Consider the following 115,343-nt stretch of genomic DNA (forward strand, 5'->3'; position numbering starts at 1 on the left):
ATGCGTTGTTCCAGTTCTTGCAGCTAGAAAGCCATGACCTAATCAGTAGAGTCAGCCAATTGCTTAGCAAGCAGAGTGAAGATTTGTTAGCTCATATGGCTGCGTTTTGCTCTGCACAACGCAACGCGCAATGGATGATTGAACTTGATAATGTGACTCGCGCCCATGAGCAGTTCTTGTACTTGCAAGCCATGACTGCAGCAGAATCAGGTGTGACTCCACTATACAATTAAGCATCTCGGCATAGGAACCTGCCGCGACAAAATTCGACAGCAATAAAAGTAATTACAACTCGGTACACAAGGAAACGTGATGTCCACACAAACCATTCTTTCGGTGAACAACCTGTCTGTCAGCTTTACGACAAACGATGGTATCGTCGATGCAGTAAAGAATGTTAGCTTTGATCTACAAGCTGGTGAAACACTGTCTATCGTAGGCGAGTCTGGTTCAGGCAAGTCAGTTTCAACCAATGCGTTGATGAGACTGCTACCAGATAACGCTATTTTGCACTCCAACTCCTCTATCACTTTTGAAGGTGAATCGATTCTGGATAAATCTGAGCGCCAGATGCAAAGCATTCGTGGCGATCGCATTGGCATGATTTTCCAAGAGCCAATGACGTCTCTTAATCCATACATGCGCGTTGGAATTCAGGTAGCGGAGGCGATCATATGCCATCGCTCAGTGACTAAAAAACAAGCTAAAGCTAGAGTGCTCGAACTGTTTGATTTAGTACATCTACCAAATCCCCAACAAGCGTACGATAAGTATCCACACGAGTTCTCTGGCGGTCAGCTGCAACGCATCATGATTGCGATGGCATTGATTAACGAGCCAGATATTCTTATAGCCGATGAACCAACTACGGCGCTCGACGTGACCGTTCAAGCTGAAGTGCTTTACCTGATCAAAGAGATCCAAGCCAAAATGGGAATGGCAATTCTCTTCATAACTCATGATTTAGGTGTCGTGAAGCACTTTGCTGACCGAGTATTAGTGATGTGTAAAGGTGAAGTGGTCGAAGAAGGCATCACAGAAACGCTCTTCTCTGACCCTCAGCATGATTACACCAAGATGCTGATTAACTCGATTCCGAAAGGCAATAAAGATCCTATCGAAGAAGGTGCAACTGAGCTACTCAGAGCAGACGACATTCGTGTTAAGTTTCTTGTAAAACCTCACTTTATTGCGAGCAAAAATGAATACTTTGAAGCAGTGAAAGGGATCTCCTTAGAGTTAAAACAAGGTGAAACGCTTGGTATCGTTGGCGAGTCTGGTTCAGGCAAATCAACGCTTGGTCGTGCATTGATCGGATTATTGCCATCAGCTGGTAAAATCCAGTTCAAAGGGCAAGACCTAGCGCTTCTGACTGATAAAGAACGCTTTGCACTGAAAAAAGATGTACAAATGGTCTTCCAAGACCCATATGGTTCACTTTCTCCACGTATGACAGTTGGTGAGATCATCACAGAGGGACTCACTGTACATCAACCTCAAATGAGCAAAGCGGAACGAATGCAAAAAGCTCGAGATGTGCTTCGTGAAGTGCGTCTCGACCCTGCATCCATTAATCGCTACCCGCATGAGTTTTCTGGTGGTCAGCGTCAGCGTATCGCCATAGCGCGCGCGTTGATCCTAGAGCCTTCTTTCATTCTGCTTGATGAACCAACATCGGCACTGGACCGCTCTGTTCAGTTAACGGTGATTGATTTGCTAAAAGATCTACAGAAGAAGCACAACATCGGCTACCTGTTTATCAGTCATGATCTTTCTGTAGTAAAAGCGCTCTCTGACCGTGTACTCGTGATGCAAAAAGGAGAAGTGATGGAGCAAGGCACTGCAGAAGAAATCTTCCATAATCCGAAGAGTGATTACACAAGAAAGCTGATTGATGCCTCATTTGATCTTGAAAACAATGAAAATCAACATGATGCTGCTTAAATTCATCACTGTTTCATATACATAAACTAGAGTTATATTGTGACGACAAGTCGTCACAGTCCCGAAAATGGTATAGCTGCCATTCGGTTTGGCCGCCGAGACTGGTTGGTTCAAAGTTAGGCTTAGTCACCCTAACAATCAAATTGAGTTCCCCCAACCATGAAAAATGCCGCGATAGAAGTCGCGGCATTTTTTATTGTCAGTCTGGTGCATTAAATTTGATGGTTTGCACCAGTAAACGTCCATTAAATATCGAGCTTTTCAATTCCCATATTGAGCAATGCAAACGCGTAAACATCGGTAGTAAGGTCGATTTGTTTGCTCAATGGCATACCCGCACCATGACCTGCGTTCACATCAATACGAATCAGCACAGGATTGTCTCCCTGATGCTTGTCTTGCAGCTCTGCGATAAACTTGTATGAGTGAGCAGGGACAACACGGTCATCGTGGTCTGCGGTCGTTACAAGCGTTGCTGGGTATGAAACGCCCTCTTTCACGTTGTGCACTGGTGAATAGCCTAGGATGTATTTAAACATCGCCTCACTTTGCTCAGAGGTACCAAAATCGTACTTCCACCCCTCACCAGAAGTAAAAGTATGGTAGCGAAGCATATCCAATACACCAACCGCAGGAATCGCCACTTTAAACAGCTCTGGTCGTTGAGTCATACATGCACCGACCAACAAACCGCCATTTGAGCCGCCACGAATCGCAAGACGCTCTGAGCTAGTGTAGTCGTGCTCAATCAAGTATTCCGCCGCGGCAATAAAGTCATCAAATACGTTTTGCTTTTGTTGTTGAGTACCCGCATTGTGCCAAGCTTTACCATACTCACCACCGCCACGCATATTAGCGACTGCGTAGATGCCTCCAAGTTCTAACCAGTTTGCGACATTTCCTGAGAACATAGGAGTCAAACTAATATTAAAGCCACCATAGCCATAAAGCATGGTTGGCGCGCTGCCATCAAGTTTGGTGCCTTTTTTATATGAGATGATCATCGGCACCTTTGTTCCGTCTTTCGAGGTGTAGAACACTTGTTGAGATTCGTATTCTTTACGGTCGAACGGTGCTTTCGATTCTTTATAAAGTACTGACTCACCGCTTTCTACATCAAAAGAAAAGATGGTTGGTGGTGTCACGTAGTTAGTAAAGGTGTAATAAAGCGTCTTATCTTCTGCTTTGCCCTGCAAGCCATATACGGTGCCTTGGTCAGGTAGAGTAACTTCACGTACTAACTCACCTTGATAAGTAAACTGCTGAACTTTAGACAAAACGTCGACCATGTAAGTCGCAAACAAGTAACCACCACCTTTGCTAATATCCAGTGGCTGTTCCTGCTCGGCAATGATCTCTTCCCATTGTTGAGTTTGGGTGTGGTAACCAACCACCTTACCGTTAGGCGCATCTAAGTTGGTGTAGAAAATCAGGGTATCATCTTGGTTATCAATCAAATACGTATCACCATCGGTTGTATCTCGAAGCGTGATAACTGCCTGTTCTTCCGAAGTGAGATCCACATAAAACAGTCGGTTTCCTGATGTAGATTCCGCACCTGTGATAATCAAGAAACGATCGTCTTTGGTGGTCACTCCCCCTACATAACGATGCTTTTGTGACTCCAACGCGCCAAAGACCACTTTGTCTTGAGATTGTGGTGTACCTAACTCATGGTAGTAAAGCTTGTGCTGCTCAGTACGAGCCGAAAGCTCGCTGCCCTTTGGTTTGTCATAGCTAGCGTAGTAAAAGCCTTTGTTACCAAGCCAAGAAATAGTGGTGAACTTAGCATCGACAATTTCAGGTTCAAGCTGCTCTTTAGTTTCTACATCAATGACGAAGATCTTACGCCAATCGCTGCCACCTTCAGAAATGGAATACGCCACAAGTGTGTCGTCTTTAGAGAACTTCACTTCTCCAAGCGATGTCGTTCCTTCTTCTGAAAAGGTATTTGGATCTAGGAAGATCTCCGCCTCTTCATCCCCTTTGCGACGGTATAAAACGCTCTGGTTCTGTAAACCATCATTTTTATAGACGTAAGTGTATTCACCATGAACAAAAGGTTGAGAGTACTTTTCGTAGTTCTGACTGTTCGCTACTAAATCGCGAATTTGTTGGCGGAAAGGGATCTGACCTAAGTAATCGAAGGTCACTGAGTTTTGCCCTGAAACCCACTCTGCGGTTTCTTGGCTGAGATCGTCTTCTAGCCAGCGATATGGGTCTGCAATGTCGTGACCAAAATAAGTGTCGACGACTGAATCTTTACGAGTTTTTGGGTAATGCATAACGTCCGTGTTACTCCGTTTGAAGTTAAGTGTTTTGTTTTATTATTTTGTTGAGACTTATTCTCAATACCTACCTTAGGGTTCAAACACCGAATTTCAACCAATAGATTGAAACATTTCTTATATTTATGAACCAACTAAAAGTAATGCGAGATAGTGAGGTATCGCTCTCGAATGTGTTCTATCAAAAGCTTCACTTTGTTCGGCGGTTGACGAGTAAAAGGATAAACCGCGTAGATGCCGAGCTTTTTGCCGACCAACTCAGGGAAAATGTCCACCAGCTCACCACTGCGAATATCGTGGTAAACCAAACAACGCGGTACGTAAGCGATACCATGCCCACCCAAGGCAGCTTTTCGCAGTGCCGTTGCGTTATCTGTAGAGAAGCAACCGGAGACTTTTACAATATAGTCGCCATCTTTACCTTTGAACTGCCAGTCGGTTGCCCCTGTGGTTTGGTAGGCGTATTGCAAGCAGTTGTGCGTCGTCAGGTCGATCGGTTCAATGGGCTTGCCATGTTTAGCAATATAGGAAGGAGAAGCACACACCACCCACTGAGAGTCCAGAATATGCCTCGCTATCAGGCTCGAATCTTCTAGATAGCCGGTACGAATCACCAAGTCAAATCCACCAGCGACCAAGTCAACAAAGCGGTTATCAAGCGACATATCTACTGTTAAACCAGGATGCATATTACAAAACTCTGCAACCGCGTCCGCCAAGATCAAATCACCTGAGATAGTCGGCACCGACATTTTGATATGTCCACTGACATTCTCACCAAAGCCTGAAACTGCATCCATAGCCTCCTGAGTGGCTTGCTTCACATTTTTAGCACTGTGTAACAAAACCTTTCCCGCTTCGGTCAGGGTCAATTTACGCGTAGTTCTATATAATAGCTGAGCGCCAATTTCTTCTTCCAGTCGAGCAATCCTCTTGCTAACTACCGAATTTGTAAGGTTATTTTCTTCAGCCACCTTACTAAAACTGCCCATTTCAACTACCTGAGAGAACAGGATTAGGTCATCTGCACGCATCGATTATGTCACTTTTGGAATAAATTAATTTCATTATTTCCCTATATCTATAAAAAATAAAGGGGTAAATTCACGCCAAATTAACAAAACCATTACAACAAAAATCATCTCTACAGCATAAAGCCGTTCGAGAAGTCAGCGTACGAGGATGTACCAATGAGTGAAACCCTACTTGCCCTTGTGGCGTTTTCGCCAATTGTTGTCGCCGCCATTTTATTGGTTGGTCTCAACTGGCCTGCTAAAAAAGCCATGCCTGTTGCGTTCGGTTTAACCGTCGCTATCGCCCTAATGTTTTGGGATATGTCAGCTACTCGCGTACTGGCATCTGTCTTCCAAGGATTAGGTATTACTGTCTCAGTTCTTTGGATCGTGTTTGGTGCCATCTTCTTGCTCAACACTTTAAAACACACTGGCGCGATCACCACTATCCGCAATGGATTTACTGATATTTCAGCCGACCGTCGCGTGCAAGCCATCATCATCGCTTGGTGTTTTGGTTCATTCATTGAAGGTGCGTCTGGTTTCGGTACGCCTGCGGCCATCGCAGCCCCACTATTGGTCGCGATTGGCTTCCCTGCTCTTGCCGCGGTACTGATGGGCATGATGATCCAATCTACGCCAGTATCATTTGGTGCGGTTGGTACGCCAATCATCGTCGGTGTGAATAAAGGCCTAGATACACACAACATCGGTGAAGCGCTGGTTGCTCATGGCTCAACATGGGATGCCTACCTGCAACAAATCACCTCAAGCGTTGCAATGATTCACGCAACGGTTGGTACTCTAATTCCTGTACTTATGGCAATGATGCTGACTCGCTTCTTCGGTAAAAATAAAAGCTGGAGCGAAGGTCTAGATATTCTGCCATTCGCACTATTCGCAGGCATTGCCTTCACCGTTCCTTACGCACTCACTGGCGTGTTCCTAGGAGCTGAGTTCCCATCATTAATCGGTGGTCTAGTTGGTCTGGCAATTGTAGTCACTGCGGCGAAAAAAGGCTTCCTAGTACCAAAAACTAAATGGGACTTCGAGAGCGAAGATAAATGGCCAGCAGAATGGTTGGGCTCCCTCAAGATCAATCTTGATGACAACCCAGGCAAACCAATGAGCTTAACTAAAGCTTGGGCACCATACGTGATGCTAGCAGTTATCCTAGTGGCAAGCCGCGTAAGCCCTGAGTTCAAAGGTCTGCTTAAGAGTGTAAGCCTATCGTTTAGCAACATTCTTGGCGAGACTGGTATCAGCACGGCAATTCAACCTCTATACCTTCCGGGTGGCATCCTAGTCTTCGTTGCACTGCTTGCCGTTCTTCTGCAAGGTGGTGGTGCGAAATCACTAGGGAAAGCGTTTGGCGAGTCGAGCAAGACGTTAATCGGCGCAGGTTTCGTACTCGTGTTCACCATCCCTATGGTTCGTATCTTTATTAACTCAGGTGTCAACGGTGCAGAGCTAGCAAGTATGCCTGTAACGACGGCTAACTTCGCGGCAGAACTCGTTGGCTCAGCATTCCCGGCGTTGAGTGCGACTGTTGGTGCCCTTGGTGCATTCATCGCTGGCTCTAATACTGTGTCAAACATGATGTTCAGCCAATTCCAGTTCGAAGTGGCACAGACACTCACCATCTCAAGTGCTGTTGTTGTTGCATTGCAAGCGGTGGGTGCTGCTGCGGGCAATATGATTGCTATCCACAACGTGGTGGCTGCATCCGCAACGGTTGGCCTATTAGGACGCGAAGGTGCAACGCTGCGTAAGACGGTTATCCCAACGTTCTACTACCTAGTAGTAACAGGCATCATCGGTCTCATTCTGATTTACGGATTCCAAATCACCGACGCTTTAATGAAGTAAGACTAAATGCAGGGTTTCCCCGCCCTGCTCTTTCTCTGGCACAGCGGTCAGCACTACTACCCCGACTTTTGGTGTGGCTTGCTGCATCAATCCCCCCGACCGGTGTGCCAGCCTTTTTCAGTGCAGATAATTGATTGTTCTGTGTATGGAACCGCCCCAGCTCAATCACTTATCTATACTCTAATTCTGACGTCGACTGCCGAAAGGATGGCAGTCAGTGAAACGCTGACAGAGCATGTGCTCATTGACTCAGGACGCAATCTTAGAATAACAGCCAGGACACACTATTATGATTATCTCTGCTTCTACAGATTATCGCGCTGCTGCGAAAGCCAAATTGCCTCCATTCCTTTTCCATTACATTGATGGCGGCTCATACGATGAGCGCACACTAAAACGCAACACCGATGACTTAGGTGATGTTGCGCTGCGCCAACGTGTTCTGCGTGATATGAGCGACTTAAGCCTAGAAACAGAAATCTTCGGTGAGAAGTTGGCGATGCCAATCGCTCTAGCACCTGTTGGCTTAACAGGTATGTATGCACGCCGTGGCGAAGTACAAGCTGCGAAAGCTGCGGAAAAGAAAGGCATTCCTTTCACCATGTCGACCGTGTCTGTATGTCCAATTGAAGAAGTGGCACCTGCGATCGAACGCCCGATGTGGTTCCAGCTGTATGTTCTGAAAGACCGCGGCTTTATGAAGAACGTTCTTGAGCGCGCGAAAGCCGCTGGCGTAACAACGTTGGTCTTCACCGTTGATATGCCAGTCCCTGGCGCACGTTACCGTGACATGCACTCTGGTATGAGTGGTCCAAATGCGGCGATGCGCCGTGTATTCCAAGCCATGCGTCACCCAAGCTGGGCACTGGATGTAGGCGTGCTGGGTAAACCTCACGACTTAGGTAATATCTCAACTTACCGCGGCGAACCAACGAAACTGGAAGATTACATTGGCTGGCTCGGTGACAACTTTGATCCTTCAATCTCTTGGAAAGATCTAGAGTGGATTCGTGACTTTTGGGATGGGCCGATGGTCATCAAAGGTATTCTAGATGAAGAAGACGCAAAAGATGCGGTTCGCTTCGGCGCTGATGGTATTGTTGTATCGAACCACGGTGGTCGCCAGCTTGATGGTGTTCTATCGACGGCGAAGGCATTGCCTAGCATCGCCGATGCAGTAAAAGGTGATCTGAAGATTTTCGTCGACTCGGGTATCCGTACAGGTCTGGATGTGGTCCGTATGCTAGCGCTTGGTGCTGACTGCACGTTGCTTGGTCGCTCTTTTGTTTACGCTCTAGCAGCTCAAGGTGGTGCTGGCGTGGAAAACTTGCTCGACCTATATGACAAAGAGATGCGTGTAGCGATGACGCTCACCGGAGCGAAAACCATTTCAGACTTATCACGCGACTCCTTGGTGAAGATGCCATAAACTGACCTCTCACATCCAGAGTAACACCTCTTGTTACTCTGGATATTCCTATTGATTGCATTTAAGCCATTCTCGCTACTGGTTCAAATTGCACCTTACTCGGCTCAACGTGCAATTTAATCGGATAGCAATCACGTCCCATCAACCCAAATCGTTGTGGACATGTCTCGGTGTAAAAGCCGTAACAAGTCGCGCCTGCCGCATCAGCGAGATGAAGTGGGCCAGTATCGCAGCATAGAAATCCATCAAGATACCGCAGCGTTGCACCCAATACTCTTAAGCTCTTGCAATCAAGAATGTCAGTATCAGGAAACAACGGAGCCCTAACATCCGGACTCAACACCTCAACCCAATGAATGTCTTGATCATGTTGACGTTCAAACTCTCTCAATATGGCTTTCCATTCTTCATCAGTAAGCTGCTTCTTACCTCTTGCTCCCCGGAAAAACGCAAAACTGAGCTTGTTATCTTGTGATAGTCGATGAGCCTGTTTAATACCATCAACAAGCTCTTCGGTCGTAAACAGAATCTCGTGATCGAGTTGCTTCGGAAGCTCGTGTCCCAATCCTTGCAAAATGGACAATGGTTTATAAGCTCCATGATAAAAGTCAGACTGTGTAACGCATGAGTGCTCAAATACCGTTTCTGTTTTCTTGTTCTTAAATGACACCTTATTTTGAGACGGAATTAACGCAGAGACAAAAATATCACAAGCACCCGGCGAGGGAGCTAGCAATAAATCGTAGCTATTTTTCGTCAGTTCTTTAATCGATGCGGACGATTGACCGATCGTTTTAAGAGACAGGTGAGAGTAATAAATATGATTGATATTCAGGTTCTGAAAGACTTCACCTTGCCAGGGGAAAGAGAGGACAAGATCAACACGAGCCTTAGGGTAGAGACGAAGAACCTGATGGACGAACGGCAGTAAAAAATACATATTACCAATACGCCCATTATTGCGCACAATTACAATACGCTTCACCTTCTCATTGGGAAGAAGGTGCTCTACAAATTTAGAACGATTATTCAATCGCCGCGCAATTGCAGGCTCTAGTCGGTGAGTTAATCGTCTACGCTTTTTATCTAAGTTTCGGAAAAAAGTTTTCACAGCCATCAATCATTCAAATAAGAAATATGGCTGATAGGTATATCAACACCTCCGTGAATATTTTGTCTTTGACAAAATTTACACAGGTGCCTCTTTGATTAATTCAATCGATGTTCGTACTCGATCACTACCTGATTCCCTTCAATAAAGACATTTTTAATATCTCCATCTACAGAAATACGGTTTTGTAAGTAAACCGAACAAGAAGATGACACATCGCGATCGGTAAGAGATGGTATAACTTGAGCTGGACGCACATGAAGCTGTTCACATAGCTTATTCACAAACCCTAGCGTCAATGGAGCATTGCCTCGCAACAACGCAGAAAACTCATGTAAGTTTAAGCCAAGGCGCTTTGCCATCTCCATCTGAGTAAGGTGCATTTTTGCCTTTTGTGACATCCAAATGTCGTAGAGCGCATTTCTGTCTAGCTCCGTAAATTCCATGGTTTATCTCCGCATTTCAAAGTAACGGTAAAGTCTCATATTTAGCTGTGATAAATGTTAGCGATGAGTCAAAGAACCTACAATTGATGGTTCGAATGATAGCGCTTATCTTTCAATCTACGAGTTTAATCACACCCCGCAGCACCTAATACACATAAATTACATTTCACCATACGTTTCATTGTCTTGTATTTACATTTTAATCACTAACGTCCAAGTAAACATTATCTCAGTATTTGTGTGAATAGAGAGCTCGAATACGCAGCGTGCTAGCAACATCATTTCTCTAGGGCGAATTGATAATTTCTGCTACCTTTCCCCCATTGTTCTATAAAAAGAAACTTTACTCATGCCACAGTGGTTTACAGAACTTCAAACTTACGTCATGGCTAACCATCAAGACTGGAGTAGCAGCGTTTTATTTATCACCATTGCCAGCTTCTTTGCATGGATTGCTTGGCGCGTATTGCACTCGCGCCTCGCGATACTGGTCGAGAAAACCCCATTCCATTGGGACGATCTCTTATTAGAAGCCTTAAAAACGCCCGTCAGTACGCTAATTTGGTGCTGGCCAGCAACCGTATCAATAGGCATCGTTCTACAAAGTGAGCTAGGAAACGAGTTCAACTGGCTGAGCACGCTCAAACTCATCTTAGTGATCAGCATTCTAGTTTGGATCGTAATGCGTCTTATCACTAACGTGGAAGACTATGTGCTTGAGCAGAAAACTCGCGATGAAACTACAGTGCAAGCGATCGCTAAAGTCGCACGCCTATTTTTCATTGTGATTGGTGTCCTCACCGTCATGCAAGCGTTTGGATTAAGTCTTTCTGGCTTACTGACGTTTGGTGGTGTAGGTGGCTTGATAGTCGGTTTAGCAGCCAAGGATCTTCTATCAAACTTCTTTGGTGGCTTGATGATTTACTTCGATCGCCCATTTAAAGTAGGCGACTGGATCCGTTCTCCTGACCGCCAAATTGAAGGTACTGTTGAGCGTATTGGTTGGCGTATGACCAGCATTCGTACCTTTGATAAACGTCCTTTGTACGTACCTAATTCTGTATTTAGTAACATCGTAGTAGAAAACCCATCACGCATGCTTAATCGACGTATCTTTGAAACGATTGGCCTACGTTACGACGATGCAGACAAAGTTCCTGCGATCATTAATGACGTGCGTGAAATGCTGAAAAATCACAAAGATATCGACACACGCCAGACGTTGATCGTCAACTTTGACGCGTTTGGTGCGTCGTCACTGAACTTCTTTATCTATACCTTCACAAAAACGGTCAATTGGGTGCGCTATCACGAGGTGAAGCAAGACGTCCTTTTACAGGTAATGGCTATCATTAAGCAGCACGAAGCTGATATTGCTTTCCCTACGCAAACACTCAAGCTTGACCCAGTTCAAATGGCGAAAACCCAAGCGCAAGACGATTGTGGTTTCTAAGTTCAACATACCAAGCACAAAGCCCGCTTAATCGGCGGGCTTTTTGGGCGGGTCACTTCTACCATTATTGTTGCGCTAGGATCATTCGAGCGTTAAGCGGTTGGATTGGACGGTTGTTTTGCCCCATTGCTTTCGCAAACTCTTTCACCTGTTCTGGGGAGAGGGTTTGTGTTTCTTTAATCACCAACCAACGCACACCTTCAGAACACGGCGGTGTGGTTAGAGAGCCATTAAAGCGGTAGTAGTCTTTATCACTTGGGATAAGCGCGTCAGCATCCAATGGGACTTTGATGGCTACGTCTTGATCTTTAGTTGGAATATTAGCGAGTAGCTTAGCTAGATCTGGGTTCGCGTCACCCAACTTGAAGAACACCGCGACAACGGCCAGATGACCAACTTTATCAACATGCACAAAATGTGCTTCTAGTGGGTATTCTTTACCATCTACATGGTTTTCAGATGGTGTATGGAAGTGGAACTGTTTTAACGTAAACTCTTTGCCACTAATGGTGAGTGTATTTTTGCCCTCTAGACTGGTCTGTAAAGTGTGACCGTTATTCAGCAGTGAAATCGCCTTACCTTCGTAATCGAAATCCAGTTTCTCTAGCTTGGCTTCAGTCGCTGATTCAATATTGATTGGACTTTGGTTTTGGCCTTTTGCACATTCAGAAGCGAACTCACCCCAATTTTCCGGGCCGTGCTCACCCTCATAGCCCCAGTTTGCTGCATTTGCAGTACTCGCCATAACCAAAGCTAAACCTAACGTTGTTAGTGTTGTTTTCATCGTATTTCCTTATTTTTCGACGCTGCTCTTTTGTACAGCTGAATGCATACTAATCTCTACTCAGATTAGGAAAACAGATGAAAACTATGATTGCGAGCTAAGTTTGGAACCCGTCGCTCTAGTCGCGAAATTGAGATGATAGTCAACATTGAATTGTGTCCACCAATAGTGCATAAAAAAGCCGAGCTATTATACTCGGCTCTATCGAACTAGATAACTAGTTAGGCTTCAGCTTCAACTTCTTTCTGAGCGTTGTTCGCTTTGATGACTTTAACCAACCAAAGCAACATCAGCACAGAAGCAGCACCACCAATAACCAACGAACCAGTGGTCCCCAAAGTTTCAGCTATTTTGTAGACAAGTGTCCAGAAACCCGCTCGACGACCTTCAAATTCAGTATGTATTCCTTGCGCAGCTTCAGCAGCAGCGTTGTACATGATGAAAGTTAAAACAGGCATTACTACAGTGCCCACTAGTGGGTATTTAATATTCACGATTATTTTTCCCTAAAATTACATAAAATCTTTATAAACAAGATAAGTACTCACAAAGAGGCTTACGAAAGAACAAACGAACCAATTCACTCAGCTCATGACCTCTAAGTTACGATCTATAAGTCCAAAAACAGCTCTACGCTTCGATAGGTTTACGCCAATCATCAGAGCCCGATGTTCCTGCGTTTACGTGATCCCATGTAATCTTGCGGTAAGATAAAGAAACCGTTACGTTTTGAGTGAAGTCTGCTTTTGCAGGATCTTGACAGTGTGGCATCTCACAATGGATGTCCACGATAGAGGCATTTTCAAGTTTCGTCGTAAAGAAGTTCTCTTGCTTACCTTCAATAGAGGTACGGTACCACTTAAGCTCCACAGTGGTCATTTTTTCACCTGAAGCTAATGCGTTGTACAGCAGTGGAACCGCTTTGTTTAGAGCTACTGTAAATTTGAATGGTTTGTGGACGCGCTGACCTGAAGGTTGACCTGACTGAGGGTCTGTCGGAACCGTCACATTATGATCAAACTGCTGGACTAGCATCTCATCCTCATGACCTTCCACAAATGAATCACCGATAGAATCCGCAGTACAAGCACCTGCAGTGATAAGTCCCTGAGTTTGACCTTCAATAGAGATATAACATGGAGTTGGCATCGCTTAATCCTTATAAAATAAAAATAATCACGTTTGGTGATGACTCCTACCTTATAGACAAGGTTTGCACCAACTTCTAAAACCCGAAATATCAGAAGCTTATAGTGACAATAATAATACCTTGTGCATAATTTTGTTTTTCATAAGCAATTTATTGCTCGACTAGGCAAATTCCTGCAAACCCCGCCGATAAATTTTCTTCAGTGAGAAAGGGGGTCTCTCTTGAATAAATCTCTTCGTGAGTTTTCTAGTACTTAAATAAACAAAAACGCCTCAAGGATCACTTGAAGCGTTTTTATTAATTCGAATTTGAAAGCGTTTCACATTGCTTTATCGCGACCTTACTCCCAATCAAGAATAACCTTACCTGACATACCGCTGCGCATTACGTCGAAGCCTTCTTGGAAGTCATCAATCTTGTAGTGGTGCGTGATGATTGGCGATAGGTCCAGACCAGATTGGATCAATGAAGCCATCTTGTACCAAGTTTCGAACATTTCGCGACCGTAGATACCTTTGATCACCAAGCCTTTGAAGATAACTTGGTTCCAGTCGATACCCATGTCTGATGGTGGAATACCTAGTAGTGCAATACGACCACCGTGGTTCATTGTGGTTAGCATTGAGTTGAATGCCGCTGGGTTACCAGACATTTCTAGACCAACGTCAAAGCCTTCTGTCATACCTAGCTCAGCCATTACGTCTTCTAGCTTCTCTTCAGCAACGTTTACTGCGCGTGTTACACCCATCTTACGAGCAAGTTCTAGACGGTATTCGTTCACGTCTGTGATCACTACGTGACGAGCACCAACGTGTTTCGCTACTGCAGCAGCCATGATACCGATTGGGCCTGCACCTGTGATAAGCACATCTTCGCCTACTAGGTCGAAAGAAAGCGCGGTGTGTACTGCGTTACCAAACGGGTCAAAGATAGACGCTAGATCGTCAGAGATACCTTCAGGGATCTTGAACGCGTTGAACGCTGGGATCACTAGGTATTCAGCGAATGCACCTTCGCGGTTAACGCCCACACCAATCGTGTTACGACATAGGTGAGTACGGCCGCCACGACAGTTACGACAGTGACCACAAGTGATGTGACCTTCGCCAGATACGCGGTCACCGATTTCAAAGCCACGAACTTCCTGACCAATCGCAACCACTTCACCCACGTATTCGTGACCGACAACCATAGGTACTGGAATTGTCTTTTGTGACCATTCATCCCAGTTGTAGATGTGTACGTCTGTACCACAGATAGCGGTTTTCTTAATTTTGATCAGAATGTCGTTATGACCCACTTCTGGTTTCTCAACCTGAGTCATCCAGATGCCTTGTTCAGGCTTTAGCTTTGATAATGCTTTAATTTTCATAGTATTCACCAAATATTGCCCCGCTCTATGCGTGACAAAAAATTCTTTCATCTACTCTGTTTAAAGAAGAAATAAAGGCTTTACCCATGAGCCGACTCAGAAGAGTTGGGAAAGCCTTTGTTATCTTTTAGTCTCTTAACTTAGATGATGCCCATGTCTTTACCAACTTGGATAAACGCGTCGATTGCGCGGTCTAGTTGCTCACGAGAGTGCGCCGCAGACATTTGAGTACGGATACGCGCTTGGCCTTTTGGTACAACAGGGAATGAGAAGCCAATTACGTAGATGCCTTTCTCTAGAGCGCGCTCTGCGAATTCTGCTGCTACTTTTGCGTCACCAAGCATGATTGGAATGATTGCGTGGTCAGCACCACCCATTGTGAAACCAGCGTCTTCCATACGAGTACGGAAGTGTGCTGCGTTTTCCCATAAACGGTCACGTAGGTCACCGCTCTCTTCTAGTAGGTCTAGAACGCGGATAGAAGCGCTTACGATTGCTGGTGCAACAGAGTTAGAGAATAGGTATGGACGAGAACGCTGACGTAGCCAGTCAATCACTTCCGCTTTACCAGACGTGTAACCGCCTGAAGCGCCGCCCATTGCTTTACCTAGCGTACCAGTGATGATGTCGATACGGTCAACCACGTTGTGGTGCTCGTGCGTACCTGCACCTGTTTTACCCATGAAGCCAACAGCATGAGAGTCATCAACCATAGTCAGTGCGCCGTACTTCTCTGCTAGGTCACAGATAGCCGGTAGGTTTGCTACAACACCGTCCATTGAGAACACGCCGTCCGTTACGATAAGAATGTGGCGAGCACCTGCTTCTTTCGCAGCGATCAGTTGTTGCTCTAGCTCTTCCATGTTGTTGTTTGAGTAACGGAAACGCATCGCTTTACATAGACGAACACCATCGATGATCGACGCGTGGTTTAGTGCGTCAGAGATGATTGCGTCTTCTTTGCCTAGAATCGTTTCAAATAGGCCCGCGTTTGCATCGAAACATGATGTGTAAAGAATCGTGTCTTCTTTGCCTAGGAACTTAGAAAGCTTCTGCTCAAGCTCTTTATGGATGTCTTGAGTACCACAGATGAAACGTACTGAAGCCATACCAAAACCGTGCTCATCCATGCCTGCTTTACCCGCTTCAATAAGCGCAGGGTGGTTAGCAAGACCAAGATAGTTGTTCGCACAGAAGTTTAGTACTTCTTCACCAGTAGAGATTTTAACAGCCGCTTGCTGTTGAGACGTAATGATACGCTCTGCTTTGTAAAGACCTTCCGCCTTCACTTCTTCAATTTGCTGTTCAATCTGTTGGTAAAATGCAGAAGACATGCGCAATTCCTTCCTATTTATTTTTGTCGAGTTTTTACTCGATCAGAATTAGGTTGAGCCTTTATGTGACGCGGGTCACAGGCGATTACTTCTCAATTAAGTGTAGTGTAATTCAAGGAAGGAAAAACGATTATCCCTCAAGGTGGAAAAGCATTAATGAATCTCAGGCATGAATCTTTCGTGAACTTAGTTACCTAATGTAATCATGATGTTAGATACAATACTCTCCTTGTCATATGAGAAAAGCTCTGTTGAACTCAAAAATATAGAGCTAAAAGCTTGAGCCTTCTCACATCAATTGGATATTGCTCGAAGGGCGAATTTTTGTTGGTACTGAGATGGTGTGCTGCTGGTCTCTAGATAACTGTGATGCAGCATGAGTATCGACTGTACAATCTTCGTCCCTATCCCCAAAGAACCGCCCTGCGCTTCTTTCTCGATATGATTGACGAAGGTGAAGTGGATACGCGATTTATCCTCACTCAGATGCGCTTGGCAATAGACTTCATAACCTATTGGACTGTGACGCAGCGCATTTTCAAGCAAGTTAAACACCAACCGCTCTAAAAGACCTTTATCACCCACGGTTTGAATGTCGCTATCGACGTTTATTTTCAGCAGCACTTCTTTGCGAGCAAACTGGCTTTGCATCGTCTCGGCGCACTCTGCCATCAAGGCTCCAAGATCCACTGGTCGATATTCGTAATTCGGTATGGGCGCTTCTTTTCGAGCGACGTCCAACAAAGAGTGCAATTGTGTAGACAGCTTCTCACAATTTCGGAAAGCGACGTCAATCAAAGGATCAGAATCGGGGTGCTGCAGACGCCACGTTTCCAAATAACCAAGTACGCTCGATAATGGCGTTTTTAAATCATGACTAAGCTGCAATAAGCTTTGACGACGATGAGAAGATTGATACTCCAACTGCAAAAACTGTTGCTGGATATGCTTCGCCATCATCTGATAGGAATTGGCTATCGGTACTAATTCTGGAACTTGGCGGGTAAAATCGGGTTGCAGACGAAAATCATGTTCTGCTTGCTGTTGAAGCTGATTAGTCACACGCTCAATCGGGTTCAATAAACTGCGTTTCACCAGCACATAGGCCCCTAATGCAAAGCCTAAAATAGACACTAAAACTAACCCAGCGAGCGCAATATAAGGTGTGTCTACTTGGGCGTTGGCAATCGCATCATGTCTGGTACTGCCAATCACTACATAGAGATAACCCACGGTTGAGCCGAGTTCCTCAATCGCTGCTACGGAAAACACTTTGTGCTCGCCACGATTACGAGGATCTTCGCCTAAGATTGGGAATGGCTCGTCATTCAAGAATCGTTTAATTGGGTCAAGCTCCACCTTACCCATGATCTCTGCACCTTCTGGTGCTGCATGGGTAGTGATGTTGCCTTGGCTATCAAGAAAGTAGATTTCAAAATCCGGACCAATCAACATAAGGGTATGAAAGATCGACTTAAGCGCTTTCGGGTTGTAATCCGTCCCTATCATTAACGGATTGTCATCACGCATGTGGCTTGCCAGCTCTTTGTGCAGACTCTGCTTAGTACGTAACTCGATATTTTCTTTCTGCCAGTTGTACGTCAGCGCAATTACGATCGCAGCTAAGCAAAACCATAGACTTGTGAACACCACTAAGCGAGATTTGAAGCTCATCCTATCGCCTCCTTAAACAGTCATTACTTGGGTAATAAAACTACTGTCGTGGTTGAAACTTGTACCCAACGCCCCATACCGTCTGGATAAAATGATGATCAGTCTCAGGTAAAGACAACTTACTGCGTAAACGATTGATGGTGCTGCACACCGTATGGTGATAACCAGAATGACTGGTATTCCACACATGGTCGAGCAATTCATCTTTACTGTAGACTCTACCCGGGCGCGTCGCGAGAAACTGCAGTAGGGTAAACTCTGTCGCGGTAAGAGTGACGTCCTTGTCATTTAGGGATACCTGATGCAATTTTGGAATAATTCTTAACGGACCAAAATCCATGCTGTCTTCAAGTTCGCTTCTTTCAACTTGTACTTCAACGGTTTGACTTACCCGTCGCAATACATTGCGTACTCGAGCTTGAAATTCCAATACGCTAAACGGCTTGGTAATGTAGTCATCCACACCCGCCTCCAAGCCATCCACTTTATCCATCTCACCATCTCTGGCGGTCAGCATGAGCACAGGGCTCCAATCTTGTTGCTGACGTAAATAATGGCAGATATCTAAGCCGTCACCGTCTGGCAAACCTCGGTCAAGAATGAGTAAATCAAAAGAGTTTTGTTGGTATTGCGCTTTAGCTTCGGCGACATTCGTTACCCGCAACACTTGGTGTCCTTGAAACTTGAGATGCATTTGAACCAGTTCTGCCAAATCATCATCGTCTTCTACCAGCAAGATGTTCGCGACTAAATTGATTGCCTGCTGTTCCATGGTCCTTTCCCTGCGTCTGAGAATCCTCACTTTGCACATGACCGGAACAAATCAAAATTTCTTTCAAAAAGGTTCCGATGACGCCATGAGGGTTAAAGCGCTCGGCTACAAACGCTTTGGAAAGGAGACGTCATCGGAGCCTGTATTACTCGACTCGGGTGATAGTGAGTTTCGCTCCAGGATTCAGGAAGCGATGGTTCGCAGAAAGCGCAGAATTGGCTAACCCATCATCTTTACTTACCACTCCAGCGTGAAACGCCACTACGTCATTTGTGTCGTTACGAGCGGCATTAAAGCCTTCCCCACCGCCTGCAGGTCCCGGAATGGTGGCCGCAAGTTCATCATTCAATTCCGTGCCGGAATCCCAAACGTTCATGCTCATTTCGTAGCTTTCTCCCACCGCCAATGATTTAAGCGATAGACCCGTTTCCCCAACAAACGCATCGTTGGTGTTCACAAACATGGAAGCGACTGAAACGTAGCCCGCTTTGTGTGGGTCAACTGTAAAGGTTACGGAATCACTTGAACCAGGAAGCACTAAACCATTACCTGACAACGTTTGGTAGACATAGTCATTGGAATCCTTTAGCGCTAACAGCTCGGCATTGCTGCCCCCTTCTGCAAGATGCTCAAGTTCAACAGAAGCGCTTTTGCCAATTTCAAACAGTTTGTATTTGTCATTGTGAGCCAAAATCACAAGTGGCGACATTGGTTGATTCGCGGTCAAGTTTGCAACGTTAATCGTGTAACGGTATGACTTCACCACATCGTTATCATCATCGCTTGGACAACCGGCGAGTAAGCCGACTGAAGCTGCTACGAGTAAGATTCTGTATTTCATACATCCCCCTTACTTCACAACAATTGTGATGGTTGCAACTGGGTTCAACCAACGATGGCTGCTGCTGTCTAGGTCACTGATGCCGCCAGTTGGATCGCTATCACCAAGGTTACCCGGATGCACGTGCACTTTGTCATTAGTCACTGCAGCTTCAACGCCTGTGCCGCCAGTACCAAAGGTAATGAAAGGTGGGTTAGGCATGCTAGCTTTTAGTTCATCATTAGCTTCTGTACCTGCATCATAACTTCTTAGCGTTGCTCGGTATGTGCCAGCTTCCGTTGGGATTTTCCAGCTATCTAGCCCCACGAAACCATCATTGGTTGGCAGAAGCATCGCACTAAGAGACAAGTATCCATGATTACCACTGTTCATCGTAAAGGTGGTTGCGACACCCGGATTCAAAATACCACCAGCAGGATTCTCAACCACCGCACCACCAGCGTTACCAATCACACTAGCAAGACCAGAGATATCACCGCCTTCTGCCATTGCTTCTAGTTCTGGCGTTGCTGCTTGACCCGTTCTGAACATTTGAAGATCAGAACCATGTGCGGCAACAATAAGAGGCGTAAAGTAGATGCCTTTGGTTGCGTTTGTCACGGTGATTTCCAATTCCGCTGCATTCACTGATGCAGAGCCTAGTGCCATAGCGACTGAAGTCATGACGAGTCCGAGTTGGGTACGTTTTTTCATTGTGATTCCATCCTTTAATGAGGGTTGAACTACTCAAGTCCATGTTTACGGCTTTACTTCTTTGTTTGTAACTTGAGTAGGTTAAGCATTACGTTTCGAACGTTTTGCGTTCTTGCCTCTAAGAATGACGAGCAAATCTATCAGCAACTTCATCGAATTCTCATAAAATTCTCACAAGTTCTGTTCGTTTTTTCAGCAGCGTTTTTTTTGCTCTTAATCAGCTATTTACACTTCGTGCGCTCCCCTCCTACAATGCGGTATTCCCTGTTTAAATCACGATTCTCAGCATGATTCATAACGTACTGGCTGCTTACTATGGCGAAATCTACGGCATCGCTTTTTTCAACCACTACTTGAGCCATTACACCCAAAGTGAACAACAAACGCTGTGGCAAACCTTGATTAAAGTGGAAGAGCTCACCGCAGAAAAGCTCAAACCTGTACAGCTGACAAATGGCATGGATATCGAAAGTCGACACCAAGAGATGTTGGATAAAGGCTTGGCAGATGCAACCAAGTGGATTGGTTTACCATGGCAAGAGTTGGTGGCGACTCTTCTGAAATGGGTGGAGCCTTATGAGATCAAGTATCGAGAGTGGCATGAAGAAGTGAAAGCTTCACAGCAGTATTCAACCGCTGAGCGAGAAGCTATAGTGTTGATTGCAGACCACGAAACGGCCATTTATCACTGTTGGCAGCAATACCATACTGGTGAATCTGGCTTGCCTGCACTCAAAGCATTTTTGGAAAAATATCGTTAAAGCGAGATGGTGACACTTGAACCTCGTGAAACCGTACCAGACAATATCGTTATTCCGCTGCGCAGAACTGAACAATTATGGTTAATCCAAAACTCATTGCCCTACTTCCTGATCTTGCTTCGTTTATCTTAGTGGTAAACGAAGGCAGTTTTACCGCTGCAGCCAAACAACTCGGCGTGACGCCATCGGCTTTAAGTAAGTTGATCACACGATTAGAGCAAGCCCTCTCGGTGAAACTGTTTGAGCGCACGACTCGTAAGTTGATCATCACTCAAGCTGGGCAAAAGGTTTACGACCAAAGCATCGCAATGGTGAATGCCGCGCAGCAAGCCGTTGAGCTATCTGCGGAAGATCATGCCGAACCCACGGGGGCACTCACAGTGGCTGCGCCCGAAGCGTTTCTTAATTCGGTGCTTCAACCGTTTGTGTTGCCATTCCTAAAACGTTATCCAAATATACAGCTTAAGCTGCGTGCAGCAGACGGTGAGATCGATCTGTTCCGCCAAGGTATTGATGTCGCCTTTAAGCTCACCGACAAACCCGATGAGAATCTGGTCCTCAAAGAGATCAGCAAGACCAACCTTGTTTTGTGTGCCTCTCCAGATTACCTAGCCAAACACGGTATGCCTGAGCACCCAACCGAGCTTGAGCAGCACGACTGTATTTACCTTGCCGAGAACGACAAAGACAACATCTGGTCGTTCTTTAAAGAGGAAGCGTTCCACTCAATTGCAGTAAGTGGACGCTACGCCGTCAACCATTCTCAAATGCGCTTGAACGGGGTTAAGTCTGGCTTGGGAATTGGGATCTTCCATGACTTCGTAATCAAAGACGCGTTAGAGCAAGGGGAAGTGGTGGAAGTATTGCCGGATTGGATGATCAAGAGTAACTACCACGGCGCTATCGCGATGCAGTATGCACAAACCAAATACATGCCTGCTCGTCTGCGCGTGTTTATTGACTTCGTTAAGGAGCATTTAGTCTCCGATGAGGCTAACCATGTTTAATGCCATTCATCACGTCGCGATCATTTGCAGCGATTACCCAAGGTCAAAACGCTTTTACACTGAAGTGTTGGGATTAAAAGTCATTGCTGAAAACTATCGTGAAGCCAGAGACTCGTACAAGCTTGACCTCGCTTTACCTGACGGCAGCCAAGTTGAACTGTTTAGCTTTCCGGGCGCACCGAATAGACCAAGCTTTCCCGAAGCACAAGGGTTGAGACATCTCGCGTTTTTGGTTGATGATGTTGATCAAGTAAAAGCCTACCTCGAATCGAATGACGTTGAAGTTGAGCCGATTCGCATTGACGAGTTCACAGGCAAAGCATTTACCTTCTTCCAAGATCCAGATGGATTACCTTTAGAGGTTTATCAGAACTAACTTCGGTGGCGCACGTGGAACTGGCATTTCAAATCGCACACTTAGAGCCAAATAAGCGTAGCTGTCGGAAATAACCGAGCTCAGTCGTGAAAGTATCAGTGCAGTTGGAAGTGTATCGTGATGAAAAGTCGAGAAATGGCTAAAAGGACAAGGCTTGCCTTTGTGGCTGACAGAGTTGTCGCCCTTTTCTATCTGAACCAATTCCAAACCGTTAAGTGTACATAGCGTCGCCCACACGCCCATGCTGTTACCATGAGCATTGATAACAGGCATCAGCGTTACGAGTACCCAACTTAAGGCACTAGTAACTAGCATTGAGCGATAAAAAGGAATTAATCTACGCATAACGGTGACTTAACAAATTTCACACAGCGTAACCAATTCTGATTGTTAGCTCAAAAAGAGGATCAATAAGTGAACGCTACTTCACAGGTTTTCATGCAAGTAATTATGGAATAGAAACCAAAAAGCCTCAGTGGAAAACACCGAGGCTTTGTTAGTCTAAGATCAATTACTTAATTCGCAGGCATTGGTAGGATTTCAAACATCCCATCAAAGTCATCTAATGTGCTCACGAGTTGAGTAACTAGTTTGGCATTGCCTGTTAACTTCGCCTCACCAGACTTCAATAGGTCATCAAGCGTTGCTTGCCCGAGTACCATCGCCGTCATATCCGCTTTGCTGATTTGCAACGTGACATCTGTAGTTGGCAGTTCATCTACTTGGATGTTCGCCATATTAGAATTAGAAACTTCGCCAAAGTAAGACTCATTTAAGTCTGGGTGGTGAATACCAAAGCTAAAGTCTAATTCCGCCTGCTCTGCTTTTTCCGCATTTAGTCGAACCGCAAGGAAATCCAAGAACATGCCCGTTGGGGTATTTGCGATAACATCTGGAGATGCGAGTTTAATCGATGGCTGAATGTCTCCAGTACGAAGCTCGACCGCCCCTTGCAGGTAAGAGTTACGCCAAGCCATGGTTTCAGACTGGTAGCCTTGCTGCTCGAAGCTATCCGCTAATGCAAAACGGTAGTCGATATTGCTTGGGTCACACTGAACCAGATCATTGAACAGTTGTGATGCCTCTTGGTACTCGCCTTTTTTAAAGTGCGTTTGCCCTGCTTTGAATAAGGTATCCGCACCTGCTGCATCTACGTAAACACACGACTTCGCTTTGGTTTGCAGTGGGTTGGTGTTTACTGGGTTCATGTCATGGTAACCAAGGTACAAGTTCACTACTGCGCGAGCATTGTGGCTGTAGGAGCCGTGATAGCCATTGGTGTGCCAAGTGTCTTTTTGAGATTGTGGGACGATTTTTTCAATCTCACGCCCAACATCATGAATAGTGACACCATGGTTTGCTAAACGCATCGCTTGGTTGTGGATAAATCCATAGTTGTCACGTTGTAGCGTCATGTAATCCGAAATTTCGTTGGTTTCTGTCTTGGCATCATTCCACACTGGTGCAGAGTGAGCAGCATGAATGTTATCAACCAAGCCACTATCAACGTAACGCAACTTAAGCTCTGTCAGATACTTAGTCCAAGCCAACGCATCACGCACTTTTGCTCCACGGAAGGTATAGATATTGTGCATACCGTCATAGGTCAGTTCCGCGGTGTTCAGTGATCGATACTCTGGAATATAAAGGACGATTTCTGCTGGCGCTTCAGCCCCTGGCATATTGATCGCGTGGAACTCTAGTCCATCGATGGTGACGACTTTTTCACGCTCTTCAATTTCCTGTGTCGGAGCAACCAAGGTGACTTCACCTCGAGAAGTGCCGAGACCAAGTGCGTTATCGACGATGCCCTGAGTGTTGTTATCCAACGTGGTTCCGTATTGATAGTTTGCACGGCGCCCCATTGCAGCACCCGCAATCACGTTTTCATCCGCGAGTTCTTTGATAAAGTCATTGGGTGCATAGATTGGTGCACCTTCAACAAAGTCTCCCGACTCAAAAATACCGCGAGAACCACCAAAATGATCCGCATGCATGTGCGAGTAAATCATACCCGTAATTTTATGTTCGCCATTGATCTTTGGCAGATGCATTTTAGCAAATGCCCATGACGCGGCAGCCGCTTCTTTTGACAGCAAAGGATCGTGAATAACGTAACCATTGTCAGTGCGATAGATGGTCATGTTAGACAAGTCTGCACCACGGATCTGATATACCCCATCCGTTACTTGATACAAACCACCAGCGGCGTAGTTCAACATGCCTTGACGCCAAATCGATGGATTCACCGACGCTGGTAATTGCTCCACACTCATCTCTGACATGTATTCAAAGCGATTTTTCAGATCGCCTGCTTCGTGAGTGCCAAACTCGGCAATGAGCCCTTTCTTTGTACGTTCAAATGCACTGACGTCTTGCCAAGGTAGATCTTTCGCTAGCGTCGCATTTGCACGCTGAGTATGCTCCGTTGCAGGCTTACCTTGGTAAGTATCTAAGCTGGCGTAATCCGCTGTTGCAGAAAAAGAAACGAACAGTGCAAGTGAAATCGCTGAGGGTGCAAAACGGTTTGTCATAGTGAGCCTCGTGGTGTCTCGTTATTGGATATGCGTTCACTTTATTTCGTTGACACATCAAAATACATGCATGAAACTTTATTTAAAACATCACCATTTGTTATGTATTGAGAAAAGCTTGTGCAACCATCCAATATCGATCTTAATCTCCTTCGAGTGTTTATCGCGGTTTATCAACACCGTTCAATCACGGTTGCGGCGGATACCATGGGTTTAACCCAGCCAGGGGTCAGTGGCGTGTTGAAACGACTGCAAAAGCAGCTAGGCGTACAACTCTTCGTTCGCTCAGGGCGAGGCATAGAGCCTACGCATCAGGCTCACGAGTTAGCCCGTCAAGTTGAGCCAGCACTGAATCAAATCCGAAATGCATTGGAAGGAATAGAAAGCTTTTCCACTGAGAACTCCCGTCGTTTTGTGGTTTATACCTCCGAGCCAGTGATGTTAATGCTGCTTCCTAGGATTGAAGCAGATAACACGCTCGGTAACGTTGAGATAGAATTGCACCCGACGCTGTCCAGTGAAACAAAGCTGATCAATAACCTCAATCAACAGAAAGCAGACTTGGCGATCGATTTCGCTCATTACTCTGCTCCTTCCTTTTTCTCTGAATTCTTTTTAAATGATGAGATCTGTCTGATTGCCAGAAAAGGTCACCCAAGGATTCAGCAAAAGCTGTCACTTGAGCAGTTCTATCGCGAAAAGCACGTCACACTAAAACTTCGTCGCGAAGACGCCTATCTCGCGGACTTGTTTACCGAGGAGTCGATAGAAGAGCGTAAAGTCGCAGCAGAATGTGACTCTTTGGTGTCGCAGATGACGATGATCTCGAACAGTGATTGCTTAGCGGCAACCGTCAAAAGTATCGCCAATCAATTTGCCGAACGGCTGGACTTACAAGTGCTGGATGCGCCTTTCACCAATATCCCTATCAAATATCGACTGCTTTCACATAACCGAATGAAGCACAGCCCTGCAAATATTTGGCTGAGAGATAAGCTCAGGTCGTATTTCGCGGCAGAGTCTTAGAGATAGAGAATCAAATAGAGATAAAGAGTCAAAGGCAGAAAAAAGCCCGCCGAAGTGGCAGGCTGATATCGTATTCCTTCAAGTAACTCAGTGAGCGATTAGCCGAACAGCTTGCTCCAAATGCTTGGGTTACGCTTGTCGTGATACTCTTCACGTAGGCTATCGATTTCACGCAGTTGATCTTGCGCTTCTTGTAGCTTGCCCGCATCAAGATCTGCTTCAATCTTGTCTAGCGTTACCGTCAACTTATTGAAGCCTTCTAGATAGAGATCGAACTTCTCTGGCGGGTAGTTACCGCGCTTAGATTGCTCGACGATCGCTTGTAAGCTATCAATGGCAGATTTCATGGTTTCTACATCAGACGCTTCTGCCGCCTGTTTGAAATCCATCTTCATCTGCTTCATGTTTTGTTTTAAATCGACGGCTTCTGCCATTGCGTATGTTGAGCCCAACGCAATAACACACCCCAATACTAAAGGACGTAACATCTTCACTTCTCCATTGAATACCGAATTCTGAGTCGGCTTTTTAATGCGAGCAGTGTAAAGCAATCCCTTAACACTTGCATAACCAAAAATGTAATCAAGTTTATGCGTTGCGAATCTCGTCATACTCTACAATTGGCTTGCGACCGCGCAGCTCTAGGAAGGATAAGAATTGTTGTGCTGAGTGAGTGATAACCTTGCTGCTGTCGATGCCGACTCTGTCCATTAAATCACCTACTAAGCTCAGGTTACCCACATCATGACAGAAGTGTGCGTCACTGCCGGTAGTAAAAAACACACCCAACTCTTTACCGATTTGCGCAATCTCGTGGCAACGGTCCACACTGCCAACACGGCTATTGCCTTTCAGTGTGGTGTTGTTGATTTCAATCGCGACGTTGTGCTCTTTCGCGCACTTCAAGACCGCTTCGAAGTCGAAGTCAAAGTTTGGGTTCCCCAGATGACCGAGGGCATCAACGCGACCATTTTTGATGATATTCAAAAGCGCTTCAGTGTGTGTAGCCTTATTAGCAGGGTGGAACACAGGCTCATGAAAGCTTGCGATAACCCAATCTAGATTGCGATCAACACTCGGTGGAATATCAATTTCACCTTCCGTATTAAGGATGTTAGATTCAACTCCACGGATGATAGCAACCCCTTCAAGAAAACGAGGCAGAATTTTCTGGTTAGAGAAAAACCAGTAATGAGGCGCACCCGGCATGGATTCAGCGTGATCGGTCGTACAGAACATATCAAGCCCGTTCTCTTGTGCCGACTTCGCGTTTTCAATCAACGTACTATAAGCGTGGCCGCTAGCGTACGTATGCGTGTGGGTATCAACCTTAAATTCCATCATCAACTCTCTTGGTGCGCAAATTGGAGGCTATTGTATACCCACAACTCACCTGTCGTCAGCCCAATCTTAGCTTGCAACCTCACCTTACTCTTCACTGATGGTTTTGATCAAAGGCAGAGCCTTCTCCCAGCCGTGGTTGAACATTGACACAAAATCACTGTGAGTGTGAATGGTTATACTCAACAACAAGCGATCATCCAACGTATCGATCTGATAGATCTCTCGCGATCCGATCCACTTGGACGCTAAGTCTCCATCCAATTGCTGCCGATTATCTGGGTTAAAAATGGCAACATGATGAAACTCCAGTTTTTGTAACGGCTGTACCGTGTCAATTATCGCTCTCGTTCCACCCATATCTGGATCAAAAAAAGTCATGTCACAACCTTCTTCCCATGCGCCATCAAATTGAGACTGAGGCGAAAAGGCTTGCGCCCATCGTTTGTATAGTTCGACATCGGTCAGCACGCTCCATACGCGCTGAGGTGTCGCAGTAATCTCGACGTGATAGTTTAAAGTCAGCATGTTTTCTCTCCCTGCATCTTTCTTGACGCTAGCTCATTCTGATTAAAAATCAAACAGGCACTGACGTTTACACTTCATTTGTCACAGCTTGCTAGGCTAAACCTATCCTTAAGGTGTTTTAGGTCGCAGTAAACCTATACGGCGTGCCGAGAACCTAATCCAGCAGGTATTCATTACCGTCGCTAGGACAATTAAACTGATGCCCATAACCTGACTATCACTCATTTGGTCTTCAAAGAACGCCCATTGCCATATTGCTGTAAACAGTAAGTTAGTGAATATAAGTGGAGCGAGCTGTGAACCACTACTTGCAAGTTGGTAAGCTTTAGAACGAAATACTTGCGTATTAATAATAAGTAACGACATCAGAAATACGAGCAACGTATTGGGCGTTTCAAAAGTGCTTATCGACATTGAGCTCATCAACATGCTGGCGTCGTTCACCACGACCAGTGGCAAGATAAACAGAGCTGCTGCGCCAAAGGTCCAAAAGTTGATTTCAAGCGGTGATAAGCCGCTCTTACTTGCTTTGTAGAGCGTCAGTTGAGAACCAGAGTTAAACAGCCCACCAGCTAATCCCAACAGCAAATCGATACGCCATGTAAACTCGCCATCCGAACCAGCCAATAAAATCACACCTGAAAACGCCATAACGAGCGCTACGATGGTCGACATTCGAATCTGACCACGCATAAACAGCTTCTCGACGATTGGCATAAACAGTGGCCCAGTCGCAAATAGCACGACACCTTCAACCAGAGTCAGCGTTTGCAGCGACGCGATAAAACACAACTGACACATTGCGATGAAAAGAGCACGAAGCAAAATCGGCTTAATGGTTCCTACAGTAGGCAAAGTAAGATTCTTAAAGCGCAATATGACCAACAAAATGAGAGCCGGAGTGAAGAAGCGGAGGAAACTGAACATGGTCACGGATAAATCGTTACTGAGCTGCTTTGCTAACAGTCCTGTAACAGATAAACTTAATGTCGACATTAACATGAAGGTGACAGGTTTATTTTCTTCTTTCATTAGATACTCCTTAATTCACGGAGTATTTTAAGAAAGTAAACAAATGAGAAATAGCGAGTAATTTTAAACTTACTTGTAAGAAAAACTTACAGATTTAAATTATCCAGATACGATCCACCCCATCAAAAGAGAGAGTAATAGCAGCATGCGCAAGTTAGTACCGCTAAAATCCATCTACGCATTTGTCGCCGTAGCGGAGACAGGTAGCATGACAGAAGCCGCCCATTTACTCTCGGTTAGCCATTCTGCGGTCAGCCAGGCCATCAAATCCTTAGAGAGTCAGGTCAACAAACCTCTGTTTGACCGCATCGGTCGCCAAGTCATACTCAACAATGACGGCAAGAAATACTATCGAAAAGTCTCACCAGCTCTTGAGCAAATCGTCGATGCGACAGAGGCTTTGATTCACGATCAAAACTCCATGCGAATTACGCTCAACATGGTTAATTCGCTCGCCTTGCATTGGTGGATACCTCGCATGTCGAGCTTACAAGATTACGCCCCCCAGTTGGATATTCGTTTGTCGAACCTAGTTGGGCAGTTTAGCTTGGAGCAAGAAGGGATTGATGTCGCTGTCGTACATGGCAGCCCAGAAGAGTGGCAAGATTACTACTGTGAAATGCTCAGCGAAGATGAGTTAGTGCTAGTGTGCAGCCCTGAACTGTTAGAGCAATCAGAAAGTCGTGACATCCGCCACCTTTTGTCGGCTTACCCTATCATCGAGGTGACGAATGATCGTCGCAAGCGTGATTGGCAAGTTTGGCAAGAGGAAACTGGACTTCAACGCCCAACTAACATCAAACCGATGACCTTTAATATGTCGATTCAAGCAGTTCAAGCCACGACAAGACGTTTAGGATTGCTAGTAACACACCGATTGTTTGTTAAAGACGACATCAAGTATGGACAATTAATTGAGCTAGGAGAGCCAGTCGTAAACCCTTATCAAAAATTCTATTTTGTCTGTCCTCCCCATAAACTTAAGCTAGAGTCGATGCATCAACTAAGAGCATGGCTAAAAAAAGAGCTTAACGCTCAGTGAGAACTGGTTAAAAGCTAAAAATAGAAAGAACATAACTTAACATCACTGCATATATACCCAAGTGACTTCAAGATGCAGGATTCAGAGCGTTGTCATTGACTCGAGTGCAAGGAAAACAACGCAGCGTAATAGCCAGCTCTTTCCAAGTTGTTTGACGCAGCAATCGGGGCAATGACACGCTCCCAAAGGGCCCTCTTTGCAAAGAGTAAGAGACTTGGCTTGTATACTTTGTTGTCGATTCTTGATTTAGACCCACTAGACCTTTAAATCGCCGCCGCGTCTACAAACCAAGTCATTCTCGCTGAACCTAGCATCTCGAGGTTACTTGGGTATACTAATTAATGAAGATAACAACAGGGGAACATGCATGAAGTTATCACCAGTTATCGTTGCAAATATCTCTTTACTGCTCGGGCTACAAGTCTTTGCCTCCGAGGTAACAGTCAAAACAGCAAACAACCAGCCAGGGCTGTCAACAGCCGTGATCAATGGAGAGAGGATCACTCCGAATCAAGCCCCTTTCTTCGCTCGACTCATACTTCACAGACAAGGTTCAAATACTTTTGCTGACGTTTGCGGTGGTACCATCGTCAATGACCGATACATTATGACTGCGGCACATTGCGTTGGCGGAGATGTCTTTTCTAACGGCTGGTCAGAAGATGACCTACGAGTCTTAGTCAAAAACCCCTCAGGCTCAGATGTGTATGTCCAAGAATTCAAAGATGTAAAAACAATAACGCAGCACCCAGACTACGATGAATCCGATTTATGGATTAATGATATTGCCATTCTCGAACTCAGTTACCCTATTACTGACAATGTTCAATCGATTACCTTGCCACAAGACTTCGGCGATTACAGTGCACAAAGCGTTTACCAAATCTTTGGCCTTGGTCAAACATCATCAAATGATACGTCTGGCGCAGATTACTTGCTCACAGCCGATGTTCGCCCATTGACAGACATCCAGTGCGCAAGCCTTGTCTCTGGATACCATAGCCAAGAAACCCTTTGCGCTAACGGCTTTCCAAACAAACCCTACACCGGTATTTGCCGTGGCGACTCTGGAGGGCCTCTGACTTACCTAGATAGCGATGGAAGTTATCAGCAAATTGGCATTGTTAGTTATGGTTCTTCTGTATGTGAATCTCCATCCATCCCGAGTGTGTTTACCGAGGTATTGAACTATACAACTTGGATTGAACGACTTACTAGTAGTGGAACAAAAACTGCCTATGATGCTTCAAAGGCTGCCTCTGAGGATTACTACAGCGAAGGTGACTCAGGATTTGAACCGCAAGATACGGTCGTGACAGAAACAGATTCAGTAGGAAGCAGTGGTGGTGGCCTCTCCCCATTTTTGTTTATTTTCCTGCTCCCTTTCAGCTACCTACGCCGACGTTGTGAACGTCTAATTTGATATTGATACTTTTCACAGAAAACGTGAAGTAACCCTATACATACTATGGATTTTCATTATTTGGAAATCACAAAACTTGCTATGATGCGTAGTAAATCGTTTGCAGAGTAATGAGATGAGCATCAATACTTCAAAATACGGAGTATTTTCTTACGTTATATTATCGCTTTCTATTGTGTCGATGATATTCGTCAGCTTTGGGTTATCTTCTCTTTTCGTTTTAGAACAAGACAATTTCCAAATCATCTCTATCGTTGGCGCTACGGCGTTAGTTAGCTTTCTTCGCTATAGGTCAAAAGCGATACCCAGCGTTGTGCTTGGGTTGTTCTTTTATTACTGGCTAACAGGGAGAGGAGTTCAATTCAGTGCAACTTATAGTCTGCTCCTTCCCATTGTTCCATTTGTAACCGCATGGTTGTTTCATACCTATAATGATAGAGCACTAGATAAACCCGCTTCCACTAAGCTAAGCGTGTTTTTCTTAACGGCCGGATGTTTTTACCCACTGGCTAATACAATGATGATGTTGATAGTTAGTGGTGTAATAGGAAGCAATTATTTTGACACCCACTTCCTCGTCTATGCAACATTAGGTGGATACCTGACACAGCTACTTGTCACGCCAACCCTATACGTTGCAACGTGTTTGCTAACTGGTACTGATCAACAACGCTTTATTGCCTTAGACCGAAGCTTACGTCACTCCAGCAACACGGATAAGCGCTATCTTTTTTGGCTATTTGGCAGTATCGGTTTGCTGAGTTTAGCAGCGTATGCACCGAGCTCCTTCCTACTCAATACGGTGAGTTTTTGCGTAATTCTTATTGTAATCTCCGGTTTGTCTCGCCATGGCATTATTCAGCCATTAGTAATTGGATCATTTGCAACATTACTCATCATCTACGACGCCATACATGCATTCAACGCTGGTCCGTACAATCAAGAAAAGTTGCTGGGATTAATGATCATTGTTTCCGTACTCGTTACCCTAGCCTACCTGCTTGCTGGCTATTCCATCAAATACTATGAAATGTCTCAAATGCAGATTCAAGCGGAGCGGATAGACCCCTATACTGAGTTATACAATATTGCTCAGCTAAAAGAAGACGTATTTACCCAGTCACAATCTGTCTTGATCTACTTAGATCTCACTTCAACTCTTTCAATGCTGACAGGGTTAGGACATGAAGGAAAATCTCAACTTATTAAGCAACTTAGTGATTATTTAAGTTCGAGAAATGAAGGGATTAACCGCTGCTACCGCCCCCCTTTTTCAACGGGAGTCATTAGTTTTACTGAAATGTCAGAGGGCATACATGGTGAGCTCTATGAAGTTTCTCGGCATCTGGAAAAATTCCAGTTTTATTGGCAAGGGACATCAGTATCTTTAGTTAACCCTGTCTTGCACTGCGCTCGTATCTATCCAACCATGGACATAGAAAAAGTTGCCTCGGTACTTTGCGACCAAAGAGCGGGATACGATGAAACCATACATTGGGTCACACTAACCTCTGCGCATTCAGATCGAGTCGACAAACTGAACTACATCCAACAAATATTCAAAAATGATCAATTCGAACTCTACTGTCAGCCATATAAGACTCTGTCACCTACAGCCAATACACCAACTAGCTTTGAGGTTTTATTGAGGGTAATAAACTCGGATGGTTCAATACTTGCTCCTGCCGATTTTTTTCCTTTGATTAACCAATTTGGCTTGGAAACTCAACTCGATCGATGGGTAATTGACCATACGTTTCTAATGCTTGATGCTCACGTAGAAGATTGGACCCAAATCGATTACTGCTCAATCAACTTAACCGCTAAAACACTTGGTGTACCAAACTTAGCCGAGCAAATAATCTCCAAGGCAGCGCAGTTGAAGATTCCTTTAGAGAAAGTCTGTTTCGAAATCATCGAATCATCAGCATTAAGCAATGAGCAACAAGCGATAGAAACACTAACGACACTGCGAGAGGTGGGCTGCAAAATTGCCATCGATGACTTCGGTACTGGATATGCAAGTTTTGAGTATTTAAGAAGACTGCCACTTGATGTACTAAAAATAGACGGAGCATTTGTTAAAAACCTACCTTACAATGAAACCGACCGATTGATCGTAAGCTCGATTTGCACTGTAGCGCGCGAGATGAAACTTCAGACAGTTGCAGAATTTGTCGAAAGTGAAGCCCACATTCAGATCTTATCTGAATTAGGAATCAACTATGCACAAGGTTATGGTATTGCGAAGCCAATGCCATTGGTTACTTGTTTAAAAGGTATGGCAAAAAAGGGAGTAAAGACCGTGGCGTAAATACGCTTTAGTATGGCTCGATCTCACTAAACTAAAGTATCTTCCTCTTCAATCGTGAGTTAATAATATCCTCTATGAGCTTTTGTTCTTTCTTCGCTTTCTCATAGTTTTGTTTGGCTCGCCAGCGTTCCAGTACTTTCTCTAGCCCCTGAACGCGAGCGTGTTTGTGTTCCAATTGCTTTTGAACTGAGGTGCAACGGGCTTGCATTACTGCTTGCTCATGCTCGTGATGCTGCAACATTTTTTGCAGCATCTGATCAACTCGATTTAAGTTCATCAACGTCGCACTGTTCAATGTTGGCGCCATCAATGCCGATTGTCCCGCGTGATTTTTTAGCGCAGAAAGCTGCTGCAGTTGTGTTTGCAAATGAACATGCTGCTGACGCATCTGGTCAAGTTGCTGCCCAACGCGATCACGCTGCTTTTCTTCCATCAGTTGTAGTTTACCGACCGCTTTTAATTTTGCTTCCACAACTTAGCCCTCATTGTGCCTGAAACAATTGAGCAAGCTCGGTCAAGCTCGTTGGGTAATCAACGGATTCAGTGGCTGACTGTTGCAAATAGCTTCTCAATTGAGGATAAATAGCCACCGAGCGATCGAGCTCTGGATCTTGACCTGGCTGGTAACCACCTAAAGGCAGCAGTTCTTTGACTTGAAGGTAACTCGAGTAAAGTTGCCTAAACTGATTGGCAATTGTGCTATGAGCCTCTTGCGTACACGCAGTCATGCATCGACTAATTGATGCGTTGATATCAATCGCTGGATAGTGTCCTTGCTCGGCTAATTGACGTGACAACACCACATGACCATCAAGGATGGCTCGAGCAGAGTCGACCACGGGATCCTGTTGATCATCGCCTTCCGCCAATACCGTATAAATAGCCGTCAAACTACCGTGTGGGTTTTCACTGTTACCCGCTCTTTCAAGTAGTTGCGGGAGTACACTAAAAACAGAAGGTGGATAGCCACGTGAAGCTGGTGGTTCCCCCAAAGACAGTGCAATCTCACGTTGTGCCATGGCGTAGCGAGTCAAAGAATCCATTAACAACAGAACATCTTTACCTTGGTCACGAAAATACTCTGCCACACGATGACATAGTAAGGTGGCTCTTAATCTCATCAAAGGGGATTCATCCGCTGGAGCAGCAATAATGATCGCTTTCTGACGAGCTTCAGGTGTTAGGTTTCTTTCTACAAACTCTCTCACTTCTCGACCACGTTCACCAATCAAGCCAACAACAATGACATCAGCTTCTGTATTTTGGGTAATCATTCCCATTAAAACACTTTTACCGACACCACTTCCGGCCATTAAGCCGATACGTTGCCCCTTCCCAACAGTAAGCAAACCATTTATCGCCCTCACTCCAACATTTAGTGGTGTATCAACTGGACGGCGTTTCAGTGGGTTAATCTGCTTTGGTTCGAGAGAGACTCGCTCTCCTCCTTTCAGCACTGGACCATCATCAAGCGCTTCACCAAGGCCGTTAACCACTCGACCTAGCCAGTTACTGCTTAACTGTACGGTACTATCACCATCAAGCGGGATAACTTTTGCGCCTGCAAACAGACCACCTAAACGGCGAATCGGCATTAAATACGCAACGGTATGATCAAACCCGACAACTTGGGCTTCAATCATATCGCCTTCATCCGTCTCGACGAGGCAACGCTGCTCCAATTTGAATCGGCACCCTACGGCTTGCAGCATTAAACCATTCACTTTGACCAGTCGCCCAGTCACTCTCGCAACAGGGATAGAATCGAGTGACGCGATCGCATCACTCATGCGTTCGCTTAATAGGCCTCGTGGCATTGCATTACTCATCAATACCTTCAACTTGAGGCAGTGCCACCTCTTCTAAAAGGTGTTGCTTTACGTTGTCCATACAAGCTTCTAACCGAGAGTCACAACTTGCATCGGCCTCTGCATCATCAGTAACTAAATGGCATCCACCGGTCTGCAGTTCTGGGTTTGCGACAAGTTTCCAGCTCGCTGGTAGGTCAGCATTTATTTGAGTAATTCGTTCAAGATCTTGCGGGTTCAGGTGAACCGTCACTGTCTCATGCTTACCTGGCATAGCTCCTAGGGTTTCGTCGACCAGAGCTAGAATTTGCTGTGGCATCAACGTCAATTCTGCACGAATAACTTGCTGAGCTACTTTTTGTACCAATTCACAAATCATATGACGCTGCTGCTGCTCTTTTTCTGCTTGCCAACGTGCCAAAGCTTGGTATAGCTCATTGACTGGCTTTGCGGCTTCACTGAACATTTGCTTGCCAGATTGCTCCCCTGATACAAACCCTTTCTGAAAGCCCTCTTTTTGCCCTTCAAGTACGCCTTGTTGCTGGCCTTGTTCCACACCTTGACGAAAACCTTCGTCATGGCCTTGTTGTAAGCCTTGTTGAAAACCGGCCTCTAAACGCTGTTGAAGATCGACTTGGGTGTCTTGCCACTCATTGTCTAATCCCAAGTTTTCATCAATAAGATTTGGTTGAGCCAATGGTGGAAAGCGATGAACGCGATACGCAGAAGATGGTAAACGCATTTTTTTAGAAACGAGTACGTTGTTAAAATCAGCCATAGCTTTACTCCACTGTAGGCTCTTCGTACAAGATCAAATCAATCTCACCAGCTTCGCTCAGTTCACGGACCAACTCCATGATGTCTTGACGAGCGCGCTCGACACTACTCAAGCCTACAGCACCACGTACCTGCATATCATCTTCTAACGCCTTAACCATGCGCTGAGGCATAGAACGCTTGATAGCTTGTTGTAAGGTAATTTCTGCACCTTTCAATGCAACAGCCCACAGTTCCATTGGCACCTGTTGCACCAGAAGGTCCATGGTTTCTTCTTTCTGACGCCCCAGCACCATGAAGTCGAACATATTTTGCTCAATCTCTCGAACAACTTCTTCATCATGAAGCTTCAGCATTTCCATCAACGAAGCACGATCTCCTTCGAAGCGGTTTATGATATCGGCAACCTGCTTCACACCCGACATTGGCGCGCTCTGACTGGTCGATACCTGCTCGATACAGCGCTCGATAAGGTCATTAAGATCGGCCGCTACCTGATGGTCGATATCCTGTAATCGAGCAATGCGAAAGAGCAGCTCATCATGATAATCTTCCGGTAGATGTTTCAACACTGCAGAAGAACTGTCTGCGGGTAAGTAAGCAAGAAAAATAGCCTGCATCTGCGGGTGTTCATTAGCAATAAAACGGGCTAAAACTTCTGCATCTACCCATTGCAAACGTTGCATATTGTTTCGAATCTCATCGCCATACAGGTTATTCAGCAGCCCTTTCGCTAAGTCATTACCAAGTGCTTTACGCAACGTGTTCGAAAGATATTCTTTAGAAGCACCACGAATACCACTATGCTCGCGAAAATCTTCAAAGAAATGCTGGATAATTCCGTGTGCAGAATCACTCTTAATGCCGCTTAACCGAGCCATTGCTCTGGTCACTCGTTGGGTTTCATCACGACTGAAGTGCTGCAATACTTTAGCTGCAGCGTCCTCACCCATACCTAACAAGACAAGAGCCGTCTGCTCTACATGACTAAGCGTCTGCTTTTGCTTCGACTGTGCTGTGTTCATTCACGTTTACCCATTGTTTTAGTACTTCCGCTACACGTTCTGGCTCTTCATTTGCGATGAGCTGTAGATGTTTCAATTGAATTTCAAGCGGCGAACCCGGAGGCGGTAACATATCGCTGTTCACGTCTAAGCCAGACGACACCGCGATACCTTTTTCTGACAAACGTCGGTTGAGTGTTTCTTCACGTTCACGCTCTTCTCGAGTTTGAACATTGTCATAAACCGGCTCTTCTTGTGGCTCCGCAAAATCAAGCTCTTGATCTCTTCTATCGACACCCGTTAGATGCATAATCAGAGGACGCAGCACGAAGAAAATCATCGCCATACCCAGCATGCCACCAATAACATAGCGGATCGGCTGCTGGACTGTCGGATCTTGCCACCACGGTAGTGCCAACGGCGCATCAATATCGATTGGGGTAAAGTTAAAGCTCATTAGGCTTAAGCTGTCCCCTCTATTTTCTGTAATACCGACAGCGTCCATAACCATGGTCGTGATTTGTGCTTTCTCTGCGTCTGTCCAAGCAGTGCCATTTGGAGCTGCTTGAGAGTTTAGAAGAACAGAGACACTCAATTTCTCAATTTGACCTTGTTGGTACTGAGTACGACGCACGCTACTGCCCACCGCGTATTGGCGGTTGATCTCGGAGCGAGCATTGGTATTTTGGCTATCTTCTGTATTTGGCTTATCCCCTGTCACTGGAGGTTGGTTACTCAGAGACCCAGGAACACCCAGCGCAATCTGATCAATGGAATTATTTTGAATCGTATGTTCATTGCGTACAACTGGCGTGCTATCCAATATCTCTTGAGTTTCCTCTACCTGGCTGAAGTTCATATCAGCGGCAACTTGAACTCGGAAGTTACTTGGCCCGACTATCGGTGTAAGCATGTCAGACGCTCGTTGAATGATTTGCTTCTCGACGTTCTTTTGGTATTCCAAGTACTTTGCATTAACTTTACCCGCCTCTAGCGAAGCTACATCAGCACTTAGTAATCGTCCGTATTGGTCAATAACAGAAACAAACTCAGGCTTCATCGCCGTCACACTACCCACGATCAAGTTGATAATGGCTTCAACTTGCTCAGGTTTTAAATCCTCACCTGGTTTCAGTTCTAACATCACGGATGCTGACGGATTCTCAGTATTCTGACGTACAAATAGTGTCTGACGAGGAATAGCCAAATGCACACGAGCATTTGATACTGCATTCAGTGACATGATAGTGCGTACTAACTCACCCTCTAATCCATGTCGGTAGCGCGCCGTTTCCATGAACTGGCTAGTGCCTAAAGAACTGTCTTCTTTTAGAGAGTCCAAACCGGTCGGAAGTTTCGCTTTTACGCCCTTTGCCGCGAGCAACATTCGGATGCGGGCAACATCACCTTCAGGTACGAGTACTTGCCCATTTTGTTCTTGCATACGGTAGCTGATCCCTTCCGTTTCCAAAACAGAAATAATCTCACCGATATCAAAACGCTCTTGTTGGCTGTAGAGAGGCCTAAAGCTCTGTGAAGAACTCCAGAGTGCAACAACAATAATGGCAGCCACGATTGCGGCCAATACCGCAGAAAGTACCAAATTACGTTGGCTACTAGACCACAGTTTTTTGAGTTTAAAAGAGATGTCATCCATCCCTTTTAAAGTGCTAGTTTGAGGGGTTGTACTCAAAGAAGGTTGAATGGTGGCGTTGCCTGCCACTTGAGTCGATAGTTCAGACATTCTCTACACCGGCATCTTCATAATATCTTCAAATGACATAACTACTTTGTTACGTACTTGCATTAACGCATTGAACGACAGACTGGCTTTTTGACTTGCAATCATCGCCCCAGTCAAATCATCACTTTGCCCTGTTTCAACTGCTGTCATTTTCTGACTCGCAACGGACTGATGTTGATTCACCGTATCGAGAACACTCGTCATTGCTTGAGAAAAAGACATAGGTGCATTCAATTCTTTAACGTCAAGTGGATTCGCGCTGACAACAAATTCAGGTGACTGAACTTGAGTACGCATAACTTCCATCTTGGAGAGCATGAGTTGCTCCGCTGATACCGCATTGTTTAGTGGTTGACTAGCCATCATCTCTCTCCTTTAGGCTGCTGAGCCAAGTGCCGACTGTAAATCGATTCCGTGCTCACGCATTGCCGCAAGCTTATACCTTAATGCACGAGTCGAAACTCCTAACGCATCTGCTGTTTTTGTTCGATTACCGCCGAACTGACGTAACTTATCTAGGATGAATTGAAACTCTGCTTGCTTCTTCGCCTCAACATGGCCAAAGCTAGATGTCGGTTCCACAGGCTGGGCTGAAGTCACTAACTCAATCGGTAACATTAGATCCTGAGCCGTAATGTAGTCACCGTGACGCATAACCAACGCTCGTTGAATGACATTTTCTAGTTCACGAATATTTCCTGGCCAGTGATATTGGCTTAAGGCAGTCACAGCATCGTGAGACAAATAGCATTGGCTTTTATCTTGATACTTTTCGATGAAAAAGTGACTGATAGGCAGGATATCTTCTTTGCGCTCTCTCAGCGGTGGCCAATGAAGTGGGAGGACATCTAATCGATAGTAAAGGTCTTCACGGAAAGTACCTTTTTGCACTTCTTCTCGCAGGTCTTTGTTCGTTGCAGCGATGACGCGGATATCTAGCTGAATCGCTTTATGACTACCAACTCTCTCGACCTCACGCTCTTGAAGCACGCGCAATAGCTTCGCTTGCACAGCAGGAGACATTTCTCCTATCTCATCAAGAAGGATAGTACCGCCATTGGCCTCTTCAAATTTACCACTCTGTGAAGCACTCGCTCCGGTAAACGCTCCCTTCACATGACCAAAAAGCACTGCTTCCAACATAGATTCAGGGATTGCTGCGCAGTTCACTGCGACAAAAGGTCCGTCAGCACATGAACTGTGCTCATGAACATAACGGGCAAGCACTTCTTTACCAGTTCCCGATTCACCAGTAATCAATACACTTGCTGTTGTACACGCCGCACGGTGAGCCAACTGAAGTACCTGCTTACTGCGCCAAGACTCGGCAACAATGTTCGCAAGTGGCTTTTCAAGAGCCTCAACACGAGTAAGTAAACTCAAAAGTTGGTTACTTTCAAACGGGCGCAGCAAATAATCTGTCGCCCCTGCTTTCATTGTCTCTGCTGCAAGAATGCCTTGCTCTTGATCGACAATCGCAATCACAACGCCAGAATTACGCTGCTTTTGATGGCAAGCGACAAATTCACGGACACACATATCCGGAAGATTTGAGCTCACTAAGGTAATTTTTGCCCTTTCTTCCAATAATGCACTTCGTCCTGTACGAGCATGACGAATGAGATAACCCGCCTTCTGCAAGACATGCAAAACTGGTTGAGCAATAACATCATTCGGCTCAACCAACAGAACTTCCATTTTCGCCATCATTGCACTATTACCTTATTCTTGTTGATCTCAGTGTTACGTGAATTACGTGGAACAATTTCTTCGTTATCGCGAACCAATCGCAATGTAACGCGGCGATTCCTATCTCGACCATCAGCAGTACTGTTGCTAGCGACTGGATAGCGGGCCCCGTGTGCTCTTACTTCAATCAGGCCTTTATCAATACCTAGCTGCGTCAGCATATCTGCGACTTTTTCCGCTCTCTTTCGTGATACAGATAGGTTGGCAACCGAGGAACCAACATTGTCGGTATAGCCGTCGACTAATATTTTGGTTATGCGATCATCTCTAATGATGTAACTTTTCAAAGCTCTAAGTTTGTGAGATTGAGAGGCTGATAGTGATAGTTGCCCAAAAGCAAACGGCAATACAACATCTCTAGCCTGAGCAAAGGTCATTTTTGGTAACTCAGACCTACATGCGTCAAGAGAATCTAAAGATGTATTCATCTGTATTGTCGGAATCGTTAGCTTTAAGGAATCATTACTTCCGCTTAGTGACAGCGTAACCCATCGACCTTGGTGAACATTATCTAAAAGCTCTGATATTCCCTGTTGAAAGACTAAGCGCTTCTGGTTATTCACTACTTCAAGAGTATCAATGACAAAGGGTTCACGCCCCTTTTGCCATGGAGCTCGAACACTCTGAAGTGAAGCTCTACTCCAACTTTTGTCATTACTACTTAATTCGGCAACAAAAGAAACATTGTCATTTGGTAACAAGCGGAAATAAAACTTCCCCTGCGGAATCTTTGAATGAACCAATTTGCATTCAAATTTTCCTCCTTTAAATGACCAACTGGATAAATCCATTGGCACATTAATATATTCCGAGGCATGAAGGTGAGGCACAGAAAATAAACCGAGAGCCAAAAACGTAGATAAACAGCGACGAAAACGTTTTACATCACTATATTTTTGACATTTCCATGACTGAAGAAAACTAATTAGATATGCCGTACCATTAAAATTATGGGCATACAAAACCATATAAAAGTCCTACTTTGAAACAACATCACTCGCTTTAAGTTGTGTGTTATTTAAGCAACCAAGCCTGCCGTTCAATGATTTAAAACTAACAAAACAATAAGTTAGAAATGCAAACCACATAACTTCCTGACTAACTCTCTATTGGTAATAGAGAGTATAAAAAACGAGCTTTGCTCGTTAAATTTTAATATTTTTTATTATTAACTTATTTATAAATCAAAGTACCCGTTTTCTGATTTTATTTGAAGATGACTTTGTCAACTCCATGTCAACATATGAACCGAAGTCACATTATTAAAATGCCATGCTAATAAATAATAAATAACCCTGTGTAGACTGTCGCTGCGATTGTGGATTAAAGACAATTGTTAACGCAAGGTAAAATATATAAAGAAGCAGAGTTTAAATGGCTAATTCAGACGTGCAGATTTTAAATGTAGAATTGTTAGGAAAGCCTATTCATATCATACGTGAAAAGTTGTTTACCCTAATTTCGGAGTCTTGTAATGGCTTAACTAATGAGCTGCAGAACTGGCTTAAAACCAACAAAGTCGAAGCGAAGATACATTCTGTCGAGCTACATTCGTTTTCACCATCTGAAATGGAAGCGAACACGACATCGACACTAAGGCACCAAAGTGGTGGCCTTATATACATACATACTGAGACAGAAACTCTGATTAAACTTGCAGATCGATTTTATGGTGCAACGGTTGAACGTTCTACAACGTCTTTAACCAGTAGTGATATCCGAATTCAAGAAAAAATCAGTAAACTGATGGGAAACTGGTTAGCACCCTCAGAAATGTGGAAAGCCGAACGCTTTGAACCTACTAGTGGCGTTGGCCTACATGTGCAGTTGACCATTAAGTTCAAGGATCATGTTGGCACCATCCACATGAAGTTGGACGGTCAACTAGTACAAACCCTAATTGACGAGCTGGAGCTTCAATCAAAGTCCGATCTGAACGAACCGTTTAAGCAGGCGTTAACCACGACCCCTGTTCGTTTGAATGCTGTACTAGCTAAAAAGACGATGTCGTTAAGTGATGTTGTACAGCTTCAACCGGAAGACATTCTTCCAATAGAGTTGTTTGCCAATGTCCCACTAAGCATTGGTAACCAAACACTTTTCTCAGGTCGCGTGGCAGAAAACGACGGCCAACTCGTATTGATTTTTAACCAAAATAAGGAATCGCACTAATGAGCGAATCTTTTGAAAACACTGCTTTCGACAGTGACGACATTAACTTTGACGACTTCCAACTTGAAGACTTGGACAACGAAGTATCTACGGACACTCCCGCTTTCGCTGAGAGAGATCTGAGTTTCTTTAAGAACATTCCTGTTACTGTAACTCTAGAGGTTGCAAGTAAAGAAATTGCCCTAGGAGATTTGATGAAAGCGGGGGAAGGTACGGTATTAGAGTTAGATAAACTCAATGGCGAACCGCTAGACGTGAAAGTCAATGGCGCATTAATGGGTCATGCTGAAGTTGTTGTTATTAATGAAAAATACGGTTTAAGACTTATCGACGTTCTTGATTCTGCCTTATCTGGTGTTGGTCGATAAACAGTGGTACCTAAAAGCATGCGCATTTTTAAAAAGCCTTCACTCTTAGCTGCATTTATCGCACTGTGCACGTTGGGGATGATGTCATTCCCAACATTTGCAACAGAGAGTGGCCTCACATTTTTGTCAGTGACAGATGGTCAAACACAGCAAGAATACAGCGTTAAGCTCCAAATCCTGTTGTTAATGACGGCATTGAGCTTTTTGCCTGCTTTTATTTTAATGGCAACCAGTTTTACTCGTATCATCGTTGTTTTGGCGATACTAAGACAAGCATTAGGCCTACAACAAAGCCCTCCTAACCGCGTTCTCGTCGGTATCGCACTCTCGCTGACTATTTTGATAATGCGACCAGTATGGTCTGACATCTACGACAATGCTTTTCAGCCATACGATAATGGTGAAATAACCCTTATTCAGGCATTCTCTGTCGCGGAAAAGCCCGTTAGGAACTTCATGCTAGCTCAGACCCATCAAAGTGCTTTGGAACAAATGCTGCGAATCGCTAATGAGCCTATCGATCAAAATATCGAGGAGATTTCCTTCGCAGTTGTACTCCCAGCCTTTGTGATAAGTGAGCTAAAAACGGCATTTCAAATTGGCTTTATGCTATTTATTCCATTTCTCATTATTGACTTGGTCGTTGCCAGTGTTTTGATGGCTATGGGCATGATGATGCTATCACCGCTGATCGTTTCTTTACCATTCAAGTTAATGGTCTTCGTTTTGGTTGATGGCTGGGCCATGACGGTAGGCACCTTGTCTGCAAGCTTTGGGTAACAGGGAGAAATAAATCATGACTCCTGAAATGACGGTAACTTTGTTTTCTGACGCGGTATGGCTCATTATCTTAATGGTGGCCGTTTTAGTCGTACCAGGACTTGTGGTCGGTCTCGGAATAGCAGTATTTCAAGCAGCAACTCAGATCAATGAGCAAACCTTAAGTTTTCTTCCCAAACTATTGGTCACTCTACTTATGGTCATTTTTGCTGGCCATTGGATGCTGCGTAAAATCATGGAACTGTTTGATTATCTGTTCCATAACATTCCGGGAATGATTGGCTAATGGCCATTACGTTTGCCGAGCTTTCCGTCATACTTGGTCAACTTTGGTGGCCATTTTTTCGTATTGGCGCCGTTTTCATTTCCATGCCGTTTTTCGGGGATGCACTTATCCCTGTTTGGGTCAGGAGCCTACTCGCACTTTCAATTGTCGTCATCACGGCACCATTGATGCCCGTAATGCCTGAAGTTGAGCTATTTTCTCTCACCTCACTGTTCCTTGCATTCGAACAGGCAATTTGGGGGATAATGTTTGGCTTAATTCTACATATGCTTTTTACCATTTTTACAATGCTGGGTCAGATCGTCTCATTGCAAATGGGTCTTGGTATGGCGATGATGAATGATCCTGTCAATGGCCTCTCCGTTGCAATCTTAGGTCGTGTCTTCTTACTGTTTTCAACCTTATTGTTTTTGGCTTTAGAAGGGCACTTACTCATCATTGATATTTTGATTCAGAGCTTTGTAATATGGCCTGTAGGATCGGGGATCTCCTTGCTCTCAATACACGGGGTCCTAAATGTATTTGGCTGGATGTTTACATCTGCTCTCGCTCTCGCCCTACCCGCGATCGTTTCTATGCTGCTCGCCAACATCAGTTTTGGTGTAATGAACCGAGCCGCGCCTTCACTGAACGTATACGCACTCGGTTTTCCTATGACCATGATGCTTGGTCTATTTAGTGTTCTGCTTTCAATTTCAGGCGTGCCTAGCCGGTATACCGCTCTAGTACACGATACTTTGCGTTATTTAAACAGCTTCATGATGGGGGGCGCATGAGCGATCAATCTTCACAAGACAAAACTGAAAAAGCCTCCCCGCAGAAAGTTAAGAAAGCGAGACAAGAGGGGCAGATCCCAAGAGCAAAAGAGTTTACGACCGCAGTTATTTTTTTGGCTGTCGCTCTCTATTTCTACTCTCAGCTCTCCAATATTTGGCAGAGTATGACGGGTGTCTTCCGTTACAATATGGCATTGACCAAAGACGATCTCGCATCACCGAATCAAATGGTGGAACAAATCGGGCAAAGCCTAGCGATGATCATCGAAATGCTAGTACCTATGTTTGCTGTCATCATCATCGTTACCGTCGCCAGTACACTTGTGCTAGGTGGTTGGATGTTTCGTCCAGCAAACATGTTGCCCAAGTTAAGCAAGCTGAATCCTCTTTCAGGTATAAAACGCATGTTTTCGACTCGATCTCTAGTCGAGTTAATTAAGTCAACGCTCAAAGTCACTGTAGTTTTTGCCGTCCTTTACGGCTATCTAGATAACCACCTTCAGCCATTGTTAGGGATGCAAAGCCTACCTCTTAATCAAGGGGTAACGATGATCATGTCTATCTTGTTTGAAGGGTTGCTCCTGATGGGCTTTGCACTTCTCATTTTTGGTGTCATCGATATTCCTTACCAACGATGGGAGCACTTAAAAGAGCTCAAAATGACAAAGCAAGAGCTTAAAGAAGAATTTAAAAATAACGAGGGACGACCTGAAGTTAAACAACGTATTCGCCAGATTCAACAACAGTTCGCCCGACGTAAAATTGATAAGATGGTGCCAACTGCGGACGTTGTGATCACCAACCCAACCCACTACGCGGTGGCGTTAAAGTACGATATGAGCCTCTCTGAAGCCCCATTTGTAGTAGCTAAAGGCGTCGATGAAACAGCAATGCACATTCAAAGAATCGCAAGAGAAAACCAAGTCGAAATTATCAATTCGCCACCTCTGACGCGTTCAATCTATTACACCACCGCTATTGAGCAAGCGATTCCAAGCCAGCTCTATATTGCAGTGGCGCATATTCTGACTTACGTATTGCAGCTGAAGGCTTTTCGTAAAGGCTCGGGCAAAAAGCCACACCCATTGCCTATTTTTTCTATTCCTAAACATTTGCAGCACTGATTAACCAGCGTTTACCCAAGGATACAAGAGCATGTTTAACCGGTTAAAACAGATCCAAACTTCGACAAAAGGCTACATCGGGATACCCGTTGTACTGTTGATGGTGTTAGCAATGGTCATTTTGCCATTGCCTCCACTGCTATTGGATGCCCTATTCACCTTCAATATCGTACTTGCGATACTGGTTTTATTAGTAAGCACAACGGCGAAGAGACCACTCGATTTCTCTATCTTCCCGACAATTCTTCTGGTTGCGACTCTTCTACGCCTAACGCTAAACGTTGCCTCGACCCGTATTGTATTACTTGAAGGTCATAATGGTGGCGACGCTGCTGGTAAAGTTATTCAAGCTTTCGGTGAGGTCGTCATCGGCGGTAACTATGTCGTCGGTATGGTGGTATTCATCATTTTAATGATCATTAACTTTGTTGTGATCACCAAAGGTGGTGAACGTATTTCAGAAGTATCGGCACGATTTACCTTGGATGCCCTACCGGGTAAGCAAATGGCTATTGATGCCGACTTGAACGCTGGCTTAATTGATCAAGAAACCGCTAGACTAAGACGTAAAGAAGTTGCGAATGAAGCCGACTTCCACGGTTCAATGGATGGCGCATCAAAATTTGTTCGTGGTGACGCAATCGCGGGTCTTTTGATTCTATTTATTAACATCATTGGCGGTATCAGCATTGGTGTGTTTGAACACGGCCTGCCCGCTTCGGAAGCATTCAAAACCTATGCATTGCTGACCATTGGTGATGGCCTAGTCGCGCAAATCCCATCCCTGCTGCTGGCAACCGCTGCCGCTATCATCGTTACTCGCATTAATGATACTGACAATGACATGTCAGAGACCATGCACAAACAGCTTTTGGCGACCCCAGCAACCTTGTTTACGGTTGCAGGCATTATGGTCATCATTGGTATTGTTCCTGGCATGCCACATCTTGCTTTCTTTACGTTCGCGGCTGTACTTGGCTTTGCAGGGTGGCGCCAATTAAAAAAACCAGTTCAAGACCATCAACTCGATCAAGTAGAAGCAATTTCACAAGCGATGCAAGAGGAGGAAACCCCACTTACTTGGGATGATATTCCACATGTACATACTCTTGCATTGTCACTTGGTTATCGCTTAGTACACCTTGTAAACAGAGAACAAGGAGCGCCATTGGCACAACGTATTCGTGGTGTAAGAAGAAACCTCTCTGAGCAAGTTGGCTTTCTGCTTCCTGAGGTACGCATACGTGACAACCTAGCTCTTAAGCCAAATCAATACACTATTTCACTCAATGGTGAAGTAATAGAAGAAGGTTTTATTGAACCAGACAGACTGATGGCTATTGCTGTTGGTGAAACATACGGAGAAGTCGATGGTATTTTGGGCAGTGACCCAGCATACCAGCTACCAGCCGTTTGGATTGAACACAATGACAAAGCGAAAGCACTCAATATGGGCTACCAAGTTGTCGACGATTCAACCGTTATCGCAACTCATATCAGCAAAGTGATGAAAACCAATCTTGCCGATTTATTCAACCATGATGACGTTGAAGCAATGAACCAACGTTTGATGGCACAAGCTCCAAAACTAGCAGAAGCTCTGGGAGCGGCATTAACGCCAGCCCAACAACTCAAGGTGTATCGTCAACTGCTACTCGATCAGGTGCCACTTAAAGATATCCGTAGTATTGCAAACACTATGCTGGAATCGTCCGAAAATACTAAAGACCCAATTTTGTTGTCTTCCGATGTTCGCTGTACGTTACGAAGAACGTTAGTCAACTTAATCGCAGGGAAGAAAGTAGAGATTAGCGTCTACGCGTTGTCTGATGAACTTGAGCAAATGCTACTGACGTCACTACAGCAAGCACAAGCAAATGGTCCAGTAATGCTTGATAGCTTCCCTATTGAGCCCAACATATTGGGGCAGTTCCAGCAGAACTTGCCTTTGATTAGACAACAATTAAAGCAACAAGGGCTTGCACCGATCTTATTAGTGATGCCTCAATTGCGACCATTACTTTCTCGATACGCGCGCACCTTCACGCAAGGTCTTGCGGTGTTGTCGTATAATGAAATTCCAGAAAATAAACAAATTAATGTGGTAGGAAACCTTGGCTAATCTCACTTCAGCACAAGCAATATATTTACACTTGTGTAAGTTAATGAAGCAAAGCGTCGTCACGGATGACGACCAAATTGTTTATGACGCTTTTACCAAACAAGACATAAAGCACGCTTGCCAAGCTATTAGGCAAGTGCAATCTGGCGATATCGAGTTTCAGCATCTCACGCTGCGTTTTGGCCACTCCGGTGAACAAAGTATTTATGATTTTGACTTATCTGAAACAATGATTCTGTGTCTAGACCTTTACAGTATCTATCTAGCCATCCGTCAAACTCAGTTTCAAATGGAAACCTTCCACCCGGATTTGATCAGTAACGTTGTTGTTCCAATTCGAATGAGTGCGCTGCTATGGGCAAACGGGAATCGCTATCTTAATCGAGTCATTGAACATCACGGTAAAGCCTTCAAACACATCATCCCGTCAATACAATTTGATGAACCATCTTGCTCCACAGAAGAAAGCTTTGAGCTGGTCGAAAAACTTCGTGAACATGCCTTTTCACTGTGGTTCGAGGTAACAACCTCGCATCTTGACCTTGATAGAGTGCATTCATTTAAACCAGATATGATCAAAATGGTGGTCAACTTAGAAGACAAAGAGCATAGAGAAGCTTTCTTACCAGTTGCTCGTTTTTTAAGAAAGTACCGCTATAAATGGGTAGCAAGTCGAGTTGCAAACCAAAGCGAACTTAATCGTTATCGCCTGCTTGGAGCAAGCTACTATTTTGGTTATTTCAGCGATTTACCTACCCCTATCTCTTTCAAAGCACCGACTTTGGAATAGACATCACTAAAACAGAGCAAAATACAATTAATTGAAAAATTTTTTATTTTTTTAATTAATCTTCACCAACAACCATCCGCCTCTAGTTAGTGAGCAAGGGAATTTCCCGAAGCCTGAAAAAGATATTGAGAAACCAAGGAGACTTAAGATGGCTTTATCTATGCATACTAACTACGCTTCACTTGTTACGCAAAACACGCTAAACAACACAAGTGGTCTTTTAAACACTGCAATGGAGCGTTTGAGCACAGGCTTCCGAGTTAATTCTGCTGCTGATGATGCTGCAGGCCTGCAAATCGCTAACCGTCTAGAAGCACAAACTCGTGGCATGAACGTTGCGATGCGTAACGCACAAGACGGCATCTCTATGATGCAAACAGCTGAAGGTGCAATGGACGAAATGACTAACATCGTTTACCGCATGAACGACCTAGCTACTCAATCATTGAACGGCTCTAACAGCACTGCTGACCGTACAGCAATGGATACTGAGTTTAAGCAGCTAACTGCTGAGCTAACTAACATCATGAGCAACACGTCTTTCGGTGGTCAAAAACTACTAGCGACTGCAGGCGCATTCGAAGCTGGTGCAGTTAACTTCCAAATTGGTTCGTCTTCTGCTGAAACTCTAGCTGTTGACGCATCGGTAAGTGTTAAAAAAGTAGCAGCAACTCTTGGTGACGCAGCTATTACTGATGGTATCGGTGATGCAGCGAAAGCAAAAGCAGCCCTTGATAAAATCAGTGGCGCAGCTGGCCTTATTGAAGATATCGGCGCAAGCCGTGCACAGTTTGGTGCAAACATTAACCGCCTAGAGCACACAATGACTAACCTAGGTAACATGGTTGAGAACACTACTGCTGCTAAAGGCCGTATCGTGGACGCTGACTTTGCTGTTGAATCTTCTAACATGACGAAGAACCAAATGTTGATGCAAGCCGGTACAACTGTACTATCTCAAACGAATCAACTTCCAGGCATGGCAATGTCTCTACTTCGCTAATTTAGCGAAAGTAACCTTCACCATTAAACCTCCCGCTGGGAGGTTTTTTTTTAGTCTGACTACCGAAAGATGATTAATTTTACCCGCCATTAGGTCGCCTATAAATAAGGAAGCGTTATACCTTGGCGCCTAGGAAAAGCGGAATGCCAACAGCGGAAATTCGGCTTCCGCCAGAATGTAAAAACAAACATAAACAACTGTTTTTATTAAAAATTAACTATCGGCACGCATCTTGCGATAACCCTTTATATCATTAGTAAATATTCACTTTACTGTTATCTCTAGATGGTACGAAAACGATGAGAGAGGGAATGACCTCATGAGTTCAATAGATCCAATTTCTATGGCCACTCAATTGGCAACTTACGATGTACAGCCATTTCAACAGCGTTACAAGCTGCAGTCTGACCGCTACCAAGCTCAGCTGACTGCACTAGGAAAAGTTGAAAGCGCGCTTCGTGAATTCCGCACAGCGGTTAATGGTATGAACAGCAGTACGAGCGGCATAGTAAAAAACTCAACGACACTCTCTCAGGAAGGTTTTTTTACCGCTGATGCAAACGCAAATGCACTATCTGGTAGCTATCAAGTTTTCGTAGAGCAAGTAGCAACTGCTCATCAGCTATCTACAGGTATGCCTGCTGACCTAGAAGCAACCACAGAGATCCCGACAACCGGGACTTTGGATTTTACGATAAACGGTAAAAGCATGAGCGTTGACCTCTCTACTGTCGATAATGACGGAGATGGAAAAACAACGATGTCTGAGCTGGTCACCGCGATCAATAACCATGATGACAACCCTGGTGTGAATGCCACTTTAGTGCGTTCCAATGGACAAACTCACTTTATGCTTTCGAGCACCGAAACGGGCGTTGCAAATACGATTAATGTCAGCTCAAGCGGTACAGGACAAGCATGGTTCGACGATGCTTTCACCAACACAAAAGAGATCACGGCACCGCAAGATGCGGTGATTTGGTTGGGCGCTCAAAATACGGGCCTAAAACTCACCAACTCAAGCAACAAATTCGAAGGTGTTATTGACGGTGTAGATCTAACCGTAAGTAAGGCACAAACAGCCGGCGAGGCACCAATCAGTTTAGCTGTCGGTCCTGATAGTGAAGGAACAAAAGAGCAAATCGATAAGTTTGTTGAAACATACAACAACTTGATCTCGACACTTGACGAGTACACTCAAGTCGGAGGAGAAAACAAAGAGCGTGGAGCTTTAGCCAACGACCCTACTCTTCGTTCAATTGAGAGCCAGTTAACCGCAATCACACGTGGCGAATTTAATGGAATGCGACTAAGTGAAATCGGGATCACGCCAGACCGTAATGGGAAACTAACAGTAGACAGTGAGAAATTCCAAGAAGCGCAAAAAACAAATAGCGCAGGTATTGAAGCCATGTTTAATGGTGACGGCGCCCTACTCGATACTCTAGATGAAATGGCTGAGCCGTTCCTGAAGTTCTCATCAGGCCTATTTAACTCTCGTAAAGAGGCTCTCCGTTCTAGTATCGATCGAATTGAAGACAAGCAAGCCACTCTAGAGCGTAAATACGATACCTCGTACAAGCGGTATCTAAAGCAATTTACGCAAATGAACACATTAATGACTCAAATGAACCAAACCATGTCAATGTTTGGTTAAAACGCTTTTAGGAGAAATACTTATGCTAATGGATTCAGGCTACGACTCATACCAGCAAGTCGATCTTGATGCACAAGCAGCCGCCGCTAACCCTCACCAATTAGTAGTGATGCTAATTGATGGTTTACTCGACGAGTTGGAGCGCGTTAGAGGTCATATGACCGCTGGCCGACTAGCTGAAAAAGGTATTGGCATTAATAAATGCATGAACATTCTAATTGGACTAACCAGTGCTTTAGATGAAGAGAACGGCGGCGAAGTTGCACAAAATCTTCAACAACTCTACGACTTTTGCCAGATGGAACTCTACACCGCGAGCGTGAAGAATGACACAGAACGCTTAATTAATGTAGAGCGTGTAATGGGAAACATTCGAGAAGGCTGGGTAAACTTTGGTAAGCAAGCATAAAGTTCCAGCAGGCTATCTAAATCAGTTTGCTCGAAAGATCGAAGCCTCAGCTAAAGCCTCTGATTGGGAGGCTTTGAAAGCTTATGACGCAAAATTAAGGCAGTTATTGTCGGCAAATCCAACACTAGTTAATGATCCATGCCTGCAAGATGAACTGGCACACCTAAAGTCTACCCACCTGAAGGCATTTGTGGCGCTAAAAAACGCAACCGACCAACTAAAAGCAAAAATGGAAATGGTTGATGCCCAGCAAGAGCGAGCAATGGCTTATGAGCTCGCAATGTCTATGGAGATTATGCCATGATCAATGTTCACTCTCTTTTGAGCTCGACCCCTTCTCAATCGTCAGGAGTAACTAAAATTGGCCAAAGTACGGTCAGTCAACCTATTACCGAGCAAAGTCTAGCCTTTGGCCAGTATGTGCAGGTTTCTAATGCCCAACCAAGCTTTAGCCAAACTGATTCGGAAGAGACAATTGAGCCGACTATAGAGCACCAACAAGAATCCTCAGAGGTGGTTGCCCATTCAATTGGCTTGTTCGGACTTCCAGAAGCGCAAGGCGACGGGCATGCGAATGTGCACCCTCTAAACGGGTTCGGCTCTTCACAACCCGAAACACAAAATATGACTGGGTTGACACCAACTTCTGAGGCTCTGCAAAAACTTGCAACTGAAAGAAATATCGATTCGAGTTCTTTACCTAAAGTGGGCACGCTAACACTTGAACCGAAAATGCTCACCCCTCACAATGTGACAGCGTCACATAAATCAGATCAAAACTCGTTAAAAAAAGAAATATTAAATAACAATCAACAAGCTCAAGTAAACAATTTGCAGACTCTATCACAAGCTAGTGCCAAACCAGTTTCGATAGAAAATCCAACTCAGATTGTATCCAACAACAATCCGCAGTCAGCACTTGTAGCTTCGACTTTGATTTCCAATGCTCAACCGGCCGAACTAAACCATGTTTCGAACGTCCCTACTCCTAAACTGCAATCTGGAGGCACTGAGTGGGCATCAATGCAAATTGATACCAAAGCTGGTAAATGGGGTGAACAAATGATGCAAGTTTTACATGACCGAGTGACCTTACAAGCACAACAGAATATGCAAGAAGCGAAGATCCGTCTCGACCCTCCTGAGTTAGGTAAATTAGATCTTTTGGTTCGCGTAGAAGGTGACAGACTTAACGTTCAAATCAATGCGAACGCAACCGCAACACGAGAAGCATTAGTTCAAATATCCGAACGCCTGAGAGCAGAACTTCAACAGCAAAACTTCGTTCATGTGGACGTCAACGTGGGCTCAGACCAAGGAAAAGGCCAACAAAACCAAAATGAATCTCAAGAGGAAGCCAAGGCTACAATTTTTTCTTCAAGAGAATCATCAAATGGCCAACAAACATTTACAGCAATGAGCTCAGAGCACTGGCTCAATACCCAAGCCTAATAAGTTATCGAGGATAAGGTTATGACCAAACCACAAATGATCACCATGATTTTCGCAATGATCATCACTAGTGCTCTAGTTTCTGCTGGCACGGTAGTTGGCGGGATCTGGTACTTAAAACATTCTGGAGAGGAGAAAAGCTTCGAAAACCTAATCGAAAATTCTCCACTTTCATTCTTAACTAAAGAAGAAGAAGTTGTAAAAGGGCCAAGCTTTCACCCTCTTGATAAGGTTGTATTGACAATCAAAGGTAAAAAGCAAACGCACTTTGTCATGCTAGAACTTGCGGTTGAAACCCGCAACCCAGAGCGAATTCAAGATATTGACAATTACATGCCAATGATTCAAAACTCGCTACTCAAACTGTTCAGCGATAAAACGTTTGATGAACTTCAGCAATCAGGTGCAATAGAAGCGCTGCAGAAAGAAGTCAAAGATACCTTATTACTCTCTTTTGCTGAAACAAGCATTGTTCGTGATATCGATGATGTACTGCTGACAAAATACGTCGTTCAATAGCGGAGTTCATTTATGCTAGATATGAACTTCCAAGACGATTATGCGACCGCTGAGCAGCTACAAACGCCAGCCCAAAAGATTGATGAAAACAAGTTACTCCAAAAACATCAAATCATGGTTAAGCGTATCGTGAATCAACTTCGTGTACATGCGACAACACATTGCAGCATAGAAGATATGCAGCAAATTGGTCTCATTGCCTTGATTGAAGCTGGCAGGCGATATGGGGATATTGAAGACCCTAACTTTCCAGCTTTTGCAGTGTGTCGAATACGTGGTTCAATCTTGGATGAACTTCGCCGTTTAGATTGGCGTTCGAGAAAAACCCGTCAAGAAGCTCATGAGCTCAACGATGTAACCAGAGACCTCACTAAGTCACTGGGAAGACCGCCGAGTGACGCGGAAATCATCAAAGCCCTTGGGACTAACGAGCAGGATTATTACGCTCGCCAAAATGCGGCTTTGGCAGGTGAAATGCAAAGTCTCGATCAACTACTCGAAGCAAACAGCCATGCTCAGTTTGGTGGTGATTACGACGGTATGGAGCACGAACACACTCGTCGAAGCCTTGAGTCTGCAGTTCAAAAGCTAACCAAGCGGGACCAACTTTTACTGACATTGTTCTACCAACATGAGCTCAACTTACATGAAATAGCCTTGGTATTGGACCTGACTCCTCCAAGGATATGTCAATTGCATAAACAAGCACTCAAACAACTCAATCATTACCTGGCTTCTTAGGAGTTCAATAATGCAAAAATTCCTCGGTGCACTCATTATCATTATGAGTGTTTTTGGTGGTTACATGTGGGCAGGTGGCAGCCTTCTTGCTATCTGGCAACCCGCTGAAATCTTAATTATTGGCGGTGCTGCCATTGGTGCAACCATTGTCGGCAACCCTCCTCAAGTATTAAAAGAAATGCGTCTTCAACTCCGCTCGGTCATGTCAGCACCTAAAGATGAACGTGAATACTACATGGAGCTGATGGCACTGCTGCAAGTGCTACTAGAGACGATTCGAAGCACAGGTTTCAAATCTCTGGATTCACATATTGAAAACCCAGAGCAAAGCTCAATTTTCGCTAAATACCCATTAGTAGCCCGTGACTTTAGACTTGTTTCTTTCATTACGGACAATTTGCGTTTAATGGCAATGGGACAAATGTCGCCTCATGAATTAGAGGGACTGTTAGAACAGGAAATCGAAGCAATACAGACCGACCTTTTGCTCCCTTCTCGTTCATTACAAAGAACAGCAGAAGCGCTACCAGGGTTCGGTATTTTAGCAGCCGTAGGTGGCATCATTATCACGATGCAAGCAATTGACGGTTCAATTGCCTTGATTGGTTATCACGTTGCAGCGGCCCTCGTTGGTACATTTATTGGTATTTTTGGTTGTTACTGTTTTTTAGATCCAACCAGTAATGCTATGGCACAGCGTGTAAAACGCGATATGTCTGCCTTTGAATGCGTTAGAGCGACGCTTGTTGCTTATATCGCGAAAAAGCCGACACTTCTTGCGATTGACGCTGGGCGTAAACACATTCAGCTCGATATAAAACCAACTTTCAATCAAATGGAAAAATGGTTGGCTGAACAGGAGGGTTAATGCAAAAACAAGAACATGTCGTCTTTAAGCGTTCTAAAAATCACGGCCATGATGAACACCACGGTGGTGCATGGAAGGTGGCGTTTGCTGATTTTATGATCGCGTTAATGGCTCTGTTTCTCGTTTTATGGGTAATGCAGGTTGTTGATAAAGAAGAGCGGAAAGCCATTGTTGCTCATCTACACAGTTCAAGTGTATTTGACCAAAGTTATGGTAACCCGTTTGACACATCACAGAGCATTTCACCTATCGACTTGGCGCAGGATTCATCTGTGCCAAGCAGACATAACTCAAACCATGTTGTGAGCTCATATTTTCAAGGCGATGGAGATGGACCAGAGATTGACTCTCTTATCCCGGGAAACTTTGATACACAAGAGCAGCTGGCTCTACTGGCGAAAGTCATTGAAGAGATGATGGCCCAGATAAGCGCCCAAGGAAACGTAAACGTCACGGTTACGCCACAAGGTCTTCGAGTTGTATTGCAAGATGATTACAAGCAGCACATGTTTAGTCGTGGCGGAGCAGAACTCACACCGTTTTTTGAGGATTTGCTATTGGCATTAGCCCCTATATTTGAGCGCGTTGGAAACCCTCTTATAATTAGTGGCCACACAGATGCTACGCCATTCAAACAGCGCGCGGGCAAGCAATCTAACTGGGCTCTATCTGCAACCCGTGCAGATATGGCGAGAAAGACCTTGGTCTCTGGGGGCATGCCGGATGCTCGAGTTATGCAAGTGACGGGGATGTCAGATCGAGCCTTACTAAATCCAGAAGAACCAGACTCAAGCGAGAACCGTCGCATAGAACTATTTGTTCTAACAACGCCTGCGGCACAAGTCTTAGAGACTTTTTTTGGAAATCAAGATGGCTCTGAACTGCAAAAAGCCAAAGAGAAGGCAGAATTCAACCAACCAGTCATTCGCCAGGAAGTTATTTCTTATTCGTCAGATGGGACTAAATCTAATACCGCCTTGCAAAAGCTATAAAAATGTAGGTCACTAATCCTAGGGTCTGTTCACCTTTTGAGCTTATTTAACCGCGAAAAGTTAACAGACCCTAGTAACCTATAGTTACCATTATTAACTCTCTTTCTGAGCTCCAATATGCATCAACAATCCAATCAGCTTGTAAAAAAGGATAGCCTTAAAAAAGCTTTTCTCTGGTTGATCGTATTTGACTATATTCTGCTAGGTTTCTTTCTCACCCAATTGTGGAGCTTATCTCTTAATAGCGGCACCATGATCAGCATGCTGCTGGTTATTTACAACGTATTGCTAACGTTTCTTTGCTTCCAGCGAACCAACAAGCAAGATTCTTATATCATCTACCCAATTATCTCGGCTACGCTACTCGCGTTCGTCTGCTTCTTATATTTCTTCTTTTTGGTTTGATGGCACACCAAGATCTGTTGATTTCTAGAACTGATTATTTCGGCAGTTTGTCGGGGGTTATACAAAGCGAAGGCTTTGGAATGTCATTCTCCTACCTTATAAACCAACCATGAAAGGCATAAAAAAGGAAGCATAATAAGCTTCCTTTTTGGGGGTAAAAATTAGGAATTGGATTACCGGATCATCAGATAAAAGATAACACCTGCCGTAAACCCCAATAAAGCTAATAAGGTTGAGCTTGGTTTACTTTGTTTCCCTTTCAACCCATTGTTCTTCGCCATGCTGACTCCTTGTCTTTGGCCTTCCATTCTGGCTAATTAACACCTTAACGAATATCTATCCGAGGACGTGCTCACTGATCATTTTGTTGAACGATACTAAGTCGAAAGAACCTCTTATCTCAAAGCGCACTCGCCCAACTTCACTCAGGAATAACTCGATCTCGCAGTCCAAATCAAACGTACCCGATGTTTCAATCGAGAAAGCATTGATCTTACTGTAAGGCAGTGAAGTATAGTCGACTTTTGAGCCCGTGATCCCTTGTACATTCGCCGCTATCACACGCTTGTTGGTAAACACCACTTGGTCACGTACCGTTTTGAAGCCAGCGAAAATACTCTCACCCTCAATCAAAAACTTGTGGAAGTCTTCACGTACATTAGAAACTTCAATCGGTTTAAGTTTGAAAACCGATGAACTGTCGAAATCGATCATGGCATTACCTCAGAACATGAATAAATAAAATCACCCACCAATTAATAGCAGAGCCTCTACCACGAGCCTACTGATTTTGGTGACTTTTCTAACTCCATCTCGTTTTTGGTCATCGCACCGATGCTATTTCCATCCTTGCCGCCATTGTTGTGTGTCTTTCAGATCATGCCAATCCAACTCGCGCTCTCGCTTAGTCATGACAGCTTCAATCACGCATCTCACGACATTGCCTTCCTCATCAAACTCCATTTCTGAAATGATGAAGTGCTTTTCTTTGTTTACCGGTTCTGTCGCTGTCCATTTGCTGCGAAGTAACTTTTTAGGGTGAACTCGATTCATGATGCACCGCCATTCATACAATAAACAAACTTTATTACGTAGCAACTGACCAAAGTGGTCACCATAAAGCTAAGATACTAAAAAGCTGTATTTGCTATTGTCTCTATCTATTTTTGTTGATTATTAAGATGCTTCACGCCATATTGTAATGCTGCGCTAATTTTACCGCACTAACCATCCTGCTGATGGTTCTAATATCAACCATGATTAATAGGTAAAATATGAAATTCTCAAGCACGCTTCCTCAAACTCATGAACAGCTTCTAAGTAAAATTCTTGCGGTATTTACTGCTGACCCACGCATTCTTGGTATTGGTGCAAGTGGCTCTTACGCCTCTGACTCCATGGACAAATACAGTGATTTAGATTTGGTCATCGCCATCAATCCCGAAGATTTTGATTCGGTAATGGCAGATCGCTTTGCACTTATAGACCAAATAGAAGGCCAAGTCGCCGCTTTCACTGGTGAACACGTGGGAGAACCAAGATTGGTTATCGCAATCTACGCGCCAGATGCGATTCATGTCGATTTCAAATTTGTCTCTTTACCGGATGCAGCCACTCGTGTTGATGACACAAAAGTGCTTTGGGAACGCGACGGACAGCTATCGCAAGTCTTCGAGACTGCTGAGCCTCACTATCCTCAGCCGGATCCACAGTGGATTGAAGACCGCTTTTGGATTTGGGTTCATTACGGCGCAACCAAGATTGCTCGTGGGGAATACTTTGAGGCCGCGGAATTTTTATCGTTCCTGCGCTCTGTTGCGATATCGTCATTAGCCCTGAAACAACAAGGATTGACTCCCTCTGGCGTGAGAAAGATTGAATCACGCATGCCTGAGTTTGCGGCAGAGCTAAAACAAACCGTCGCCATGCCGGAGCGAGAAGCGCTGATTCCTGCATTTGAAAAGATCGTAGAGCTGTATTTGTCGCTGCGAGAGAACGAGCAAGTCACTATTAAACCGGAAGCTCAACAGCTTTGTATGGATTACTTCCAGCAAGAGCTGAAAAGCGAGTAAAGCTGGCACAGCGTAGAAACAATGACACGCGAAAACAACGACAGATAGAAACAACAAAGGGGATATCACTATCCCCTTTTTCATCGGCTTGATTCACTGAGAGCGATTACATCACGCACTCTTTCGCTGCTTGTGCTCTCTCAATGCCTTCTTCAATCAGAGATTTGGTTTCTTCGCTGCCGATAGATGACATCACTTTGTCCATCACCTTATCCACTGTCGATTCAGAAGACGCTTCCACCAAACAAGCGTACGCATTGGCAATGTGTTCTTTCGCTTCAATAAGTGCTTCAGGGTCACTGAAATCCACATTCATTGCTTCTTCAACCGACGCCGCAAGTTCTTCTGCCGATTCCGCAGCATCACCAAATTGGTCCAGGTTAAACGCTTCTTCTACTGAATCCATCTGCTCTTGAACCGTATCAATCGCTTTGTTTGCGGCTTCTTGCGCTTGGTCAATGGCTTTGCTTGCGTCATCACAGCCGACAAGTGCCATTGCTAAAACCATTGTTGAGATTGTCTTTTTCATATTTGTTCTTCTAACAAGTAAATCGCTAATCATCACAATACGTGATTAACAAAGAGATTTTAATTCAAGAGTTGTAAGAAGAGGAAACAGAAACGCTTGAAAGCCCCAAAAAACAAGGCCGATACAACGAGCGGCACTTGTATTTATTTATGTAAAGTGACTTGCCTAGCTATACGTTAACCTGTTTAAGCTATTCTACCGTGTTTAATCGCCATCATTTCATCATACGATCGTTGTAATGCATCAAACGTCCACTCGAAGTAGACGCGACGTTCCATTAACGGAGCAATTTGGTCTGCATCAAACGATTCAATAGTAAGATCCGAGTACTCAACTTGCAGGCTGTCGCCGTCCGTCCCCCAATCTTCATATTCACGGTTACCAATGAGATCGTAAAGGTTGTTGCTTAGGAAGCTGTATATCACTAAGAATGACTTTACTGCATCTTCAGAAACGTTCAGCATGCTTGCAATCTGCGCAACATCATACGACTTTTCTTTATCACCTTGGTTAATATCAAGCCTTACCAATTGGGTTTCCCACGTTGCTAATTCACCGTAAGAGTCCAAGACATGTTGATTCAGGGCTTCGAATACCTGAAAAAAGTCTTGGATCATAGGTAGGTAATTGTCAGACATAAAGTCCCTTATTGTATTTAGTGGAACGGGCGACCTTCACCGCTGTGTTCTGCTCACCCTAGCCAGTGATTGTTAAAAGTTAGACTATAAGTTGCGACTTCGCGTACTGTTCTCGTAATTTTACTGTCATTTTTGGGTAATCAATCAACTAATGCCGTTGGCTCATCGATGCCCATGTAATCACACAACTCACGTTTAATTCGGTGGAACTCTTGTACTGAGACAAAACACTCGGCGTAACCCGTCTTGCCTTCAATGCCAATATGAAGATTAGGTAAAGTATCAATCGATAATATAATTTCAATAGAGTCGCTCGCGAATAAGAACTTCACGACATGATCCATATTTAAATAGTGACCTGATTCAATTTTTAATGCTTTTGCCACGATAAGTTCTCGGTATCAATAAAGGTTTATGATCGAGCAACAATTCGATATGAAGTGATGGCGAAGTGCTTCATAAATAATGAGTTGAGCCACAATCGGAATGAGACTATCACAAGCTTCCGTATCTAGAATTTGAATTCCCCCTCACTTTTGTTGCGATTAACTTTCAAGTGCCATCGTTTACCCAAAACTGACTGTAAGTTCACATACAAAAGAAGAGCGGAGCCTATTTCACAGTTTCAAGGAACAAAAAGGCCACTGTGATAGCGGCCTTGGTAAGTCATTAATTGGCGTAAGCTTCACGCATTTATCTGGTACATCGCGAAATAGGTATCAGCTTGAATAACGTGTTTTTGGCTAAGCTGCTTCAAAGCCTCAACAGCGTTTGCGAATGGGTCGTCTCCTGCGAATGCCTCAACCAACTTGTTGTAACGCTTTGAAGAAGAAAACAGCACATGCGCCAGCTCTTCAGCGCTAACTTCTAGCTCCACGGTCTCTTTGTAAACCTTCATCGCTTGGAAAGCGTCACAATCATTGAAGTTGATAGCGTGGTCATAGTTGGATTCCGTCAGCTCCATCTCTATGCCTAATAGCTTGAGGGGCTTTTCGAGCAACACTTCAAAATCGTACACCACAACGTGCGCTGCAGATTGGCAAACTCGTTGAAGTTCAGTCACCAAAGCCGCAGACTTTGCATAAGAAAGTGAGCCTGCAAACGTCACGACATCCACACTGTTGTCTGGTAATGGCACATGCTCACCATCGCCGACATGATACTCAATACCTTCTGATGGTTTGGTTTGCTCAATCATTGACGTGCTTGGGTCCACACCATGCAGTTGCTGACAGTATTTAGCCAATGCCAGTGTTGATACGCCCGTTCCACAGCCAATATCTAATCCCAACTGGAACTGGGGTAACGCACCTAAGTTAGCTTGTAGGATGACTTGATGCAGCGGCGGACGATAAGCCGCGTAATGCTTAGAGATGGCTTGGTTGTATTCTTCGCTCACTGATGTTCTCCCAAAATCTGTCGATGTTATTTAACCGTATCCGTATAGTGTCGGATATTACTGCCACTCAAAAGCAAAAAGCCACTCATTTGAGTGGCTCTATCTCACAACTTTAAGTGCTTTCTGATTTGGTACGGCGCTCAGCCTCAAACCCGCTTATAGCTTAGGTTCGGCTTCGAATTGCTTGAGGTCATCAGTAATGTCATTCCAAGGCGCTTTGGATGCGACAAAAATATGGAAGCTTGGCTTATGGGAAGGCACATCATCAAGAATACCCAAGCGCACATTGACGATACCGTTGTTCTTTTTCGAATATAGGCTAGAGCCGCAATGACGGCAGAATGAGAGTTCGGTATTGGCGCTCTTCTGATAGGTTTGGATGTGTTCCGCACCCTCAATCACAATCAGTTTATCCAGTGCAACGCCACCTGCTGACGAGTAATCGGATCCGGTAAATTTGCGGCATTCAGAGCAATGACAATTGCCCATGTATTTGAATTCATCCGCGACTTCGAGTTTCACCTTGCCACACAGACATGAGCCTTTGAGTACTTCCATTGTTAAGTCCTTCTCTTTATTGGAATGTCAGTTACCGAATCACCATGCCAGTCCAACACGACGAAATAAAGACAAGTAAGTCAGGTTTGCAAAAATGGAACGAAGAAAACCACCGCACTCTTCCATAAGCGCAGTGGAAAACAACTAGGACAAGTCGTTGCTTTTTTTTAGAAGCGGAACTCTGCACTTAGTGCGTAGCTGTTCTCAACAACTTTTGCTTCGTACATGGTGTACTCAAGTGCAACGCGAGCTGGGCCCAATGTCACACCTGCACCTACGCCGTAGTAGATGTCGTTCGTGTCACCAAGGTTAGTTTGGAAGTGACCCATACCGACACGACCGTAAACGTCGAAAATAGTGATTGGTAGTGTTAGTTTCGCACTTGCTAGCCAAGCATCAGAGTAGATGTGCTCGAAGTCTTTGTGCGTATCGATGAAATCTGCATATCCACCTTCAATCGATAGTAGGTCATTAAACTGGTAACCGATGTAAAGGTTGTAACCGCTGTTTTGATCACTAAAGTCTGTGTTCTCGTTCTTTACTTGGTATTCAGAATATAGGTAGCTAGCACCAATGTATGGGTTAGCAGCAGCTTGTGTAGCAAAGAAGATAGCAGCGATTGGAAGAATAAATTTGTTCAGTTTCATTTCTTAATAACTCTCAATATAAAAGGTTGACTAACATTCCCTAATCCTTCAGTACGTGATGCTCATGCATCGATTTTTTATTTCCTTATTGCAAGTGACTCCAGGGAACGTTGCGCCTTTTCTCTTTTAAGAAGCTCGCCCCTCACTTGCGGTATGGGATGCATCATCCTGTGTTTTCGCCGCTGTGGCATAACGTAAAGCTCAGCAGTTAATAAAACTTCATCACTGGCATATAAACAAAATATAAAACCAATAAATACATAACCTTAAACATCAAAACAGAGGATAAAACAAACAAATTAATTGGAACTTTTCTTCCATTCAGTGTTGATTTCCTAGGTAAAAAGGAAAGCACTAGAGGTTGAGAGCGGAAATCCGCATTCCGATAACGAAATGTGTAGAAAATCACGTTACTCGCGCTTTAAATTGTCAGCAAAATCATTCAATTGAGACTACATTTACTCAATGAGATGAATAAAAAATAGAAGAGCGAGCATGAATGCCTGACAAAAACATCAGTTTTATCGTAGATGAGTGGCGTTTTGTGCCCAATGAGGGGCAAATACAGTTTGCTGACTCATGCATTACGATTGATAACCGTCTCTCAAAGTTGCTTGAGTTCTTGTGTCTGAACCCAGGACTGACTCACAGGCGTGATGAACTTATCGAGCAAGTGTGGGGCGGCAGTGTATTGACCGATCAAGTGGTCACTCAAGCGGTATTTGAACTCAGAAAAGTACTGAAAAAGCACAGCCAACAGGAATGCAGCTACATCGTCACCGTACCAAAGCGTGGGTATCGATTTGATGGCGAAGTAAAACTGGAAAAAATCGCGATACAGAAACCTGAAGATCAGGTGATTGAAGAGGAAGAGTCGCAAACTGAAGCCTCGAAACCCGCGATAGAGGCCGTTGAGCACCGTCCTACAAAGAGCAAACAACCCATCTTAATTGGTGCACTTTCTTTGATTGTTCTTATTCAGGCGGCATTTTTACTGTTTAGCGCAAACGACTCAAAACCGAACCCTGATGTTCGCACCGGGCACTTGAGCCATTACGAATTTCGTTATGCAGTATTGAATGTCAGTGAGGATGTGAAAGCACGACCAGAATTGTACGGTATCGTCATTAAGTTCATGGAACACATTGGGTTTTACAGCAATATTCGTGTGGTCAAATCTAAAGAACACAGAAAACTCGCCGCCATAGAGTTCAACATCTCCACCAGCAAGAGCAGCGATGGTAAAAAGTTGCGTTTGTTGTTCCAGTATCACAATCGCGTATCGGGGCAGACTCATTTAAATCGTCGTTACTCGACCAACTTTGAACGGTTTCATCAAACTTTCCCATCCATGATCGATGACATGCTACGCGCGATGTACATTGAGGTGCCGGAAGAAGAGTTGGAACACAATGTGTCGATCTTCCCTAAAGATCCAGAAGCAGTAAAAGCGTTGATGTCCGGGACGGGCGCTTTGTACAACAACGCTGGCTATGAAAATGCGATGGAGTATTTTCGCCAAGCAAAAGCCCTCGCACCAGATAATGCCTACACCATTTCGGTAAGCTACATTGGTGAGGTCATGAGAGTATTTGCAAAAGATGAAGCGAATAAGAAGCAAGTAATTGAAACACTGAACAAAGAATACTCTTCTTCTTTGTCCGAGGTATTGAAGCGAGGGAATAACCCAAGAGTGTGTGAAGCCAACGCAATCTTGGCGCTGTCGGAAGATAACCCAGATAAGGCATCACAAATACTGTTGTCGATTCCGTACAATCAGCAAACGTCCTTAACCTATCTATTACTAGCGAAAGCGGAAGAAGCTCGCGGTCATACAAGTGGGGCAAAAGAACTGTATTTGCAAGCGACACAAAATACGTCGTCGCCAATTGCACTGAAACTTGCGGGTCCATTGTTCTTTGACAGCAACTTGGACACCATGATTAAAGAATTGCAAAGCGTAAAAAGCGAAGCTAACCCATAGTGGTTAGCTTCGCATTAAAGTTTAGAAGTACTGTCCTGCCACACGTCGAGAAGAAGGTTGTCGGCTGATTAAGATATGGCATAGCTCAAGCAGCAAACCAAACGCAAGCGCACTGTAAACGTAGTGCTTATCGATATTCAGCCCTAACCCTTCAACAATCAGCAGCGCACCTAATACAATCAGGAATAGCAGCGCGAGCACTTTCAATCCGGGATGACGAGTAATCACAGCCTGAACTTTATTCGCCATCAACATCAGAATCACGCTTGAAGAGATGATCACACCAGCAAGAATGGTGATGTCCTGCGTAAGGCTTGCCGCGATAATCAATGAATCGAGAGAAAACACCGCGTCCACCGCAATAATCTGCAATATGACCGTGCCAACTTGCCCAGCAAAGAATTGATGTGGAGGCGTTTCAATAGGCACGACCCATGCCCAAAGCTCTTTGATGCCTTTAAACAACAGAAATGCACCACCAACAATAAAGATAAGATCATTGCAAGAGAGTGATACCCCTTGGTATTCGACAAACGGTTCCTTCCAAGACAACAACCAAGATACCGAAAATACCAGCGCAATGCGGTTTAACACAGCTAAACCGATACCGAGATTGCGTACGCGTTGGCGCAAGTGAGCAGGAAGACGCTCAGTCATGATGGTAATAAAGACGATGTTATCGACACCCAGAATGAGTTCTAACATGAGTAACGTGCCGAAGGCGATAAAGTAGTCGAGATTCATTATTTAAGTTCTCTGTGCAAAGTGCGAAAGAATAGTTATTAAATATCCACTCTCTCCTAAGCAGGCACTACCTTGCGCTCAAATCCCCTCTCTAACATGGGGAAGTCTGTATTCCGTTCTTAGGTGCTTTGGCTGAGTTGTTCCCTAATGACGCAATTATGAGTAGCGTCTTTTCATTGCTTTGTAGAACACGTAAAGCAATTTTATCGCGATAAGTGTCATCACTTTCTCCAAGGTTGTGGTTAATCAGAGGAAGGCTATTGTATTCACCAGTTTCATAACCACATCACAAAGCACTTAGAAAAAGATAAAGAAAATATAAAACAAATAAACACCTTAATTTCATAGCTTTAAATAAACTCAAAACCACCAAAGGTGAAAAATTCGTACCAAAAGAAACGGTTTCTTTGGCTTATAAAATGACATGAGAGAGATATGATTTTTTGCTGAGAGAGACTTGACGCTTTTTCTGATTGCTGACCGTACACTCGCCCTATAAAGAGGAGAACGTAATGCTGTCATCGATTGAACAATTTCTACAAATCCTGAGTGACTACGACATACTGCTCGGTCTGATTTTCATTTTGGCTTATCAAATCTTCAGTAAGATCGCGACCAAAACACTCACTACGTTAGCGCGGAATAAAAAAGTCAAACCACCAAGAATATTATTCATTACCAGAACGGTGAACATTTTGTTGTTCGTCTTCTTATTTGCCACTTTTTTGCTCGTGAGTGGTATTGGCTACGGGAATTTTTCAATCTTCCTTTCTTCTGTGTTTACCGTTCTAGGCGTGAGCTTTATTGCTCAGTGGTCAATTCTGAGCAACATCACTGCTAGCTTTCTTATCTTCTTCGTCTTCCCTTACCGTGTAGGCGATAACATTCGTATTGATGATGGCGCAGGAATTGAAGGGATGATCATAGACATTCGTTTGTTTCACACCTTGATAAAACATGAAGACGGCGACTTTTCGACTTACCCAAATAACCTCTTGCTACAAAAGAACGTCACCAAGAGAACCCATAAGAATGCCGTTGAGCCGACTCTACAAAAGGTCACCGACGTAGATATCGATGTTAGTGTCGGTGTTGATGACCTTCAGATACAAGAAAGCCGAGCATAGTGCTCGGCTTTCTCATTTTTGTTCGGTCAATTTAGAACACACAGTGCTTAGCAAAGTCTGTCGCTTCGTTTGCGGTCCACTCACCTTTCGGCTTGTCTTTTAGGTTCTTACACCACTGCTCGCTACCGATGCCATCTTGCAGAACACAATGCTTCGCGAAATCAACCGCGTTGTCTGTTGTCCATTCTGTCTTTGGCTTTTCGCGCATGTCTTTACACCAAGCTTCTGTACCCACTTCGTCAGAACATGCCGTTAGCGCTGTTGCCGCTAGCAGTAGCATTACCAATTTTTTCATAAATCCAGGTTCCACTTTCAATTGATGAATGGACTATACCCAAAATATCAGCACAAGTGTTAAGACTCAGACAATTTATCGACACTCGCTCTGTAAAAGACATGAAATTCGGCGAAATCAACCTAACTTAATCAATAAGCGAGCAAATATGAGCCGTTGAGCTAAAGGCGACGAGCTTGGGTCAATGCTTGAAGATTCGCAGAACCTGTACCAAAGCACGCCAAACGTAACTCTAATGCCATTTGTTCAAAGTGGTCGACAACAGATTGCGTGCTGATTGTTGCGGCTTTTAATACCCCACCAGCTTGCCCAACAAGGCTAGCACCTAAGTGTATCGCTTTCGCGGCTTCTAAGCCGTTATGCACGCCACCAGAGGCAATTAAAGGTAAGTCAGGGTATTGGTTACGAATTTGCTCTAAGCACTTAGCCGTAGGAATGCCCCAGTCACGAAACAGCTCCGCAGCACGCTGCATCTTGTTATCTGTCTGACAATAACCTTCAACCGCAGACCAACTCGTGCCACCAGCGCCAGCAACATCAATCGCATCCACACCCGCTTCAACAAGTTGCTTGGCTACCGCGCCACTGATGCCAAAGCCGACCTCTTTAATGATCATCGGAACATCGACGCGCTGTTTTAACTGCTCAATCGATTTGAGCACGCCAACCCAATCATGGTCACCATTCTGCTGAAAGGCTTCTTGCATAGGGTTGAGATGCACAAATAAAGCATCCGCTTGGATAAAGTCGACTGCACGTTGGGCGTTGTCGAGGCGTTGTTTGTCTCTCAGTTGAGCAGCCCCTAAGTTGGAATACAAAGGCACGCCTTTAGCGAGATCACGAATGGTTTTGCCCAAACCTGAATGTAGGCTGTCTTCTAGGCTCACGCGCTGCGAGCCAACCCCCATCGCAATGCCCATTTCACTGGCCGCTTCTGCCAAACGACAGTTGATGATCTCTGCATCTTTTGCGCCACCCGTCATGGAACTGATCAAAAACGGCAGCGCCAATGAGTGACCAAGAAACTCGCTCGAAAGGTCGATGGCGTTAAAGTCACATTCAGGCAATGCGCAATGCTCAAATTCGACAGACTCAAAGCCCGCCGTTTTGCTTTTCATGTTCATGTCATGATGTAAAACAGCGTCTAAATGTAAGTCTTTTCGATTAGATTGCGGAGCCATAATGTCACCCTAAAGTAAAACAGTCGCGCAGTATTGCGATCCTTGTCATTGCCGTCAATGCGAAAATTCGGAAATTGAACAATTTATTTACCGAATCGAGCCTTGTGGGCTCTGATCTTATGACTAAGGAATCATATTAAGGAGCAGCGTTTAAAACACTGCGCCTCACTGCTCTATTAAGCTTGGGTAACGATTAACAATGTTGCCACTCCGATGTGCCAAGAGTGGCAGTTCTAGATGTCATTTAGGCTATTGAGTCTCGACGGATTGAATAAGCGCCACCACCGTGCTGGTTGTAGGTGGAGTGAACTGTTCCGGATCATCACAGAATTGAATTTTACCTTTCTCTTCAACATGAAAAAGCGGAATCACCAAATTGTCTTTGTGGTGCTCAAGGTAATCTTGGTAGGTAAAGCTCTCACTCAACTTAGTGTGTTTGATTTCTGCACCTTGGCTCAGCAAACTCGCCATTTGGGTATAACTGACGTTGCCGCCCATCAATAATTTGCCGTGATACTCTTCTGCAACCGAGTGTTTTTCATTGCCGTTAGATTTGGTTTTCTGTAGGCAATGTACTTTATCTTCGCCGAACTCGCCGACAAATTGCATACACGCCATAATGTTGAAGTGTTGGTCTGGCGTCAGTGCCACCACTTGCCCAATGCCAATTAGATTCAAGTTGTCATCAGCATGGCTAGAGATCGGGTTACCGTAGTAATGGTCTAGGCCCAGCATGCGAACTTGGCTAATGTAGTCCCAGTTTGAATCGGTCAGCAGAACTTTGCGATCGTATCGCGCCAGTGCTTTACCTATCTCTTGCGCGACTCGGTTTGCACCAATCAATAAAAAACCTCTTGGTGCAGGCTCAGCCACACCCAACGCTTTAGCCATAGGACGCGCCGTGGCACTTTGTAGTACCACCGTACCGATGATCACCATGAAGGTCATTGGCACCAACAGCATGGCTTCTGAAATACCATATTCCGTCAGCTTGATAGCAAACAGGGATGAGATGGACGCCGCCACAATACCGCGCGGCGCAACCCACGAGAGGAACAGCTTATCTTTGAAGGTTAAGTTACTGCGAATGGTTGAAGCGAAAATCGAAAGTGGACGCGACACCAGCTGCATGAAAACAAACAGCAACACTGCACCGCTACCAAGCGCAGCGAAATCATCAAGACTGATGCGTGCCGCTAGGAAGATGAACAACCCAGTGATCAACAAGATGGTTAAGTGCTCTTTAAAATGCAGGATTTGCTGAATATTGATGCCCTTGGCGTTCGCCAGCCACATGCCCATCACAGTAACCGTCAGTAGACCTGCTTCCGATTCCATTTGGTTAGAAATCGAGAACACACCGAGCACGACCATCAATACCGCAAAGGGCTGAAGGTATTCCGGCAGCCAAGCTCTGCGCAAAACAGTAGACACCGCAGCGCCAGAAGCGACACCGAGGATCAAGCCCACCGCAATGATGGTGCCAAACACTTCAACGCTGTTAACGGCATTGTGCGAGACAATAAACTCGTACACCATCACCACAAACAGCGCGCCCAATGGGTCGATCAAGATACCTTCCCAGCGCAGAATATTGGCGAGTTTGGAACTTGGGCGCACGGTTCTCAGCAACGGCACAATCACCGTTGGACCAGTCACGACGGTTAAACTGGCGAACAAAATCGCAAGCTCCCAAGTAAAATCTAGGAAATAGTGCGTCGCCACACTGGTGGCTACCCAAGAGATGATCGCGCCAACAGACACAATGCTCCACACCGAACCGCTCACGCCACGAATCTCTTTAAAGTTAAGGGTTAAACTGCCCTCAAACAGAATCACCGCCACCGCGAGAGAGACTAAGGGGAAGAGTAAATCCCCGAGAATGTCGTCTGGACTAAGCCATTGCAGGATCGGCCCGACAATGATCCCCGCCAACAGTAAGAACAGAATGGCTGGTAAGCGCATTCGCCACGCTAACCACTGACAACCTAAACCTATTACTCCAACCGCCGACAGCACCAGCGCTTCGTTGCCCACTTGCATTTATCATCACCTAATTTGTTATTGTTCTGGTGAGCTTTCGCCCAAAACCGATTAACTCTATAAAAAAGATTAGTTTAGAGTGAACGCTCCGCCAGTTTTCGTTCAAATATGCGACTCTCTCTCAAAATTATCGGTCTGTGTTGTATACCCAAGTAACCTCGAGATGCTCGGTTCAGCGAGAATGACTGGGTTTGTAGACGCGGCGGCGATTTAAAGGTCTAGCGGGTCTAAATCAAGAATCGACAACAAAGTATACAAGCCCAGTCAACTCGCCCTTTGGGAGCGTGTCATTGACCCGATTGCTGCGTCAAACAACTTGGAAAGAGCGGGCTATTACGCTACGTTGTTTTCCTTGAACTCGAATCAATGACAACGCTCTGAATCCTGCATCTTGAAGTCACTTGGGTATATATCCCGTTAGCTTGGCACACAGTGAACTAAGCTTAGCTAAGTTGCTCAAAGTTAAGGATTCTGAAACAAGGACAGGGAGTGCAGCAGTTGTTTATCTCATTGGCGGTTATCTTGGCGGTTTGCGCCTTACTCATCACATTGAAAGCAGTCGGTCGAATATCGAGGCTCGAAGACGAAGTGTCTCAGCTTCATAAAGAACTGGCAGAACTGCGCGCGCGTTGGTTTGAGAGAGAGACACCGCCGACTCCAGAACCCGAGCAACACGCTTCTCAACCACAACAGGCCTCGCCAGAACAACCCGCACAACCTAGTGCTCCAACGCTTAAATCAGGTCCAGAGCCAACATTGGTTTCAGAGCCTACCTCTGCGCCTCTAACAGCCAAAGAAGTACCACCGCCAATTGTCGAGCCGAGCCTCCCGTCACTCGATGAAGTGCACATCGGTGGTCTGGCGCAAAGCAGTGAATCCGTATTTGAGAAACAAGCCAATAAACTGCTGACCAACATCCAAGAAAACTGGTTGGTTTGGGTTGGCGCGCTCGCCATGTTGATTGGTGGTGGTTACCTTGTACAAGTGATTGGCAGTCACATTGAGTTCTCACCAATCATGCGCGTGACCATCGCATTCTCCATCTCTCTCGCTACCGTGATAGCAGGTGAATGGTTCCATCGCCGCGAGCAGAAATCCCCAGACCGAGCAGAACGAGCGAAAGGCTTTACTTACGTTCCTGCCGCCATTACCGGAACAGGGTTAACTGGCATCTACTGCACGGTAATCTTTGCGTTTGTCTTCTATCAACTCTTATCGCCGAGTGCATCGCTGGTAATTTTGGCAGGCGCGGCATTTTCGAGCTTAGCGCTTTCTCTACGCCAAGGTCCTTTGATGGCCGTACTCGGCTTAATCGGTGGTTATTCAGCACCACTTTGGATTGGCGGTGCAGAGCCCAACTATTACCTACTCGCTGGTTACATAACTGCAATTTCAGTTGCCGCAACGCTACTGATGCAAAAGATCCGACACGCTTGGATTTCACCATCGATTACCGTGCCGCATGTTTTGTGGATGTTGTTGCTGATTGAGAGCATGCCGATAGAGCAACTTTTCTCGTGGCTTGCGATCTTCCTTTCTCTGAGTTTGTACCTGCTGTTTGCGATACCAAGAATGGGTTGGATGCTCAAACCGCGTTATCGTCATTGCCAAGGCAGATGGATGCATCCACCGACAGGTATTGCTCTCGCGATGACATTATTAGTGCTGTCGGCATTAGCTCGCATGTCTAGCGTTGATACCGCTGAGATGATTTACTTCTATGCCTTCTTTACTGCCATGATTTGGCTACCCGCCATTCGTAAAACTTGGTCATTAAGAGTCTATCTACCATCGATATTGGTGCCTTCTACCGCGATCATGCTGCTTTCTATTGCGCTTGAATCTATCTACATGGCTGAAGGACAAACGCCAGTACTGCTCGCGCTCGGCATCAGTATTGTGTTGATTGCATTGCGAACATTATTCCAGACACTCGCAGGTGACCGCTCTCAACTGACAGGTATCCTCTTCCTTGTGCTCGCCCCTGCGATGACCTTGATTACCCTGCTCTACACTTACGAGTTCATGAGCGGTCATGTTCTAGGTTGGACGCTCTTCACCGCCGTGATTGCGGTTTACTACGCCTTACTTGGACAAAGGTTCAAAGCGCTGGCACTGGAATGCTCAGCCATCATGCATGCCATTATTGCCGGAACGGCTTTTGTCTGGCTGAATGATACGTGGCTCACGACTGCTATTTCGATTCAAGTGGCGGTTATGGCGTTGCAGACTCAAGCCAATGTTTTCCGCCCAGCGAATTGGGCAGTGAAAGTCGCCATGGGCATCTTAGTCGTACGTCTTACGCTGTTACCGTTTATTCCAGAGTGGCAACCTGTCAATGCGGGACACTGGGCTTGGGTGTTGATCAGTTACCTGCCGTCGTTGGCAATTCTTGCTTACGCTCGCACTGTGTTACATCGCTCAGATACAGAACTCGCCAATTGGTTTGAAGGGGCGTTTTTACACGTGTTCTTGATGGCGGTCTTCACCCAAACCAACTACTGGCTCACAGGGCAATACGGTTACCTGGGCTACATCGATTTCACTTCGGCGATTGTGTTTGCTAACCAAGCATTAGTGATGGGGTTGGTTTACAGCTATCGCAGCCAGTTTGCGCAGCAACTAGAGCGCGTTTATCAAGCTTACAGCTATCTACTTTGGGGCGCTTTTGTTGTGCTGATGATGTTGCTCAATAGCCTTGAATCACCGTTGATGGTCAATAATGTTTCCGCGGAATCCATGCCTGTGTTCAACATGCTGTCTCTTGGCTGGTTACTGCCTGCGATTGTTTTGCTAGTAACCACTTACAAGCGTTGGAACACGTTGCAGATCCCTCGCCCTGTGGTCGCCAGCTTTGGCCTAATCTTGGCAGCCATTTGGTTAGGTATGTCGATTCGCCAGTTCTGGCAACCTATCTCGATGACGCTCGCTCAGCCGACTGGCATGGCAGAGCTGTTTACTTACTCAATTGCTGGTTTGATTGTCGGAGGCTTGCTGACTTGGGTTGGCGCAACCCGCAAAGCAATGACGATTCAACGCATTGGTTTAGCCGTGTTGGCGTGCGTCGCGCTTAAGGTGTTCCTGTGGGATGTTCGCTCATTGGATGGCTTCTGGCGTGCGATCAGCTTCTTGGGCCTAGGTGCATCACTGATTGGATTAGGATGGTTATTCCAAAAACTCCATCGCTCGGTCGCAGAACCTGCCGAGCACACGGAATAGAGTTCAAGATAAGAAAGAGATTCCCGACTCCGCTCCTTTGTCGATGTCGGGAATGACCCACAAGAACATTGAGCGGATGAAAAATATAAAACAAAATACACACCACAACCGTCATTCCAGAACAGATGAACGAAAGGGCTATAATCTCTTTTAATAACGATCTAGAAAGGTGATACCCAACTCTTTTCTAATTTTTGAAATCACACATAAAACCGAGAAGGGAATCTTGCTGTACTCTTGATAGGTTATTTCAACAGTGCCACTACAGTATGCCGACGCACATTTGCTTGTGCATTAAGTGCTTGGAAAGTCGATGTAAATTGATCAGATGATGCTAAAAAGCTATCTAATGTACTGTTTACTTTGTCCACTGGCAGTACTTTTGCCTGGCTTTGGATCGACTGCATCTGGGTTTGAAGCTCGCCATGAAATGACTTAGCTTGATCCAAACTGCTATGTACGTGTTGCAGGTGCTTATTAACCTTAGCAATAGACTGTTTGATGCCATCGCGTGAACCCAAATCAAAACCGAGCTCTGTTATACCATCGGGCTCAGCTTTTAAACTCAACGTATTTGCCTGTCCTGCAGGGAAACGGTGCCCCTCACCAGTAACAAACACACGCTGTTGCATTTGGCTATATGCTCCCTCTCTAGCCTCGAATAAGATCGTTCCGTCTTCGGCAAGCGATGCGCGCATGCCCATAGCAATTAAACTGCGATCGAGCATTTTTACTGTGCGATTCCCATCGGCTTGCCCATCGAATTGAATCATTACTGACTGACCTTGCGGAAAATCTAAACGAATCTGCTCTGGCTTTTCACTCAACCTATGAACATTTAACCCTGGAATTGAAAAACGGCGAATATCAGCTCTATCAAGTTTTAGATTAAGTTCGTTGTCTACTACTTTTTTACCGTCAAACCTAGCTTGTTCGAGAGCGATATGTAAGTTCTGTTTTGAACGACTTAAGTTGTCCTGTAAACCCGATACATTTTGAGCTCCCACATTCAAGGCTTGCGACAGATGTCGCTTGATCGAGGTAAGCTCTTTGCCAATAACTTGCAAAGACTTAGACGCAATTTGCACCGACGTCGCTTGTTGCTGCCCTTGGGTCAGTAGTACCCCAGAAACAGAATAGGCTGACGTCGTGCCAGCCTGAGAGGGTTGTGGTCGCGGTGTTATCTTACTGCTAGAGTCCGCTGACCGAGTTGGCATGATAGAGGTCTGTTCTTGACCACCTAGTCGAATACTATGCGGCCTAACCTCTACTGTGCTCATTACCATAAAAAAACTTCCTAACCTTATAGACGGTCAAACAAATTAAGATCGTTGATCTTCACGTAACTCGCTTGGGTCGCTTGTAAAGCTGCAAGATAGTTACTCAAACGCACAGAAGCCTCACCATAATCTAACGCGGAAAGGTCACTGCTCACTTTATCGACAAACAGTTTATTCTCTCCGTGAGCGCTATCAAGGAGGTCTAAATTGTTGTGACGACCACCAATCTCTGTCATTGCTCCTAGAACATTGGCAGATGTATCATCTATGACTTGAAGTGTTGCGTCTACTGTTGCTCTAAAATTAGGACTCGGAGTCTCAAATTCCGCAATTAGTGCATCAATTTGGTTGAGTACATTATTACCACCACCCAGCTCTAGTATGTCCTTGGCGGTCATATTCGATTCCATTGTAACGCCCTTGGCAACTGTCACGACACGCTTATCACCGTTACCATCGACAACATAAGTACCACCAGCACTGTTAATTGCTGGAGTATCTGTCTTCGTCCCTGAGAACAGATAATGACCTTCTTCATCTTGAGCGTTAAATGATGACTCAACGGAATCTCGTAAACTCTTAAGCTCCGTAATCATGCCATCACGGTCAGCATCCGTTAGTGAACCGTTCGCTCCCCACAATACAAGATCACGAATACTTTTTAAGCTCTCATTCACCGAGTCTAAGTGCGTTTCTTGACTAGAAAGAGTGGTTTTGACGTTAGCAATATTGGATTGATATTGGTTAATAGCGCTACCTTCTCGCTCAAGATTAAGCAATTTAATCGAAGCCATCGGGTCATCTGATATTTTTGTCAAACGCTCGCTTGTCGACATTTGTTGCAGCACTTTGCCGAGGCCCGCATTATTACCTTGCAGGCTTTGTAACATCATTTGACTAAACTGATTGTCACTAATTCGCATCATTATTTCCTTTCTAGAATAACTGCAACACGGAATCGAAAAGCTCATTTGCAGTGCTAATCACTTTCATATTCGCGTTATGAGCATTGGCAAATGTCATTAGGTTTGCGGCTTCTTCATCACTGTTTACTGCGCTCACATTATCTCGTGCAGCATGAGCCTGTTTGTTTACCGTTAGTTTGGCATCAAAGTCTGCACTTGCTTGGCGAGCTTTAATAGCAGTCTCACCAACCATAGCTGTAAACGCATCATTTAAACTTAAAGAACCGTAGCCAGTGATAGCAACGGGCTTGTTACTCAGCTCTATGACGCTACTCAACACATCTGAATTACCTGGTGTTCCATCACTAGAGAACGCCAACTCATCTGGCTGAATATCTGTAACAGTTAGACTAGCGGAAGGGTTGGCGGGGTCATAACTAAAGAGGGGCTTACCCGCGTTGCCATTCAAGTCCTTTCCTGTAGCCAAGATCGTATTAAATTCATCGGCCAGAGATTTCGCCATATCATCGAGAGCCACTAAATTTGGCTTTAATACATCATTTTGGTAATCCGTAATGGCACCTAGCTTGCCGCCTACGGCTCCTGATACAGCAAAGTCTTGCTTCCCAAATTCAACATTCAAAGTCGCCATATAAGGATCTGCTGGATCTGGCGTGGATTTGATCTTCCCTGCTTCAGACCCCATGACTAGGGGCTGTCCGGAGGCTAAGGTAACTTGGATTGTGCCATCAGGTTGATTCGTGGTCTTTACTTCGATCACTTGTGATAGTTCACCAATCAGAGAATCCCTAGCATCCATAAGATGTGCAGGATTCCCTCCGGTTCCCTGCATTTCAGTGATCTGCTTGTTAACTTGTGCGATGTTACTAAGTAGGCTATTCGCATGTGACGTCGCCGCGGTTCGCTGATCACTCATATCTTTATGTTGATTATGCAGTGACTCAGTTAAGGTATTAAAACGACGCGAAAGCGCTTCCGATTCATTAATGATCTGCTGGCGGTATGGGATAGACTCAGGTTTTACTGTCGCATCATTCAATGAAGCAAATAATGTATCTAAGCCTGCTGAAACGCTAAAGCCATCTGCAGATAACGTATTCTCTAACAAACTCATACTAACCGTATAGTTTGAAGCGTAGCCTGCCAAACTATTGGTGGACCAAGTCTGTTTCACTAAAAACTGATCCGCAACACGTCGGATGCTCGTTACTTCAACACCAGCTCCCGGGCTGAGACGATCATAGGCTCCCGCGCCGACTGACGCATTAACCGCTTGCTGACGACTGTAGCCAGGAGTATTAATATTGGCAACGTTTTGAGCAGTCACATCCAGTGCAACTCTGTTTGCATTTAAGCCTGATAGTGCAATATTAACCAGGTTCATCTACAGCTCCACTTTTCGATTAAGTGGCTGAGAAAACGCCGTTGTCATCCCAGCCTCACTTAGTACTTGTCTTACTGAGGCGACCGCTTCAGTTGAAGAATTAAGAGCATCATCCATTTTTAGGGCACCATCTTGATAAAGTTGTGATGTAGATTCCGCTTCTTTCAATCCCATAGTTTGGAACTTAATATCATTTGCAGAGCCAACCGCTAACGCCCCTCTGAGTTCAACTTCGCGCATTGAAGGGCTCAATTGTTGCACTAACATATTTGCGATGCCTGAGTTTTGTTTTTTCGCTAGTTCAATGGCGAGTTGGCCATCGTACATGTCTCGAAAAACCCCTTGCTGCTGACTTGAAAAAGGACTGTCTTTATCTGCTATAACATCGCTACTGCTGCGCATTTGACGCAGTACCATTTGCAGGAACATGGCTTCAAACTGGCCTGCTACCGCTTCAAGCGTCGCTTCATCATCATGACTATTTTTGATTTTATTTAGCGCACTATTGTCGTGATACAGTACATTCGATAGTTGATTTTGGTCATTATCTAACTTCATTTTGATTCCCCTTAGATGACGACTAGCTCGGCATTGAGTGCACCCGCTTCATTTAGGGCCTGTAAAATTGACATCAAATCAGTTGGCGTAGCACCTAGGCTATTTACAGCGTTAACAATCGTGTTCAATTCAGTGCCCGGAGGCCAAATCACCATTTGAGCTTGCTCTTCATCAATGTCGATTTGAGTTTGATCAACCACTTTAGTTTCACCATCAGCAAACGCATTTGGTTGGCTCACTTGCTGTGATTCTGAAATACGTACTGTGAGATTGCCATGACTGACAGCAGCTTCACCCACCTTGACGTTCTTACCAATCACAACAGTACCAGTACGTGAATTGAAGACGATTCGAGCTGGCTTTCTTCCCTCTACAACACTCATTTCTTCCAACATGGACATCATGACTACACGTTGCTGAGTATCCATAGGCGCACGCATTTCCACTCGCGCCTTACTAATAGCTTTCGCGACATTAGGACCAAAAGTACTATTGATTTCGCGAGCTATGTTTTTCGCTGTAGTAAAACTTGGTTTGCGTAGATTGAGGGTAATCTCTTCACGTTCATTGAAATCAGTAGCAATCTCTCGTTCCAGCGTTGCACCGTTAGGAATACGACCCGCCGTTGGAATATTAATGTTGATTTTGGAGCCACTTTTTCCCTCAGCTGACAACCCGCCTACCACAACATTCCCCTGCGCGACCGCGTAAACCTCACCATCAATGCCGCGTAGTGGCGTCAATAGTAGGGTGCCACCACGTAGGCTTTTAGCATCGCCTATAGACGAGATAACTACATCTAAGGTTTGACCTGGGCCAGCCATTGGGTCTACTGATGCCGTCACACTCACTGATGCGACGTTTTTTAGCTTGGGGTTCATGCTGTCATCAATTTGTACTCCAAATTGGCGCAACATATTCGTGATTGATTGGGAGGTAAATTTAACTTGGTTACGGTCACCTTGCCCATTGAGGCCAACCACTAGGCCATAACCCACCAATTGGTTTTGACGTATGCCTTGCACATCCACCAAATCCATCAAATTAATTTCTGTTTCCGCTTGAGTCGTAGTCACAACTCCTAAAGACAACACCATTAGGAGTGAAGATAAAAAGGCTCTGTGTTGTTTCATTAGAATGGTACCCAAGGGCTATTAAAGAACTGAGTCAACCAACCCGCAGCATTGCTATCAGCCAATGCGCCACGGCCTGAGTATGTGATTCGCGCGTCACCGATTCTCTGAGATGACACTTGGTTATTTCGGCTGATATCATCAACCCGGATAATACCGCTCAAACGAATAAACTCGTCACCTTGATTGAGTCGTAACCACTTTTCACCGCTAATTCGAAGCACACCATTTGGTAATACTTCATGAACTGTAACGGTAATTGCCCCTTGCAGTTTATTACCTTGAGAGCTAGAAGCGCTGCCATCAAAACTTCGGCTTCCATCAATGCTGACACCCAACTCATCAATAGTTTTAGTGCCTATGGTCGGGGCAGCAAAATTAACGCCAGACTTCTTACCAAATTGAGTGCCAGCCTTTTTGCTCGACTCCGTTTCTTCAGACAAAAGAACCGTAAGAATATCCCCGACACGATAAGCACGACGATCTTGGAAAAGCGTCATCGTATATTGGTGACGATAAAGACTACCGGACTTGGCTTCTGGTAACGTGTAGTCTAATTTTGGCGGCGCATACTCTTCACTGTCTGGAGAGGGAGGTACAAATTCCTGCCTTCCAGCACAGCCAACTAACAACACCGCGATTAAGACCCAAGCTTGGGAAAGCGTTTTTATTGCTTTGTCTTTCATCATCACCACATTACTTACATTGATTGTGCGACAAACTTCAGCATGTCATCAGCAGCAGATACAACTTTAGCGTTCATTTCGTAAGCACGTTGTGTAGTGATCATATCAACCATTTCTTCAACCACTTGTACGTTAGAGCCTTCTAATGCACCTTGCTTAATGCTACCAACACCATCTTCACCGGCAACGAGTTCATCAGCAGCACCACTTGCTTCTGTTTCTTTGAACAGGTTTCCGCCTACCGCTTCTAGACCAGCAGGGTTAATAAACTTCGCCAGTGTAATTTGACCAAGTTGCTGAGGCGTTGGATCATCAGCGCTTACAGAGGTCACTGTGCCATCAACACCGACCGAAATAGCCGCGGCATTGTCTGGAATCTGAATTTGTGGCTCTAACGGCAAACCTTGGCTATTCACCATCAAACCTTCAGAGTTGATATGGAATTGACCATTTCTGGTGTACATGATTTGGCCATCAGAGTTTTCGATCTGGAAAAAGCCTTGTCCCATAACCGCTAGATCAAACTGCTGGTTAGTATTCTGCGTGTTGCCCTGAGTAAACACTTTTTGTGTGCCCACAACACGAACACCAGAACCCAATTGAACACCACTTGGTAGCTCGTTAACTTGGTCAACTTGTGCACCTGGCTGGCGTTGAATACTGTAGAACAAGTCTTCAAACACAACTCGGTCACGCTTAAAGCCGACTGTGTTGACGTTTGCAAGGTTGTTCGAGATGGCAGTCATTTTGGTATCTTGGGCTGCCATGCCTGTTTTACTTACCCATAATGCAGAGTGCATTGCTTATCTCCTTGGGAGGCGAATTTATCTCGCCGCCATTAATTTGTTGCCGGCCTGAGCTAGAGTTTCAGCGGTTTTCATCATGCGAACTTGCATTTCAAAGTTTCGCGTCAATGACATGACATTAAGTAATTCATCAATCGCAGACACGTTGCTACCTTCTAGATGTTCAGGGGCGATTTGTACCGTTTCATCGACTGGGAATGGGCCACCGTCAACATTGTGCAAAAGGCTGTCACTCTCTTTCTGTAACTGCCCTTGCGGTGGATTTACCATTTTCAGAGTGCCAACTTCTAGTTCAGCACCACCACCTGGTGGTGTAACTGACACTCTTCCTCGTTCACTGATTTCTACTTTTTGATAGTCAGGCAACACGAGAGGACCGTTTTCGCCGAGCAAAGGAAAGCCATTGATACTCATAGCACCAAAAGTGTCGACTTTGATATTACCCGCTCGGGTATAAGCTTCTTCACCGCCAGGAGTTTCAACAGCAAAAAAGCCATCTCCTCGAACTGCGATATCAAGTGGACGACCTGTTTTAATCAAGTCTCCGGCATCAAAACGAGTTGAAGCAGAGTTAGTGACGACCATTGTTCGACCGTCAAAACCAGCGCCTTGCACTGGAACACTCTGCACTCTTTCCATATCTGCACGAAAACCTGCAGTATCAGCATTTGATAAGTTGTTGGAGCGTACATGCTGAGCTTTTAGTACTCGGCTAGCTCCCGATGTCGCAGTAAATAACAAGCTATCCATATCAGACCTCGTTAAACAGCGTTAAATAAGGCTTGAGTCAGCTTGTCACTGGTCGAAATGGTCTTTGCATTTGCTTGATAGTTGCGTTGAGCCGTCATTAAGCTCACTAACTCGTTAGTCAAATCGACATTTGAACCCTCCAAGGCACCAGGAGTTAAACTACCAAGAACACCTGTACCAGGAACACCAATCGCAGGAGAGCCTGACCCAAAGCTTTGAGTCCAAGCAGTGCCACTAACCTTGTTTAGATCTTGAGGGCTTGCAAAATCAGCCAGAACCACTTGGCCTTGTAGAAGAGACTGTCCATTCGTGTAAGTTGCGTAAACCTCACCATTATCTTCAACACGAACACCTGTTAATTCACCTGATGCATACCCATTAGGGTTGTTTGTGCTTACGCCAAAAGCCGCACCAAACTGAGTTGTACCTGCTAAATCAACATCGATGCTCATATCCTGTGCACCAGGAGCTTTGAATGCAATATTGAAAGGAGCGGTAGGTGTTGCTAATTTACCTTCAGTGTCAAAAGTAACCGTCTGCGCCGTGGTGGGAGCAGTCAAAGCTGTCGAGCCACCATCAACTTGAATGTTCACTTGCCACGTATTATCCGCGGTTTTAGTAAAGTACTGAGTTACTGTGTGGGAGTTACCCAACGAGTCATGTACTTTTGTTGTGTACGAAGAACTGAAAGTCTTGGGATCTTTTGAATCGAAGGCCGCGGTAATAACTGGAGAAGTCGCATCAAAGTTAGCAACAAAATCCATTTTATCAGTCGCTTTTGCGCCCAAAGAAGCGTTAGAAATTTTGATGTCACCAACAGTACCTGACATAAGCTGGTTATTACTATCGACACTGTAACCTTGCAGCTTTGCACCGTTGTTAGCGACAACATAATTGTTTTTATCGGGAGCAAAAATACCGGCGCGAGTGTACAGCGTTTGCCCAGAAAGGTCTTTAGTCACAAAGAAACCATTACCATTTATAGCAAGATCCATTGCACGGCCTGTACTGGTCACTGTGCCGTTCTTATCAAAGTTCTGCGAAATTGATGCCACTTCAACGCCACTAGCTTGCATACCACTGTATACTGATGAGAACTCGGTTCGAGCCCCCTTAAAACCGAATGTCGATGCATTCGCAATGTTGTTACTGATCGTATTCAATTCCGAGTTAGTAGCATTTAAGCCACTTAGTGCAATATTAAAGCTCATAACTGACCTATATTTTCCTTATTGGGTTAAGCACCAAACTGAGAGATTTGATAAAACGGGACGCTACCGACACCGTCAACTTTAACTAGAGCTGCGCCACCAGTACTTGGGATGCGCACCTGTTCGACTTTTCCTGCTAGCAAAACATTTGGGCTAGCCTGACCTTCTTCTACTTCAACTGAGACCGAATATTTGCCTGGCTTTAAACCGAGCTTTTCTGGATCTATAGAAAAGTCCACGTCCCCAGCAGCATGTGCACCAAGTGGCACTTTTGTTTTTTGACCATACTCATCTTTAACGACAAGCGTGACTTGATTCGATGCATGACCTAACTCAATCCGTCCGCTTTGCACGCCATCATTAAGCTCAAACTCGTTTGAAGAGACATAAACTGTTTGGCCTACCAAACCAGCGGTAGATAGCACCTGCATGTTATCGAGCAATACCATGCTGTTTTGCATCAGGCCGGACATGTTCTCCATACTCTGAACTTGCGAGAATTGTGCTAACTGGCCCACATATTCGGTTCCGTCCAATGGATTAAGAGGGTCTTGGTTTTGAATTTGCGCGACCATCAGAGTAATAAACTCATTCTCTAATGAAGCAGGATTGCTTGTGTCCCTAGGGTTGTTAGCAACAGCAGAAGTGTCATTTGAAGCCAATGACACGGGAGTGTCTGCGGATAGTGCAGTATATTGTGCAAGACTCATTAGCTGCCCTGCCCTAGCTTAAGCAAACCTTGTTGCATGCTTTTCACATTGGCAAGAACTTCAACGTTAGTTTCAAAACTACGCGTTGCAGACATCATATCTGCCATTTCTGCCACAACATCAATATCAGGGTAGTAGACGTAACCTTCGTCATTTGCTAGAGGGTTATGAGGTTCAAATCGCTTTTCTGCCTGGCCAGCACTTTGAACGACGTCAACAACACGCACTTCTGCATTCGGGTACGCACCGTTTTCTGTTGCCATTTGAGTTTTGTTGTAAACCGTGGCAAAAACAGGTTTTAGTGCTTTATAAGCATCATTTGGGTTAGCGGACACCGCATCCGCATTCGCCAAGTTACTCGCAACGGTATTCAATCGCACGGTCTGTGCATTCATCGCCGAGCCAGTGATTGAGTAAATATCAGTAAATGACATATTTAACGTCCTTCAATTGCTTTCGCCAGTCCGTTAAATTTCATATTCAGAAACGTCAAACTGGTTTGAAAGTCCATATTGTTTTGGGTGAACTTTGCCTGCTCTACACCAAGTTCCACCGTATTCCCATCTTTACTATTTTGGTACGGCACCGTGTACTGTGTTTGAACCTGAAACTTTGGAATCGGCTTGTTTACACCCCCAGCGCTCATTTGGCTCATAACAGTGGTAAAACTTAAATCTTTTGCCAGGTATCCCGGGGTATCAACATTTGCTAGGTTACTGGCGAGTACTTTGGTACGCTGAACACGGAAGTTAAGTGCGTCTGGGTGAACGCCTAGAGCACTATCAAATGTGATCGCCATTCAAGTTTCCTTTAAGTCGTTGTAATTCTGACAAATAAGAAACAAAATACATGCCAACAAAATAAAGCTTATTAATCAATGCATTATACAGACGAACGGAAATCAAACTTCCGCATTACGGAAGAAAACAATAGGACTAGGAAGCGAAAGACGAGGATGTTTCCTAATATAATGGCTCTGACAGTTTTGGGGCTTTCTTTCACCCCAAATATAGCCATAGGATCATCTAATGAAGGCATCGTTAGACAGCATGTTTCTGCTCAGTTTGAACAAGAAGTAACGCGATATGCCAATAATGCGGGATGGGGTAACTATCAGCTGAATTACGATTTATGGGTACCAAAATCAGTAAACCATTTACCTGAGTGTAGCCAACCACTCGTCATTTCAGCGCGAGATCACCAATCACAACCTGTTGGTAACCTAAAGCGCTCAGTTAGTTGTGATGACTTAACAAGTAGCTGGCGTATAAACGTAACTATAAAGTCGCGCGTGTCTTTAGATGTCGTTGTAGCGAACAACACCGTTGACCGTGGCTCCCTGATATCTGCTGCCGACCTAAAAATCGAACGTAGAACACTCTCAAAACAAGACAGCTTTTTTACCAAAATCTCAAAAGTCAGCGGCAACGAAGCAGCAAGACGAATTCGCAGTGGTCAGTTGCTAAGTCAGAGCAACGTTGAAACACCAGCATTGATTGAAAAAGGAAATGAGATTGTCTTGATAGCCACTAAAGATGGGTTTAAGGCAACAACAAAAGGCATCGCGCTAGAAACTGGCTACCGAGGAGAGCAAATCGAGGTTCAAAATAAAACTTCAGGTAAAGTCGTACACGCCATTGTTACTGGGCTAAACCAAGCACACACACAATTTTGATTTTGGACTCCAGTTATCAATTTTAAGCAAGATTGCTCGTAAATACATAAAATACGTTTCAAGATGCAAAGGTTTTGAGCACAAAAAATCATAAATTTGATTTAACCATCGTCAATCTATGGTCGCCTAAGTTCAATAGAAGACGATGATTGAGGATTACAAAATGAAAATCGATAAAGTTGCCGGCGGACATGTACCGCATACAAGCTTACAACAGACAACAAAAAAGCCTCTTGAAGCACCAGTAAGAGCTCAGGTTCAAGAGCACAGTTTCCAAGCCGACACCTCTGCTATCGATAAAGCTCAAAAAGAGATGGCCTCTCTTCCTAATGTTGATATGGAAAAGGTGGAACAGATTCGTAGCGCCTTAACCAAAGGCGAGTTGAGCCTAGATACCAAGGCTTTATCGAAAGCACTAATGCAGTTCCACACTGGTCACGAATAAACCGACTAATGAGGAAATTTGCATGGCTTCACCGACGTCTCAGTTAATTCAAACATTTGTGAAAAGCATCGCAGTTGACATAAAACTCTACCAAGAGTTATTAGTGCTTCTTCAAGAGCAAGCTTCAATCTATTTAACGTTTGACAGTGAAGCATTAAATAACAATATCGCGAAACAAATGCCAATCCTCAATCAGCTCGGTGCCAATGCTACAGAAAGAAGTCTGTGCATGAGAAAGCTACACCTCCCAACGAATGAACAAAGTGTGCAACGTATATTTAATGCGCTTCCTGCAAAACTGAACGTCAAAGCCAGAGCTCAATGGAATACTCTTGAGGGTTTAATTAAGCAGTGCCAAACGTTTAATCAACGCAATGGACAAAGCTCCGCGGCGTTTCATGAGCTAATGAATCAACTCAAACATCCTGTTCAACATACCTATGAAGAACACACCTTCTAACGTCAGTTTGATTCGCCCGCTCTCATTGCAACCATTCCTACACCGAAGGGCGGGCACTTTTTTATTCATAGCAAGTTTGCTTATCTCTCAAGTCGTCTACGGCCAACCTCGCGCTCAAGCGATCCAGCAGCAATTAGCCCTCCTTCAACCCTATCAAGAGCAAATAAACAATCGCCTTACACACTCTCAAATGCTTGTTGGGCACATTGCCGATCGTTTAACGAAGAAATCATTACCTAAATCTTTGATTCTCATTCCTATGCTTGAATCATCTTATAACACCCAAGCAGTATCTCACGCTGGTGCAGCTGGTTTATGGCAGTTAATACCATCTACCGCTAAACGTTTTGGATTGAGAATAGACGCAACGAAAGACGAAAGATTTAACCCTCATGAAAGTACAGATGCAGCACTCGATTATTTAGCCTTTTTGTACAACAAGTTTGGTGAAGACCTTGCCCTTACCTTAGCGGCATATAACGCAGGGGAAGGGCGTGTTGACAGAGCAATACGGCAAGCTAAAACTAATCAATATTCATCATTAACATTACCAACGGAAACCACTCAATATGTTGCGCGATTTTATGCATTGAACCAGATCGTCAATTTAGGAGAAGTGATCCCCCAACGACTGAAGTCGTTTGCTTTGTTCGGCTCCAACTTTACAGCCAATAATCAACCATTAGTCGACTTAAAACCTCTTCCGCCGTTAATCAACCTATAGTGCTATATACCCAAGTAATCTCGAGATGCTAGGTTCAGCGAGAATGACTGGGTTTGTAGACGAGACGGCGATTTAAAGGTCTAGTGGGTCTAAATCAAGAGTCGACAACAAAGTATACAAGCCAAGACCCTTACTATTTGCAAAGAGTGCCCTTTGGGAGCGTGTCATTGACTCGAATTTTTATTAAACCAATGGCTGCGTCAAACAACTTGGAAAGAGCTGGCTATTACGCTGCGTTGTTTTCCTTGACCTCGAATCAATGACAACGCTCTGAATCCTGCATCTTGAAGTCACTTGGGTATACATCTTGTAATTTTATATTTTGTACATGCGTATATTCCAACTCGTGATCTTGGTACAAACATGTTCAAAAAAGTTACGGTATCTTATCTCGAAAGTAAGAATTAGCAGTAGTTAGACTCAAAGTACACAGGTTCTAGCAGTTGGCTTTATGATATCTGTCACTATAGCGATGTAATTGGTGTGTAATCCATCAGGTTAGACCTAATAATTATTTACATAATGAATATAAAACAGCTATTGTTTTTAGAAGTAGATAACTCAAGATGACGCTTCGCTTGCGCGTCTGGAATGAGTCCGGGTTCCGGGGGGGAGCTCGGACTTTTTTATTGGGCGGGGTTTATAGCGTTAGTCGGTGTAATTTACAGCAGCTCTTTTGCGATCAACTGAAGTAAATACGTTTCGCGCTCGATACTCATTCCCTTTTTAGGGCTTTCTGCCATCGTCTTTTCATTATGCGCAATCGCATCATGTACATTCATCCAAACTGGACGCATGCCGTTTTTCACTTCGTAATCTTCATAAGACGTTTCACCTAGCTCACGGTCAATCTTGCACGTGTAGCAGTAAGACGTCATGTGCATCACATCCGCATCGTCTTTGAACCAAGGACGAAACTCTTCAAAGATGCCAAATGGCTTAATATTGTGAATGTTCTTCGCACCAGTCTCTTCTTCGAGTTCACGAACCAAACCTGCAATCACGTCTTCACCTTCATCAATACCACCACCCGGCAGGGTGTAATCGTGGTAACGCTCTGTGTAAAGAAGCAGGACATCTTCACCGTCTAATACAATGGCGCGCGCCGCATTGCGTTGGAAGATGATTTTGTCATCCAGATGTTCGATATCTGGGTGCGTGGTGGTTTTCAAATGTCTCATCGCAGATTCCGCTGTGAATGTTTTGCGCGCATACTACCGAAATTCATAACTATTCCCAAGTTTCAATTTGAGCAAGACTACAACAATGCCACCTAAGATAACCTTGAGATACATGGGTATCCAGACGAACAGTGAGCAAATTCTAAAATTGCACAGAATTCCCTTTCAAGCGTCGTGTTTTTAACAAACATAAGACAGTATTTTTCTTAAACTCTCCTATAATCAACACACTACTCGTAATTCCCACGCGGAGATCAAGAATGAAAAAGGCGGCTTTAGTAACGGCAGTGGCGGCAGCAACGGTGCTGGCAGGTTGTTCTACTTATGAAGGTGCAACTCGCTCAAACGAATACACATCAGCAGCAAACCCAGCAGCAGTGTACTGCGTGCAGCAAGGTGGTGAACTAGATACAGTGACAGAAAACGGTGAACGCGTAACTTACTGTCTATTGTCTGAAAATGAGCGTGTTGAGCAGTGGGAATATTACCGTAAAAACCACAAAGAAAATGCTGAGTCGTAATGGTTAACATTTACGCAATCTAAGATTACACAATTCACAACAAAGGAGCTTCATGCTCCTTTTTATTTTCTCTAAATATTCAAGATTTCTGACACTTAGCCCTTTATTTATCAGCCTTACCGCATAGCGACACCATATCGAACAGCGTTTTATTTCTGACATTTCCCTGACATTACTTTCCACTTGGGCAATAAAATCTCTCGCGCAAATCACGAAATTTCACGTTTTTTCCACATTTTTATTGGAGCGGGTGGCCAGGATGAAAACAGATACTGTCAAACAAACTAAATCGGCACAATCCAACATTGTTAACGCACACTCAAAAATTACTGAAGAATCAAAACGCGTTATCTACAAATCGATGTTGAGTGCATTGACCATCATTGCGATTAGTATTCTAGTGAACCTGAGTATTCGCGTAGATTACGTTTTACTGGGCTCTGGGCTCGGTGAAGCTTCTATAACTCAAACGTTACAGCTAATTATGCTCGCTTGTGCTTCTTGGTCGTTTTACCATGTTTCCAAGCAAGACGCTCACTTATCACACGCCGCGATCCTTATCTCTGGCTTTTTCGCGGTATTGATGATTCGCGAAATGGATTACTGGTTCGACATGATTCACCACGGTTCTTGGGTCTTCCCTGCTCTTGCACTCACTGCACTGGCTTGTGCGAAAGCGTACCAAGGCGGTAAAGGCACGGTGAACGAAATGGCAACCATTCTACAATCACCTTACATGAAGCTACTTATCGGCTCGGTGATCTTGTTGTTAGTGTTCTCTCGCCTGTACGGCATGGGTAGCTTCTGGCAACACGTAATGGGCGAGCACTACGTACGTGATGTGAAAAACATCTCGGAAGAAGGTATGGAGCTACTGTGTTACAGCCTAATCGCGCTAAGTGCCGTACGCACACGTCGCGAACTTAAGCGTCAGTAAGTTGAAGTGGCTTAACTAGCCATTCGCTTCGGGGTCAAGTTGCAGGTTCAACGTCGTTAATATCGGATGAAACACTGCTAACGCTTGCTCTGCTGCAACCACTGAATCATCAAAGGCCGTCATTTCGATGGCCTTTTTCATATCTGCAATTTGCCCTCGCACTTCAGGCTCTAAATCGAGCGCTTGAAGCTTTTCTATCGCTCCAAGAGCAATGGCTAAAGGCTTTGCTCGCACCTCAACGAGTTCACGTTCAAAGGCACCGCGCTTAACTCCCTCTAGATACACGCGGTAAGTCGTGAGTTCATCAAACAACAAAAACGCTCCCGCTAAAACACCTGCATTAGGGTAAGGCACACTCACATGATGTGAAAGGTCGAGTGGAATATTGAGCTTTACTCCCATGTCCGCACAGCGCGACTTCAATACGCGCAATAAGCCTTGTTCATCCATTAAGGTTTGAATCTCGATGATGCGCTCTAGGTGATAGTCATTGGAGAGTAAAGTGACTTCAATGGTTTGCCCTGTTTCGCAAAGGCCACTCCTCAATAATTCCGCAGCAGCATTTTGCATGTTCTGCACCGTATTGAGTGAGCGATTCTCGATGATGACCTGCTGCTCAGGAAAATCGATTTCCCTAGCCTTGGCTAACTGGCAAAAATAGCGGTACATCGCATCCGCTTCTGAAACGGTTTGTCCTTGAGTCACACCGCCACAAAAAACCAAGGCAGTCGTCTCAAAGCAAAATTCGTTTAAAACATTCAACAGCGCTTCCACGCGTGATCGGCCTTCAGCACTTAACTGATCGTGCACTAAGCGCTTACCTAGAATGATCACTACCTTGTTTAACTTCATTACCCAGATCTCAATTACTCATACTTTAGCGAACAATTTGTATACAAAAATTTGCTTTGCCAATACTCTTTCAGGCATTAACATCTAATTAACAATGTCGTTCTAGAGACCTGAACAAAGGTCCGCAGAGAAAGGAAGTCAATTATGCTGTCGATTTTCGATATTTTTAAGGTCGGTGTCGGTCCATCCAGTTCCCACACCAATGGCCCAATGCTCGCAGGTTACCATTTCACTCAATTACTTAGCGACTCTATGGCGAAAGTGCACAAGGTGCAAGTTGACCTTTACGGTTCTTTATCGCTGACTGGCAAAGGCCACCATACAGACCGTGCTACCGTCTTAGGGCTAATGGGTAATAAACCCGACACTATCAAGATGACGAGCGCGAAAAGCGCGCTACAACATACCATTGAACACGGCACGCTCTCTGTCGCAGGTGTTCATGAAATCGTGTTTAGTTATGAGCACGATATCGTCTTCCACAGCGATAACCTTCCTCTTCATGAAAACGGCATGACCATCACGGCTTTTGATGCTGCTGGTGAGCAAGTGGCGTTTGAAACTTACTATTCCATCGGTGGTGGCTTTATTGCCACTGCTGCCGAGCTAGAAAACGGTGGCAATGAGGCAGAAATCCAAGTTGCTTATCCTTTCACGTCTGCTGACGAGATGTTAGAAAAAGCAGAGCAAAACGGCTTTAGCTTAGGGGGGATGATCCTTCAAAACGAATTGGCTTTCCGTGAGCAAGAAGAGATCGACCAAAAAGCAGAACAGATCTGGAAAGTAATGTCGTTGTGTATGCAACGTGGCTTTGACACCGAAGGCATTCTTGAAGGCGGGTTAAACGTCACACGCCGAGCGCCTAACCTACTCAAAAAGCTTGAAGCTAACGCAGCAGTAGAAAACGATCCAATGGAGATCATGGATTGGATAAACCTATTTGCTTTCGCAGTAAGTGAAGAAAACGCGGCTGGCGGTCAAGTGGTTACATCACCAACCAACGGCGCAGCTGGCGTCATCCCCGCGGTACTCATGTACTACCATCGTTTCATCAAAGAGCTCGACAACAAACAGCTGAAAGACTTCTTAGCTGTGGCTGGGGCGATTGGTATCTTGTACAAAACCAACGCTTCGATTTCTGGTGCAGAAGTCGGATGCCAGGGAGAAGTCGGCGTTTCTTCTTCTATGGCAGCAGCAGGTTTAACCGCACTGCGTGGTGGCAGCAACGAGCAAATCTGCATTGCTGCTGAGATTGCTATGGAGCATTCGCTTGGCATGACTTGTGATCCAATTGGCGGTTTGGTTCAAGTTCCGTGTATCGAGCGAAACGCGATGGGCGCAATGAAAGCCATCAATGCATCACGCATGGCGTTAAAACGCACTAGCAAATGTCTTATTTCATTAGATAAAGTTATCGAAACCATGTACCAGACAGGTAAAGACATGAACAAGAAATATCGTGAGACATCGCTTGGTGGACTCGCGGTGATTCATATGGCTCCACCATGCGAATAGCATACTTTATATCAGTTTTTGCTAATTAATATTTTTCATTGTTGGCGGACAATATTCCGCCAACGCCTTTGTTCGTGTATAAAAATCAGCCTGCCTTTCGCTTCTCTTCATTCTGCTTATTAATTCAGCGACTTTTCAAAACCTTAAAAAACACAAAAGAATAATAGTCTTATAAATTGTTATTTTTTAGTCATTTATTCACATAATTTTCAGTTGATCTAGAACAACACATTAGCGAGGCAAACGTTTCGCATTAGAAATTTTAGTGCATTAATTTCGTTTTATGCGACAATTGTTTCAATATGTAACATAGCGTTTAAGTAACATTTAACAGAAATAATAACTACCTTTCTCGCAATAGTGAGTATTTAATTATGTGGAATAAACTAAATAAATCTATGATGTTCTGCCAAATGATGTTTGGCTTATCATTTTACGGCGTGTTAGTCAGTCTGACGCGTTTCTTCTTAGAGGATCTGAATTACAACGAAGCTGATACCATGATGATCGTCGGTGCATTTTCGGCGATTGGCCCCCTATTTGCGATTGCTGGCGGGTTCATCGCTGACAAATTTTTAGGTGCTTACCGCTCTCTATCGATTGCCTTCTTAGCATTCGCATCTGGTTACGCGCTGCTTGTTCTTGGTGCTTCGGCTACCAACGTACCACTCTCTATGTGTGGTATCGCACTAGCAAGCTACGGCCGTGGTTTGATGTCACCTTCCTACCCTAGCTTGTACAAGCGTACCTTCAAGTCTCAAGAAGACTTCGAGAAAGGCTACCCAATCAACTACTCAGTGAACAACATTGGTGCCTTCCTAGGCCAATACTTGTTCCCTATGATTGTGCTGATCATCGGCTTTAATGGTGGTTTCACTATTTCTGCAGTGATGGCTGGCGCCGCATTGGTGATGCTAATTGTGTTCCGCAAAGGCTTGGTTGGCGTGGCTTCTGATCTAGATCGTCAAAGCGTAAGCATGAAGAACTGGATTTTCTTCGCGATCATCTCAGCGGCGATGATTGCACTGGTATTCTTCATGTTCTCTAACATGGATATCGGTCAAAACATCGTTTACGCCATCGGCGGTGCAGCGATTCTTTACTTTGTTTCTTTGATGTTGAAAGCAAGCAAAGCGGAATCATTGAAGATGGGTACCATCCTGATCGTGACTTTCCTTACCACGTGTTTCTTCGTTTATTACGGTCAAATGATGACTTCAATGAACATGGTAGCGATCAACACTCTGAAAGGTTCTCTATTTGGCTTCATCCCTCTAGAGCCTGAAGCAGCAATGGCAATGAACCCACTATGGTGTATGGTTGGTGGCCCTATCGTTGCTGGCTTCTTTGGCATGCTAGAAAAACGCGACATTCACCTATCAACAGCGACTAAGATTGCATTGGCATTCGTGCTAACCGCTATCGCATTCGGCATCCTAACGTTCGCAGTAACAACTGTTGGCGAAGACGTCATCATCATGCCTGAAATCTTCCTTGCGATTCACTTCTTCCAAGCAATTGCTGAAGTTATCGTTGGTTCAATGGTTGTTGCGTTCATTCTATCTGTGGCACCTAAGCACATCGAAAACTTCTCAGTAAGCTTGTTCTCTGTAGCAATCGCGCTAAGTGGTATCGTGGGTGCTGCATTCTCTACGTCTATCGCACTAGAGAAAGGCCAAGAGATCACGCAAGAAATCGTACAACACGTTTACGGTGACTACTTCCAACTGCTGACTATCCTAGCGGTGGTAATGGTGGCTATCGCACTTGGTGCATCGTTCATCATTCGTAAGATGCTTGAAGTAGCAAAACAAAGTGAAGCTGAATTGGAAGTGGTTGAGCAAAACTAATTCTCTCTCAGCATCAAACAAAAAACGGAAGCCAAGTGGCTTCCGTTTTTTTATCGACAGAGAAAGGGAGGGAGAAATCATTAAGCGGTTAAGGTAACCATCAGATAACCGTTGAGTGCCAGTACTAAAGTAACGATAACCATACCTGCGTAAGAGACCCATTTGTTGTTTTTGAACTCACCCATCAAGCGTTCGCTGTTGGTAAAGATAAGCAATGGGATAATCGCCAACGCAATACCAAAGCTCAATACCACTTGGCTCATCACCAAGATATCAGTGGTGTTCATGCCTAAACCAATCACCACAAACGAAGGTGCCATAGTAATAAAGCGTCGTACCCACATTGGAATAGAGAAACGTACAAAGCCTTGCATCACCACCTGACCTGCCATTGTGCCAACGACGGTAGAAGACAAGCCTGAAGCAATCAACGAAACACCAAACAACACAGATGCGGCTTTACCTACCAATGGCGTTAGCGTCATGTACGCTGTTTCAATTTCCGCCACATGTTGGTTGCCTGAGTAATGGAATACGGCTGCGGCCATCGCCACAATCGCGATATTCACAAAGCCTGCAATCACCATCGCAATCAGCACATCAAAGCGAGTGGTACGAAGGCGAGTTTTGGTGCTTTCGCCATAGCTGTTTTTGAACAAAGCAGAATGAAGATAAATCACGTGAGGCATCACGGTCGCGCCTAGAATACCCGCAGCAAGGTAGATTTGATGCGAATCAGTAAAGGTTGGAGTCAGCAAACCTTTCACCATTTCACCGCCCGCAGGATGCGCAAAAAACAGTTCAGCAATGTAGATAACCGCCACCAACATCAAAAGTGAACCAATCACGACTTCTAGCGGTTTTTGACCTTTCTGGTTAAGCATCAAAATCATCACGGTTGCTACCGCAGTGATCATCGCACCTTCCATTAAGCTAATACCAAACACCAACTGAAAGCCGACTGCTGCACCGATAAACTCGGCAAGGTCTGTCGCTATCGCGATGATTTCAGCTTGGATCCAGTAGAAGCCCACCGCCCATTTGTTTGGTAAGTGGTCACGTAGATGCTCTGCTAGGTTTTTGCCTGTGACGATACCTAGCTTGGCGGATAAATACTGAATCAACATCGCCATTAGGTTTGCCCATAGCACTACCCAAAGTAGCTGGTAACCAAATGAAGATCCTGATTCAATATTTGTCGCAAAGTTGCCTGGGTCGATGTAACCAATCGCAGCAATAAACGCCGGGCCTAACATCAGCATTTTGCGTTTGATTTTATTGAATGCCGAAACTTTTGATGTTGTGGCGGCATCTAAATGTATGGATGCATTATTTACCGATACATTGCTCATAGCGATATTCCTCTCTAGTCGATGAGAAGAATCATACGCCCACCCAAATGAGAATCAATATCATTTAGATACACAAAAACGGTAATTAAGATTTCAACAATTAATTTTAAATTATCGATAAACAAAAGCTATCAAAGATTTCTGTTGAATTTGGCTTGCTATTACCCAGAAACAACAATGCCGCGTTAGACGCGGCATTGAAAGCGGGGGATGGTTTCGATTACTTAGTCGCGACGGCCGCGCAATTGAATCGGTTGGTTAGAAGCGTCTGTTTGAATCATCACGCCACCGTAAGTAGCGTCATTACGACCTTTAAGAGTCAGGTTAGAATCCGCGCGCTCCACATTAACTTGGTTTGTTTGGCTAGTAGCCATATCAATGGTACCCGTGTATGAGCCATCGCCAGCGAATGCTACATTCATTGAACAAGCCATTAAGCCTACTAGTGCGATTAGTTTTTTCATACGTCACCTCGATTATTTGTGGTACATCGTTTCGATGAAGAAACTGTAGCAACAGTTCCAAAGTAGCACGAGGAAAACCCGAATTTACCAAATGGAAATCCTCAGTCAAAAAATGCTTTTCTGCCATAAACTTAGAATTGACCATCCCCTGTCTTTTTTTATGGGAGGCGGAGTTATGATGCCGTGGCAACGTTGGCTGGAGTAAAAGAATGACAATAAATCTAGATATGCAAAACGTCTTGGTATTAAAGCGCATGTATGAGCTGCGTAATGTTCGTTTGGTGGCAGAATCGATGGGGAAAACCTCAGGTGCCATCAGTAAGAACTTAACCAAGATGAAAGCGCAACTGGACGATGCATTGTTCATTCAAACCAAAAATGGCTTTGAGCCGACCTCGTTTATTGAAGCCAACATGCCTCACTTTGAACAGATCCTCGCCAGCGCAGACGCCATTAAGCCACAGCAGTTTTCACCAGATTCATTTACGGGCGAGGTTGCCATCTATGCCAATACACTGTTTTGGGATCGATTCGGTGACAAGCTTTATCTCGAACTACTTAAGCAAGCACCGCACGCCAGTTATGCCTTTTTAAGATGGGGGGCGGATGCGCGCAATCGCATCATTGAAGGTGAGAATGCCATTGCTATTCACTACTTTGATGAGGACCTGCCTCAATCCATCGCGCAAAAAGAACTTGGTCGAGGGAAAGCCGTCTTTTTTGTGAAAGAAGATCACCCTGCACAAGACTTTCAATCTTTGAGCGATTACACCTTTGTTCTATTCAAAACACCGGGCTGGAACGATCACAAATACCCGCTTTTGGATCGATTGAGAAACATCGGTTTTCATGTTGAGCCCAAAGTTGAGATTGAGCACCCTGCGATGATTCACAGCATTATCATGAACACCGACCATTTCGGTATTACCATGAGTGGTAACGTTCCTGAATCATGTCGCAGTATCGAGCTACCAAACGGGCTGGAACTTGGCGTGAGCTTTGTGATGAGCTGCCGACGTTCTCAGCAGCATGACCCACAAAATCAATGGTTGTTTGATGTGATTCAATCCATCATTAAGCAGCATTCAAAGCCAGATTAAAATTTGATTTCACCGAGTACCCCGAGCGTAATAGCTTGGTGATGCTTATTAATGTACTCAATATCTTGCAAGTAAGCGGTGTGGTGACAGTCCTCCATATTGGCTTGGAACTGAGCATCGCCCTTCGCGGCCATTGACCGCATGTGGTCTACCAACGCCGTCAAACGCAACGTCATTACCTCGACCAACTCTTCACGCTCTAATCGAGTACAACCATAAGCATCACAGAAAATCTTGGCTCTGCGAATTTGCTCCTCAAGCGTACCCATTTTGTCATTTTCATCGGTCTTAAATGGTGCCCAGCCATAAACAGACATCGCAATATCCCAGATGCGAGGAGCTGGATGAGCCGTATCAAAATCGAATACTCCCACCACAACATCGCCCTCTAACGCGACGTTATAAGGCATAAAATCACCATGGCAAATCACCTCTTTTGGAGAGCGTGAAGGCAGCATCCAGTGATGGACATCTTGTGTATTAAGCTTAAGGAAACTTTCAGAGGCATCATGAAAACGACGTAGTAGTTTAGCGGCGGATTTCAGCGCCATTAACGAGCTAATTGGCTCTTCTAACGGGTAATTGTAAGTCTCGCCTTCAACGAAAGTCAGCAGCTCTTTTCCTCCCTCGATGGAGACGGCTTTTGGGCAAGCAGCAAAGCCGTGGCTGTGGAGATGTTGAAGTAGTTGATGAACCGTCATCGTCCAATGACTGGCAGGCCGGCTAACGAGCTCTCCCTTACGATAAATGGCATTCTCTCTGCCACCTTCTAACGCTTCCATTACAGCTCCTTGATGCTCAGAGCGTGCGCTCTGTGAGTGATGACGACATGAAACGTACTCCCATCATATTAGCACTCAAATTTTAATATAAGAGTTTGAAAATGTTTCAGATTGTTAGATTGTCAGCAATCATTGCTTGTATTGTGATTGAGCCCTAAGATTGTGCGTGTAGACTTTGCCTTAACCACTCGATAAATGCCTTCACTTGCGGCCTTTCTTCACCACGAACAATCATGTGATGCGCACCTCGGCTTGGCATCGACCAATCTCCAATTTGCACCAACGAGCCTTGCTGAAGATGATCCTCGACCAATAAGTCTCTTACAAGCAAAATGCCCAGTTGATTCACTGCAGCTTCAATCGCTAACAGAGAGTGCTCAAACTCTCCTGTGAGCTTCACCCCTTTACATTCAACACCTTGGTGCGCTAACCAACACTGCCATGTTTCTTGGTAGCCTCCCGTAGCCAACTTAGGCAAACGAGCAAGTTCAGATAAGTGAGAAATGGGATTAAGATGCAAAAAGCCAGGGCTTGCCACCACAATCCAATTTTCTTGTGTCAGTTGAATGGCTTGCTGTGACTGCCAATCGCCATAACCATTGATGATCTCTATATCAGCGATATCACTGTAGCTCGGCATTGCGTTCGCCGTGGTAGAGACTTTAAAACTCACTTTAGGGTGTTGACGATGGAAATCAGCCAGTCGCGGCATTAGCCATTGAGAACAAAAGCTGTGTGCCACGTGTAACGTTAACTGCGCCTGCTTTTGTCGGGAGAAAAGATGTTGAGTCGCCGCAGATAAACTCTGAAAGACGTGACTTACCACAGGTAAATAATCATGAGCAGCTTGAGTAAGATTGAGCTGAGCACCATTGCGTTCAAACAAGGTGGCGTCTAAGTACACTTCGAGGGATTTAACCTGCTGACTGACCGCCGCACGGGTGACATTGAGCTCTTCTGCCGCCCTGGTGAAGCTTTGCAATCGAGCAGTTGCTTCAAACGCTTTGAGAGAATTGAGTGGCGGTAGGTTTTGCATATCAGGCTCCAGACGAACAAGTAAGAAAATACTATGACGGAGCTGTGACAGATAAATGAAGGGGAAACAAAAAAGCCAGCGTCAGACGCTGGCTTTTAAAGTTACTGATTCAATAATGAATTATTGAGCAGCTTCTTCAGTTTGGTACTGGAACGCAGGAACAACAACTTCTACACGACGGTTCTCTTCACGACCTTCGCGAGTTTCGTTGCTAGCTACTGGGTTAGCTTCGCCCATACCTTTAACAGTCATACGGTCTGCAGCGATACCTTCAGCTTGGAAGTGATCAGCAACTGCTTGTGCACGCTTCTCAGTTAGCTGTTGGTTGTAAGCTTCAGAACCAGTTGTGTCACTGTAGCCGTTGATTTCAACTTGAGCTTGTGGGTAAGTGTTCATTAGCTCTACAGTACCGTTGAACGCAGAAGCGTCTTGTAGTTCAGCGCTTTCTAGGCCGAATTGTACTGTTGCTGTTTGAGCTGGGTATTCGTTCTCAACGATGCGAGTCGCTGGACGAGTTTCAACTACTTCTTTAGCAACTTCTTCTTGAGCAACTGGCTCAGAACCAAACTTGTAGTTGAAGCCAATACCGAAGAAGTCTGCATCCATATCGTTGATAATGTCATCAGACATATCTTGGTAACGTTGGTACTCAGCGCGTAGGCTCCAGTTGTAGTTGATTTGGTATTCAGCACCTAGAGAGCCAGTTGGTACGAAATCTTTCTCGTCGCCAGCCATCATGTATGCTGCACCTACTTTAGCAAATAAGTTCCAAGAATCAGTTAGAGGAAGGTTGAACTTAGGAGCTAGAGTTAGCGCCCATAGGTCACCGTCAACTGTGTTTTTGCCAGCTTTGTTGAAGTTAGCTGTGAAGTTACCTAGGTAATCAACACCGTATTCAGCTGCAACGTATTCGTTGAAGTTGTAACCAATGTGCATACCAGCAGCGAAGCTGTCGTCATCGCATGGAGCGTCTAGGTGACATGCGTCGTTTAGAGCGTTGTAACCAAGTTTACCGCCGATGTATGTATCAGCAAGAGCAACATTCGACATTGCGCCACCAGCAAGAACGGTAGCCACTGCAAGAGCAATCTTTTTCATTATTTTTTCCTTTATGCGAAGGTGACCCGATTACTTTCCGCAGCATACGCTGCCATCAAAAAAGTCAGAACCTGCACTGTTTTTAGTAATTAAAACTACGCCAACAACCTCTATTAACGCATCATCGCACGACGCTCTAACTGGTATGTTTCCATTAGGAGCGCTGGTTGGAATTTTGATACACCTATCTGCCACGTCTTATCTCAAGCGTTTAAACCTGAACGATTGGGGTGATAGATAACGATGAGCAAACCTCTGTAGGTACAAGATTCCGCGAGAAAAATCATCCGGATTCTATCTTGTATTGACATAGCAAACTTAAAACTAATTTAACTGGCTGTGCCTACTTTCAACCTTACACCAAGGCTGTTATCCCTATGAGAAGTTATAATTTTTGTGACGAGAATCTCGTAATGGACTTTAACAGAATAAGCATCGCTAAATTAAATTAGATTTTTTATCGACACGATAAGTCCAACTTATCAAAACTCACATAACCATCAGAAATTGCAGCTTTTTTGTTTAAAGCGCTTAGAAAGTAGTTCGTCAATAGAGAACATGGAAAGAATAGTGGCAGAAAAGACAGCCCGTAAAGTACGGGCTGTGAACGGATTGCGTTAAATTTTGTCAGAGACCGCCAATGTTGCAGCCAAAACATCCTGTCCAAACAAGACACTACGCTCAGGAGACCAACCGTATAGAGGGTCTGGATGGTTGTTATTGTCTTTGAATGGCATCTCAATCGTGTAAGACAAACACTTGAATTGCTCTGCCACCCAGTTAGAGCCAACGGTTAGGTTCGCTTTACCCGGTTCATCTTTGTCGTAACCGATCTCGTCTTGGAACTCTGGTGTAATCGTCAGAAGTGCTTGTTTAAACGCGTTTTCCAACTCAGCCATGCCTTCGCCATAAGAAGGAATACCTTCAGAGCCCGCCACAAAGTTGTACGGGATAGCTTCATCACCATGAATATCTAGGAACATATCCACGCCAGTTTCTAGCATGCGCTCACGAACCAAGAAGACTTCTGGACTTTTTTCCATTGATGGCGTTTGCCACTCACGGTTTAGGTTTACGCCAACCGCGTTGGTACGTAGGTGGCCACGCACACCGCCGTCTGGGTTCATGTTTGGTACAACATAAAGTACTGCTTTTTCAAGCAATGCACGCGCAACCGTATCGTTCTCATCAAGCAGACGTTGGATCATGCCTTCCATGAACCATTCTGCCATCGTCTCACCTGGATGCTGACGTGCAATCATCCAGATTTTCTTTTTGCCTTCTTCTGGCTCACCGAAAGTAAGCAAGCTCATGTCATTGCCATCTAGCGTATGACCAAGCGTCTCTAGTTGGCAGTGGTGCGCGCTTTGTGCCATGTGTAACAGGTCTAGGTGACGGTCGTACGTGTAAGGTGCAAAGTACGCGAAGTAAATTGAGCTGCGCTCAGGGATAACAGTGAAAGTCAGCGTGTCGCCATCGAACTCTGCCGGTACTCGGAACCACTCTTCACGATCGTAAGACGCAGCCACGTCGTAACCTTGCCAACCTTCTGGGTAAGCCGATTTCGCAAGATCAAGAAGTTTGATGGTGTGTGATTGCTCGGCTTCTGTCTCTAGACGGAAGTGGAACCACTGGTAGAATTCCGACATGTTGTCGTTAGGAATTTTGAGTTGGATGTCGTTTTTGTCGTCCGCTTTCACTACGTGAATGCTGCCGCTGTCAAAGTTGCTGAATACTTTCATTTTATTACTCACCTTTTGCATCTGAGCTTGAAAGACTGAGGCTAACACAAAGGGAAGAGGTGCCTCTAACACTTTCACTTCTTCCCTATCCGTTTGCGATCAAAATATTCAGTTTAGTCGAGCTTATCCGCTTTGCCTGCTGGTCCTGCGAGTTTTGCTAGCCACTTATCCCAGATGAATGGCGTCTGCTCGTTATCTTCTGCTTCCTCTTTGCGACGCACCGCGTTGCGTACCATCATTGCTCCCGTCCATCTGAACGGCTCTGGCGGGAAATGCCCCAACGGCCCTTTGGCTAAACCGCTTTTCGTCCATTCATTCTCGATTCCCAATACCAATGAAGATAAGATCTTTCCGCCCATTCGAGTCTGCGCTACCCCATTACCCGAATAACCAAAGCCATAAAAGATATTGCTTTGGTTATCTAACTCACCGAAGAATGGAAAACCAGTTGCGGAGCGATCTGAACCGCCCGTCCATGAATAAGCGAACTCAGCCCCTTTCAAACGCGGGAACAACTTATCGAACGACTTACGCAGTAGCTCTTGATAGCGTGTCGGCTTGTTGAACATCGCGTTGACTTGGTTGTTGAAAGAGAACTGATTGCCGCCTTTCCCCAACATCAAACGCCCATCTGGCGTATCTCGGTAATAGTGGACGAAGATACGTGAATCCAACACGCTAGAACCGGCCTGCCAACCAGATTGAGTCAGCGCGTCACCAAGCGGTTTGGTGATCACCATGTCGGAAGAGACCACCACAATACTGCTTTTGAATTGCTTAAACTGCTCCACCATCCATGCGTTTAATGCCAACACAACCTGCTGCGCTTGAACATTTCCTGTAGGTGTACAGACAGTGGCAGGTTTTCCATAATCTAAACGCGTCATCGGCGTATTCTCATAGATCTCAACACCCAACTCCATTGCGACGCGTCTTAATCCTCTCGCCAATAAAGCAGGCTGAACGCTGGCAGCAACTGGAGAATGATAGCCTTCTATATTACGCGGCGACCCCGCATTGGCACGCAGCTCCTCAGTTTGGCAATGGCGCCAACTGTTCACTTCCAAACGCTTTAACTCGTCCACAACTGGCTGCATTCCCCCAGTTTGAGCGTGGTTGGTTGCCGTGTAATAAACCCCTTTCAATGATAATTGCGCATCGATGTGGTGCTGCTGACAAAAGTCGTCAATCTCTAGCACGGCTTGTTCCGACTCTTTTACCAACCAAGCGGCATGTTCTTCACCGAATAAGCGCTTCAAGGTCGGAAATTTTGTAGACCAAGTCAGCATACAGCCGCCGTTTGCGCCTGATGCACCACTGCCGCACAAGCCTTTTTCAATCACGACTACCTGTTTTTCCGGCGATTGCTGCTTGATCATGATCGCAGTCCAAAGACCGGTGTAACCACCGCCGACAATAGCGACATCTGCTTGGATATTTTGTTGAAGTGGTTTAGCGGTTTCTGGCTGCTCAATTTCAAGCGCTTGCTTAAACCAATATGAAGGGTGAGTCATTCGATATCCTTTGTAAAAGTGACGCACACAACCGTGCTTTGTCACCACTTTACAAACCTACCGAATATTCAACGAGCTAGAAAAACTTACGCTGAGCGTTAGAAAATATTTATGAGATATTATATTCAAGAAACACATTCACCAAGAATATACATTTCTTAATAAAAAAGGGGAGCAAATGCTCCCCAAAAATAATAGAACGAATATACAACAAGGATTAAACAGGCAATAGAGTTATAAATGCTAGCGAATAAATTAACTAACGATTACCAGGTTCACGCATGCGGTATTCGTATTTCACATTCAATATTGGTTGGTATGCGATTTGACCGTTATCTTGCAAGAATTCATCTACTGTTACTTTCGCATTAGTAATAGAGAAAGACTGGCGGTCTACGATATCAAATGAGCTTTTGAACTCGTCTCTTAGCTGCGCTGACGACTTGCTTTGATAGTTCTTAATCATTTCAAAGCCCATGTCGTAAGCGGCTTGTTTACTATCTACAACATTACCATGAATGGTTCTGCTGTTATTAGTCCATTGGTAACCACCAGCAATAGCAGCGATTGGAGTAGCGGTTAATGCGATAAGACTTGCTAGAGTGATTAAACGTTTCATAATGTGCTCCTTACTTACCTTTTAAATATCGAGTTCCAAATACTCGATTAATGTAGGGTACGTATAGAGACCGATGAGATTATATTTTAATTTCAAAATAGGGAAAAAGTTCGAAATACTAAATATCACCAAAGAGCATGTGGCTACATAGTTACGCTACTAGTCATTTACTTACTTATAGTTACCTAATCTTAGTATATTAATGCCCCAAAAATCCCCGCCACGATCGAAGTAACGCCAAGCCCTCGGGTGAGATACCATTTCTCAGACAGAAACCAAATCCCCATAAACAACCCAAACACAATGCTGATTTGCCTTAGTGCCACCACCAAACTCACGTTGTCGGTCATGGTCATCGCAAACAGCACCAAGCCGTAGGTGGATGCCATCATTACCCCTGCCATGCTGGCTGTTTTGCGGATCTGCCACGCTGTCTTAATCTCATCTGGCTTGCCCATAACTAAGCACCATACAAGGGCTGGAATACCAATCGCCCAAAACTGCACGCCCAAATAGAAGATTGCACTGTACTGATCATTCAAGATCTCTGATGCTTGTCCTGTAAGTAAACTCAGCGCTTCTTTATCGACCACCGAGTAACCCGTTGTGCCTATTGCGGCAATCAATGCCCAGAACACACCAACGTTCAAATAAGAGCCCAATGTCATCTGACGAAAATTCGTCAGTGGTACCAGCATACAACCGAGAGTAATTAGTAAGAATCCAAGCCACTGCTGACTAGATAATTCATGTCCCAATGCCACACTGATTGCGCCGACCATCATCACTGGCAGCGCCCGAGCAATCGGATAAACCACACCCACATCAGCGTGCTTATAAGCGACAATCAAACCAACCAGATAAACCATTTGTGAAATGCCGCTAATGAACAGCAATCCCCAAAACTCACTCGGTAATGATGTCCAGCCAATGGTTGCCAAATACCAAATCAAATAAGGGGTAAGAATGAAACATGCAGAAAAGCTGGCGGCCATGGTAAACGCGAGTCCAGAGCCTGAGTTGCTTTTGCCAAGGATATTCCAGCCCGCATGGAGAACAGCAGAGAAAACGACGAGACTAATCGCCAACAAATCCATTTCAACGTTCCTGTCTGAATAAAAGAAAGGCCCCGAGATGGAGCCTTAGATAATGAGAAAATCCACTTAACGATTGAGTTCCGCCAGAGATTCAATGCTGATGGCATCGTGTCGCCAATACTCGATATCGCAATCAATCAACTCACCGTGCTGGTTGTAGTTGATGCGCTCCACCACCATCGCTGGCGTGCCGGCTGTCGCGCGAAGTGCCTGAGCCATTTCACCCAACAAAGTGCTGGTTGAAATGCGGTAGCGAATCTTTTGATACGTCACGCCATAATGATCGCGGTAAATGTCCGTCAGTGAATTTGATAAATCGTAATCCAACAGGTTCGGAAACAGCTCTGGGCGAATGTAGTTTGTTACGAATACCACAGGTCTGTCTTCAAGGTATCGCACACGGTCGACTCGATACACGTCCGAGAAAGGTTGCAAGTCCAGTAAGCGCGCGGCTTGTTTGTTTGCCAACGTCCCTTTTGCTGCAACCAACTCCGTTTTTGGCACACGATTTTGCGCTTTCGCCATGTTTGGGAAGTTTAGCGTTTGGGTAGGGTCGTAACGCAATGGCTCAGGGGAGATAAACCAACCTCGGCGATCTTCGCGATAGATTCGACCTTCCGCTTCTAGCAGTGATAAAGCTTCACGCAGAGTGACGCGTGTAGTATCGAACGACTCCGCCAACTTACGCTCTGCTGGCAGTTTTTGACGCGGCGATAGCATGCCCGCTTCAATCTGTTCAACAATCGAATCTTTAATTTTTACGTATTGCACGAAGTGTCCTTATCTTTTGCGCCAAGCTTGTGTGCGATTCTCTAACAATTTACCCAAAGTCATCTGAACAATCTTCGCAATTGCGGCAGCAATCATGATCATGACAGCCATTGCCGCTGCAGCGCCAGTTTGACCTGCATCATCCATATTCAGAATCGAGACCGATGCCGGAATCGTATCGGTTGAGTAAAGGAATACTACCGCAGAAGTGGTGGTCAATGCATTAACAAACAAGTAAGTCGCAATGTCCAAAATCGCAGGTAAGCACACAGGTAATGTCACTTTAAAGAACAACTTGTATTGAGGAAGCTTCACCGATGCCGCCGTGGCTTCAATCTCCGATGGCAACTGCTTTAGCGCTGTCAGTGCAGTCATGTGACCCACGGTGTAGTAATGCACTACCGTGTTAAGCACCAAGAATGCCATGGTGCCATAAAGTACGTTCAGAGGATTGTTCGCATCATTGAAGTAAAAGATGTAACCCAAACCAAGCACCATACCCGGTACCGCCATTGGCACCACGCTAAGCATTTGCATCACCTGGCGAATTGGACCGAACGCACGCCCTTTCTCAATGCAGTAAGCACCGACAAAAATGATGGCTGTACCAATAACTGCCGTCCAACCTGCTAGCGTTAGCGAGTTGAAGAATGGGCTCCAACCGTAAGTGCTCATTTCAGCAAAGTTGTAGTTATTTAGCGTCAGCGCTTTGTTCCAAGGCCAGAACGTAACTAACGAGCCATACACCGCCATACCAAGTACTGCCAGCACTGCGATAGAAATGATGCTGCAGTAAACCAAACAAATGCTGTCGCGCCCTTTGTTAGGCTCTGGCTGATAAGGCACCGAGCGAGTGTCGAATAAGCTCTTTTGTTTTTTCTGTACCCAACGGTCTGCGCCGAACGCCATTACCGCAGGGAATAACAACATAATGCTGGTCACCGCCCCCATGGCAAAGTTTTGTTGCCCCACGACTTGCTTGAAGATGTCAGTCGCCAGAACGTTGTAGCTGCCACCAATCACTTTCGGCACACCAAAGTCCGTGATAACCAGTGTAAAGACGACGATAAGCGTACTGATCAAACCGTATTTCGCCGCAGGTAGCGTCACCATAAAAAAGGTTTTGATGGGCGATGTTTTAAGTGCGCGGGCAGCTTCATACAAACGGGCATCTGAAGTGCGCAGCGAAGTAGTCAAAATCATCAATGCATGAGGGAAGGTCCAGAAAATCAAACCCATCGAGATACCAATCACGCCGTAAATCGAGTTTCCTAACAGCATCTCTTTGGCAATGCCTTGATTACCGAAAAGGAAGATCAAACTGATCGCTGGTAACAGCGAAGGCGCAAGAATTGGCGCAGTACCTAGGATTTGGAACAAACCTTTAAACGGCATGCATGAACGAGTCAGCGCGTAGGCATAGCCAAACGCAAGCACACCGACTACCGAGGTCACTATCACGCCCAAAGTGAAGGTGTTGCCTACCGACACCCATAAGCTTGAAGAAGAAAAGTACGTCGCAAAGTTTGCCAATCCGACAAATTCGCCATTGGCATTTTGCACACTCTTGGTCAACATTGCCCAAAGCGGCATTAAGATGAACAACACCATCATGGTCGACAAACCAGCAAGCAAACCAAACAACACAAGGTTGTCGCGGCTAACACGTCCGAGTAAGGATTTTGCTTTGTCTTGTGTGGTCAGGCTATTCATCGTCATTGTCTTCGCATCCATGTTTACACCTACGCTGCTAGTGCTTTATCAACCGAGGGCACGGCGTAACCATGCAGCCCTTCTTCAGCAAACTGGATGTAACGTACATCGCCCGCCTTGATATTGAGTTTTTGAACCGTTTCCACAGGCACATCCACTACGATGGTTTTCGTTGAGCTGTCGTTTTGCAATACGCAATCAATGCGGAAAAACGCCCCCAAAAACTCGGTTGCCGTAACTCGCACAGGTAAAGAGTTGGTGTAGTTTTCAACGAACTTGATGCTTTCAGGACGCACCGCAAGGTCGAAGCGGTCACCGCGTTGGATCTTACGATTAGTCAAGCTTGGCGCTGGCATTAGGGTTTCTGCAATGCGTACTTGGGAGTCCGTTGCGGCTGAGGTTTCGATAAAGTTCATGCTGCCGACAAACTCAGCGACAAAGCGCGTGGCTGGTTGTTGGTAGATCTCTTGAGGTGTGCCGACTTGCTCAATCACACCATGGTTCATTACCACGATACGATCCGCCATCGACAGCGCTTCGTCCTGATCGTGCGTAACCATGATGGTGGTGATGCCCAGCTTACGTTGCAGCTTGCAAATCTCATCACGTAAGTGAACACGTACTTTTGCATCCAGCGCTGACAGCGGCTCATCAAGTAACAGTAGACCCGGAGACAACGCTAATGCGCGAGCGAGTGCCACACGCTGCTGTTGACCACCAGAAAGTTGGTTAGGAAATTTCTCGCCGGAGGTTGGAAGACCAATGGTTTCTAACCAATAATCCACCTTCTCTAACGCTTCTTTGGTCGACATGCCTTGGTTCTTCAAACCCACTGCAATGTTCTCTTGCACAGTTAGGTTCGGAAACAGCGCGTAAGATTGGAATACGATGCCGAAATCGCGCTTCTCTGGTGGTAGGAATGTGGTCTCTTGACCGTTTTGAAAAATCGCACCAGACGTTGGCAAGTCTAAACCTGCAATGGCACGTAGCAGAGTGGTTTTACCGCAGCCAGAAGGACCAAGAAAACAAACAAACTCGCCCTTTTCAATCGCTAGCGAGATTTTCTTTAATGCAGTGAACTGTCCGAATTGCTTCACTACATTTTCAATATTTAGGTAATGTTGGTTAATTGACATAACACATGCTCCAAATGGTATATACCAACTTTAGTTTTGGAGTGTTACGTTCCAATGACAAATTTATAGCCAGAAGATGACAAATAGATGAAGGGTGATGAGGTTTGTTTCTACGCTTGCAACCCCCCTCCAACTCCCCCTTCTCTCGACATGCTTTGCCAAGCATTTAAATGTGGTTATCAAGGGGGAGAGCTGTTCTTTGTAGCGGTGAGCTCTGTGCTTTCCCAACGTCATTCAGAAAGAATCTAGGCGAGTATTCAGGATCTACTTGAAGCGCGTAGTGATGTTGCATTGTGAATTAAACTATCCGCGAATGCAGAACCAGTCCCTCCCCTTTACCAGCATGACTGTTGTAGTCCCCAGAACTTAAAGCCAAGGGGAGGTTAGGTGGGGTTGCTGCTTTTAGGCTTTTGACTTTCGCCTCTTACAGAAACAAAAAATCCACCTCAACCGAGGTGGATTTCAGTATTCAACTCAAAGCAAATTCGATTAAGACTTTGGCTCTGATTTCGCGTCAAACTTCTCAGACCAAGCCGCTAGAATCTCTGCACGCTTGCTGCCCATTTGCGCGAAGTCCATCTTCGCCATGTTCTCTTGAACGTTCGGGAAGTTAGACACTGTCGCTTTCACTTCTTTATGTGCAACCACTGGGTACATTTCTACGTAAAGCTCGTTTGCTGCTTTAGAGATTGACCAGTCGACAACACGTTTCGCTGCATCAGACTCTTTTACTAGACCAACAGCTTCTGATTCCCAGCCGATGCCTTTTGGTGTGATCACCGCTAGTGGCGCACCCTGTGTTTTCAGCTTCGCGCCGCGACTTGCCATCGAAATACCGATAGCCACTTCACCCATGCCCGCTTGAACACATGGCTTAGAGCCCGAGTGCGTGTAGTGTGCAATGTTCTTGTCTAAGTCACGCATGTAGTTCCATGCCTGATCTTCACCCATGTTTTGTAGCCAAGCAGAAACCTGCATGTAGCCAGTGCCTGAAGACGCTGGGTTCGGCATTGCAATGTGACCTTTGTAAACCGGCTTCGTTAGGTCTTCCCAAGACGTTGGTTTCGGTAGGTTAAGTTGTTTCGCTACCGCTTCGTTGAAACAAACTGCGTTAAAGAACGCATCGTTACCGAACCAAGCTTGGTTTGATTGAGGGTCGTTTAGGTTCGCGTGCAGCTCTTCCAAACCTTTTGGTGTGTAAGGCTTAAGAAGACCCTCATCTTTAAGCAGTGCCATTGACGAGCCAGCAAGACCCCAAACCACTTCCGCTTGAGGGTTGTTCTTTTCTGCCAGCAATTTCGCCGTCATGATACCGGTGGAATCACGAACCCACTTAATCTTGATATCTGGGTTATCTTTCTCAAACGCAGACTTGTATTTCGCAAGAATGTCAGTTTCGAAAGCGGTGTAAACCGTGACTTCCTGTGCTGCCATTGCATTCGTAGCTAGCAGAGAGACAAGTGCAGCCAGCGATCCTTTCATCAAACGGTTTTTCATCATTTTCTCCAGTTAATTTGGCTAAGTTTTCATTTGGTCTGTACCAGTTGACGATATACACCCTACTGAGCCTTTGTGACGAAATCATGACCATTAAATGGCAGTTTTACGAAAATTTGCGATGAATAATCGTTCAATTGATCCGCCATTTTCTGGATATTAAAGTTTTATGAAATTGGATATTCGCCTATTTACTGCCCTTTTCTTCCTCGCTAGAGTGAACTTGAAATTTGGTGTAGACCAATCAGCCTATTCTGATGGAAATCGAGATGAAAAACGAATACCTACTACTGACTCCAGGTCCTCTATCTACTTCTGAAACGGTACGTGAAGCCATGCTTAAAGACTGGTGTACTTGGGATGATGAATACAACAAAGACATTGTAGAAGTGATCCGCACTAAGCTTGTAAAACTGGCGACGGAGCAAGACGGCTACACCAGCGTACTAATGCAAGGTAGCGGCACCGCATCAGTCGAAGCAACGATTGGCAGTGCCATTGGCAAAGATGGAAAATTGTTGGTTGTCGACAACGGTGCTTACGGTGCGCGTATCGCTCAGATCGCTGATTACCTAAATATTCCATGCCATGTAGTTTCCCCAGACGAAACATCACAGCCACACTTGAACGAGGTGGAAACTGCATTGGCATCGGATCCTGCTATCACACACGTGGCGATTGTTCATTGCGAGACAACCACTGGCATGCTGAATCCAATTGAGGCATTTGCTTCTGCGGCAAAAGCACACGGTAAAGTCGTGATTCTCGATGCCATGTCGAGCTTTGGTGGCATTCCTATCGATATCGCAGAGCTAGGCATCGATTTTATGATCAGCTCAGCGAACAAATGTATTCAAGGCGTACCGGGTTTTGGCTTTGTGATTGCGAAGCAAACTGAGCTCGAAAAGTGCCAAGGTCAGGCACGTTCTTTGAGCCTTGATCTTTACGACCAGTGGCACTGCATGGAAGTGAACCACGGCAAATGGCGTTTCACATCTCCAACGCACACGGTTCGCGCTTTCTATCAAGCCTTGTTAGAGCTGGAACAAGAAGGCGGCATTGAGGCTCGTCATAACCGTTACCAAACTAACCAGAAAACACTGGTTGCAGGTATGCGTTCTTTGGGGTTTGAGCCACTACTGAGTGATGACCTTCACTCGCCAATCATCACTTCTTTCTACTCTCCGACGCACAGTGATTACCAGTTCAAAGCGTTCTACACACGTTTGAAAGAGCAAGGTTTTGTGATTTATCCGGGTAAGGTATCGAACGCAGATTGCTTCCGTATCGGCAACATTGGCGAAGTTTACCCAGCAGATATCGAGCGCTTAATCGGTGCAATTGAAAAAGCAATGTACTGGCAAGTTGCGTAAAGCAGCCTTCTGATTGAGAGAGCGTTATGACTCAGAATATCAAACCGACTCATTTTCGTAGTGAAGGCGATGTCAACACGACACCAGCGCGCCAAGCTTGGAATGCATCGATGGATGACGAACGCACGCAAACATTATTGAAGCGTGATTCGGAGGTCTTTCTTCATCAAGCCATGTCGACGCCTTGCTTAGATACCTTGGAAGCAGCAGAAGGCATCTACATCCAAGATGCCACCGGCAAAAAGTACATGGACTTCCATGGCAATAACGTCCATCAGCTGGGCTACGGTCATCCGCATGTGATTAAACGCGTGCAAGAACAAATTGCCAAACTGCCGTTTTCACCACGTCGTTTTACCAACGAAACCGCGATTGAATGTGCCGAAAAACTCACCCAAATCTGTGGCGGCGAATTGAACCGCGTGTTGTTTGCTCCAGGTGGCACATCTGCAGTGGGCATGGCTCTTAAATTAGCACGCCACATCACGGGCAATTACAAGGTGGTGTCGCTGTGGGATTCCTTCCACGGTGCATCGTTGGATGCCATCTCAGTAGGTGGCGAAGCGTGTTTCCGCCAAGGCATGGGACCATTAATGGCAGGTGTTGAGCGCATTCCACCAGCCGTATCTTACCGTGGCGCTTTCCCAGTTGCCGACGGTAGCGATGTGCATTATGCCGACTACCTTGAATACGTGATTGAGAAAGAAGGCGGCGTGGGCGCGTTTATCGCAGAAGCAGTTCGTAATACCGACGTACAAGTGCCAAGTAAAGCCTACTGGAAACGTATCCGTGAAATCTGTGACAAACACAATGTCATGCTGATCATCGACGATATCCCTAACGGCATGGGTCGCAGCGGTGAATGGTTTACCTACCAAGCCTACGACATCGAGCCAGATATGCTCTGCATCGGTAAAGGTTTGGGCGGAGGCTTAGTACCTATCGCAGCCATGGTAACCAAAGACAAATACAACACCGCCGAGCAAATCTCCATGGGTCACTACACTCATGAGAAAAGCCCTATCGGTTGTGCTGCGGCACTGGCAACCATGGAAGCTATTGAGCAAGACGGCTTGCTAGATAAAGCCAAAGCCGACAGCCAATTCATGCGTGAAAAGCTGCTAGAGATGAAAGCCAAATACCCAGTGATTGGTGATGTGCGTGGCATCGGCATGTTATGGGGCATTGAACTGGTCACTGACCACGAAAGCAAAGCACGCGCGTATGACGAAGCGGAAGCTGTGCTGTACCAATGCCTCAACAACGGAGTGAGTTTCAAGGTATCGCAAGGTAACGTGATTCAACTCAGCCCACCGCTGATCATCACCCGCGAACAACTGACAGAAGCGTTGGCGATCTTCGAAGAAGCGATCGCCAAAGTGTGCAAAGACTTTAACTACTTCTAACCTCAACAAAAACCAATTTATTCAGAGCGCGGTTCCAATGTGTAGGCAGCGCTCGGGCAAGCAAGAAAAAGGATTGAACATGAGCAACTCACCAATTCAAGCAGTGATCTTTGACTGGGCTGGCACTATCGTCGATTTTGGCTCTTTCGCGCCAACCAGCATCTTTGTGGAAGCGTTCAAACAAGGTTTTGATTTCGAAATCGACCTTGAAGAAGCGCGCGAACCAATGGGGCTTGGTAAGTGGGATCACATCCAAGCTGTGGGTCGTATTCCTGCGGTTGATAAGCGTTGGAATGAGAAGTTTGGTCGCTCAATGACCAGCGAAGACATCGACGCTATCTATACAGCATTTATGCCTCTGCAAAAAGCAAAAGTGGCAGACCACGCAGAGCCAATTCTCAATGCGATTGAAGTTGTGAACGGTCTGAAAGACAAAGGCATCAAGATCGGTTCTTGTTCTGGTTACCCTCGCGAAGTGATGGACGTATTGATTCCGGTGGCTGCGGATTACGGCTACAAACCGGATTACGTGGTAGCAACGGATGACCTGCCACAAGGTGGTCGCCCTGCACCATTTATGGCATTGAAGAACGTGATTGAGCTGAATGTAACCGACGTTAACGCGTGCATCAAAGTGGATGACGCAGCACCGGGCATCGATGAAGGTCACAACGCCGGTATGTGGACCGTTGGCTTGCTGCTTTCTGGTAACGAAGCAGGTCTGACGTTTGAAGAATACCAAGCTGCGGACGAAGCAACGCTTAATGCCGCTCGTGAAAAAGCGCGTGCAAAATTGCTCAAGAGCTCGCCGCACTACCTCATCGACACCATTGCTGACTTCCCAGAAGTGGTTGCAGATATCGAACGTCGCCTAGCAGCAGGTGAGCGTCCGTAATCTTCATCTTCCACCAATAAGTGAAAACAAACGCCCCTCACGTAAGGGGCGTTTTTCTTTTTGGCACTATCTTAAGCAAGTTTGGCTTATTGATGCGTACTTCCGTTAGATAGCAGCTTTCTTGTCGGCTCTTGCTCGGTGTATTCGACCGCATCGTGATCCGCGAGCTTATCGACTTCCGCCTGTTCACCCACCACAACCAACACGTGTTGTTTCACCAGAGCGTCGACCACTTCAATGTTGTGCTGACGAAGAAGCGCTCTCACTTCGCTCTCTTTTCCTTCATGATACTTAACAAAGTAACGTGCAGGTTGCTGCTCGGCTTGATCTTGGCGTTCATCCACGAGAGGAAATCCTTGATTGTTTGCCAAGCTGCTTGAGCTCAGTCCGATTGCCAATAGTGCGGTAGCGCCTACCGCAGGCAAAGAAAGTAAGGTCAACTTCTTCATAGTCACTCCTTATTGAAAGGTCAGAGTCCAACTGTTGATGGTGCCTGTGTCTCTTCTGGCATTGTCCACCGCTTTAAGTTCCCATGTGCCTTGTGATTCAAAACCAGAGAAGTCCGCTTGGAAACTGGTTTTAATGTCGTTCGCACCACCACCCGCATTGTCGTGCAGTACTACTTGACCACCGTCAGGTGACGTTAGCGTGACACGAAGATCGCCAATGTAGGTGTGAGTGATATCCAAGTCGATAGTCACTGAGCCTGCATCGCCAGAGCGAGCTACATCTAATGGGCTTACAATACCTGCAGAGCTGTTGTCAGGAATTGCTACTGCATTCGAGTTGGTGTAGCTAGAAGGTGCAGAACCGCCACCTGATGAATCGCCCGAACCGTTATGCGCGGCAACAAGAGAAACACCAGAGTACGCGCTGTAGCCGTAAACCAATACTTCATATTGCCCTGCGCCAGATACGTTCAAGCTACAGCTTTCGCCATTACCGCCCGCCCATGAACGACAATCGTAAGTGCTGGTGCTTGGTGTGCCGTTAAAGCGCACGTAAAGGTCAGCATCACCAGAACCACCACTCATGTTGAATGTCGCTTGCGTTGCATCCGCTGGGACGTCAAACACGAATACAGTGCTTGATTTGCTGCCGCCAGAAAGCTGCGTTTTCGCCACGCCATTTTCTAGAACGTTGTCGTTGTCAGAACCACCGCCATCCGGACCATTACAGCCTGCGTCTAGGTATTGTTTCGCAGCCTCAGCATTTACAAGACCATGACCAGTGCGGTTATCACGACCTGTTACGTCGATGTCCGTTGCTGTCTTGATCAGTGCGTTACGTACTTGTGCTGCGGTACAGGTTGGATGGTAACTCCACACTAAACCTGCAACACCCGTTACGTGCGGTGTCGCCATCGAAGTACCGTTGTAGTACTCGTAGTCTTCACCCTTGGTGGTCGATACCGTGATGTCTTGACCAACATAGCCCAACAGCTCCTGACCGAAAGCACGATCAACCGTCACTGACACAATACGCGCCGCGTTGTTTTGATCGACAAGGAAAGGATTCTGCAAACCCGGTAGCTCAGAGTTACTGTACACAATCGCCGCACTTGCGCCTGCGTTGTAACACGCTTGAACAGCATCGATTTCTGGGTAGTTGCCTGATGATTGGTTACCCACACGCTCGGTCAAGCAGATCTTGCCAGACATATCGCCACAGCTGAAGCTGCTACCAGATACATCACAGCTTGCAAGTGTCGCCGTGATAGAACCGGCTACTGGATCAGGACCGTAACTGCCACCCGATTGGATCAAGCGGTTGTGAGGAACGATACCACGATCGAACTGGCTAACACCGTTCAAGCGAATGTCTGAAAGCTTACCCTCGCCCACGGTCACCGTAGACAGAATTGCTACGCCCGGACCTGCGATTTCAACTTGGTCTGTCGCTTGGGAAAACGCCGCGTGATCACGCTTATCATCCACCGCCGCAACGGACATAACTGAATCGTAAGATGCTGGGTAACTGTGCGCAGTATTACCATCGTTACCCGCAGCGGCAATCAGCAGCACGCCTTGGTCGTAAATGGTTTGCAACGCGTTTTTCTCTGTCACACTCGACTGGCTACCACCAAGGCTCATGTTGACCACGTTCGCGCCGTTGTCAGCACAAGTTTGTACCGCTTTCACCAAGCTGGATGAGTAGCCCCAACCCGCTTCATTGAACACCTTAACGATGTGCAAATTCACGTTTTGGTTTGGCATAACGCCTTTGATGCCTTCCGTGTTGGCAATCGCGGCAATCGTACCCGCTACGTGTGTACCATGAGCGTTGTTGTTCCCCGGAACACTCCAAGAGCCTGTACCGCTGTCATTCGTACCCGACACTCGGTTACCACTCAGATCGTTGTGCGCCAAATCGTAGCCCGAGTCGATGATACACACGGTGCGATTCCCTGCATTCGAGTCATCCAGAAGCTGAGCGTTCACCGCCTCGTAGCCCCATGGGATAGTCTCGCTTAACAGATAACGCGGAGGGTCAATTTCAACGTATTCCACATCGCTGCGATTACGCAGTTGCCCCAACTCCGAGTCTTCCATTTCCACACTGTAGATCGCGCGGTTTCCTAGCTTTTCCACTTTACGCGCTTTGA

At 45.2% G+C, this 115,343-nt stretch carries 114 protein-coding genes (2 of these 114 running past the window's edge); 46 read left to right on the plus strand and 68 right to left on the minus strand.

The features are described 5' to 3' along the window. Positions 1–233: the end of a hypothetical protein gene (locus tag J4N37_RS19000; protein ID WP_045391037.1), read on the plus strand. 265 nt of this gene lie to the left of the window's left edge; only the last 233 of its 498 coding nucleotides appear in the window; its start codon lies off the left edge, out of view; its stop codon occupies positions 231–233. A 79-nt stretch (positions 234–312) separates the two neighbouring features. After that, a complete protein-coding gene (locus tag J4N37_RS19005; RefSeq protein ID WP_252043114.1) occupies positions 313–1,944 on the plus strand; it encodes an ABC transporter ATP-binding protein in 1,632 nt (543 codons plus the stop codon). A 245-nt stretch (positions 1,945–2,189) separates the two neighbouring features. On the opposite strand, the gene J4N37_RS19010 is transcribed toward J4N37_RS19005, so the two are convergent. Both J4N37_RS19010 and J4N37_RS19015 read right to left on the minus strand, forming a co-directional pair. Then, on the minus strand, positions 2,190–4,229 hold the full coding sequence (locus tag J4N37_RS19010; protein ID WP_252043115.1) for a prolyl oligopeptidase family serine peptidase: 2,040 nt from the start codon (positions 4,227–4,229) through the stop codon (positions 2,190–2,192). A gap of 137 nt (positions 4,230–4,366) precedes the next feature. After that, positions 4,367–5,266, minus strand: coding sequence for a LysR family transcriptional regulator (locus J4N37_RS19015; RefSeq protein ID WP_010450976.1), 900 nt, complete (start codon positions 5,264–5,266; stop codon positions 4,367–4,369). A gap of 156 nt (positions 5,267–5,422) precedes the next feature. On the opposite strand from J4N37_RS19015, the gene J4N37_RS19020 reads away from it, so the two are divergent. Then, positions 5,423–7,114 carry an L-lactate permease gene (locus tag J4N37_RS19020; RefSeq protein ID WP_045457497.1) on the plus strand — a complete coding sequence of 564 codons (1,692 nt, stop codon included), beginning with the start codon at positions 5,423–5,425 and terminating at the stop codon, positions 7,112–7,114. A gap of 289 nt (positions 7,115–7,403) precedes the next feature. Beyond that, complete coding sequence (gene lldD, locus J4N37_RS19025) at positions 7,404–8,543, plus strand: FMN-dependent L-lactate dehydrogenase LldD (RefSeq protein ID WP_045391029.1); 1,140 nt, start codon at positions 7,404–7,406, stop codon at positions 8,541–8,543. Between the two features lie 61 nt (positions 8,544–8,604). On the opposite strand, the gene J4N37_RS19030 is transcribed toward lldD, so the two are convergent. After that, positions 8,605–9,660, minus strand: coding sequence for a glycosyltransferase family 9 protein (locus J4N37_RS19030; RefSeq protein ID WP_252043116.1), 1,056 nt, complete (start codon positions 9,658–9,660; stop codon positions 8,605–8,607). Between the two features lie 92 nt (positions 9,661–9,752). After that, positions 9,753–10,100 (minus strand): helix-turn-helix domain-containing protein, encoded by a 348-nt coding sequence (locus J4N37_RS19035; protein WP_010450966.1) that lies wholly within the window; start codon positions 10,098–10,100, stop codon positions 9,753–9,755. 349 nt (positions 10,101–10,449) lie between these two features. Between J4N37_RS19035 and J4N37_RS19040 the strand changes: the two genes are divergently transcribed. Then, positions 10,450–11,553, plus strand: coding sequence for a mechanosensitive ion channel family protein (locus J4N37_RS19040; protein WP_071234165.1), 1,104 nt, complete (start codon positions 10,450–10,452; stop codon positions 11,551–11,553). Positions 11,554–11,617: 64 nt separating this feature from the next. Here the strand turns inward: J4N37_RS19040 and J4N37_RS19045 are convergent, their stop codons facing one another. From J4N37_RS19045 to J4N37_RS19085, 9 genes are all read right to left on the minus strand, one after another. Next, on the minus strand, positions 11,618–12,337 hold the full coding sequence (locus tag J4N37_RS19045; RefSeq protein ID WP_071234164.1) for a carbonic anhydrase: 720 nt from the start codon (positions 12,335–12,337) through the stop codon (positions 11,618–11,620). A 221-nt stretch (positions 12,338–12,558) separates the two neighbouring features. After that, positions 12,559–12,831 carry a hypothetical protein gene (locus tag J4N37_RS19050; RefSeq protein WP_038882899.1) on the minus strand — a complete coding sequence of 91 codons (273 nt, stop codon included), beginning with the start codon at positions 12,829–12,831 and terminating at the stop codon, positions 12,559–12,561. A 136-nt stretch (positions 12,832–12,967) separates the two neighbouring features. After that, on the minus strand, positions 12,968–13,486 hold the full coding sequence (gene hcp-2, locus J4N37_RS19055) for a type VI secretion system effector Hcp-2 (protein WP_010450959.1): 519 nt from the start codon (positions 13,484–13,486) through the stop codon (positions 12,968–12,970). Between the two features lie 341 nt (positions 13,487–13,827). Continuing rightward, positions 13,828–14,859: an L-threonine 3-dehydrogenase gene (gene tdh / locus J4N37_RS19060; RefSeq protein WP_171357514.1), complete on the minus strand. Its 1,032-nt coding sequence runs from the start codon at positions 14,857–14,859 to the stop codon at positions 13,828–13,830. A 140-nt stretch (positions 14,860–14,999) separates the two neighbouring features. Continuing rightward, positions 15,000–16,193 (minus strand): glycine C-acetyltransferase, encoded by a 1,194-nt coding sequence (locus J4N37_RS19065; protein WP_005432273.1) that lies wholly within the window; start codon positions 16,191–16,193, stop codon positions 15,000–15,002. A gap of 294 nt (positions 16,194–16,487) precedes the next feature. Then, positions 16,488–17,867: a sensor histidine kinase gene (locus tag J4N37_RS19070; protein ID WP_252043117.1), complete on the minus strand. Its 1,380-nt coding sequence runs from the start codon at positions 17,865–17,867 to the stop codon at positions 16,488–16,490. Between the two features lie 40 nt (positions 17,868–17,907). Then, positions 17,908–18,639, minus strand: coding sequence for a response regulator transcription factor (locus tag J4N37_RS19075; RefSeq protein ID WP_252043118.1), 732 nt, complete (start codon positions 18,637–18,639; stop codon positions 17,908–17,910). 145 nt (positions 18,640–18,784) lie between these two features. Beyond that, entirely contained in the window at positions 18,785–19,480 is a 696-nt protein-coding gene (locus J4N37_RS19080; protein ID WP_252043119.1) for a spondin domain-containing protein, read from the minus strand. A gap of 9 nt (positions 19,481–19,489) precedes the next feature. Continuing rightward, complete coding sequence (locus J4N37_RS19085; protein WP_252043120.1) at positions 19,490–20,173, minus strand: spondin domain-containing protein; 684 nt, start codon at positions 20,171–20,173, stop codon at positions 19,490–19,492. A 287-nt stretch (positions 20,174–20,460) separates the two neighbouring features. Here J4N37_RS19085 and J4N37_RS19090 point away from each other — a divergent pair, with 287 nt between their 5' ends. The 3 genes from J4N37_RS19090 to gloA2 all read left to right on the plus strand — a co-directional run bounded on the left by J4N37_RS19090 (position 20,461) and on the right by gloA2 (position 22,317). Further along, positions 20,461–20,934, plus strand: a complete 474-nt coding sequence (locus tag J4N37_RS19090) for a hypothetical protein (protein ID WP_252043121.1) — start codon at positions 20,461–20,463, stop codon at positions 20,932–20,934. A gap of 77 nt (positions 20,935–21,011) precedes the next feature. Further along, positions 21,012–21,941: a LysR family transcriptional regulator gene (locus tag J4N37_RS19095; RefSeq protein WP_252043122.1), complete on the plus strand. Its 930-nt coding sequence runs from the start codon at positions 21,012–21,014 to the stop codon at positions 21,939–21,941. Next, complete coding sequence (gene gloA2 / locus J4N37_RS19100; protein WP_045390993.1) at positions 21,934–22,317, plus strand: SMU1112c/YaeR family gloxylase I-like metalloprotein; 384 nt, start codon at positions 21,934–21,936, stop codon at positions 22,315–22,317. The genes J4N37_RS19095 and gloA2 overlap by 8 nt, the downstream gene beginning before the upstream one ends. Here gloA2 and J4N37_RS19105 read toward each other — a convergent pair. Next, the gene (locus tag J4N37_RS19105; RefSeq protein ID WP_082038776.1) at positions 22,297–22,662 is read right to left on the minus strand and encodes a hypothetical protein; all 366 of its coding nucleotides are present in this window, start codon (positions 22,660–22,662) and stop codon (positions 22,297–22,299) included. The two genes, gloA2 and J4N37_RS19105, sit on opposite strands and share 21 nt — an antisense overlap. 170 nt (positions 22,663–22,832) lie before the next feature. Beyond that, positions 22,833–24,851, minus strand: a complete 2,019-nt coding sequence (locus J4N37_RS19110) for an alkyl/aryl-sulfatase (RefSeq protein WP_252043123.1) — start codon at positions 24,849–24,851, stop codon at positions 22,833–22,835. Positions 24,852–24,971: 120 nt separating this feature from the next. Between J4N37_RS19110 and J4N37_RS19115 the strand changes: the two genes are divergently transcribed. Beyond that, positions 24,972–25,877, plus strand: coding sequence for a LysR family transcriptional regulator (locus J4N37_RS19115; RefSeq protein ID WP_252043125.1), 906 nt, complete (start codon positions 24,972–24,974; stop codon positions 25,875–25,877). A gap of 98 nt (positions 25,878–25,975) precedes the next feature. Here J4N37_RS19115 and J4N37_RS19120 read toward each other — a convergent pair whose 3' ends face one another. The 4 genes from J4N37_RS19120 to J4N37_RS19135 all read right to left on the minus strand — a co-directional run bounded on the left by J4N37_RS19120 (position 25,976) and on the right by J4N37_RS19135 (position 28,778). Beyond that, entirely contained in the window at positions 25,976–26,365 is a 390-nt protein-coding gene (locus tag J4N37_RS19120; protein ID WP_010450937.1) for a cytochrome b562, read from the minus strand. Between the two features lie 100 nt (positions 26,366–26,465). After that, the gene (locus J4N37_RS19125) at positions 26,466–27,218 is read right to left on the minus strand and encodes a phosphatase (RefSeq protein ID WP_252043282.1); all 753 of its coding nucleotides are present in this window, start codon (positions 27,216–27,218) and stop codon (positions 26,466–26,468) included. 87 nt (positions 27,219–27,305) lie between these two features. Next, positions 27,306–27,746, minus strand: a complete 441-nt coding sequence (locus J4N37_RS19130) for an SRPBCC family protein (protein ID WP_038882910.1) — start codon at positions 27,744–27,746, stop codon at positions 27,306–27,308. A gap of 108 nt (positions 27,747–27,854) precedes the next feature. Further along, on the minus strand, positions 27,855–28,778 hold the full coding sequence (locus J4N37_RS19135) for a DMT family transporter (protein ID WP_252043126.1): 924 nt from the start codon (positions 28,776–28,778) through the stop codon (positions 27,855–27,857). A gap of 145 nt (positions 28,779–28,923) precedes the next feature. On the opposite strand from J4N37_RS19135, the gene J4N37_RS19140 reads away from it, so the two are divergent. From J4N37_RS19140 to J4N37_RS19150, 3 genes are all read left to right on the plus strand, one after another. Next, on the plus strand, positions 28,924–29,820 hold the full coding sequence (locus J4N37_RS19140; protein ID WP_038882911.1) for a LysR substrate-binding domain-containing protein: 897 nt from the start codon (positions 28,924–28,926) through the stop codon (positions 29,818–29,820). A 367-nt stretch (positions 29,821–30,187) separates the two neighbouring features. Beyond that, positions 30,188–31,243, plus strand: coding sequence for a S1 family peptidase (locus tag J4N37_RS19145; RefSeq protein ID WP_252043127.1), 1,056 nt, complete (start codon positions 30,188–30,190; stop codon positions 31,241–31,243). Between the two features lie 115 nt (positions 31,244–31,358). Next, positions 31,359–33,557 carry an EAL domain-containing protein gene (locus tag J4N37_RS19150; RefSeq protein WP_252043128.1) on the plus strand — a complete coding sequence of 733 codons (2,199 nt, stop codon included), beginning with the start codon at positions 31,359–31,361 and terminating at the stop codon, positions 33,555–33,557. A gap of 31 nt (positions 33,558–33,588) precedes the next feature. On the opposite strand, the gene fliJ is transcribed toward J4N37_RS19150, so the two are convergent. The 8 genes from fliJ to J4N37_RS19190 are packed head-to-tail and all read right to left on the minus strand — an operon-like array spanning position 33,589 to position 41,607. Beyond that, positions 33,589–34,029 carry a flagellar export protein FliJ gene (fliJ, locus tag J4N37_RS19155; RefSeq protein WP_252043129.1) on the minus strand — a complete coding sequence of 147 codons (441 nt, stop codon included), beginning with the start codon at positions 34,027–34,029 and terminating at the stop codon, positions 33,589–33,591. Between the two features lie 10 nt (positions 34,030–34,039). Then, complete coding sequence (fliI, locus tag J4N37_RS19160; protein WP_373417617.1) at positions 34,040–35,374, minus strand: flagellar protein export ATPase FliI; 1,335 nt, start codon at positions 35,372–35,374, stop codon at positions 34,040–34,042. A gap of 4 nt (positions 35,375–35,378) precedes the next feature. Continuing rightward, positions 35,379–36,107, minus strand: a complete 729-nt coding sequence (gene fliH, locus J4N37_RS19165; RefSeq protein ID WP_033009374.1) for a flagellar assembly protein FliH — start codon at positions 36,105–36,107, stop codon at positions 35,379–35,381. Between the two features lie 40 nt (positions 36,108–36,147). Next, the gene (locus tag J4N37_RS19170) at positions 36,148–37,167 is read right to left on the minus strand and encodes a flagellar motor switch protein FliG (RefSeq protein ID WP_010450918.1); all 1,020 of its coding nucleotides are present in this window, start codon (positions 37,165–37,167) and stop codon (positions 36,148–36,150) included. After that, on the minus strand, positions 37,130–38,890 hold the full coding sequence (fliF, locus tag J4N37_RS19175; protein WP_252043130.1) for a flagellar basal-body MS-ring/collar protein FliF: 1,761 nt from the start codon (positions 38,888–38,890) through the stop codon (positions 37,130–37,132). The genes J4N37_RS19170 and fliF overlap by 38 nt, the downstream gene beginning before the upstream one ends. Before the next feature lie 3 nt (positions 38,891–38,893). Beyond that, positions 38,894–39,253, minus strand: coding sequence for a flagellar hook-basal body complex protein FliE (gene fliE / locus J4N37_RS19180; RefSeq protein ID WP_010450913.1), 360 nt, complete (start codon positions 39,251–39,253; stop codon positions 38,894–38,896). Positions 39,254–39,265: 12 nt separating this feature from the next. Then, positions 39,266–40,597, minus strand: a complete 1,332-nt coding sequence (locus J4N37_RS19185; protein WP_038882919.1) for a sigma-54-dependent transcriptional regulator — start codon at positions 40,595–40,597, stop codon at positions 39,266–39,268. Next, positions 40,597–41,607, minus strand: coding sequence for a MotY family protein (locus J4N37_RS19190; RefSeq protein ID WP_252043131.1), 1,011 nt, complete (start codon positions 41,605–41,607; stop codon positions 40,597–40,599). The genes J4N37_RS19185 and J4N37_RS19190 overlap by 1 nt, the downstream gene beginning before the upstream one ends. A gap of 406 nt (positions 41,608–42,013) precedes the next feature. On the opposite strand from J4N37_RS19190, the gene J4N37_RS19195 reads away from it, so the two are divergent. From J4N37_RS19195 to J4N37_RS19280, 18 genes are all read left to right on the plus strand, one after another. Beyond that, positions 42,014–42,811: a FliM/FliN family flagellar motor switch protein gene (locus J4N37_RS19195; protein ID WP_252043133.1), complete on the plus strand. Its 798-nt coding sequence runs from the start codon at positions 42,014–42,016 to the stop codon at positions 42,809–42,811. Next, entirely contained in the window at positions 42,811–43,179 is a 369-nt protein-coding gene (gene fliN / locus J4N37_RS19200) for a flagellar motor switch protein FliN (protein ID WP_010450905.1), read from the plus strand. The genes J4N37_RS19195 and fliN overlap by 1 nt, the downstream gene beginning before the upstream one ends. A gap of 78 nt (positions 43,180–43,257) precedes the next feature. Next, a complete protein-coding gene (fliP, locus tag J4N37_RS19205; protein ID WP_086026586.1) occupies positions 43,258–43,959 on the plus strand; it encodes a flagellar type III secretion system pore protein FliP in 702 nt (233 codons plus the stop codon). 16 nt (positions 43,960–43,975) lie between these two features. Further along, a complete protein-coding gene (fliQ, locus tag J4N37_RS19210) occupies positions 43,976–44,245 on the plus strand; it encodes a flagellar biosynthesis protein FliQ (protein ID WP_010450901.1) in 270 nt (89 codons plus the stop codon). Next, positions 44,245–45,021 (plus strand): flagellar biosynthetic protein FliR, encoded by a 777-nt coding sequence (gene fliR / locus J4N37_RS19215; protein ID WP_171357499.1) that lies wholly within the window; start codon positions 44,245–44,247, stop codon positions 45,019–45,021. The genes fliQ and fliR overlap by 1 nt, the downstream gene beginning before the upstream one ends. Continuing rightward, positions 45,018–46,145, plus strand: coding sequence for a flagellar biosynthesis protein FlhB (gene flhB, locus J4N37_RS19220; protein WP_171357498.1), 1,128 nt, complete (start codon positions 45,018–45,020; stop codon positions 46,143–46,145). Before fliR ends, flhB begins: the two co-directional genes overlap by 4 nt. Before the next feature lie 31 nt (positions 46,146–46,176). Beyond that, positions 46,177–48,267 carry a flagellar biosynthesis protein FlhA gene (gene flhA, locus J4N37_RS19225; RefSeq protein WP_252043134.1) on the plus strand — a complete coding sequence of 697 codons (2,091 nt, stop codon included), beginning with the start codon at positions 46,177–46,179 and terminating at the stop codon, positions 48,265–48,267. Next, positions 48,260–49,057: an EAL domain-containing protein gene (locus J4N37_RS19230; protein ID WP_252043135.1), complete on the plus strand. Its 798-nt coding sequence runs from the start codon at positions 48,260–48,262 to the stop codon at positions 49,055–49,057. The genes flhA and J4N37_RS19230 overlap by 8 nt, the downstream gene beginning before the upstream one ends. 148 nt (positions 49,058–49,205) lie before the next feature. Further along, positions 49,206–50,060 (plus strand): lateral flagellin LafA, encoded by an 855-nt coding sequence (lafA, locus tag J4N37_RS19235; protein WP_252043136.1) that lies wholly within the window; start codon positions 49,206–49,208, stop codon positions 50,058–50,060. A gap of 319 nt (positions 50,061–50,379) precedes the next feature. Then, the gene (gene fliD, locus J4N37_RS19240; RefSeq protein ID WP_038883759.1) at positions 50,380–51,717 is read left to right on the plus strand and encodes a flagellar filament capping protein FliD; all 1,338 of its coding nucleotides are present in this window, start codon (positions 50,380–50,382) and stop codon (positions 51,715–51,717) included. A gap of 22 nt (positions 51,718–51,739) precedes the next feature. Then, entirely contained in the window at positions 51,740–52,126 is a 387-nt protein-coding gene (gene fliS, locus J4N37_RS19245; RefSeq protein WP_038883760.1) for a flagellar export chaperone FliS, read from the plus strand. Beyond that, positions 52,110–52,430 carry a hypothetical protein gene (locus J4N37_RS19250; RefSeq protein WP_038883762.1) on the plus strand — a complete coding sequence of 107 codons (321 nt, stop codon included), beginning with the start codon at positions 52,110–52,112 and terminating at the stop codon, positions 52,428–52,430. The genes fliS and J4N37_RS19250 overlap by 17 nt, the downstream gene beginning before the upstream one ends. Next, positions 52,427–53,578, plus strand: coding sequence for a flagellar hook-length control protein FliK (locus tag J4N37_RS19255; RefSeq protein ID WP_252043137.1), 1,152 nt, complete (start codon positions 52,427–52,429; stop codon positions 53,576–53,578). Before J4N37_RS19250 ends, J4N37_RS19255 begins: the two co-directional genes overlap by 4 nt. A 21-nt stretch (positions 53,579–53,599) precedes the next feature. Continuing rightward, positions 53,600–54,097: a flagellar basal body-associated FliL family protein gene (locus J4N37_RS19260; RefSeq protein WP_010450878.1), complete on the plus strand. Its 498-nt coding sequence runs from the start codon at positions 53,600–53,602 to the stop codon at positions 54,095–54,097. 12 nt (positions 54,098–54,109) lie between these two features. Then, positions 54,110–54,838 (plus strand): FliA/WhiG family RNA polymerase sigma factor, encoded by a 729-nt coding sequence (locus J4N37_RS19265; RefSeq protein ID WP_010450876.1) that lies wholly within the window; start codon positions 54,110–54,112, stop codon positions 54,836–54,838. A 10-nt stretch (positions 54,839–54,848) separates the two neighbouring features. Continuing rightward, complete coding sequence (gene motA, locus J4N37_RS19270; RefSeq protein ID WP_010450875.1) at positions 54,849–55,706, plus strand: flagellar motor stator protein MotA; 858 nt, start codon at positions 54,849–54,851, stop codon at positions 55,704–55,706. After that, the gene (locus J4N37_RS19275) at positions 55,706–56,698 is read left to right on the plus strand and encodes a flagellar motor protein MotB (RefSeq protein WP_088879446.1); all 993 of its coding nucleotides are present in this window, start codon (positions 55,706–55,708) and stop codon (positions 56,696–56,698) included. The genes motA and J4N37_RS19275 overlap by 1 nt, the downstream gene beginning before the upstream one ends. 117 nt (positions 56,699–56,815) lie before the next feature. Then, on the plus strand, positions 56,816–57,103 hold the full coding sequence (locus tag J4N37_RS19280) for a hypothetical protein (protein WP_010450871.1): 288 nt from the start codon (positions 56,816–56,818) through the stop codon (positions 57,101–57,103). Between the two features lie 336 nt (positions 57,104–57,439). Here the strand turns inward: J4N37_RS19280 and J4N37_RS19285 are convergent, their stop codons facing one another. Both J4N37_RS19285 and J4N37_RS19290 read right to left on the minus strand, forming a co-directional pair. Further along, positions 57,440–57,817: a PH domain-containing protein gene (locus J4N37_RS19285; RefSeq protein WP_010450867.1), complete on the minus strand. Its 378-nt coding sequence runs from the start codon at positions 57,815–57,817 to the stop codon at positions 57,440–57,442. 123 nt (positions 57,818–57,940) lie between these two features. Then, the gene (locus J4N37_RS19290) at positions 57,941–58,156 is read right to left on the minus strand and encodes a TIGR02450 family Trp-rich protein (protein ID WP_005435943.1); all 216 of its coding nucleotides are present in this window, start codon (positions 58,154–58,156) and stop codon (positions 57,941–57,943) included. 221 nt (positions 58,157–58,377) lie between these two features. On the opposite strand from J4N37_RS19290, the gene J4N37_RS19295 reads away from it, so the two are divergent. Continuing rightward, positions 58,378–59,175 (plus strand): aminoglycoside 6-adenylyltransferase, encoded by a 798-nt coding sequence (locus J4N37_RS19295; RefSeq protein WP_252043138.1) that lies wholly within the window; start codon positions 58,378–58,380, stop codon positions 59,173–59,175. A 106-nt stretch (positions 59,176–59,281) separates the two neighbouring features. On the opposite strand, the gene J4N37_RS19300 is transcribed toward J4N37_RS19295, so the two are convergent. The 6 genes from J4N37_RS19300 to J4N37_RS19325 all read right to left on the minus strand — a co-directional run bounded on the left by J4N37_RS19300 (position 59,282) and on the right by J4N37_RS19325 (position 62,946). After that, on the minus strand, positions 59,282–59,704 hold the full coding sequence (locus tag J4N37_RS19300; RefSeq protein ID WP_045390930.1) for a hypothetical protein: 423 nt from the start codon (positions 59,702–59,704) through the stop codon (positions 59,282–59,284). A gap of 185 nt (positions 59,705–59,889) precedes the next feature. Then, complete coding sequence (locus tag J4N37_RS19305) at positions 59,890–60,342, minus strand: hypothetical protein (RefSeq protein WP_010450860.1); 453 nt, start codon at positions 60,340–60,342, stop codon at positions 59,890–59,892. A gap of 140 nt (positions 60,343–60,482) precedes the next feature. Then, positions 60,483–60,728 (minus strand): hypothetical protein, encoded by a 246-nt coding sequence (locus tag J4N37_RS19310; RefSeq protein WP_045390928.1) that lies wholly within the window; start codon positions 60,726–60,728, stop codon positions 60,483–60,485. A gap of 299 nt (positions 60,729–61,027) precedes the next feature. Next, positions 61,028–61,741, minus strand: coding sequence for a class I SAM-dependent methyltransferase (locus J4N37_RS19315; RefSeq protein ID WP_045390925.1), 714 nt, complete (start codon positions 61,739–61,741; stop codon positions 61,028–61,030). 156 nt (positions 61,742–61,897) lie between these two features. Next, positions 61,898–62,299: a GFA family protein gene (locus tag J4N37_RS19320; RefSeq protein WP_005435931.1), complete on the minus strand. Its 402-nt coding sequence runs from the start codon at positions 62,297–62,299 to the stop codon at positions 61,898–61,900. A gap of 167 nt (positions 62,300–62,466) precedes the next feature. Next, positions 62,467–62,946, minus strand: coding sequence for a porin (locus J4N37_RS19325; RefSeq protein ID WP_009705020.1), 480 nt, complete (start codon positions 62,944–62,946; stop codon positions 62,467–62,469). Between the two features lie 499 nt (positions 62,947–63,445). Between J4N37_RS19325 and J4N37_RS19330 the strand changes: the two genes are divergently transcribed. Next, a complete protein-coding gene (locus J4N37_RS19330; RefSeq protein ID WP_252043139.1) occupies positions 63,446–64,930 on the plus strand; it encodes a winged helix-turn-helix domain-containing protein in 1,485 nt (494 codons plus the stop codon). A 21-nt stretch (positions 64,931–64,951) separates the two neighbouring features. On the opposite strand, the gene J4N37_RS19335 is transcribed toward J4N37_RS19330, so the two are convergent. Beyond that, a complete protein-coding gene (locus J4N37_RS19335) occupies positions 64,952–65,674 on the minus strand; it encodes a TerC family protein (RefSeq protein WP_009705022.1) in 723 nt (240 codons plus the stop codon). Positions 65,675–66,186: 512 nt separating this feature from the next. On the opposite strand from J4N37_RS19335, the gene J4N37_RS19340 reads away from it, so the two are divergent. Continuing rightward, on the plus strand, positions 66,187–66,801 hold the full coding sequence (locus tag J4N37_RS19340) for a mechanosensitive ion channel domain-containing protein (protein ID WP_252043140.1): 615 nt from the start codon (positions 66,187–66,189) through the stop codon (positions 66,799–66,801). 31 nt (positions 66,802–66,832) lie between these two features. On the opposite strand, the gene J4N37_RS19345 is transcribed toward J4N37_RS19340, so the two are convergent. From J4N37_RS19345 to J4N37_RS19355, 3 genes are all read right to left on the minus strand, one after another. Next, positions 66,833–67,096 (minus strand): DUF3012 domain-containing protein, encoded by a 264-nt coding sequence (locus J4N37_RS19345; RefSeq protein ID WP_005435930.1) that lies wholly within the window; start codon positions 67,094–67,096, stop codon positions 66,833–66,835. A 161-nt stretch (positions 67,097–67,257) separates the two neighbouring features. Beyond that, on the minus strand, positions 67,258–68,277 hold the full coding sequence (fni, locus tag J4N37_RS19350; protein WP_252043141.1) for a type 2 isopentenyl-diphosphate Delta-isomerase: 1,020 nt from the start codon (positions 68,275–68,277) through the stop codon (positions 67,258–67,260). 249 nt (positions 68,278–68,526) lie between these two features. Then, positions 68,527–70,320, minus strand: coding sequence for a cation:proton antiporter (locus J4N37_RS19355; RefSeq protein WP_252043142.1), 1,794 nt, complete (start codon positions 70,318–70,320; stop codon positions 68,527–68,529). A gap of 489 nt (positions 70,321–70,809) precedes the next feature. On the opposite strand from J4N37_RS19355, the gene J4N37_RS19360 reads away from it, so the two are divergent. Further along, positions 70,810–73,539: a DUF2339 domain-containing protein gene (locus J4N37_RS19360; protein WP_252043143.1), complete on the plus strand. Its 2,730-nt coding sequence runs from the start codon at positions 70,810–70,812 to the stop codon at positions 73,537–73,539. A 245-nt stretch (positions 73,540–73,784) separates the two neighbouring features. Here J4N37_RS19360 and J4N37_RS19365 read toward each other — a convergent pair whose 3' ends face one another. Genes J4N37_RS19365 through flgB form a run of 12 tightly spaced genes read right to left on the minus strand, consistent with a single transcriptional unit; the run spans position 73,785 to position 83,782 of the window. Next, a complete protein-coding gene (locus J4N37_RS19365; RefSeq protein WP_010450844.1) occupies positions 73,785–74,825 on the minus strand; it encodes a hypothetical protein in 1,041 nt (346 codons plus the stop codon). A 17-nt stretch (positions 74,826–74,842) separates the two neighbouring features. After that, positions 74,843–75,742 (minus strand): flagellar hook-associated protein FlgL, encoded by a 900-nt coding sequence (gene flgL, locus J4N37_RS19370; protein WP_038883782.1) that lies wholly within the window; start codon positions 75,740–75,742, stop codon positions 74,843–74,845. A gap of 13 nt (positions 75,743–75,755) precedes the next feature. Then, a complete protein-coding gene (flgK, locus tag J4N37_RS19375; RefSeq protein ID WP_010450840.1) occupies positions 75,756–77,129 on the minus strand; it encodes a flagellar hook-associated protein FlgK in 1,374 nt (457 codons plus the stop codon). Continuing rightward, positions 77,130–77,687, minus strand: a complete 558-nt coding sequence (locus tag J4N37_RS19380) for a rod-binding protein (protein ID WP_010450838.1) — start codon at positions 77,685–77,687, stop codon at positions 77,130–77,132. An 11-nt stretch (positions 77,688–77,698) separates the two neighbouring features. Continuing rightward, entirely contained in the window at positions 77,699–78,820 is a 1,122-nt protein-coding gene (locus J4N37_RS19385; protein WP_010450836.1) for a flagellar basal body P-ring protein FlgI, read from the minus strand. Then, on the minus strand, positions 78,820–79,509 hold the full coding sequence (flgH, locus tag J4N37_RS19390) for a flagellar basal body L-ring protein FlgH (protein WP_171357472.1): 690 nt from the start codon (positions 79,507–79,509) through the stop codon (positions 78,820–78,822). The genes J4N37_RS19385 and flgH overlap by 1 nt, the downstream gene beginning before the upstream one ends. Positions 79,510–79,520: 11 nt before the next feature. Next, a complete protein-coding gene (flgG, locus tag J4N37_RS19395; RefSeq protein WP_010450831.1) occupies positions 79,521–80,306 on the minus strand; it encodes a flagellar basal-body rod protein FlgG in 786 nt (261 codons plus the stop codon). 24 nt (positions 80,307–80,330) lie between these two features. Then, the gene (gene flgF, locus J4N37_RS19400; protein WP_010450828.1) at positions 80,331–81,062 is read right to left on the minus strand and encodes a flagellar basal-body rod protein FlgF; all 732 of its coding nucleotides are present in this window, start codon (positions 81,060–81,062) and stop codon (positions 80,331–80,333) included. 11 nt (positions 81,063–81,073) lie between these two features. Continuing rightward, a complete protein-coding gene (gene flgE / locus J4N37_RS19405; RefSeq protein ID WP_010450827.1) occupies positions 81,074–82,273 on the minus strand; it encodes a flagellar hook protein FlgE in 1,200 nt (399 codons plus the stop codon). A gap of 26 nt (positions 82,274–82,299) precedes the next feature. Next, entirely contained in the window at positions 82,300–82,983 is a 684-nt protein-coding gene (gene flgD / locus J4N37_RS19410) for a flagellar hook assembly protein FlgD (protein WP_252043144.1), read from the minus strand. Continuing rightward, positions 82,983–83,417: a flagellar basal body rod protein FlgC gene (gene flgC, locus J4N37_RS19415; protein WP_010450822.1), complete on the minus strand. Its 435-nt coding sequence runs from the start codon at positions 83,415–83,417 to the stop codon at positions 82,983–82,985. The genes flgD and flgC overlap by 1 nt, the downstream gene beginning before the upstream one ends. A 2-nt stretch (positions 83,418–83,419) precedes the next feature. After that, entirely contained in the window at positions 83,420–83,782 is a 363-nt protein-coding gene (flgB, locus tag J4N37_RS19420) for a flagellar basal body rod protein FlgB (protein WP_010450820.1), read from the minus strand. A gap of 171 nt (positions 83,783–83,953) precedes the next feature. On the opposite strand from flgB, the gene flgA reads away from it, so the two are divergent. From flgA to J4N37_RS19440, 4 genes are all read left to right on the plus strand, one after another. Continuing rightward, positions 83,954–84,658 (plus strand): flagellar basal body P-ring formation chaperone FlgA, encoded by a 705-nt coding sequence (gene flgA / locus J4N37_RS19425; RefSeq protein ID WP_010450818.1) that lies wholly within the window; start codon positions 83,954–83,956, stop codon positions 84,656–84,658. A 163-nt stretch (positions 84,659–84,821) separates the two neighbouring features. Further along, positions 84,822–85,103: a flagellar biosynthesis anti-sigma factor FlgM gene (flgM, locus tag J4N37_RS19430; RefSeq protein WP_010450816.1), complete on the plus strand. Its 282-nt coding sequence runs from the start codon at positions 84,822–84,824 to the stop codon at positions 85,101–85,103. Between the two features lie 22 nt (positions 85,104–85,125). Then, entirely contained in the window at positions 85,126–85,563 is a 438-nt protein-coding gene (gene flgN, locus J4N37_RS19435) for a flagellar export chaperone FlgN (protein ID WP_010450813.1), read from the plus strand. After that, entirely contained in the window at positions 85,544–86,287 is a 744-nt protein-coding gene (locus J4N37_RS19440) for a lytic transglycosylase domain-containing protein (protein WP_100085126.1), read from the plus strand. The genes flgN and J4N37_RS19440 overlap by 20 nt, the downstream gene beginning before the upstream one ends. A 662-nt stretch (positions 86,288–86,949) precedes the next feature. Here J4N37_RS19440 and J4N37_RS19445 read toward each other — a convergent pair. Further along, positions 86,950–87,468, minus strand: a complete 519-nt coding sequence (locus J4N37_RS19445) for an NUDIX hydrolase (RefSeq protein ID WP_252043145.1) — start codon at positions 87,466–87,468, stop codon at positions 86,950–86,952. 260 nt (positions 87,469–87,728) lie between these two features. On the opposite strand from J4N37_RS19445, the gene J4N37_RS19450 reads away from it, so the two are divergent. Further along, complete coding sequence (locus tag J4N37_RS19450) at positions 87,729–87,989, plus strand: putative hemolysin (RefSeq protein WP_010450807.1); 261 nt, start codon at positions 87,729–87,731, stop codon at positions 87,987–87,989. Between the two features lie 259 nt (positions 87,990–88,248). Beyond that, on the plus strand, positions 88,249–88,926 hold the full coding sequence (locus tag J4N37_RS19455; protein WP_010450804.1) for a hypothetical protein: 678 nt from the start codon (positions 88,249–88,251) through the stop codon (positions 88,924–88,926). A 15-nt stretch (positions 88,927–88,941) separates the two neighbouring features. Here J4N37_RS19455 and J4N37_RS19460 read toward each other — a convergent pair whose 3' ends face one another. Beyond that, positions 88,942–89,778 carry a YdcF family protein gene (locus tag J4N37_RS19460; RefSeq protein ID WP_045390893.1) on the minus strand — a complete coding sequence of 279 codons (837 nt, stop codon included), beginning with the start codon at positions 89,776–89,778 and terminating at the stop codon, positions 88,942–88,944. A gap of 144 nt (positions 89,779–89,922) precedes the next feature. On the opposite strand from J4N37_RS19460, the gene J4N37_RS19465 reads away from it, so the two are divergent. Together J4N37_RS19465 and J4N37_RS19470 are read left to right on the plus strand one after the other, a co-directional pair. Further along, a complete protein-coding gene (locus J4N37_RS19465) occupies positions 89,923–91,293 on the plus strand; it encodes an L-serine ammonia-lyase (protein WP_017817330.1) in 1,371 nt (456 codons plus the stop codon). A gap of 374 nt (positions 91,294–91,667) precedes the next feature. Further along, positions 91,668–93,143, plus strand: coding sequence for a peptide MFS transporter (locus J4N37_RS19470; protein WP_045390889.1), 1,476 nt, complete (start codon positions 91,668–91,670; stop codon positions 93,141–93,143). An 80-nt stretch (positions 93,144–93,223) separates the two neighbouring features. Here the strand turns inward: J4N37_RS19470 and J4N37_RS19475 are convergent, their stop codons facing one another. Both J4N37_RS19475 and J4N37_RS19480 read right to left on the minus strand, forming a co-directional pair. After that, positions 93,224–94,495, minus strand: a complete 1,272-nt coding sequence (locus J4N37_RS19475) for an Nramp family divalent metal transporter (RefSeq protein WP_286036629.1) — start codon at positions 94,493–94,495, stop codon at positions 93,224–93,226. A gap of 224 nt (positions 94,496–94,719) precedes the next feature. Beyond that, positions 94,720–94,959, minus strand: coding sequence for a VPA0252 family protein (locus J4N37_RS19480; RefSeq protein WP_009705043.1), 240 nt, complete (start codon positions 94,957–94,959; stop codon positions 94,720–94,722). Positions 94,960–95,168: 209 nt separating this feature from the next. On the opposite strand from J4N37_RS19480, the gene J4N37_RS19485 reads away from it, so the two are divergent. Then, positions 95,169–96,059: a LysR substrate-binding domain-containing protein gene (locus J4N37_RS19485; RefSeq protein ID WP_252043146.1), complete on the plus strand. Its 891-nt coding sequence runs from the start codon at positions 95,169–95,171 to the stop codon at positions 96,057–96,059. Here J4N37_RS19485 and J4N37_RS19490 read toward each other — a convergent pair. The 11 genes from J4N37_RS19490 to J4N37_RS19540 form a co-directional block, all read right to left on the minus strand. Continuing rightward, positions 96,056–96,841, minus strand: a complete 786-nt coding sequence (locus J4N37_RS19490; RefSeq protein ID WP_171357466.1) for a phosphotransferase enzyme family protein — start codon at positions 96,839–96,841, stop codon at positions 96,056–96,058. The genes J4N37_RS19485 and J4N37_RS19490 overlap by 4 nt on opposite strands. Positions 96,842–96,995: 154 nt before the next feature. Beyond that, entirely contained in the window at positions 96,996–97,877 is an 882-nt protein-coding gene (locus J4N37_RS19495; RefSeq protein WP_252043147.1) for a LysR substrate-binding domain-containing protein, read from the minus strand. 120 nt (positions 97,878–97,997) lie between these two features. After that, positions 97,998–98,975: an outer membrane beta-barrel protein gene (locus J4N37_RS19500; protein WP_252043148.1), complete on the minus strand. Its 978-nt coding sequence runs from the start codon at positions 98,973–98,975 to the stop codon at positions 97,998–98,000. 617 nt (positions 98,976–99,592) lie between these two features. Beyond that, positions 99,593–100,717: a M14 family metallopeptidase gene (locus J4N37_RS19505; protein ID WP_171357463.1), complete on the minus strand. Its 1,125-nt coding sequence runs from the start codon at positions 100,715–100,717 to the stop codon at positions 99,593–99,595. Between the two features lie 113 nt (positions 100,718–100,830). Continuing rightward, positions 100,831–102,231 (minus strand): FAD-dependent oxidoreductase, encoded by a 1,401-nt coding sequence (locus J4N37_RS19510; protein WP_252043149.1) that lies wholly within the window; start codon positions 102,229–102,231, stop codon positions 100,831–100,833. 259 nt (positions 102,232–102,490) lie between these two features. Continuing rightward, positions 102,491–102,850 (minus strand): DUF3316 domain-containing protein, encoded by a 360-nt coding sequence (locus J4N37_RS19515; RefSeq protein WP_005442378.1) that lies wholly within the window; start codon positions 102,848–102,850, stop codon positions 102,491–102,493. A 191-nt stretch (positions 102,851–103,041) separates the two neighbouring features. Continuing rightward, positions 103,042–103,947 carry an EamA family transporter gene (locus J4N37_RS19520; RefSeq protein ID WP_252043150.1) on the minus strand — a complete coding sequence of 302 codons (906 nt, stop codon included), beginning with the start codon at positions 103,945–103,947 and terminating at the stop codon, positions 103,042–103,044. Between the two features lie 66 nt (positions 103,948–104,013). Continuing rightward, a complete protein-coding gene (gene phnR / locus J4N37_RS19525; protein ID WP_005442366.1) occupies positions 104,014–104,718 on the minus strand; it encodes a phosphonate utilization transcriptional regulator PhnR in 705 nt (234 codons plus the stop codon). Between the two features lie 9 nt (positions 104,719–104,727). Next, positions 104,728–106,452 carry a putative 2-aminoethylphosphonate ABC transporter permease subunit gene (locus J4N37_RS19530; RefSeq protein WP_252043151.1) on the minus strand — a complete coding sequence of 575 codons (1,725 nt, stop codon included), beginning with the start codon at positions 106,450–106,452 and terminating at the stop codon, positions 104,728–104,730. An 8-nt stretch (positions 106,453–106,460) separates the two neighbouring features. After that, positions 106,461–107,567, minus strand: a complete 1,107-nt coding sequence (locus J4N37_RS19535) for a putative 2-aminoethylphosphonate ABC transporter ATP-binding protein (protein ID WP_252043152.1) — start codon at positions 107,565–107,567, stop codon at positions 106,461–106,463. A gap of 489 nt (positions 107,568–108,056) precedes the next feature. After that, complete coding sequence (locus tag J4N37_RS19540) at positions 108,057–109,067, minus strand: putative 2-aminoethylphosphonate ABC transporter substrate-binding protein (protein WP_005384363.1); 1,011 nt, start codon at positions 109,065–109,067, stop codon at positions 108,057–108,059. Between the two features lie 266 nt (positions 109,068–109,333). Between J4N37_RS19540 and phnW the strand changes: the two genes are divergently transcribed. The 3 genes from phnW to phnX all read left to right on the plus strand — a co-directional run bounded on the left by phnW (position 109,334) and on the right by phnX (position 112,738). Continuing rightward, on the plus strand, positions 109,334–110,437 hold the full coding sequence (phnW, locus tag J4N37_RS19545) for a 2-aminoethylphosphonate--pyruvate transaminase (protein ID WP_252043153.1): 1,104 nt from the start codon (positions 109,334–109,336) through the stop codon (positions 110,435–110,437). A 26-nt stretch (positions 110,438–110,463) separates the two neighbouring features. Continuing rightward, positions 110,464–111,843, plus strand: coding sequence for an aspartate aminotransferase family protein (locus tag J4N37_RS19550; RefSeq protein WP_050920176.1), 1,380 nt, complete (start codon positions 110,464–110,466; stop codon positions 111,841–111,843). 79 nt (positions 111,844–111,922) lie between these two features. Beyond that, the gene (gene phnX / locus J4N37_RS19555; RefSeq protein ID WP_252043154.1) at positions 111,923–112,738 is read left to right on the plus strand and encodes a phosphonoacetaldehyde hydrolase; all 816 of its coding nucleotides are present in this window, start codon (positions 111,923–111,925) and stop codon (positions 112,736–112,738) included. Between the two features lie 86 nt (positions 112,739–112,824). Here phnX and J4N37_RS19560 read toward each other — a convergent pair whose 3' ends face one another. Beyond that, complete coding sequence (locus tag J4N37_RS19560) at positions 112,825–113,187, minus strand: ATPase (RefSeq protein ID WP_252043155.1); 363 nt, start codon at positions 113,185–113,187, stop codon at positions 112,825–112,827. 9 nt (positions 113,188–113,196) lie between these two features. Beyond that, on the minus strand, positions 113,197–115,343 hold the 3' portion of the coding sequence (locus tag J4N37_RS19565; RefSeq protein WP_252043156.1) for a S8 family serine peptidase. 229 nt of this gene lie beyond the right edge of the window; only the last 2,147 of its 2,376 coding nucleotides appear in the window; its start codon lies beyond the right edge, outside the window; it ends in the stop codon at positions 113,197–113,199.

The organism is Vibrio sp. SCSIO 43153 (assembly GCF_023716625.1).
Lineage (GTDB): Bacteria > Pseudomonadota > Gammaproteobacteria > Enterobacterales > Vibrionaceae > Vibrio > Vibrio rotiferianus.

Coding starts and splice junctions, on each gene's coding strand:
- fliS (WP_038883760.1), top strand. CDS start 51,740: ATGCTAATGGATTCAGGCTACGACTCATACCAGCAAGTCGATCTTGAT.
- flgH (WP_171357472.1), bottom strand. CDS start 79,509: ATGATGAAAGACAAAGCAATAAAAACGCTTTCCCAAGCTTGGGTCTTA.
- J4N37_RS19105 (WP_082038776.1), bottom strand. CDS start 22,662: ATGCGTAGATTAATTCCTTTTTATCGCTCAATGCTAGTTACTAGTGCC.
- J4N37_RS19305 (WP_010450860.1), bottom strand. CDS start 60,342: ATGTCTGACAATTACCTACCTATGATCCAAGACTTTTTTCAGGTATTC.
- J4N37_RS19265 (WP_010450876.1), top strand. CDS start 54,110: ATGCTAGATATGAACTTCCAAGACGATTATGCGACCGCTGAGCAGCTA.
- J4N37_RS19510 (WP_252043149.1), bottom strand. CDS start 102,231: ATGACTCACCCTTCATATTGGTTTAAGCAAGCGCTTGAAATTGAGCAG.
- J4N37_RS19065 (WP_005432273.1), bottom strand. CDS start 16,193: ATGTCTTCTGCATTTTACCAACAGATTGAACAGCAAATTGAAGAAGTG.
- J4N37_RS19170 (WP_010450918.1), bottom strand. CDS start 37,167: ATGAACACAGCACAGTCGAAGCAAAAGCAGACGCTTAGTCATGTAGAG.
- J4N37_RS19495 (WP_252043147.1), bottom strand. CDS start 97,877: ATGCAAAACCTACCGCCACTCAATTCTCTCAAAGCGTTTGAAGCAACT.
- J4N37_RS19385 (WP_010450836.1), bottom strand. CDS start 78,820: ATGAAACAACACAGAGCCTTTTTATCTTCACTCCTAATGGTGTTGTCT.
- J4N37_RS19450 (WP_010450807.1), top strand. CDS start 87,729: ATGAAAAAGGCGGCTTTAGTAACGGCAGTGGCGGCAGCAACGGTGCTG.
- flgF (WP_010450828.1), bottom strand. CDS start 81,062: ATGGATAGCTTGTTATTTACTGCGACATCGGGAGCTAGCCGAGTACTA.
- J4N37_RS19470 (WP_045390889.1), top strand. CDS start 91,668: ATGTGGAATAAACTAAATAAATCTATGATGTTCTGCCAAATGATGTTT.
- J4N37_RS19480 (WP_009705043.1), bottom strand. CDS start 94,959: ATGAAAAAACTAATCGCACTAGTAGGCTTAATGGCTTGTTCAATGAAT.
- J4N37_RS19320 (WP_005435931.1), bottom strand. CDS start 62,299: ATGGAAGTACTCAAAGGCTCATGTCTGTGTGGCAAGGTGAAACTCGAA.
- J4N37_RS19355 (WP_252043142.1), bottom strand. CDS start 70,320: ATGCAAGTGGGCAACGAAGCGCTGGTGCTGTCGGCGGTTGGAGTAATA.
- J4N37_RS19145 (WP_252043127.1), top strand. CDS start 30,188: ATGAAGTTATCACCAGTTATCGTTGCAAATATCTCTTTACTGCTCGGG.
- J4N37_RS19275 (WP_088879446.1), top strand. CDS start 55,706: ATGCAAAAACAAGAACATGTCGTCTTTAAGCGTTCTAAAAATCACGGC.
- flgB (WP_010450820.1), bottom strand. CDS start 83,782: ATGGCGATCACATTTGATAGTGCTCTAGGCGTTCACCCAGACGCACTT.
- J4N37_RS19075 (WP_252043118.1), bottom strand. CDS start 18,639: ATGGAACAGCAGGCAATCAATTTAGTCGCGAACATCTTGCTGGTAGAA.
- J4N37_RS19010 (WP_252043115.1), bottom strand. CDS start 4,229: ATGCATTACCCAAAAACTCGTAAAGATTCAGTCGTCGACACTTATTTT.
- J4N37_RS19290 (WP_005435943.1), bottom strand. CDS start 58,156: ATGAATCGAGTTCACCCTAAAAAGTTACTTCGCAGCAAATGGACAGCG.
- J4N37_RS19465 (WP_017817330.1), top strand. CDS start 89,923: ATGCTGTCGATTTTCGATATTTTTAAGGTCGGTGTCGGTCCATCCAGT.
- J4N37_RS19455 (WP_010450804.1), top strand. CDS start 88,249: ATGAAAACAGATACTGTCAAACAAACTAAATCGGCACAATCCAACATT.
- fliI (WP_373417617.1), bottom strand. CDS start 35,374: ATGCCACGAGGCCTATTAAGCGAACGCATGAGTGATGCGATCGCGTCA.
- J4N37_RS19485 (WP_252043146.1), top strand. CDS start 95,169: ATGACAATAAATCTAGATATGCAAAACGTCTTGGTATTAAAGCGCATG.
- J4N37_RS19110 (WP_252043123.1), bottom strand. CDS start 24,851: ATGACAAACCGTTTTGCACCCTCAGCGATTTCACTTGCACTGTTCGTT.
- flhA (WP_252043134.1), top strand. CDS start 46,177: ATGTTTAACCGGTTAAAACAGATCCAAACTTCGACAAAAGGCTACATC.
- J4N37_RS19020 (WP_045457497.1), top strand. CDS start 5,423: ATGAGTGAAACCCTACTTGCCCTTGTGGCGTTTTCGCCAATTGTTGTC.
- J4N37_RS19015 (WP_010450976.1), bottom strand. CDS start 5,266: ATGCGTGCAGATGACCTAATCCTGTTCTCTCAGGTAGTTGAAATGGGC.
- J4N37_RS19125 (WP_252043282.1), bottom strand. CDS start 27,218: ATGGAATTTAAGGTTGATACCCACACGCATACGTACGCTAGCGGCCAC.
- J4N37_RS19085 (WP_252043120.1), bottom strand. CDS start 20,173: ATGAAAAAACGTACCCAACTCGGACTCGTCATGACTTCAGTCGCTATG.
- J4N37_RS19150 (WP_252043128.1), top strand. CDS start 31,359: ATGAGCATCAATACTTCAAAATACGGAGTATTTTCTTACGTTATATTA.
- fliF (WP_252043130.1), bottom strand. CDS start 38,890: ATGTCTGAACTATCGACTCAAGTGGCAGGCAACGCCACCATTCAACCT.
- J4N37_RS19295 (WP_252043138.1), top strand. CDS start 58,378: ATGAAATTCTCAAGCACGCTTCCTCAAACTCATGAACAGCTTCTAAGT.
- J4N37_RS19330 (WP_252043139.1), top strand. CDS start 63,446: ATGCCTGACAAAAACATCAGTTTTATCGTAGATGAGTGGCGTTTTGTG.
- J4N37_RS19380 (WP_010450838.1), bottom strand. CDS start 77,687: ATGAAGTTAGATAATGACCAAAATCAACTATCGAATGTACTGTATCAC.
- gloA2 (WP_045390993.1), top strand. CDS start 21,934: ATGTTTAATGCCATTCATCACGTCGCGATCATTTGCAGCGATTACCCA.
- J4N37_RS19325 (WP_009705020.1), bottom strand. CDS start 62,946: ATGAAACTGAACAAATTTATTCTTCCAATCGCTGCTATCTTCTTTGCT.
- J4N37_RS19550 (WP_050920176.1), top strand. CDS start 110,464: ATGACTCAGAATATCAAACCGACTCATTTTCGTAGTGAAGGCGATGTC.
- J4N37_RS19540 (WP_005384363.1), bottom strand. CDS start 109,067: ATGATGAAAAACCGTTTGATGAAAGGATCGCTGGCTGCACTTGTCTCT.
- phnX (WP_252043154.1), top strand. CDS start 111,923: ATGAGCAACTCACCAATTCAAGCAGTGATCTTTGACTGGGCTGGCACT.
- J4N37_RS19440 (WP_100085126.1), top strand. CDS start 85,544: ATGAAGAACACACCTTCTAACGTCAGTTTGATTCGCCCGCTCTCATTG.
- J4N37_RS19530 (WP_252043151.1), bottom strand. CDS start 106,452: ATGGATGCGAAGACAATGACGATGAATAGCCTGACCACACAAGACAAA.
- J4N37_RS19140 (WP_038882911.1), top strand. CDS start 28,924: ATGCGCAAGTTAGTACCGCTAAAATCCATCTACGCATTTGTCGCCGTA.
- J4N37_RS19255 (WP_252043137.1), top strand. CDS start 52,427: ATGATCAATGTTCACTCTCTTTTGAGCTCGACCCCTTCTCAATCGTCA.
- J4N37_RS19520 (WP_252043150.1), bottom strand. CDS start 103,947: ATGGATTTGTTGGCGATTAGTCTCGTCGTTTTCTCTGCTGTTCTCCAT.
- J4N37_RS19500 (WP_252043148.1), bottom strand. CDS start 98,975: ATGAAAAAGATTGCTCTTGCAGTGGCTACCGTTCTTGCTGGTGGCGCA.
- flgD (WP_252043144.1), bottom strand. CDS start 82,983: ATGAGTCTTGCACAATATACTGCACTATCCGCAGACACTCCCGTGTCA.
- J4N37_RS19340 (WP_252043140.1), top strand. CDS start 66,187: ATGCTGTCATCGATTGAACAATTTCTACAAATCCTGAGTGACTACGAC.
- fliD (WP_038883759.1), top strand. CDS start 50,380: ATGAGTTCAATAGATCCAATTTCTATGGCCACTCAATTGGCAACTTAC.
- J4N37_RS19515 (WP_005442378.1), bottom strand. CDS start 102,850: ATGAAACGTTTAATCACTCTAGCAAGTCTTATCGCATTAACCGCTACT.
- flhB (WP_171357498.1), top strand. CDS start 45,018: ATGAGCGATCAATCTTCACAAGACAAAACTGAAAAAGCCTCCCCGCAG.
- J4N37_RS19130 (WP_038882910.1), bottom strand. CDS start 27,746: ATGCTGACTTTAAACTATCACGTCGAGATTACTGCGACACCTCAGCGC.
- lldD (WP_045391029.1), top strand. CDS start 7,404: ATGATTATCTCTGCTTCTACAGATTATCGCGCTGCTGCGAAAGCCAAA.
- fliE (WP_010450913.1), bottom strand. CDS start 39,253: ATGGCTAGTCAACCACTAAACAATGCGGTATCAGCGGAGCAACTCATG.
- lafA (WP_252043136.1), top strand. CDS start 49,206: ATGGCTTTATCTATGCATACTAACTACGCTTCACTTGTTACGCAAAAC.
- J4N37_RS19365 (WP_010450844.1), bottom strand. CDS start 74,825: ATGGTAATGAGCACAGTAGAGGTTAGGCCGCATAGTATTCGACTAGGT.
- J4N37_RS19260 (WP_010450878.1), top strand. CDS start 53,600: ATGACCAAACCACAAATGATCACCATGATTTTCGCAATGATCATCACT.
- flgG (WP_010450831.1), bottom strand. CDS start 80,306: ATGCACTCTGCATTATGGGTAAGTAAAACAGGCATGGCAGCCCAAGAT.
- J4N37_RS19095 (WP_252043122.1), top strand. CDS start 21,012: ATGGTTAATCCAAAACTCATTGCCCTACTTCCTGATCTTGCTTCGTTT.
- J4N37_RS19285 (WP_010450867.1), bottom strand. CDS start 57,817: ATGATCGATTTCGACAGTTCATCGGTTTTCAAACTTAAACCGATTGAA.
- J4N37_RS19335 (WP_009705022.1), bottom strand. CDS start 65,674: ATGAATCTCGACTACTTTATCGCCTTCGGCACGTTACTCATGTTAGAA.
- flgC (WP_010450822.1), bottom strand. CDS start 83,417: ATGTCATTTACTGATATTTACTCAATCACTGGCTCGGCGATGAATGCA.
- tdh (WP_171357514.1), bottom strand. CDS start 14,859: ATGAAAATTAAAGCATTATCAAAGCTAAAGCCTGAACAAGGCATCTGG.
- J4N37_RS19090 (WP_252043121.1), top strand. CDS start 20,461: ATGATTCATAACGTACTGGCTGCTTACTATGGCGAAATCTACGGCATC.
- J4N37_RS19080 (WP_252043119.1), bottom strand. CDS start 19,480: ATGAAATACAGAATCTTACTCGTAGCAGCTTCAGTCGGCTTACTCGCC.
- J4N37_RS19300 (WP_045390930.1), bottom strand. CDS start 59,704: ATGAAAAAGACAATCTCAACAATGGTTTTAGCAATGGCACTTGTCGGC.
- J4N37_RS19035 (WP_010450966.1), bottom strand. CDS start 10,100: ATGGAATTTACGGAGCTAGACAGAAATGCGCTCTACGACATTTGGATG.
- J4N37_RS19190 (WP_252043131.1), bottom strand. CDS start 41,607: ATGGTTTTGTATGCCCATAATTTTAATGGTACGGCATATCTAATTAGT.
- flgE (WP_010450827.1), bottom strand. CDS start 82,273: ATGAGCTTTAATATTGCACTAAGTGGCTTAAATGCTACTAACTCGGAA.
- fni (WP_252043141.1), bottom strand. CDS start 68,277: ATGGCTCCGCAATCTAATCGAAAAGACTTACATTTAGACGCTGTTTTA.
- fliR (WP_171357499.1), top strand. CDS start 44,245: ATGGCCATTACGTTTGCCGAGCTTTCCGTCATACTTGGTCAACTTTGG.
- fliP (WP_086026586.1), top strand. CDS start 43,258: ATGATGTCATTCCCAACATTTGCAACAGAGAGTGGCCTCACATTTTTG.
- J4N37_RS19505 (WP_171357463.1), bottom strand. CDS start 100,717: ATGAAAGTATTCAGCAACTTTGACAGCGGCAGCATTCACGTAGTGAAA.
- J4N37_RS19460 (WP_045390893.1), bottom strand. CDS start 89,778: ATGAAGTTAAACAAGGTAGTGATCATTCTAGGTAAGCGCTTAGTGCAC.
- J4N37_RS19490 (WP_171357466.1), bottom strand. CDS start 96,841: ATGGAAGCGTTAGAAGGTGGCAGAGAGAATGCCATTTATCGTAAGGGA.
- flgM (WP_010450816.1), top strand. CDS start 84,822: ATGAAAATCGATAAAGTTGCCGGCGGACATGTACCGCATACAAGCTTA.
- hcp-2 (WP_010450959.1), bottom strand. CDS start 13,486: ATGCCAACTCCATGTTATATCTCTATTGAAGGTCAAACTCAGGGACTT.
- J4N37_RS19445 (WP_252043145.1), bottom strand. CDS start 87,468: ATGAGACATTTGAAAACCACCACGCACCCAGATATCGAACATCTGGAT.
- phnW (WP_252043153.1), top strand. CDS start 109,334: ATGAAAAACGAATACCTACTACTGACTCCAGGTCCTCTATCTACTTCT.
- J4N37_RS19120 (WP_010450937.1), bottom strand. CDS start 26,365: ATGTTACGTCCTTTAGTATTGGGGTGTGTTATTGCGTTGGGCTCAACA.
- J4N37_RS19070 (WP_252043117.1), bottom strand. CDS start 17,867: ATGAGCTTCAAATCTCGCTTAGTGGTGTTCACAAGTCTATGGTTTTGC.
- fliN (WP_010450905.1), top strand. CDS start 42,811: ATGAGCGAATCTTTTGAAAACACTGCTTTCGACAGTGACGACATTAAC.
- J4N37_RS19005 (WP_252043114.1), top strand. CDS start 313: ATGTCCACACAAACCATTCTTTCGGTGAACAACCTGTCTGTCAGCTTT.
- J4N37_RS19535 (WP_252043152.1), bottom strand. CDS start 107,567: ATGTCAATTAACCAACATTACCTAAATATTGAAAATGTAGTGAAGCAA.
- flgK (WP_010450840.1), bottom strand. CDS start 77,129: ATGAACCTGGTTAATATTGCACTATCAGGCTTAAATGCAAACAGAGTT.
- flgN (WP_010450813.1), top strand. CDS start 85,126: ATGGCTTCACCGACGTCTCAGTTAATTCAAACATTTGTGAAAAGCATC.
- flgL (WP_038883782.1), bottom strand. CDS start 75,742: ATGCGAATTAGTGACAATCAGTTTAGTCAAATGATGTTACAAAGCCTG.
- fliH (WP_033009374.1), bottom strand. CDS start 36,107: ATGCGTTTACCATCTTCTGCGTATCGCGTTCATCGCTTTCCACCATTG.
- J4N37_RS19560 (WP_252043155.1), bottom strand. CDS start 113,187: ATGAAGAAGTTGACCTTACTTTCTTTGCCTGCGGTAGGCGCTACCGCA.
- J4N37_RS19045 (WP_071234164.1), bottom strand. CDS start 12,337: ATGAAAACAACACTAACAACGTTAGGTTTAGCTTTGGTTATGGCGAGT.
- J4N37_RS19195 (WP_252043133.1), top strand. CDS start 42,014: ATGGCTAATTCAGACGTGCAGATTTTAAATGTAGAATTGTTAGGAAAG.
- motA (WP_010450875.1), top strand. CDS start 54,849: ATGCAAAAATTCCTCGGTGCACTCATTATCATTATGAGTGTTTTTGGT.
- J4N37_RS19280 (WP_010450871.1), top strand. CDS start 56,816: ATGCATCAACAATCCAATCAGCTTGTAAAAAAGGATAGCCTTAAAAAA.
- fliQ (WP_010450901.1), top strand. CDS start 43,976: ATGACTCCTGAAATGACGGTAACTTTGTTTTCTGACGCGGTATGGCTC.
- J4N37_RS19185 (WP_038882919.1), bottom strand. CDS start 40,597: ATGGCGAAAATGGAAGTTCTGTTGGTTGAGCCGAATGATGTTATTGCT.
- J4N37_RS19135 (WP_252043126.1), bottom strand. CDS start 28,778: ATGAAAGAAGAAAATAAACCTGTCACCTTCATGTTAATGTCGACATTA.
- J4N37_RS19030 (WP_252043116.1), bottom strand. CDS start 9,660: ATGGCTGTGAAAACTTTTTTCCGAAACTTAGATAAAAAGCGTAGACGA.
- J4N37_RS19345 (WP_005435930.1), bottom strand. CDS start 67,096: ATGAAAAAATTGGTAATGCTACTGCTAGCGGCAACAGCGCTAACGGCA.
- flgA (WP_010450818.1), top strand. CDS start 83,954: ATGGCTCTGACAGTTTTGGGGCTTTCTTTCACCCCAAATATAGCCATA.
- J4N37_RS19040 (WP_071234165.1), top strand. CDS start 10,450: ATGCCACAGTGGTTTACAGAACTTCAAACTTACGTCATGGCTAACCAT.
- J4N37_RS19475 (WP_286036629.1), bottom strand. CDS start 94,495: ATGAGCAATGTATCGGTAAATAATGCATCCATACATTTAGATGCCGCC.